Source organism: Microbispora bryophytorum (assembly GCF_043197435.1).
GTDB lineage: Bacteria > Actinomycetota > Actinomycetes > Streptosporangiales > Streptosporangiaceae > Microbispora > Microbispora bryophytorum.
The window spans coordinates 1-115,343 of sequence record NZ_JBICTF010000013.1 but is presented as its reverse complement, the minus strand read 5'-3'; the positions used below and the strand labels follow the sequence as shown (position 1 = coordinate 115,343).

The window sequence follows — 115,343 nt, the reverse complement described above, 5'->3', positions numbered from 1 at the left end:
ATTACCTACCAGGTTTGTGGGATAGTGAGGTCATGGGCCCGGACCCGTTCCGCTCATCCGATGAGCGCGCAGAGACTCCGCTGACGGCCGCCATCATGGCGGGACGGTGGATACGCACGGCCGCCGTCGACGACGAGAGCGGGAGGCGGTGGCGGGCCAACCCCGACCCGCACGGCCGGGCGTCGACGCCCGGCGGACCCGCGTCCCTTCACTCTGCGTCTCTCCACGCCGCGTCTCTCCATTCCGGGGCGGCCGGGATCGTGCTGTTCTTCCTGGAGCTCGCCGCCGGGACCGGGCACGACGCCTACCTGGAGGACGCTCGCGCGGGCGCCCGCTACCTCGCGTCGACCTGGCGGCGGCAGGCCGACGCGTCGCTCCACCACGGCCTCGCCGGTGTCGTCCTCGCGCTGACCGAGGCCGGCTGGGCGCTCGGCGAGGAGCGTTTCGAGAGCGCGGCGCTCGCGGCGGCCGACAGGATCGTCAGGAGCGCCCGGGGGTTCGACGACGGCGGCATCGGCTGGTCGGGCGATGTCACGCTGCGCGGTGACGGCGGCGTCGTGCTGGGGCTGCTGCGCGCCGCGGCGGCGCTCGGCGTGCCGGCCTACGAGGAGATGGCCGTCGAGGCGGGACGGCGGATCGCGCGGCTGACCGCGCCCCGCGAGCGGCCCTTGAAGTGCCCGGCCCTGTCCGCGGAGGCGGCCCCGCCCGGCTTCCTCGCCGGAACGGCCGGAACGGCCTTCCTCCTCGCCCACCTGTACGGTGCGACGGGCGAGGAGGCCTTCCTCGACGCGGCGCGCCGCGGCGCGGCCCTCGTCCGGGCCGCCGGCGTCCTGACGGGGGAGAGCGCGGCGGTCACCGACCACCTGGGCTACTGCTCGGGGTCCGCCGGGATCGCGCGCATGTTCTACGAGCTGTATCGGGTGAGCGGCGACGGCGGCGACCTGGAGTGGGCGAAGCGGCTCGCCAGGGGGGTCAGGGAGTCGGGCGCGCCCTTCCGGCAGACCGCGGGGCTGTGGAACGTCGCCTGCCAGTGCTGCGGCACCGCCGGACTGATCGAGCTGTACGTGGGCTTATGGGCGGCGACGGGGGAGCAGGAGCACCTGGAGTTCGCCCGCAGGCTCGCCGACCACCTGATCGGCCGGGCGACCGGTTACGACGGCCGGGGATACCGCTGGTATCAGGCATACCGGCGGCACCGTCCCGGAGAGGCGTCGGCCGACACCGGCTATCTGACCGGGGCGGCGGGGATCGGGGCGGCCCTGCTGCACCTGGACGCGGCGGGACAGGCGGACCGGCCGCGCCGGGTGATCCTGCTGCCCGACAACCCCTTTCCGCCCATTCCCATGCCGGCCGTCGCCCTGCGGAGGCCGGCCGGCTGACAGCGGCAGGTGAGGAGGCGCATGACTTCCATGAGGGACAGATGTGCAACACGGCGTACGGCGCCGGAGACGGCACCCCCGCCCGGCATCCGCAAGCCGCTGCCGCCCCGCCTGTTCACCGTGCACGGCACGAACGCGGAGACCCGCTGGGAGGCGCTGCGCGGAGAGGACTACCTGACGCCGGACGGCCTCTTCTTCGTCCGCAACCACACGGCGACGCCGCTGATCGACGCGGCCGCCTGGCGGCTCACGCTGTGGGGCGACGCCCTGCGCGGCGGGCCGGTCGCGTTCACCTACCGCGACCTGCTCGGCATGCCGGCCGAGACCGTGACCGCGTTCATCGAGTGCGCCGGCAACGGGCGCCGCCTGTACGGCGAGCAGCAGAACCAGGAGGTGTCCGGCACCCCCTGGCGGCTGGGCGCGGTGGGCGTGGCGCGCTGGCGGGGCGTGCGCCTCGCGGCGCTCCTGGACAGGGCGGGGATGAGCGACAGGGCCGTCGCGCTGATGCCGCGCGGGCTCGACGCCGACTACGTCGAGGCGGGGGAGAACCTGGGAAGGGTGCGGCGCCCGCTTCCCGTGGCGAAGGCGCTGGACGACGTGCTGGTGGCCTACGAGATGAACGGGCGGCCCCTGCCGCCCGACCACGGTCACCCGGCGCGGCTGGTCGTGCCGGGCTGGGTGGGCGCCGCCTCGATCAAGTGGCTGGGGGATGTCGAGGTGTCGGCGGAGCCGCTGGAGTCGCCCTGGAGCACACGGCTCTACCGGATGCACGGCCCCGGTCACCCGCCCGGGGGCGGCCCGCCGCTGACCCGGATGGGGGTGAAGAGCGCCTTCGAACTGCCCTGGCCGGCCCGTCTCGAAGCAGGGCGCGAGCATCTGCTGCGCGGCCGTTCGTGGTCGGGCGGCGGGCGCGTGGTCCGGGCCGAGGTCAGCGACGACGAGGGCGTTTCGTGGCGTCCGGCCCGCCTGCTCGGCGACCGGCACCCGCACGGCTGGGTCCGCTGGACCTTCCCCTGGACCCCGCGCGAGGCGGGGAACCTCCACCTGCTCGTCCGGGCCGCCGACGAGACGGGCGCCGTGCAGCCCGGCCACGCGGCGTACAACGTTTTCGGCTACGGCTTTGACGCGGTGGTGCGCCATCCCGTCCTCGTGACCTGACCCGGTCGTCGACGGTGATCCAGCAGGTCACCGCAGGGACCGGCGGAGGCGAGAGGGCGCTCGCGGCGCGAGCGCCGGCCGGGGACGGCGATGTCCGTCCCGGGGCGGATGTGTGCGGCGCCGGGTGACGCAGACGGTGGCGGTGGCCCTGTCGCCGGGTCGTCGAGGAGGATTCCCCGTCGAGGGGCGCGGTGAGGGATGCGGTGAGGGATGCGTTACGGCGGATGAACGCGGCCGTGACGACGCGGAAACGACGGCCCCGTACATAACTGTCAACCGACAGAAATCTCTCCAGCGCCCGGAGTCCCGATGGCCGTCACCGCCCCTTCATCGCCTCCCACCGACGAGAGCGCCCTGCAGACGTTCGGCTACCGCCAGGAGCTGCACCGCAGCATGGGCAGGTACGCCTCCTTCGCCGCCGGCTTCTCCTTCATCTCCGTACTGACCACGGTCTTCCAGTTCTTCGCCTTCGGGTACGCCTTCGGCGGCCCGGCCTTCTTCTGGACCTGGCCCGTCGTGCTGGCCGGACAGATCCTGGTCGCCCTGTGCTTCGCCGAGCTGGCCGCCCGCTATCCGATCTCCGGCTCCATCTACCAGTGGTCCACCCGGCTCAGCACGGCGACGTTCGGGTGGTTCGCCGGGTGGATCATGATTCTCGGGCAGATCGTCGTGATCGCCGCCGCGGCGCTCGCCTTGCAGATGGTGCTGCCCGCGATCTGGCCGGGTTTCCAGCTCGTCGGCGGCGATCCCGCGCCCACCACCGCCACGGGCGCCGCCAACGCCGCGATTCTCGGCCTGATCCTGCTCGCGCTCACCACCACCGTGAACGTCGTCGACAACCGCGTTCTCGCCCGGGTCAACAGCATCGGCGTCACCGCCGAGATCGTCGGTGCGATCCTCATCGTCGTGCTGCTGCTCACCCACGCCGAGCACGGTCCCGGCATCACGTTCAGCACCGGCGGGCAGGGCGGGGCCATCGGCGCGCTGCTGGTCGGCTCGTTCACCGCCGCCTACGTGCTCATCGGGTTCGACAGCGCGGGAGAGCTGAGCGAGGAGACCCGCAGCCCCCGGCGGGTGGCGCCGCGCACCATCCTGACCGCGCTCACGGCGGCCGGGGTGCTCGGGGGGCTCATCCTGTTCGCCGGTCTGCTCGCCGCCCCCAGCCTGACCGACGGGAGGCTCGCCTCCGAGGGCCTTTCCTACGTGCTCACCAGCAGCCTGGGCGACTGGGTGGGCAAGCTGCTGCTGGCCGACGTGGTGCTGGCGATCACCGTGGCGACCATGGCGATCCAGACCGCCGCCACCCGGATGTTGTTCTCCATGGCACGCGACGGGGCGATGCCCCTGTCCGGCGCGCTGTCCAGGGTCTCGCCCCGCACCGGGATGCCGGCCGGGCCAGCGCTGGTCACCGGAGTGGGCGCGGCGGCCATCCTGCTGCTCAACTTCGCCTCTCCCGAGGCGTTCCTGGCCATCGGCACGACCTGCATCGTGCTGCTCTACCTGGCGTACGCGATGGTGACGGGCCCCCTGCTGCTCCAGCGCCTGCGCGGTGGCTGGCGGGGCGGAGCGCCGGGCGGGTTCGCCGAGGACGGCAGCCGGCTGTTCAGCATGGGCCGCTGGGGCCTGCCGGTCAACGCGCTGGCCTTCTGTTACGGCCTGGCGATGATGGTCAACCTGGCCTGGCCGAGGACCGAGGTGTACGCCCCGATCACCGGCCACTGGTTCTTCCAGTGGTTCACCCTGCTCTTCCTGGCGGCGGTCGTCGCTCTGGGCGCGCTCTACCGGCGGCTACGCCGGCCCGCGGCCGGCCTCGCGCGGGTCGGGCAGATCCCGGTCGGCAACACCGGCCAGGCGTAGCGCCGCGTCGGCGGTGGCGGCCGCCAGCGTCTCCAGGACGTCGGCGGCCATCTCGCCCAGGGCGTCCCTGCGGATCAGGATGACGCCCTCGATCAGCGCGAACAGCAGGTCGGTGCGCAGCGCCCGGTCGGCGGGCGTCAGCGCCGCACCGGCGGCGGTGGCCGCCAGCAGCCGCCCGTAGGTGTCCTTGAGCTCGCCGCGCATGCGCAGGAAGGCGGCGAACCGCTCGGTGCGCACCTCGGGCAGAAGGTAGAGCGCGCCGAGGTTGTGCGGGCCCGAGCACAACAGCCGGGCATCGCAGTGGCACAGCTCCCACAGCCGCTCTTCGGGCGTGCCGCCGGTCAGGGCGCGGGCGGTCTCCAGCGAGGGCCGCACCGTGCTCTCCAGCAGTTCGGCGAGGATGTCCTCCTTGCCGTCGAAGTAGTGGTAGATCGACGCCTGTCTGATGCCGGCCCGCTCGGCCATCGCCCTCGTCGAGGTCGCGGCGTAGCCGTTGGTCGTGAACAACTCGGCCGCCGCCGTCAGGATCTCCTCGCGCGGGCTCAGCTCACTTCGTGGACGCGCGACGGCTCGCGGCCTGCCGACCCTTCGCACGCCCGAACCGGCCTGGGCGGTACCGGGCTGAGTGGAACCGGGCTGGGCGGTATCGGGCTGGGTGGAACGGGGCTCGGTGGCACCGGGCTGGGTGCTACCGGGCTGGGTGGAACGGGCACTCACCGGACGATCCTCGCACACCTGCCTCCGGCCGCCGCGGCTGTGCGCTTCCGGTAACAGGCGGGAAACCGGGGGGCGCGTGAGCGGAAACACACCCCGCCTAATTTCTGTCGTGCGACAGAAATCCACCCCCGGAGGAGGAGGCGTCATGGCGACCAGCACGACCTACGGCGCGCGCGAGCACGCCCGAGCACAGGAGGGCACCACAAGCGGCACCATGCCGGTGCTGCCGGCCTCGGCCTGGCCCACCCCGCCCGACGGCGTCGACCCCGCCCACCTCGTGTGGGCCGAGACCGTCGCCGGAGGCGGCTACACCCACAAGGTGCTGGCCCGGGGCACCGAGCTGCGCCTCACCGACCTGGTCGGCGACGCCTGCGCGCACCTGCTGCTCTACGTCGAGGGCCGCCCCTGGGAGCGGCTCAACGTCGCCGACACCGTCAAGGTGTTGTGGAACGCCTACCTCGGAGAAGGCCACCTGCTGCTGTCGGATCAGGGCCGCGTGCTGGCCTCCGTGGTCGCCGACACCTCAGGGCGCCACGACACCGTGTGCGGGACCTCCACCCTCCGGCGCAACACCGAACGGTACGGCGACGGCTCCCCGCACGGCCCCGCCCCGGCCGGACGCGAGCTGTTCACGCTGGCCGCGGCCAAGCACGGGCTCCAGCCCCGGGACCTGCCCCCGTCGATCTCCTTCTTCCAGGGAGTCACGATCGGCCCCGACGGCGGCCTGACCTTCACCGGCTCCGCCGGTCCCGGGGCGTCGGTCACCCTGCGCGCCGAGATGCCGCTGACCGTGCTCATCGCCAACACCGCCCACCCCGTGGACCCCCGTCCCGCCTACACCTGCACCCCGCTGGAGGTCCTGGCCTGGCGTGCCAGGCCCACCGGCCCCGGCGACCCCCTGTGGCAGGCCGGCCCGGAAGGCCGTCGCGCCTTCCTCAACACCGCCGAGGTGACCCGATGATCCAGCCCCACGTCACCGAGCCCCATGTCACGGAGCCCCACGTCACCGGGCCCCACGTCACCGAGCGCGACGTCACCGAGCCTGATGTGCCCGTGATGGACGTGCCCGTGGTCGATGCGCCCGTGCTTGATGTCACCGTGCTTGATGTCACCGTGCCCGCTCGCGCCCCCTGGTCGGCGATCATCCGCGCCGGGCAGGAGCTGACCATCACCGACCTCGGCGGCAACCAGGCCGTCGACTGCCTGCTGTACGACGCGCACGACACCGCCGTCCGTTACAGCGCCCCCGACACCATCCAGGCCCAGGGCGCCATCTTCCTCACCACCGGCAGCGTGCTGCTGTCCAACGAGCACACCCCGCTGATGACCGTCGTCGCGGACACCTGCGGACGCCACGACACCGTCGGCGGCGCCTGCTCCAAGGAGTCCAACACGCTGCGCTACGGACACCACACCTACTCCCAGCACGCCTGCGTCGAGAACTTCCTCATCGAGGGCAGCCGCCACGGGCTCGGCAAACGCGACCTGGTCAGCAACATCAACTGGTTCATGAACGTCCCGGTCGAACCCGACGGCACGCTCGGCATCGTGGACGGCATCTCCGCTCCCGGCCTCGCCGTCACCCTGCGGGCCGAGACCGACGTGCTGGTCCTGATCTCCAACTGCCCGCAGATCAACAACCCGTGCAACGGCTTCGACCCCACGCCCGTGCGGATGACGGTCCGATGAACACCCTCCTCATCGCCAACCGGGGCGAGATCGCCGTCCGCGTCATCGCCACCGCCCGCCGCCTGGGCCTGCGCACGGTCGCCGTCTACTCCGACCCCGACCGGGGCGCCGCCCACGTCCGCCTGGCCGACCACGCCGTACGGCTCGGCCCCGCCCCCGCCCGGGAGAGCTACCTGGACGCCGACCGGGTGCTTCAGGCCGCCCTGGACAGCGGCGCGGACGCCATCCACCCCGGTTACGGTTTCCTGTCCGAAGACGCGGCCTTCGCGCGCCGGGTCGAAGCCGCCGGGCTGGCCTTCGTCGGTCCCACTCCCGAGCAGCTCGACCTGTTCGGCGCCAAGCACACCGCCCGCGCCGCCGCCGAGCGGGCCGGCGTTCCCCTGCTCCCCGGCACCGGCCTGCTCCCCGATGTGGACGCGGCCCTGAGCGCGGCGCAGGACATCGGCTACCCGGTCATGCTCAAGGCCACCGGCGGAGGCGGCGGCATCGGCATGCGCGCCTGCCGGGACGCCGGCGAGCTGGCCCAGGCGTGGCACAGCGTCCAGCGCACCGCCGCCGCCAGCTTCGCCTCCGCCGGGCTGTTCCTGGAACGCCTGGTCGAGGGCGGCCGGCATGTCGAGGTCCAGGTCTTCGGCGACGGCATGGGCGGCGTCGTCACGTTCGGCGACCGCGACTGCTCCCTGCAGCGGCGTCACCAGAAGGTGCTGGAGGAGGCCCCCGCCCCCGGCCTGCCGCCGCTGGTGCGGGCCACGCTCGCCGACAGCGCCGCCGGCCTGTGCGCCTCCGTGCGCTACCGGTCGGCGGGCACCGTCGAGTTCATCTACGACCCGGTGCGCGCCGAGCCGTACTTCCTGGAGGTCAACACCCGCCTGCAGGTGGAGCACCCCGTCACCGAGGCGATCTACGGCGTCGACCTGGTCGAATGGATGCTGCGCCTGGCCCAGGGCGACGCGAGCCACGTGCACGCCGCCCTGCACGACCCGCCCGCGGCCGCCGGCCACGCCGTCGAGGCCCGGGTCTACGCCGAGGACCCGAGCCGCGACCACCGGCCCAGCGCGGGCCTGCTCACCCGCGTCGCGTTCCCCGCGGGCGTGCGGGTGGACGGCTGGGTGGAGACGGGCACCCAAGTCAGCAGCGCCTACGACCCGCTGCTCGCCAAGGTCGTCGCGCACGGCGCCGACCGGAACCAGGCGCTGGACCGGCTGGCCGCGGCGCTGGCGGAGACCAGGATCGACGGTGTCGAGACCAACCTCGGGCTGCTGCGCGCCGCGGCGGAGGATCCTTCCGTACGGGAGGCCACGCACGGCACCGCGACCCTGGCCGGTCTCGCCGACGGCTCCCGCCGCATCGAGGTAGTGCGGCCCGGCACTCTCACCACGGTGCAGGACTGGCCGGGACGGACCGGCTACTGGCAGGTGGGCGTGCCGCCGTCGGGGCCGATGGACGACTGCTCGTTCAGGCACGGCAACACCGCCCTGGGCAACGACCCCGGCGCACCCGGGCTGGAGTGCACGTTGCGCGGCCCGGCGCTGCGCTTCAGCCACGCCACCACCGTCTGTGTCACCGGCGCGCCCGCGCCCGTCACGGTGGACGGGACGCCCGTCCCCCAGTGGGAGCCGGTCACCGTGCCCGCCGGCGGCGTGCTGGACATCGGCGCCGCCGAAGGGCCGGGGCTGCGCGTCTACCTGCTGATGGCGGGCGGGTTCGACGTTCCCGACTACCTGGGCAGCGCCGCGACGTTCACGCTCGGCGGGTTCGGCGGACACGGCGGCCGGGCGCTGCGCGCCGGTGACGTCCTGCACGGCGGCCACCCCGAGCAGGGCGGTCACCCTGAGCACGGCTACCACCCTGAGCACGGGGAGTCCCTCAAGCTCGGGGAGTCTGTCAAGCTCGGGGAGTCTGTCAAGCACGGGGGACGCCTCGCCTCCGGCGGCGACGAAGCAGGGGAGCGGCCCGAGTTCGGGCACGCCTGGCGGATCGGCGTGGTCGAGGGCCCGCACGCCAACCCCGAGTTCTTCACCGACGACGACATCCGCGACTTCTACGCCGCCCAGTGGAAGGTCCACCACAACTCCGCCCGCACCGGCGTCCGACTGATCGGGCCCAAACCGCGCTGGTCCCGCCTCGACGGGGGCGAGGCGGGACTGCACCCCTCCAACATCCACGACACGCCCTACTCGGTGGGCGCCGTGGACTACACCGGTGACATGCCGGTCGTGCTCGGCCCCGACGGTCCCTCGCTCGGCGGGTTCGTCTGCCCGGCCACCGTCGTCACCTCCGAACGCTGGAAGCTCGGCCAGCTTCGGCCCGGAGACACCGTCACCTTCGTCCCCGTGCCTTCCGCGATCGGCGTCCCCGGCGACGGCGGCGTGCTCCACCGCCTCCCCGAGACCGGCGAGCGGCCCGGCGTCACCTACCGGCGCAGCGGAGACGACAACATCCTCGTCGAGTACGGGCCGATGGAGCTCGACCTGGGCCTGCGCATGCGCGTGCACGCCCTGGCGGAGGCGCTCGCCGCCCGAGACCTGCCCGGCGTCGTCGACCTCACCCCCGGCATCCGCTCGCTTCAGATCCATCTCGACCCCGCGACGCTGTCCCAGCGCGACCTGCTGGCCGAGCTGATCCGCATCGAGGCCGGTCTGCCGCCCACCGGAGAGCTGGAGGTGCCCAGCCGCGTCGTCCACCTGCCCCTGTCCTGGGACGACCCCGCCACCCGGGAGGCCATCGCCCGCTACATGGCGGGAGTCCGCGACGACGCGCCCTGGTGCCCGTCGAACATCGAGTTCATCCGCCGGGTGAACGGCCTGGAGGACGTGGCCGAGGTCCACCGCGTCGTCTTCGACGCCGAATACCTCGTCCTCGGGCTCGGCGACGTCTATCTCGGCGCTCCCGTGGCCACCCCGCTCGACCCCCGGCACCGTCTGGTCACCACCAAGTACAACCCCGCCCGCACCTGGACCGCCGAGAACTCCGTCGGCATCGGCGGCGCCTACCTGTGCGTCTACGGGATGGAGGGACCGGGCGGCTACCAGTTCGTGGGCCGTACGACGCAGGTGTGGTCGAGCTGGCAGCAACGCGGCGCGTTCCAGCCGGGCTCTCCCTGGTTGCTGCGCTTCTTCGACCGCATCCGGTGGTATCCGGTGACGCCGGAAGAGCTGCTGGAACTACGCGCCGACCTGGCGGCGGGGCGCCTCGAACCCAAAATCGAGGAAGGGGTTTTCCGGCTCGCCGACCACCACCGCTTTCTGGCCGAGCACGCCGAGTCGATCGCGGCCTTCCGGCGGCGGCAGGCCGCCGCCTTCGCCGCCGAGCGGGCGGCCTGGCAGGCGTCGGGCGAGTTCGACCGGGCGGAGCAGCCCCCGAGCACGGCCGAGACCGAGCTGGAAATTCCGCCGGGCTGCCAGGTGGTGGAAGCGGAGTTCACCGCGAGCGTCTGGCAGATCAGCGTCACGCCGGGCCGGCGGGTCGCCGCCGGGCAGCCGTTGATCGTGCTGGAGGCGATGAAGATGGAGTCCGCCGTCCTGGCCCCCGCCGACGGCGTGGTCGAAGGAGTCCTGGTCGGCCCCGGTGACCAGGTGGAGGCGGGCGCCCCGCTGGTGGTGCTGAGGAGTGATCGTGGCTGAGACGGCACTGGACCGGGTCCGCAGGGCCTACGCCCGGATCGCCGAGACGGACCGTCCGGAGATCTGGATCGACCTGCGGCCGCAGGCCGAGGTGGAGGCCGAGGCCGCCGCCGTGGACGCTCGCGTGACGGGCGGCGACCGCCTTCCCCTCGCGGGCCGCCTGCTGGCCGTGAAAGGCAACATCGACGTGGCCGGACTGCCGACCACCGCCGGCTGCCCCTCCTACGCCTACCGGCCGGAGGCCGACGCCCCTGCCGTCGCCCGGCTCCGCGAGGCCGGCGCCATCGTGCTCGGCACCACGAATCTGGATCAGTTCGCCACGGGGCTGGTCGGCACCCGCAGCCCCTACGGCGCGGTGCGCGCCGCCACCGACCCGGACCGGATCTCCGGAGGATCCAGCTCGGGCTCGGCGGTCGCCGTCGCGCTCGGCCTGGCCGACCTCGCGCTCGGCACCGACACCGCGGGCTCGGGCCGGGTCCCCGCCGCTTTCAACGGCATCGTCGGGGTCAAGCCCACCTACGGCCTGATTCCCTCGGAAGGCGTGGTCCCGGCCTGCCGGAGCCTGGACTGCGTCAGCGTCTTCGCCCGCACCCTTCCCGAGGCCCAGCGGGCCGTGGCCCTCATGACCACCGCGTCCGCACTGGCCGCATCCCGCCCGGCTCGCCGCCCCGGACCCTGGCGGCTGGCCGTGCCCGCCACCGCCGGCCTCGGCACGCTGGCCCCGGGCTGGGCCGAGGCGTTCGAGACCGCGGCAGGCGGGCTGGCCTCGGCGGGCGTCGAGATCCACCCGATCGACCCCGCCCCCTTCCTGGAGGCCGCCGCGCTGCTCTACCAGGGGGCCTTCGTCGCCGAGCGTTACACCGCGGTCGGCGCGTTCGTCGAGGCGTTGGCCGACAAGGGCGACCCCGACCTGGATCCCACTGTCGCCTCCATCATCACCGCGGCTCGTGACCTGCCCGCCCACCGCCTGTTCGCCGACGGGGAACGGCTCGCGGCACTGCGCGAGCACGCCCTGTCCCTGCTCGGCGACCGCGACGCCCTGCTCCTGCCGGTGACTCCCCGCCATCCCACGCCGGCGCAGGTCGCGGCCGACCCGGTCGGCGTCAACAGCGACCTCGGCCGCTTCACCAACTTCGTCAACCTCTTCGACATGTGCGCGCTCGCCGTGCCCGCCGGACAGGTGGACGGGCTGCCGTACGGGGTCATGCTGGTCGGCCGGACCCACGCCGACGACGACCTGGTCGCCATCGCCCGGCTGCTCCAGCCGTCCGTCCGCCTGGCCGTGGTCGGCGCGCACCTGTCGGGACAACCGCTCAACCACGAGCTCACCGCGCGCGGCGCCCGCCTGCTGGCCACGACCACGACCGCCGCGCGCTACCGGCTGCACGCCCTGGCCACCGAGCCGCCCAAACCCGGGCTCGTCCGCGCGCTTGAGGACGGTGGTCCCGAGAACGGCGCGGCCATCGAGTGCGAGGTGTGGGAGCTTCCCGCCGAAGGGCTGGGCGACCTGCTCGCGGCCCTTCCCCGCCCGATGACGCTGGGCCGGGTCGAGCTGGCCGACGGCACGAACGTGCCCGGCTTCCTCTGCGCTCCGGAAGGGCTGCGCGGCGCGGCCGACATCACCACGTACGGAGGGTGGCGCGCCTACCTCCGATCACTGGCGGTCCGTGGCTGACCCGCTCCCTGCCGCCCACCCACGACCTCCCTTTCCCCACCACGACCTCCCGACCTCCCGACCTCCCGACCCCCCGACCTCCCGACCCCCGGGCCGCGGGTCGCCCCGGCCCTTAGGAGGGCGGCGACCTGCGGCCCGCCGCGTTGGTGCGCGGGAGCCCGAATGCAGGCGGCCGAAGCCGGGGAACCACGTCAGGACTGCCGGGTGGGCATTCGGGACCGGTAGGGCCGAGCCCTGATCGGCGCGAGCGTACCTGCGGCCGCCTTATTTCCCTGTAAAGCTAGTAGGAAATATTGACTTTCTGAACCGGTGATCGTACGTTCGGTGGTATGAGCCAGGGCGTTCGTCTGACCCGGCGTTTGAGCGTGGACTACGGCCACGTCGCCGGCGCACAGTGTTGTTGATCATGAATCTTCCGTCGTTCTCGTGCCGATGAGGAGCCGGCCGCGGCACGCGGCCGCCCTCCTCGCGAGCCGGGCGTGACCGCGTCACGCCCGGTCCCGCCTCCATCCCAATCCCTGATCCCGCGTGCCGTGGTGCCTGCGGCGGGCGGGATCGACCCTGTGAGCAGCTGCGACCTTCCGGAGGTTTGCCATGACGGAGACTCTGCTCGGCCCCGGCCTCGACGCCGACGACCACAAGCGCGGGCTGGACGCCGGCGACTACAAGCGCGCACTCGCGGTGCACGCGGCCGGAGTCGTCGTGATCACCGCGCGGAGTGGGGGAGCGCCGGTGGGGTTGACCGCGACCTCGTTCTCCTCGGTCAGTCTGGACCCGCCCCTCGTCTCCTTCTACGTGGACCAGTCGTCCACCACCTGGCCGTCGCTGCGCGCGGCGGACCACTTCGCCGTCAACGTCCTGGCCAGCGACCAGGCCGAGCTCGCCGCCCGGTTCGCCCGCAAGGGCGCGGACCGGTTCGCCGAGCCCACCCGGTGGCGTCCGGGCCCGCTCGGCGCGCCGCTGATCGAGGACGTCTCCGCGCACCTGATCTGCCTACCGTACGAGCGGGTCGGCGTGGGCGACCACGTCCTCGTCGTGGGGCTGGTCACCCAGGCCGAGGTGCGCGCGCCGGGGCGTCCGCTGCTGTATCACCAGGGCCGCTTCGGCCGGTTCATCGCCCACCCGTGATCCCGCTTTCGCTTCGCAGGACCGCCCGTTTCGATCTGGAGGACCCTCTGTTGACCACTCGTACGCTCTTCGGCACGAACACAGGACAGGCCGGGCGGCACGAGGCGGTGGCCTCGTGAGCTCTCTCGTGGTGCTGGTCGGCAATCCGCGCGGCGGTTCCCGGACCCACCTCGCGGCCGTGGCGGCGGCCGAGGAGGTGGGGCGCCGGATCGGGTACGAGGCGCCGCCCGAGGTCGTGGACCTGTCCGGGATCGGGCCGCACCTGTTCACCCCAGGGCCCTCGCCGACCGTGGAGGTGGCGCTGGAGCTGGTCGCCGGGGCGCAGGTGCTCCTGGTGGCGAGCCCCACCTACAAGGCCACCTACACCGGCCTGCTCAAGGCGTTCCTCGACCGCCTCCCCGGTGGCGCGCTGACCGGAACGGTGGCGCTGCCGCTGCTGGTCATGGGCTCTCCCCGGCACGCCCTGGCCGTCGAGCTGCACCTGCGCCCCGTGCTGGTCGAGCTGGGCGCGCTCGTCCCCACCCCCGGCCTGGCGCTGCTCGAGGCCGAGATCCCCGACCTCGACCGCGTCCTCGCCGACTGGACCGATCGCGTCGCCGCGCAGGTGACCGGGGCGCTGGAGAGGAGGGCGACCGCGTGACGACCACCCACGCTCCCGCGTACACGACCCCCGCCGGCGTCGCCGCCCTCGGCCCCCGCGTCTCGCCGGCCGCTTGCTACGTCACCGGCGCCACCCTGGTCGTCGACGCCAACCTCGACGCCAACCCCGACGCCAACCTCGACGCCAACCACGGCCTGCTGCCGGTGCCGGAGCCGCGCTGACGGGTCTCAGCCGTGGGTCGGCGCGGCGTAGCGCAACCCGTCATATAGGACCGTGGCGATATGCAGCGCATCGTCCTTCCAGCCTTTGGCGCGCATCCCACAGATGCCTCCGAGGGCGCGCAGGACGAGGCGTCCCTCAACGTCGCTTCGGACGAGACCGGCGGCAACGCCTGCGGCGAGAAGTTCGTCAAGGGCGCGGGCCATCTCGTCGCGCGCGTCGTCGAAGACCGGCGAGTCGGTTGCCATGATGCTGTCCAGCGCCTCGCCCATCCCTCTGCCTACTGCCGCGTGCTCCACGAGCAGCAGCAGGAAGGCGCGCAGTGCTTCGTCCGGGGCGTGCTGTGCGAGCAGTCGGGCAGGGGTCGCACAGAGCTCCGCGACTTCCTGGCGGTACACCTCCGCGACGAGCGCCTCGCGCGTTGCGAAGTGGCGGTACAGCGTGCCGACGGCCACATCGGCTCGGCGGGCGATCTCCTCCACATGGGCGGCGTCGTCGGCGAGCAGCGCCTCACGCGCCGCGGCCAGGAGCGCTTCGCGGTTGCGGCGGGCATCCGCGCGCAGTGGACGTGATGACGGCAACGGTCCTCCATAAGGTGAATCGGACTCCGGTTTGAGTGTACAGTTCCGGAGTCGGATTCACCTTACCGAAGGAGTGCGCTCACGATGATTGAGCACGACACTGTGTCCGGCCTGCGTGTGCTTGTGACCGGCGGTAGCCGAGGGCTCGGGGAGGCGACGGCGCGTCGCTTCGCCGCAGCCGGCGCCACCGTGCTGACGGCTTCGAGAACCGCACCCCCGGACGACCTGCCCGCCACCTTCATTCCCGCCGACCTGCGGTCCGAGAAGGGAGCGGCGGAACTCGGCCGACGAGTGGTGGACAGCGTCGGAGGCGTCGACGTCCTGGTCAACAACGCGGGAGCCGCAACCGAACCGATGCCCACCCTTGAGCGGTCGGACGCGTCCTGGCTCGCCGACCTGGAGATGAACCTGCTCAGCGCGGTCCGACTTGACCGGGCCCTGGTTCCGGGGATGATCGAGCGGGGCTCCGGCGTCGTGGTGCACGTCTCCTCAATCGCCAGTCACCTTCCCCAACCCGCCGAGGCGTCGTACGCCGCGTCGAAGGCGGCACTGAACGCCTATAGCCGCGAGTTGGCGACGGCGGTGGGAAAGCACGGCGTGCGCGTGGTGTGCGTCCTGCCGGGCTTCGTCGTCACCGAGGGAGCCGCCGCCCACCTCCGGCGAATGGCCGACAGCCGGGGCATCGGCATAGACGACGTCAAGCAGCAGATCGTGGACCACCTGAAGGTGCCGATGGGGCGCCCAGGCGAACCCGAGGACGTCGCCGAGATGATCGCGTTTCTCGCCTCCGGCCGCGCCAAATGGCTCACCGGAGCTCAGTTCCGGGTCGACGGCGGCATCATCCCCGTGGTCTGAGCCGCACCCCGATACGCGGTTGGAGGAGAGACGCCATGACCTTCGGCTTCACGTCACTGATCGTGGACGCCGCAGACCTGGAGAGCGAAAGCTCGTTCTGGCACCGGCTGCTCGGCGGCTCGATCACGAGGACGACAGCACACCACTTTCTGCAGATCGACGGCTTCCCCATGATCGTGATCCAACACGCTCCGGGGCATGCACCGCCGCAGTGGCCCGACGGCGCCTCCCAGCAGATGCACTTCGACCTCGCCACGGACGACGCCGCGACCGCGGACAAGCGGGTGCTCGACGCGGGCGGTCGACGGCTGCGACCGACTGACGATGTTGTCGCCTCCGCTCAGCAGGGCTCCCGGGTGTACGCCAGCCCGGCCGGACATCCCTTCTGCGTCCGATCGGCCTGACCCTGAACGGCGCAGGTCCTAGGCCCGCGGCTGCGCCCGGTGTCGCCGGGCGCAGGCGCGGGTCATGACGGCAGTGGTCACGGACGGCAGCGGTCGGGGTCGGCCCGCATGAAGACGTCCCGGTCCGTCTTCATGGTCTCCTCGCCGCCCGCCCAGGCCAGCACCTGCCCGCCGCCGAGCCCCGCCAGGTCCGCTGCGGTGAACGGCACCCTGCTCCGCAGGCTCAGGTCACCGGCGGTGCCGTTGACGGTGGCGACGTAGGGGACGCCCTCCCGCAGCGCGGTGAGGCTGTCGCCGGTGGACCGCCAGCCCTCGGGCGGCGCCTGGAAGAGCCGGATCTCGTTCACCGACCCGGTCCAGCCGCCGTTGTGCACGCTCCAGGTGACGAGCTCGCCGTCGTCATCGGTGTCCTCAAGCACCGAGAAGTCGCTGGCGACGTAGCCGGGGCAGCCACCGAGCAGCAGCCTGACCCCGCCGTCCTCGGCGCGCTCGACGCCGAGGACGCCCTTGGGTGTCGGCGCGGTGGTGTCGCACGCCGCGCCGAAGAAGGCCAGAGCGGCCAGCGCGACGGCGGTGCGCCCGCGCCCCGGCCTTCTTCCACGCGTCATCGTCTCCCTCTCCCTTCGCCTGCCTGCGAGCCTAGGTCCCCGGCAGGCGGTACTCGAGCGGCCGCCAGTTAACGTAGCCGCCCCACCACAGGTTGGCCCCCACCTCGAAGCTGTTGGTGGCCACGTCGCTGCCCGTCTCCAGGTGCGATTTCGCGGTGGCCAAACCGTAGTCGATTATGTAGTCGGTGGCGCTGAAGTAATGGGACCACTGCTCGGAGTGCACCGCCTCGTGCCTCTCGAGGTCGGGCCCGTACTTGTCCGCGGTCGCACGCCCGGCGACCTTGGCGATGTCGTCCCTGGCCTGCTTCTCCTGCCGCAGCCGCTCCTCGAAATCCTTCCTCGAGTACGGATAGAAGTGGACGTCGCCGACGGTCATCGGACGGCCATCCTTGAGCGTGGCGCCGTAGCAGACGTACTGCAGCGCGCGCCGTTCACACCCGTCGCTGGCGAATGACATCGCGATCGCCAGCGTGTTCGCGCCGTTCAGGTTGTTCCGCCAGTGGAACGGGTGGGTGGCCAGCGCCTTCAGCAGGTTGACGCCGTTGTCGTGGTGGACCGGCTTGCAGTGGCAGCCGCCCGCCGGAGGCTTGGGCGACGGGCCCGGGGAGGGGCTCGGCGTCGCCCGGGCCTTCTTCTTGTTCTTCCGATGCGCGGCGCCCTTGTCGGGGTCGACCCTGCCCGTCTTCGGGTCGTACCCGACGTCCGCCTGCGTCTCCTTGTCGCAGTACTTGAGGTCGTACTGGCACGAGTTGGGCCGCGAGCCGACCTCCTCACCCGTCGGGTCGCTGAACGTGGCGGGGTTGTTGTTGCCGTACGAGTAGCCGTTGAGCGACTGGGCCTGGCCGGTGGACAGCACCGGGTCCACGCTCAGGAACCTGCCGGCGACCGGGTCGTACATGCGGGCCCCGACGTAGGTGAGCCCGGTGGCGGCGTCGGCGGGCTTGCCGAGGAACCCCTTGTCGTCGGGCCACGCGCCGCCGACCGTGCTCCCGCGCGGCGCGCCGAACGGGGTGGTGAAGCGCTTGCTGATCGCCTGACCGGCCGCGTCGACCGACAGCGAGGAGGTCCCGTGCTGGTCGCCGGCGAGGAAGGAGACCGCGTTCTTCCCGCCCTGCGTGGTGCGCACCGCGATCACCTGCGTGTCCGCGGCGTAGAAGCGGCTGGCCCAGGTCGTGACGGCGCTGCCGCTCTTCTTCGAGTGGATCTCGGTGGCGCCGAGGTAGAGCACGCTCTCCCCGTCGCCCACCGCGCGGCGGATCAGCAGCCCGCCGTCGGCGTCGTACAGGTAGGCCGTCTTCTGCGTGCCCTGGGTCAGGGTCGCGATGCGGCCCTGCGCGTCCCAGGTCAGCACCTGGCCGCCCCGCCCGGTCGTGTTGCCGGACTTGTCGTAGGAGTAGGTCGCGGACGCGTCGGTGCAGGAGCCGGTCACGACCGCGGTCAGGGCGTGCCGCTTGGCGGTGTCGCCGTAGCAGTACGCCGAGGTGGTGGCGGTGGAGCCGCTGTAGCGCGTCTCCGTCGCCCGCAGGCCCGAGGAGTTGTAGGTGTAGGCGGTCCGGTACGGCGCCGCGCCGCCCAGTGTCCTGCTCGTGCAGTCGTCGGTGGCCGGCGTCCACGCCTCGGTCAGCCGCCGCTGCCCGTCGTAGGCGAAGCACTGGATGTCGCTTTGTCCCGCGCCGTCCTGGGTGGGGGTGTCGGCGATCTCGGTGACGTTGCCCGCGTCGTCGTAGTGGTAGGTCAGGTCCTGCGGCTTCACCGGCGTGGACTGGGTGGTGACGAAGGACCGCTTCAGCCGGTCGGTCCCCTCCTCGTAGGTGTTGTTGAGGAAGGTCTTCTTGGCCTGCGTGGCCCCCGACAGGCCGAGGGTGAACTGCAGCGGCTGGCCGAGCGCGTTGTAGTCGGCCTTCTGCAGGTAGTCGGTGGCGCCGGTGACCCCGTTGGCCTGCCCGGTCGGCGTGTAGGACAGGCTGATCCTCTCCTCGGCCAGAGCGCCGGCCGCGGGCTCGGTGGAGCTCTTCAGCGTGCCGTCGAGGTTGTAGTCGCTGCCGAAGACGTAGCTGGTCTTCGCCGCCCCGGACAGGACCATCGGGTCGTTCGGGTCGATGTCGATCTCCGTGCTGGTGGCGCGATACTGGCCGTCGTACGCGAGGACCTTCTTCGTGTACGCCTTGCCGGAGACGCCGCCGTCGTAACTGGTGGACGAGGTGAGCTGGCCCTTGGCCACGGTGTCGTAGGTCCAGGCGGCGAGCTTGTTCGCGTCGGTGCGCGACCCCGACCACAGCCCGGTCTTGCGGCCGAGCTCGTCGTAGCCGTACAGCAGGACCGTGCCGTTCGCGCCGGTGACCGTGTCGGTCTGGTCGAGCGCGGTGTAGCGGAGGGTGCTCGCGCCCTTGTCGGGGTCGCTGATGCCGTTCTGCCTGGCGAACAGGTCGTAGGTGTAGGACCACTTCGCGCCGTCGGGAGCGGTGACGGTCAGCTCCTTGTCGTCGGCGCGGTAGGTGAAGGACGTGGAGGTGTACCCGCTGGAGGTCAGCGCGCCGTACTGGGTGTCGGCGGGGGAGGGCGAGTTGTACTCGCGCCGTTCGACCGTGCGGTCGAGCGCGTCGGTGACGGTCCGGGTCGCCGTGCCGCCGGTCGGCGCGCTGACGGCGGTGGAGTCACCGGTGTAGGTCGTGGTGGTCGTCCACTTCTCCACGCCGTACGACAGGAACGTGCTGCGGACCGCCCGGCCGGCGCCGTCGAAGACGGTGTTCGTCTGCTTGGGCGCCCCGCCGTACTCCTCCCGGGTGTAGGTGGCGTTCGGCGTCTGCTTGGAGTCGAAGATGTCGGCGTAGGCCTCGTAGGCGAGGCCGCGCGAGTCGTAACGGGTGTCGGTCAGCAGCCGCCCGCCGTTCGGGGTCGGCCTCTGCGTCTGCATCGGCCGCAGCAGCGAGTCGAAGATCTCGTACGACCAGCTGGCCGTGGTGGACGACTTGACGGTCGAGGTGCCGATCGCGGGCGCCCTGCCCCGCTCGTACACGTAGGAGTAGGCGTAGGTGGGGGTCTGCCCGCCGTCCTTGCTGCGGTCGGGCAGCCACACGCCGGTCAGCCTGCCGAGGGCGTCGTAGGTCTGCTCGGTCTTGCCGTTGTTGGGGTCGTAGGTGCGCACCGGAAGGCCGCGCGTCGCGTCGAGGAACGTCGTCACCTTCTGCTGCTTGGCGTTGGTCTCCACCGTCTTGGTGAGGACCCCGGCGCCGGTCGGCGTGTACGCCGTGGCGGTGGGGTTGCCGCCGGCGTCGGTCACGGTCAGCGGCCTGCCCAGCGCGTCGTAGGTGGTCGATTCGGCGCGCTGCCAGCCTGTCGGCGGGCGGTCGTCGCCGGTGACGGCCGACGGGTAGCCGGTGGCCCGTCCCGTCCAGGTGGCGTCGCCCTTCACCGGCTTCTGGCTCGCCGACCAGCCGGTCGCGGCGGTGTTGTCGTACACGGCGGCCGTGTCGGACAGCACGTCACCGGAGGTGGCGGAGCTCGTGGGCAGCGACAGGTCGGCCTCCTTCACCGAGCAGGCGCGGCCGACCACGCGGGTGCGGGAGACCAGTGAGTTCATGCCCTTGGCGTCGTCGCGGGCATACCAGGTGCGGGTGCAGGTCTCGTCGCCGCTCTTGGCGGTGTCGCCCGTGCTGTCCTCCCTGACCGCCATGCCGTACGAGTCGTAGGTGGTCGAGGTGGTGACGGTGCGCCAGGTCTTGGGGACGGTCAGGTAGGTGTGCTCCGACGTCCTGCCCATGCGCACGTAGTAGGCCTCGGTGTCGGCGTACGACTTGTGCTGGGTGGCGGTCTTCGCCGACCAGGGGTCGTTGACGGTCACGTCGACCGGGTTCGACCCGTCGTAGCTGACCTCCTCGCGGGTGAAGCCGGCGTACTGCTCGGAGTCGGTGAGGTCGGGCACGTCGAGACCGGCGACGTCGAGGCCCGGCACGGTGGCGGCGCGCCGCCTGTCGGGATCGACCGTCCTCGGGTCGGCCGACTTGAGCAGCCGGTCGCCGTTCATGCCCTGCAGGTAGACCGACACCGTCTTGGTGCGGGTGCCGTCGGTGTCGCCGACGTACGTCGTGACCTTCTGGTAGCCCCGCCACAGCGACCAGGTGCGCTCGTCGGAAGGGGTGAACGGGCTGTCGTTGTAGCGCCAGCCGGGCGTGGCGTACTCGTAGGCGTACTCGACGAGCGGGTTGTGCCCTGCCGGGTCGGCGATGTTCACCGCGAGTACGCGGTATTTGTTGAACCAGTCGATGGAGGCGTCGGTGGCGCCGTTGACGTGCCAGAACTGCGGATAGCAGGACAGCGCGTTGTCGTCCTCGGCCTTGGGCATCGTCGAGCCGCGCACGCATTCGGGCTCGTTGTAGCTGACCGTGGTGATCGCGCCGGTCTCCGAGGTGACCGTCTCGATGCGCGGCCTGGTCAGCGGCAGGATGTTGCCGCCTCCCGGCTGGGTGCCGCCCGCCACCCGGTTGGGCCGCATGGCGTAGGTGAACGAGACGGGGTCGAGCGTCAGCGGCGTGTCACCGGCCGAGCCCGTCCGAACGATCGACATCAGCGACAGCGTCTGGTCGGCGGAGCTGCCGATGTCGCCGCCGTCCAGGTACTTCTGCGTGAACGCCCAGGAGTCGACCGGCTTGTACGCGGTGCCGGACAGGACGCTCGTCTCGATCTTCACCAGGCGCTTGCGGCTGAAGAAGGCCGGGCTCTCGGCGTGGCAGTCGTCCTTGTCGGCGTCCTTCTTGCAGATGGCGTCGAAGGGGACGTCGGGCCAGTTCTCCGCGGTGTCCTTGGTGAGGCTGCCGCAGTCGGAGGCCGTGCAGCGCTCGGCGTAGGAGAAGGCGACCTTGTAGGGCGCGTCCACCGTGAACAGCGTGTCGGACCGCTGCCCGTAGAGGATCTTGTCGAGGTAGCCGCCGCGGACGTAGGACGTGGTCGCGGTGGACGACTTGTTCTTCCGGTAGTAGTTCGTCTCCGCCGTGTACCAGTACGTCATGGCGTTGCCGTGGGTGTCCTCGGCGTAGTCGAGGTTCCACCGCCACGCCTGCGTGACGGAGCGGTCGGCGAAGGAGTCGCCCTTGCTGTAGCCGGGCTCACCGGAGTCGTCGCCGTACACCGGGGCGGTGAACACCGAGTTGGTCCGCTGGCTGCCCGCGCCGCTCAGCTTGTTCAGGCCGAAGACGTACTTCGTGCCGTCGCCGGTGACGACGGTCCAGTACTCGCCGTCGTCGTCGCCGTTGTCGGCGCCCGTGGAGTGGGTCACCGTGGAGGCGTCGTCGTTCTTCAGCCGCCACGTGCCGCTGGTGTCGTCCTTGACGAGCTCGGTGGCCTTGCCGTTGAGGACGAGCGAGGCGTTGTCGTACTTCCAGCACAGGTCGTACTGCTTGTCGTGGCCGTCCTCGTCGCAGTTGCCGTACTGGCGGTCGATGTAGGAGGTGGCGGCGGTGTCGAAGCCCTCGCCGATCGAGGTGCCCTGGTTGTTGGTGGTGGAGGTGCGCCCGTCCACGCCGCCCGAGTCGTACGACAGGTCGAGCGCGGGCGCGGGTCCGGCCGCCGGCTCCACCGGGGCGATCGGGTAGGACCAGCTGAAGGAGCCGGAGTTGCCGCCCGCCTCCCACGTGGACGACGCGGCGAGTGGGGTGGCGGCGTAGTTGCCGCTGCCGTCGGCCGCCTCGCCCCCCTCGCCGGGGGTGTCGGCGGTCACGGCCAGCACGGCCGGGGCGGCGTCGAACGCGACCGCCGCCGAGAGGGTCTGCGCCGCGGCCGAGTTGCGGGTGTCCAGCGGGGTCCGCGTGCGGCACTCCTCCCGCTCCGGCGTGGTCACGGCGCAGGCGGGCAGCCGGACCAGCCGCAGCCGGCCGCTCCACCCGCCGCCGTACGCGGAGGCGAAGTCTGCGTATCCGACGCTCAGCGTGGCGGTGCCCGGGGTCTGCGTACCCGAGGTCTGGGCCGACGCGGTAAGCAGCACCCCGTCCACCCCGGCCGCCTCGGCGGCGGCGCGGTCGAACACCCGCACGCGGGCCGTCCGCGAACCGGCGGCCTGCGCGTCCGGGGAGGCCGCGGTGCCGGGGCCGGCCTGGGCGGTGGCCTGGGTGGTGGCTGGGTCCGCGGCCTGGGTGGCGGCCGGCGCCGCACTGTCAGAGGCGGAGCTGTCCAGGCTCACCGGGAGCCCGCCCACGCTGACGCTGCGCGCATCGCCGATCGGCACGTCGGCCTCGCCGGCGCTCGGCCACCGGGCGGCCTCGCGCTCCTTCGCGGCCCGGTCGGCGGCGGCGTCGTTGCGTGCCCTGGACGCGGCGACCCGCTCCCTGGCCTCCTTCGCCCCGCTCGCGTCCATGGCCCTGACCTTGCTGGACCGTTGCTTCTGCACGGGAGGGGCGCCGGGCGGGCCCTGTTCCGCGGAGACGACAGCGGCCGAGGCCGCCGTCACCCCGACCGGTAACGAGATCACCACCGCCAGCGCGGCCACCAGGGCAGCACGTATTCCGGGCCGTCGCATGACCCAACCTCCTCAAGAGGAAACGAGAGAACCCGCGGACCAACCGGGGGAAGATGCGGGAGCCGCGGGGACCGGCGGGCTGCCGGTCCCCGCGCTCCGTCAGTCGCCGATGACGGCGTCCATCTGGTCGGAGTCGGCCATGGCGCCCGCCCACAGCCGCAGATCGGTGATCCTCGCGGGGAGGAAGTGACCCCAGGAGGTCGCGCTGAAGCCCTTGCCGGCCGCGAAGTCGCCCGACCCGGGCACAGCGGTGTAGGCCAGGTCGAGGTCGTTGCGCTCGTGGCCCACGTAGAGCCGCACCACCCGCCCGTTCGCCGCCAGGGCGTCGTACACGCCGGTCAGGCGGACCGGGCTGTCCAGGCTGGCAGGGGCGTCGGAGCTCACCCAGGTCTTCGTGCCGTCCGTGCCGACCCGGCCGAAGCGCCAGAAGCCCACCGGGACGCTGACCTCGTTTCCGTCGTCGTCGAGCTGCGTCTCCTTGCCGGTCAGCTCGAACCACAGGCCCCACGACGACCCGTCGGCGGTGCGCTGCCCCGCCACCTGGCCGACGGTCCCGATCGGCTTGGCCAGGATCTTGTCCCGGTCGAGCTCGACCTTCGTGGTGACGGTGAACGAGCCGGTGTCGTCCACGACCGGGCCCGCGGTGGTGGCGGCGTCGTCCACGCCGTCGAGCACCAGGCCCTCACCGTCCAGCGACGCCCCGCCGGCCAGCGCCAGCGCCCGGCCGTACCCCGACAGCGAGTCGGGCACCTGCGTCCCCGCGACGCCCGCCGGGTCCCAGTCGGCCACCAGCTCCACGTCGTTGCGTCCGGAGGCGGGGGACTCCGACCGTGCCTCCGTCGCGACCTCCTCCGGGGTCAGGACCCGCTGCCAGGCGGCGACCTCGTCGATCGAGCCGGGGAAGTAGAACTGGAAGACGTTGGCCCACTTGTAGCGGCCGATCTCGAACGGCCCGGTGGCCGACCACATGCCGGACACGGTGGCGGTGCCCTGCGGCACGCCGTTGACGTAGAAGCTCAGCTTCTGCGTCGCCGGGTCGTAGGTGCCGGCCAGGTGGGTCCAGACGTTCGCCCTGGACGTGCCGTTCTTGCCGCAGACCCCGAAGTAGGCCTTGCCCGTCGCCTCGTCCTTCTCCTTCACGCCGAAGCAGAAGGCGCCGTAGTCCTTCTCGTGCCAGAGCAGGAAGGGGCTGTAGCCGCCCGAGCCGTCCTGCGACAGCACGATGCCGTCGTCGCTCACCTTGTCCAGCCGCACCCAGGCGGCGACCGTGTAGGCCGACCTGGTCTCCAGCACGGGCCCGGACGTCGCGGCGTACGCCGACGTGCCGTTCAGGCCCAACCCCTTGTCGACCTTCGGAGTCTCCAGCGCCGCGCCCGCGTCGTCGTACCAGACCTCGCCGCGGCGTCCCCGGGTGTCCCGTACGGCGCCGCCGGAGAGCGTGGCGTCGTGGTGTCCGCTGCCCCGGTCGACGGCGGCGCCGGAGTCCTCGTCGAAGTGCCACCTGCCGACCGGGCCCGCGCCCGCGGCGACCAGGAAGTCGACGGCCGTGGTCGCGCCGTACCTGCCGACGTTGTCCTTGGCCCGGACGTACAGGCTGTACGTCCCGGCGGCCGGGGGACTGATCACCGCCTTCGCCGTGGCGCCCGCGACATCGGACGACCAGGTCGAGCTGGTGGACGCGCGGTACTGGTAGGCGACATTGTTGGCGTCGCCGGACGCGGGGCCGAAGGTGACCGTGGTGCTCTGCCCCGGCCCGCCGGCCGGCGCGCAGCTCGTGGTCGTGCACGCCGTGTACGGCGCGCCGAGCGTGACCACGGGGGCCTTGGGCGCGGTCGAGTCGATCTTGAAGTAGCACCAGCCGGCGCTCAGATAGCTGCTGGTCCCGGCCAGCCACTTGGTGTAGTTGCTGTAGTAGGACCGCGTCCACGAGTCGTAGCGGTAGAGCACGCCCTCCGACAGCGTCGGGGCGTCGGCGGTGACCTTCACGTTGTCGCCGACGTGCCCGGTCGACGGGCGCTCGATGGTGGCGAAGGCCTGCGTCCAGGTGCCGTCGGTGTTCTTCTTCTGCACATAGAACGCCCCGCGCAGCATCGCGCCGGATTCGCCGCCCGCGAGGGTCTGCGGGGTGTTCGCCATGGTGGGTGTGGGGTCGGAGAGAACGGCGGGCGCCGACTCCTTGGTCTCGCAGACGGTGCCCGAGCCGGTGACGAGACCGACCCCGGTCGGCACCCCGGGCATCCCCACGTAGTCGACGACGAGCACGGCGTCGTTCCTGAACCGCTTCCAGGCGGAGGTGTCGCCCTCGTCGTGCGCCCGCAGCTCCAGGGTGAGCTTGGAGAACTTGCCCGCCGCGAAGTCCTTCACGGTCGGGGTCAGGTTCTCGTTGGTCTCCTCCGCGTTGTCCTTGAACTCGATGGGCGCGGCCGGCTGGTCGGGGTCGCAGGCCGAGCCGCGGCCCGCCGACACGTTCCGGTCCACCATCAGGTCGAGTTCCTTGGGCCGGCCCGACCAGGTGGTGGACGAGGTGAAGTTGTTGGTCCGCTCGAGGTCCACCCAGCGGGGGCTGCACTGGAACGCCCAGGGCTCGGTGACGCGGAACGCCGCGCTCAGCACCTGCTTGCCCTTGAGGCTCGCGGGGGAGAACTGGAAGTACAGCCGCTGGGTGTAGCCGGGCCCGCAGTAGTAGCCGCTCCAGGTGCCGCAGTGGCCGACGCCCTCGCCCTGGTTGTTGCTGCCGTTCCCCCAGTTGTACGACTTGTAGCCGTCCGAGCGCAGCAGCGTCCGGTCGGTCTCTCCCCAGGTCACCGTGGGGTCGATGTAGACGGGATAGGCCGACTCGTCCTTCTGGCGCAGCAGGCCGGCGTCGGGCACGAGGGTGAGCGTGTCCTTACCGACCTCGATCGGCAGCTCGGCGTGCCCCGCCCCGGGAGCGGGACCGTCGGCGGCCTGCCCCTCGTCCGAGACACCTCCCGAGGGCTGGGGCGTCGCCTGTGACGACGGCTCCGGTGTCGTCGCCGGGGTCGCCGAGCCGTCCGCGGGCGCGCCCTGGGGAGCGCCGCCTTTCGCGGACGGGGTGGAGTCGGTGAACAGGGTGGAGTCGGTGGACGGGGCAGGGGAGGACGGCGCGGCGGGGGCGCCGGCCGTTCCGGTCTGCCCTGTTCCGGTCTGCCCTGCCGCGGGGTCCCCGGTGGAGTCCCACATCGCGGCGGGAGGAGAGGTGAAGACCTCGGTGGCGTTGCCGTCGGTGGCGGACATGCCGCCGTCCGCGGTCTGCTCCACCTTGAGCCCGGACGACTTCACGGCGTACCGGATCTTCGCGAGCGCGGGGTTGTCCGCGGCCTGCGGAGTCTTGACGATCAGAACCTGCCGGAAGCCCTCGGTCGTCGCGGTCATCCTGAGGTCGACGTCCGGCAGCACGTCCGGGTAGGTGGCGTTCGGGCCGTCCAGCACCGGCTCCGGCAGGGTTCCCGGCCAGCCCAGCGCGAGGGTCCGGCCGTCGCGGTTCATCGTGACGAGGTTCCCGCCGTCGCCGCCTCCGGAGAAGGAGACGCCCACGGCGGCGGCGACCGGCCCGACGCTTCCGTCGGCGCGCCGCTCCAGCGTCGCGTCGGGTGACACCCACGCCCCGCCCGCTCCCTTGACCCGGACGGGGGTGGTGGACTGCTCCAGCCGGAACGACTCGCCGTCCGGATTGGCATACGTGGTGGTGAACTCGGTCCGAGCGTCGGTCACCTCGACCGGTTCCCGGATCTCGGCCGCGCGCTTCAGCGCCTGCTGCCAGCCGTCGAGCCGGCCCGTGTCGGATCCCGTCCGACCTTCCTGTGCCGCCATCGCGGCCGGGGGTGCCCCGGTTCCCACCAGTACACCCGCCACGACCACGGAAGTGAGCGCACGCCAACTCCGCAGTCCGGGAAGCCTAAACATGGGTTATCTCCCGTACGAAATCCGCAAGATCGCCCACATTAAACGTTTACCGTAACCTCCTGTCAACGAAATCTTTTCGCCCATTGAGGAGTTAAGTCATGTTCTCGACACAAAGGGAAAATAAGTGATATGAGGGCGGTAAGTCAGACAAATTGACACTGCGATGCACGCGATGTGCGTCGGCATGCCAGACCTCCGCGACGGATGTCATGCCGCGGAGAGCGGGCACTCACGCTGAGTGACGGGAGGGCGGCGACCCGGCCGGGACCGTGTGTCCGCGACCCGGGCCGCGCCGACCGGTGTCTCAGCGGTCGTGCTCGTGGCGCAGCGCCGCCAGCTCGGTGCGGTTGGCCACGCCGAGCTTCGCGTACACGTGCGCCAGATGGGTCTTGACCGTGCTGCGGCTCATGAACAGCCGGTCACCGATTTCGGGGTTGGACAGGCCCGCCACGGCCAGCCGTACGACCTCCTGCTCCGCGGGGGTGAGGCCGGCCCAGCCGGAGGCGGGACGGCGACGGCCGCCGTGCGCGCGGCGGGTGAAGGCGATGGCCTCCTCCAGCTCCATCCGGCGGCCTTCGTGAGCGGACGGGACGCTCGGCCGGTGCGGCCGGGGGTAGCCGAGCTCCTCCCTGGCCCGATCGCACGCGCCCATGATCCGGGCGCCGGTGGTGGCGTCGGCGAGCGCCGCCAGAGCCTCAAGGCTGTCCACGCAGGCCAGACGGAGGCCGTTGGCGGCGCGCAGGCGCAGGGCCTCCAGATGCAGCGCGACGGCGCGCGCCTCGTCGAGGAACGCCTGCTGCTCAAGAGCTTCGGCGATCAGGCGCGGCATCCCGAGGGCCCGGGCGGCATCGAGGCCGGCCGCGCAGGCGCGGGCCGCGCCCTCCGGGTCGCCGGCCTGCCGCAGCGCCGCCGCCAGGGCGATGCGGGTCTCGGGGGTCAGCAGCTCGTCCGGCTGCTCGCCGCCGCGCCAGGCCGTCTCACTCCTGAACCATTCCGCCGCCCGCACCGGTTCGCGCCTGCTCAGGCAGAGCCGCCCGATCGTCAACGCGAGCCTCGGCACGAAGGGAGCCGACGGCGCCTGGTCCACCAGCCGGATGACCGGGTCGAGGGCGAGCTCGGCGGCCTCGTCGTCCCCTTGCAGGTGGGACACACCGGCGAGGACGGCGCGCGCCGTGCCGGCACGGTGGTAGTCGGCGAGAGGGGTGGCGACCTCGACCGCCTGCTCCGCCAGCGTTCTGGCCCGGGGCAGCTCGCCGAGACAGGCGCTGCCGAGGGCCATCAGGCCGAGCGCCAGCGCCGCTACGCCGCGGTCGCCTCGCCGCAGCAGGCCGCGGACGGGCGTCTCCATCTCCGCCAGCGCCTGGCGATGCTCTTCCCTCATGTGGTGGACCAGGCCGATGAGGACCTGCGCGGCGTCGGCCACGAAGGGATCGCCGGCCGCGACGGCCTCCTCGCGGACGGCGGCGGCCCGCACCCGCGCCTCGTCCGGGGAGGTGAGCAGCATGCCGATGGCGCTGAGCGACCCCGCCAGGCAGGCGGTCCGCAGATCGCCGTGATCGAGCGCCATGGCACGGGCGGCGTCGGCCGCGTCGAACTCCAGCCCGGCCGGGTGCGTGGTGTCGGCGACGAGCGCGAGGCCGGTGAGCACCCGGGCCTGCAGCGCGCTGTGCTCGCCGGCGCCCCGCTCGGCCGCCAGCCGGAGCAGTCCCAGGCCCTCCCCGAGCCGGCCTTCCAGGTGCCACAGCCAGGCCAGTTCGGCCGCCAGGCGGCGCGCCGGGCCCGGACGGTCGCCGGACAGACCCCATTCGAGCGCCGCGCGCAGGTTGGGGTAGTCCTCGCGCATCCTGGCCCGCCAGGTGTCCTTGTCGCTGTCCAGCAGCGGGGCGGCCTCCCGGACCAGGGCCAGGCAGACGGCCAGGTGCCGGTCGCGCAGGGCGGCCGGCTCGCCGGCCTCGGCGAGCCGCTCCCACGCGTACCGCCTTACCGACGACAGCATCCGGTAGCGGGTGACGCCCATGCGGGTCTCGGCCAGCAGCAGCGACTTGTCGATCAGCCGGCGCAGGCCCGTGAGCAACTCCACGCGGCCATGGCCGTCCAGCACGCCCTCCGCGGCGGCGAGGGTGAAGCCCGGCTCGAACACGCTCAGCCGGCGAAACAGCACCTGGTCGCGCTCCCGGAGCAGGTCGTGGCTCCAGGCCATGGACGCCGCCAGCGTGCGGTGCCGCGGTGGCGCCCCCTGGTGGCCGGTGACCAGGATCGCGAACCGGTCGTCCAGTTCGGCGTCGATCTCCTGAGGCGTCAGCGTGCCGGTCCAGGCGGCGGCCAGCTCCAGTGCGAGAGGGATGCCGTCCAGCCGGGTGCAGATGCCGCGCACCGCGGTCAGGGCCTCCTCGGTACGCGGCACGTCGTGGCCCCGGTCGAGGAAGAGGGCGACTCCGGCGTGCGCGTCCAGGGGCGGGACCCGCCAGACCAGCTCGCCGGGCAGGCCGAGCGGTTCCCGGCTGGTCGCCAGGACGGTGACGTGCGGGCAGTGGCGCAGCAGGCCCGCCACCACGTCGGCGACGCCGTCCAGCAGGTGCTCACAGTTGTCCAGCACCAGGAGTAGTTCACGCTCGCGCAGCTGCCTGGACAGGGCGGCGGTCCGTTCCGAGTCGCCGGTCAGGAGCACCCGCAGGACCGTCGCGACGAGGCGTGGCACGGCGGACGGGTCGGTCTCCTGCGCGAGATCCACCCACCACACGCCGTCGCGCGGCGGGCACACCGGCCGCCTGGCGAGCCGGGCCGCCAGCCGGGTCTTGCCGCAGCCTCCCGCGCCGGTCAGGGTGACCAGGCGGGCCTCGCCCAGGGCCGCTCCGATCATGTGCAACTCGGCCCGGCGGCCGACGAACGAGGTCAACTCCGGTGGCGGAGCGCCGTCGTCGGCCAGGTTCGCATCTGGCATATCGGCCATCTGGCCGATGTTAGTGACTGTCGCTCCGGCAACACTTGCCGCATGACAACGAACCGCACCGTAATCGGCAACATCACCCTCTCTCTCGACGGCCGCATCCACGGCCCCGGCGGCGAGTACGACATGGGCTGGATCGTCCCCCACGCCGTCAGCGACGCGGCCCGCGACCACATGGTGAAGGTGACCTCCGGGGCCACCACCGCGCTGCTGGGCCGCACGAACTACCAGGGCTTCGGTGGCTTCTGGCCCGCGGTGGCCGAGGACGAGTCGGCCGACCCCCGTGACCGGGCCTTCGCCCAGTGGCTGAACACGGTGGAGAAGGTCGTCTTCTCCACCACGCTTACCGAGGCGGTGTGGCAGAACTCCCGCATCGCCGCCGCCGGCCCTGCCGAGGTCGTGAAGGAGCTGCGGCAGCAGGACGGCGGCGACATCGTCGTGCTGGCCAGCACGAGCGTCATCCAGGCTCTGCTGCGGGCCGGAGAGCTCGACCGGCTGAGCATCACGCTCGCGCCCGAGCTGGTCGGCGACGGGCCCCGCCTGTTCGCCGACGGCCTTCCCGCCACCGGCTGGCGGCCTGTCTCCGTCGCTCAGGCCGCGAGCGGGGCACTGTGCCTGCTGTACGACAAGGTCCGCGACAGCGACTGAGCCGGTCGGCTCATCGCCGCCGCGCCGTGTGAGACGTGATCGGTCCGGGTCGGGGCGAGGAAACCGGCGGCCACGCCCCTGACCAGCCGGACCAGCCAGACCAGTCGGCCCGGCCCGGCCGGGCCGGGCCGCGATGAGCCTCTGGCGGATGGGCCGTCCCCGGCGACCGCATGGGGTTCTCCGGTAGGTGAGTTTCGTGCTAATTTCCTGATCGTAAGGTGCGGCGCTCGTTCACGAGCGTGTCGGGACATCCGGCCGGCACGACAGCCTCAACGACGGCTGTCTGGATCTCTCAGCGGAGAGTCTGCCCGCCATGCCCGCAACCCTGTTCCCACCCGCATGAGCGATCCACCCGTTCGTGGTCGCCGCCGACGTGCTCGATCTGCCGAGCACCACGGTGTCCCACGCGTGGCCGCCCCCGCGGCACGCGTGACGAGCATCCCGTTGGTTCCAGGCCGGGGAGCGCCTGTCCGCTCAGCCGCTCGCGGAAGGCATCCGCGTCCAATCCGCACCGATCACCGGAGCATGTCCATGATTCTCGTCACCGGAGGCCGCGGCGCGGTCGCCACCCACCTGCTGACCCTGCTGCTCCAGGCCCGCCGTCCCGTACGCGTGGGCTCCAGCGACCCCGGACAGCTGCGGGTCCCCGACGGCGTCACGGCCGTCACCTGCAATCTCCGGGATCCCGCCACCTTCCCGGCCGCTCTCGCCGGCGTCACCGAGGTCTTCCTGTACGCCGGGGCCTCGCACATCGCCGAGTTCGCCGACGCGGCCGTCACGGCCGGGGTCGAGCACGTCGTCCTGCTGTCGTCCGCCGGCGTGCTGGCTCCCGGCGCGGCCGGCGACCCGCTGGCCAAGTCCCATCTCGACGTCGAGACCGCACTGCTCGCCGCACCGCTCACCACCACGATCCTGCGCCCCGGCTCCTTCGCCCGCAACGCCCGTGCCTGGGCCTGGCCCATCAAGGCCGGACGCCCGGTGAGCCTGCCCTACCCGGGCTCCCACACCGATCCCGTCCACGAACGCGACCTCGCCGAAGTGGCCTTCACCGTGCTCACCGACCCGCGCCACCAGGGCCGGTGCCTTCACCTGACCGGCCCGCAGAGCCTCACGTTCGGCGAACAGATCGACCGGCTCGCCGAGATCACCGGCCGGCCGATCGCCGTCGGCCACGTCACCCCCGAGGAATGGAAGCAGGAGATGGCCGACCACATCCCCGGTCCCTACGCCGACGCCCTGCTCGACTACTGGCGGGCCAACGACGGCCGCCCCGTGCCGCTGACCGACACCGTCGAACAGGTCACCGGCCACGCTCCCCGCACCTTCGCCGCCTGGGCCCGCGACCACGTCGCGGACTTTGCCGATTGACGCGCTCTTCGGACTGCGGCCGTCGTGGGGCGTGTGAGACGATGATCCGCCCCCCGGCGGTCGCGCCGGGGAGCACGGTGACGGGACGCCGACGAAGGGTTTTCACGGGATGGCAGTCATCCATCGCACCACGCTGACGCCCGGCAAGCTGGAGCTGCTCACGACGTGGCTACCCGCTCAGCCCTGGTACGGAGGCGACGGACGGCGACCGGAGCTGACGAAGGCCGGGGGCTTCCGGCTCGACGACCCGCAGGGCGAGGTCGGCATGGAGTTCATGGTGGTCACCGACGTGTCGGGCGACCGTCCCGTCTCTTACCACGTGCCGCTCACCTACCGGGGGGCGCCGCTGGAGGGGGCCGGCCACGCACTCATCGGGACGGCGGAGCACGGAGTCCTGGGGCGGCGGTGGATCTATGACGGCACCCACGATCCGGTCCTCGTCGCACAACTCCACGCCCTGGTCGCGGGGGACGCCAAGGCGCAGCATCAGAGCCTCAGCGACACCCCCGACCCGGCGGTCACCGCAGACTTCACGGGAGCCGCCGCGCCGGGCCCGATCCGGCCGGCCGGCGTGGCCGAGGCGCCGTACGCCACCGACATCGTGGTGGACGCCGCGGACGGTGGCCGGGGCGGACGGCTGACCATGCGGGTGACCCGCGTCCTGCGGCCCGGCGAAGCGGACGTCGCCGGCGTCCTGGGTCACGTCGTGGCCGGTTGGCGGCTGCCGGACGGAGCCGAGGTCCGCGGAGTGTTCGCCGTCGTCACGGACGCGCCCCGCTGACCGCGGCCCTCCGCTCGCCGTGACCCCGCGCTGGCCGTGACCCCCGATGAGCCGTGCGGCCGTCGGGTGAGACCGTCGGCGGGGGTCTCGTCGCCGTCGTGGCACTCGGCCGCCGCAGGGGTCAGGAGCCCGGCGTGCTGACGCGTGTCGTGGCGGCGAGGGCCGTCGCCGCCGCGGACCGCAGGACCGCGTCGTCGTCCTCCTCCGAGGCCCAGGCGACGTGCCCGTCCGGCCGGATCAGCGCGGCGCGGACCCGCCGCCATCCGGCCCGGGACTCGACCGGCTCGTCCGCACACACGGTCAATCCCGGCGGCGCGGGGAGTCGCGGGGACGAGGGGAGTCGCGGGGACGCGGCCACCCGGCCGGGGAGGGCGCGGCCCGCTCCTGTGAAGTCGAGCAGCACGTAGCGCCCGGGGACGAGCAGCGCGAACAACCCCGGCCCGCCGGACAGCCGCAGGTCCGGAGCGCGTGTCCCCACGAGCGGGTGATCATCGGTGTCCCGTCCGTACGACACGCCGATGCCGGAGACCTGCTCCGCCAGGAAGCGGGAGAACTCCGGCACCCGCGCGATGGCGTCGTCCACGACCGACCGCAGGGCGAGAGTCTCGGGCGTGAACGTCGTCATGAGCGCGGTCTGCCCCCGGGTCAGGCGCAGCGTGGCCGCGCCGACCGGGTGCCTTTCCGCGTGGTAGCTGTCCAGCAGCCCGTCGGGAGCCCATCCCCGCACCGTGGCGGCCAGCTTCCAGCCGAGGTTCCAGGCGTCCTGCACGCCGGCGTTCAGGCCCATGCCTCCAGCGGGGAACAGGCGGTGCGCGGCGTCTCCGGCCAGGAGAACCCGGCCGCTGCGGTATCGGTCGGCGAGGCACGAGGCGGATCCCGTGCCGGACACCCAGACGGGGTCGTGCAGGCCGAAGTCGGTGCCGGCGACGGCCGCGAGCCAGGCGCGCAGTTCCTTCTCCGCAGGCGGGCCCTCGCACCCGAAGGCGCCGCCGCCGTCGACGCCCGCCACCCGGTGGAGACCGGGGCCGATGGGCACGACCAGCACCTGACCGGCCTCGTTGGTCTTCTGGAAGTAGGGCACCACCGGGGGGTCGTCGAGCGTCACGTCGGCGACCCAGGCGTGCGCAGTGGAGCCGGTTCCCGGGAAGCCGATCCCGGCGGCCGAGCGGACAGCGCTGCCCGCTCCGTCACAGCCGACCAGGAACGCCGTCTCCGTCGTGTAGGGCCCTCCCGGGCCATCGGCCCGCACCACGACCCGGTCCGGCTCCTGGGCCGACGCGGTGAAGGCGTGCCCGCGCCGCACGTCCACCCCCAGGTCGCGGGCGTAGCCCTCCATCAGCTCCTCGACCTTCGGCTGCGCGAGCAGGAGGACGTACGGGAAAGGGGTGTCGAGCGTCCCGTAGCCCATCCGATGGTCGAGGAGAGCGAAATGCGAGTCCGGCACCCGCCTGCCCTGCGCGACGAACGACTCCTCGACGCCGCGCGACGCCCACAGCTCCATCGTGCGGGGGTGGATCGTGAAGCCCTTGGAGTGCGGGTCGCGTTCCGTCCGCCTCTCCAGGACCGTGACCTCGACCCCCGCGAGACGTAACTCCGCTGCGAGCCACAGCCCGGTGGGGCCGCCTCCGACGATGACGACTTCTGCCATGTGCCTCTCCCGAGAACGATCCACCTGACCGTGATCTTCGGTGCGAGGACGTGGACCGCGCGTGCAGCGCCCGACCCTCGTCGCCCCGTCATCCTCCCCCGGGGAGGGGGACGGCGCCAGCCGGCGAGGGCCCCGCTACGGGCGGGCCGGCCTCGCCGTCGCCCTGCGCGTCGCCCCGCTCGTCGGTGGCCTGAAGCCTGCCCAGGAGCATGAGCAGGAGCTCGTCCACGATCTGGTCGCGGGTGGCGTCGACCCAGCCGACGGCCCAGTCGTGCATAAGGCCGTTGATGGCTCCGATGAACGCGGCGGCCGTGACGCGGAAGTCGCGCGGCACGATCCCGCCGCGGCCGGCGGCGTCGTCGAGCTGCTCGCACACCAAGTCGATCCATCGGGCCCGGCGGTCCAGGCGCTGGCGGTCGAGCCGGGGACTGACGCCGATGATCTCCACGAACGCGATGCGGGTGTGGCGGGGGTCGGCGGTGGCCCCGGCCGCGTACGCGCGGAACAGCTGACTGCAGCGGTCGATGGGATCCAGGTGCCGCACCTGGGGCAGGACGTCGAGGACCGCCTGCTGGGCGATGTCGTTGACGTGCAGGTGCAGGTCGGCCAGCAGGTCCTCCAGGGTGTGGAACTCCTCGTAGAACTGGCGGCTGGACAGGCCCGCGGCCCGGCAGACGTCCGTGATTCTGGTGGCGCGGTAGCCGGGGCCGGCGCCGAACAGGTCGAGGCCCGCCTTCAAGAAGCGTTCGCGGCGCTCGGCCTGCCGTTCGGCCGCCGACCTGCCGCCATACCGGCCCGCCGCCGGGGTGATCCTGCCCGCCACCGCGTCCTCCGCATCCGTGATGGATGAATTCTGGGCCTTGTCGCGGGTGTCAGACATGCCTACCACTCAGTAACAAGTCTGAATATCTCCGCGCGTAAGCGCACCTCCTGGGGACACGACAACGGGGAGGCGCATGGAGGACGGGTGGACTCGATCACCAGCTGGCTCTGGGGCCTGCCGAGCACGGCGCTCTACGCGGTCGTCGCGGCGCTGGTCTTCGCCGAGGACGCCCTGTTCGTCGGGTTCGTCGTGCCGGGGGAGACGGCCGTCGTGCTGGGCGGCGTGCTCGCCGGCCAGGGCAGGCTGTCGGTGTACTGGCTGGGGCTCGTGGTGACGGCAGCCGCGATAGCCGGCGACAGCGCGGGCTACTTCATCGGCCGCCGCCTCGGCCCCGGTGTCCTGGACGTACGGTTTCTGCGCCGCCGTCGCGACCACGTGGACAGGGCCGAGGCGCTGATCCGCCGGTGGGGCCCTCAGGCGGTGTTCTTCGCGCGGTTCGTCGCGTTCCTCCGCGCCATGATGCCGGCCCTGGCCGGGGTCTCGCGCATGAGTTACCGGCGGTTCTTCCTGTTCAACGTCCTGGGCGGGGTGCTCTGGGGAGTCGGTTACACCCTCCTGGGCTTCTTCGCCGGGGCGGCGTACGAGCAGGTGCAGTCGGCCGTCGGCGGTGCGGTCGCGGCCGTTCTCGCCGTGGTCGTCGTGACCGCTCTGGTGGTGTGGCGCGTCCGGCGGCACCGCTGAGCCCCCGGCGGGCCGGCGAAGCGGCGAACCGGCGGGCCGGCCGGCAGGGACGTCCTCGGTGAGCCGAAGGGCGCCGCGATACGTCATAGAGGGCATGAGGAGTTCGCGTATCGCGCTGCTGCCGCTGGCGGCCCTGTCCGTGCTGGCCGTCACCGGCCCCGCCGAGGCGGCCACGGCGCCCAGGAAGCTGCTGGTGGAGTTGCGGGAGGAGGGCGGATTCGCCGGGCTGCACAACCGGGTGGCCGTCTACACGGACGGCTGCGCCGTGCTGAGCCGTCGCACCGGACCGGCGGTCCGCAGATGCCTGACCGCCGCGGAGTGGCGCGGCCTGCGCGGGTCACTGAAGCACCTGCGGCTCGGGCGCTCCGAGTCGCGGCCGCCGGGGGCCGACTTCATCGCCTACCGCCTGGCCTACAAGGGACACCGGGCGACGCGGTACAGCCTGCCCCCGACCTGGCGGCCGGTCGTGAGCAGGCTGGAGAAGGTCCTGGTCAAATACCGGGCGCCCAACTGATCGTCGCGGCTCAGCTGCGCAGGTAGGAGGCGCCGTTCAGGTCGACGATCGTGCCGCTGGCCCACTCGGCCTCCGGCGACGCCAGATAGAGGACCGCGGCCGCGATCTCCTCCGACCTCGCCACCCGCCCGAACGGGCTCTGGGCGCGGATCGCGTCGCCCCGCGGCGCCTTGAGATGCTCGTTGGTCATGTCGGTCTCGACGAAGCCGGGCGCAACGGTCGCCACGGCGATGCCGAGGGGCGCCAGGGCGATGGCGAGCGACTGGCCCAGCGCGTTCAGGCCCGCCTTGCTGGCCCCGTAGGCGGGGCTGTCCGGTTCCCCGCGGAAGGCGCCGCGCGACGAGACGTTGACGATCCTGCCGCCCGGAGCCATGTGCCGTACGGCGTTCCAGATGACGTTGGCCGGTCCGACGAGATTGACGGCCAGCGTCTCGCGCCACACCGCCTGCCACTCCTCGTACGAGGTCTCCGTGATCGGGTGGTGCACGAACACCCCCGCGTTGTTGACCAGGACGTCGATGCCGCCGAGGGCGTGCGCCGCCTCCTCGACCATGCGCCGCGCGTCGGCGGGGTCGGCGACGTCGGCCCGGACGACGGTGTGACCCTCTCCCGGCAGCTCCGCGCGGACCCGTTCGGCCAGGTCGGGGGAGTCGCGGTGATGGATCGCGACGCGGTCGCCGGCGGCTGCGAAGGCCAGCGCGATCGCCCGCCCGATCCCGCGCGAGGCACCGGTGACAAGGACTGCTCGCTCACTCACAGGGGGAGACTATCGTCCCTTTCGTCCGATCACGGCTCCCGGTCGAGGGTGCGCACGGCGACCTCCAGCCGGGAGGCGAGCTCGGCCGCGCTCGTGCCGTACGTCTCGACGACGGTGACGCCCCCGCGGTCGATGTGGAAGACGGCCAGGTCGGTGTAGACGCGGCTCACGCAGGCCAGCCCGGTGAGCGGGTAGGTGCATTCGGGGACGAGCTTGGGCGTGCCGTCCTTGGCGAACAGCGTCATCATGACGAACACCTGCTTGGCGCCGGTGGCCAGGTCCATGGCCCCGCCGACGGCGGGGATGGCGTCGGGGGCGCCGGTGTGCCAGTTGGCCAGGTCGCCGCGTCCGGAGACCTGGAAGGCGCCGAGCACGCACACGTCGAGGTGGCCGCCGCGCATCATCGCGAAGGAGTCGGCGTGGTGGAAGTAGGAGGCGCCCGGCAGCTCGGTGACGGGCATCTTGCCGGCGTTGGTCAGATCGGGGTCGATCTCGTCGCCGTGTGCGGCGGGCCCCATGCCGAGCATGCCGTTCTCGGTGTGCAGGACGACCCCGGAGCCGGCCGGGAGGTGGTCGGCGACCGTCGTCGGCTGGCCGATGCCGAGGTTCACGAAGGATCCGGGCGGGATGTCCCGGGCGACGAGGGCGGCGAGTTCGTCGCGGCCCAGCGGGCCGCGGCCGAGATGCTCGACGGTCTTCACGGCGCTGTTCACGGGGTCGCCTCCTTCGCGTTCAGGTCCAGGATCCGGTCGACGTAGATGCAGGGGGTGACCACGGACTCGGGGTCCAGTTCGCCGGTCTCGACGACGTGATGCACCTGCGCGATCGTCAGCGTCGCGGCGGTCGCCATGACGGGCCCGAAGTTGCGGGCGGTCTTGCGGTAGACGAGGTTGCCCATCCGGTCGCCGGCGTGGGCGGCGATGAGGGCGACGTCGCCCTTGATCGGATACTCCAGCACGTGGTCGCGGCCGTCGATGGTGCGTGTCTCCTTGCCCTCGGCCAGTGGCGTGCCGACCCCGGTGGGGCAGTAGAAGGCGCCGATGCCGGCCCCGGCCGCGCGCATGCGCTCGGCGAGGGTGCCCTGCGGGACGACCTCCAGCTCGATCTTCCCCGAGCGGTAGAGGCCGTCGAAGACCCACGAGTCGCTCTGGCGCGGGAACGAGCAGATCATCTTGCGTACGCGCCCGGCGGCGAGCAGCGCAGCCAGGCCGGTGTCGCCGTTGCCCGCGTTGTTGCTGACCACGGTCAGATCAGTCGCGCCCTGCCGGATCAGCGCGTCGATGAGCTGGACGGGCATGCCGGCCATCCCGAAGCCGCCGATCAGGACCGTGGAGCCGTCCGCGATGCCCGCCACCGCCTCGCCGGGGTCGGTGAACACGGCGGTCATGACGCGCTCACGTTCTCGAGCACCACGGCCAGCCCCTGCCCGACGCCGATGCAGATCGCGGCCACGCCCCACCGCTCGCGCCGTTCGCGCAGCACGTGGGCGAGCGTGCCGAGGATGCGGCCGCCCGAGGCGCCCAGGGGGTGGCCGATGGCGATGGCGCCGCCTCTGGTGTTGACGATCGCGGGATCGACCTTCCAGGCGTCGAGGCACACGAGCGACTGCACGGCGAACGCCTCGTTCAGCTCGACCGCGCCGACGTCGTCCCAGCCGATGCCGGCCCGGCGCAGCGCCTGGTTGGCGGCCTCGACCGGCGCGTAGCCGAACATCTGCGGCTCGAGCGCGCAGGCCCCGCGACCGGCGACGCGGGCGATCGGGCCGGCGCCGATCCGGTCCGCGGCGGCCTGCGAGCCGAGCACGACCGCACACGCGCCGTCGTTCAGCGGGGAGGCGTTGCCGGCCGTGATGGCGCCGTCGGGGCGGAAGGCCGGCTTCAGCCCGGCGAGGATCTCCGGCGTCGAGCCGGGCCTGATGCCCTCGTCCCGCGCCAGGCCGGCGCCCTCCACCGGGACGACCAGGTCGTCGTAGAAGCCGTCGTTCCAGGCCGCGTCGGCCAGCACGTGGGACCGCGCGGCGAAGGCGTCCTGCCGCTCGCGCGAGATGCCGAACCTCTCGCCGAGCTGCTCGTTGGCCTCCCCGAGGGAGACCGTCCACTCCTTCGGCATACGCGGGTTCACCAGCCGCCAGCCGAGCGTGGTGGAGACCGCGGTCACGTCACCGGCGGGAAAGGCCCGGGAGGGTTTGGGCAGCACCCACGGCGCCCGTGTCATCGACTCCACGCCGCCGATGACGACGACGTCGGCGTCGCCGCTCTCGACAGTCCGCGAGCCGATCATGGCGGCGTCCAGGCTCGACCCGCACAGCCGGTTCACCGTGGTGGCCGGCACGGTCACCGGCAGCCCGGCCAGCAGCACGGCCATCCGGCCCACGTTGCGGTTGTCCTCACCCGCGCCGTTGGCGTTGCCCCACACCACGTCGCCGATCTCCGCCGGATCCAGCCCGGGCAGCTTGGCCAGCACACCGCGTAACGCGGTGGCCGCCAAGTCGTCCGGGCGGACGTCCGCGAGCGCGCCGTTGAACCTGCCGAACGGCGTGCGCGCCGCGGCGTAGACGAAGGCCGAGCCCATGACGTTCCCCTCTTGTTCGCTATGCGAACGCCGGTTCATCTTGCGAACATCATGAGCATAGTCGATGGCATCGGCGTGCGGCCTGTGTGTTCGCGGCAGGTGTGTTCGCGGCCGGGGCGTTCGCGGCCGGTCGGCGAGCTTCCCCTGGAGAACTGACATCGTCCGGCCTAACCTGGGGCGATGTCGGTTGACGGTACGGCGGCATACGCCGATCTCATGGAGTTGCCTCCGCTGGTTGAGCGCGCGGTCCGGGTGGCCCGGCAGGCGGGCTTCGCGCCTTCCTGCCGACCTGAGCAGGGGCGGCTGCTGTACGCCATGGCGGGCGGCGCCGAGACCATCGGGGAGACCGGCACCGGGTGCGGAGTAGGCCTGGCCTGGCTGGTCTCGGGCGCCCGGCCGGGGGCCCGGCTGGTCAGCGTCGAACGGGACGCACGTCGAGCGTCCCTGGCCGCCCAGGTCTTCGCCGATCACCCGCAGGTCTCGGTCATCCGCGGCGACTGGCGGGAGATCCATCGCCACGGGCCGTACGACCTGCTCGTGCTCGACGGCGGCGGCCAGGGCAAGAGCGGTGAGCAGCCGGCCGATCCGCACCGGCTGCTCAGGCCAGGAGGCACGCTGGTCATCGACGACCTGACCCCGGCCCGGCACTGGCCGCCCCGGTTCGACGGCGCCGTCGACCGGGCGCGGATGCACTGGCTCGACCACCCGGGGCTGGACGCGGCCGAGCTTCGCCTCGCACCGGATCTGGCCGCGCTCGTGGCCACGCGCCGGTTCGACGGCGCGCCCGCCGACTGAGACGGGGCCGCTCAGGTCGTGGCGGCGGTGACGGGTTCGGCGGGGACGTCGCGGCCGGTCGTACGGCCCGCCGCGCGCGCGGGGAGGGCCAGGGTGACGGCGGCGGCGACGAGGGCGGTGGCGCAGCCGATCAGCATCCCGGCGCGGAAGCCGCCCTCCGACGGCAGGACGTGCCCGCCCAGCCGGATGGTCATCTGCGACAGGACGACGCCGACCACCGCGGCCGAGACGGTGGTGCCGATGGAGCGCATCAGCGTGTTGAAGCTGTTGGCGGCGGCGGTCTCGGAACGGGGGACCGCGCCCATGATCAGGGCGGGCATCGCCCCGTAGGCCAGGCCGACGCCGATGTTGCACACGCAGGTGACGATCAGCAGGCCCCAGGTGGAGCCCAGCAGGACGGTCGAGGAGCCGTACCCGAGCGCCATGACCAGGCTGCCGGCGATCAGGGTGACCTTGGGGCCGCGGACGGCCGACAGACGGGCGCCGAGCGGCGAGACGGCCATCATCATCAGGCCGGAAGGGGCCATCCACAGGCCGGCCGCCAGCATCGACTGGCCCAGGCCGTAGCCGGTGGCCGCGGGGAGCTGCAGGATCTGCATGACGATCAGCGCCTGGGCGTACATCGAGAAGCCGACCACGATCGAGGCCAGGTTGGTCAGCAGCACCTGCCGCCGCGCGGTGACCCGCAGATCGACCAGCGGGTCCTTGACGCGCAGCTCCCACCAGCCCCACAGCAGCAACACGACCAGCGCCGCGGAGAGCAGGCCGAGAGTGGTGCCGCTGGTCCAGCCCCAGTCGGCGCCCTTGGAGACGCCCAGCAGCAGGCACACCAGCCCGGAGCCCAAACCGAGCACACCGGCGACGTCGAACCGGCCGGAAGCCCGGCCGGGCGTGACCGGGACCAGGAGCCAGATCAGCACCGCGACCAGCACGCTCAGCACCGCCGAGCCCCAGAACAGCACCCGCCAGCTCGCGTACTCGGCGACCGCCGCCGCGATCGGCAGTCCGAGCGCGCCGCCGATGCCCATGGACGAGCTCAGCAGCGCGATGGAGGGGCCGAGCCGCTCGGGCGGCAGCAGGTCGCGCAGGGCGCTGATGCCCAGGGGGATCATGCCCATGCCCATGCCCTGCAAGCCCCTGCCAATGATCATGGGGGTCAGGGAGCCCGCCAGGGCGCAGACGATGCAGCCCGCGATCAGAGGCGCCGAGCAGACCAGCATCATGAGGCGCTTGCCGTACAGGTCGCCGAGCCTCCCGGTGACCGGGGTCGTCACCGCTCCCGCGAGCAGCGTCACGGTGATCACCCAAGAGGCGTTCGACGCGGTGGTGCTCAGCAGGTTCGGCAGTTCGGCGATCAGCGGCACCACCAGGGTCTGCATCAGCGAGGCGACGATGCCGGCCACCGCCATCACGCTGACGATGCCGCCGGGGCGAGCGGCGGACGTGGAGCCTCCCACGAGGGTCTCCCTTAGATAGATGGTCAAAACGATGCGCACCCTACACACCATGTGTTACACACACAATTCGTGTAGGGTGCACATATCTGTGAGAAGGAACCGGCATGGACAAGCCCACGCATCTCATCGAGTTCGAGACCATGCTGCTCGGGCGGCACCGGCACCTCGACCGCAGCGCATACCTGCTGCTCAATCGCATCCACATCACGGGCCCGATGTCCATCGGCCAGCTCAGCGAGGCGCTCGGGCTGGACGTGTCCACCCTCAACCGGCACACCTCGGCCCTGCTGCGCGCCGGGCTGGCGGAACGCATTCCGGACCCCGGCGGCGGCATCGCCCGCAAGTTCCGCCTGACCGATGACGGCGAGCGGTGGCTCGGTGAGGAGCGTGAGAAGAACATCCTCGGCCTGGAGAAGGTGCTGTCCGGTTGGACAGCCGAGGACGTCACGGCCTTCGCCGCCTACCTGAGACGCTTCAACACCGACATCGAAAACCTCGCCGGACGGCCCTGGCCCCGCCCCTGAGCAGCGGATTCGCAGGCGTCGGCCTCACTCGCCGGGGAAGCCGGTCAGTTCCTCCATCGCCGTGTCCAATGACCTGTCGACGCCGTCGTCGACCAGCTTCCGATACGCCGGGTCGCCCGCCGCCGCGAGACGCCGGATGCCGTTGGCGGAGGCGCTGACCCGCTGGCGGACCGTCTCGATGAACCGGCCAGCCGGGCCGTCCCAGCCGTAGGTGTCGAGGAACAGTCGCAGTCTCCGGGGCCGCTCGGCGAACGCGGTGAACCCGTCCGCCGCCACGACATGGCGGGCGTGGAGCGGCACCCAGGAGAAGGCGGTGAAGGCGAGGTCCCAGTCCGGGGCGACCGGAGCGGCGAAGTCCCAGTCGAAGAAACCGATGAGGCGCCCGTCGGCCCACGCCGCGTTGTACGGCGCCGCGTCGTTGTGGCCGACGACCAGACCGGGCCGCCAGGTCCCTCCCTCGCGCCAGACCGCGTCCGGCGGAGGGACGAAACTCGCCACCGCGGTGTGGAAGTCGCGCAGCCAGACGGCCACTTGACGGAGCGCGTCGTCACTGTGCACCCAGGCGGGCCACGGCCGCGCGGTCCCGACCACCTCTCCCGGCAGGTACGAGAGGACCTCCCGCCCCTGGTCGTCGAACCCTCGCGCACGCGGGGCCCGGTCGAAACCGGCGTCCTCCAGATGCCGGAGCAGCGCATGCACGGCGGGCGTCCAGGGCCCGGGGACACGCCGGACCGTGTCGCCGACCCGGACGGCCCCATTCGTGTTTCCGCCCGGAAGACGTCGCTCTTCGATCACGCGTCCCATGATGACTTCCCGGCGCCGCCTCCGCGGGCCCTGACAGCCATCGGGACGGAGTGCTCGTGCGCCGGCAGGTTCACGAAGGCGATGGGACCGTCCGAATGTGCGCGCCGCGTCACCCTATCGATCAAGCAGTGTGGCGAGGAACTCCTGTGTCCTGGCGTCGACGGAGTGGACGGCTGTGCCGATCATGCCGCGAGTGAGCAGCACCTTGTAGGTGTTGCGAATCAGCCGGTCAGCCTGCTCGTCCGTCACGGACTTCTTCATCAGCGCCGGGTCCTTGCTGGCGCCGCGCACGGTGATCAGACGGCCTTCCCGGTAGACGAGGTCAGGGCCCAGCACGACGCCGTTCCAGTCGTACTCGAAGCCCTGGGCGGTGTACACGCAGCCGACCTGCTCGAAGCCGCCCGGCATGGTGGCCCACAGTGCGCTGGGAGGGGCGTCGCCGACAGCGCGGTCGCCCTTGACGTTCCACGGCTTGGACCAGCCGTCGATCCGCACGTCGGAGACGAGGCGGTCGCCGTCGGGGTCGCTCCACCGCCAGCAAAAACCGGCCGTCATGCGGGCCGAGTAGCCGTCGTTCAGCTTCCCCCGCAGCAGTCCTTCCAACTCGTACGGCGAGTCGGCGAGGGTGACCTCGAAGTGGGGGTCGCCGGTCCACGGCTCGGGATCCTCACCGTTCAGGCCGAGCAGTCGCAGCACCCACTCCTCGTACGCCCGGCTGCCGCCGCAGCGGTACTGGGCGTCGAGATCCACCTGCTGCACGGCCAGGCCGCGGGTCTGTGCGTGTGCCCTGATGTCCGCGACGGTCCCGGTCTCGCCCGGCCGCACCACCTGGTGTTCGTCGAGGAGGAAGACGGGAACGCGGGCGGCGCTCATCAGCTCGTCGAGCTGGGACCGCCCCGTCCGCTCGACGGCCTTGGTGAAGCGGTTGGCCGACGTCTCGCGGATCCGGTGGGCCTCGTCGCAGATGAGTACGTCGAGGTCGTTGGGCTTGGCGGTCATGAAGTTGTTGAAGTACTTGAACATCGCCTTCGTGCGCGTGGATCCCCTGGCCACGTGGCGGCGCATGGTCTCGGTGAAGGACCGCGATCCGGTGGCGTGGTGTGCCGGATAGCCGCGCTCGGCGAGTTCGCCGAGCAGCGACAGGGCGATGACGCTCTTGCCCGACCCGGGACCGCCGGTGACGATGACGACTTCCTTGGAGTCGGACGCCCTGGCCTTCTCCACCGCGTGCAGCACAATTTCGTACGCCAGGCGCTGCTGGTCCAGCAGGACGAACTGGTCCCGATGCTTGATCTCGGCCGCGGCCACCTTCAGCAGTTGCTTGGACGGCCGGATCGCCGACGCCAGCAGCCTGTCGGCGGCGCGCGCACCGGGTTCGGGCGCGAACTGCGCCCGAAGGTAGTCGACGAACTGACCACGACGGCTCTGGCTGAACAGACGGGTCCGCTCGTCCTCCACGCGGTCGTACAGGTCGTGGATGTCGAGGTCGTTCGCGTTGTGCAGGTACGCGACGCCGCGTACGGCATGACGGCGATGCTCCAGGGCGCCGACGAAGTCGGCGAGGTAGTCGCAGTAGCCGTGCACCTGCACGACCGGGTGAAGTTTGGGGTGGTTGCCCATGCCGGGGACGAGAACGAGGTCGGCGTCGTCCTCGTACAACTCGGCGTGGCTCCACTGCTTGAGCTCCACGACGACGTACGCGTCGTCACCACTGTGCCGGTCGACGCCGGCGAGGATCACGTCGGCCCGCTTGCTGGTGAGCGGTAACTGGTATTCCAGCAGCATCTCGACGCTGCCCAGCCCGGCCTCGACGAGGTCACGGGCGAGAACGGGCAGGCTGCGGTCCCATGACCTCCGCTCGCTCCTGCCGGGATTGACGCCTTGAGTGATGCGAAGCTGCTCGGCGATCACCTCGCTGAGCACCCTCTCCGGCACGGACGCGAGCTGAAGCAGACCTTCCGCGGAATGCCGGACAACGGCCACGGACCTACCCCCAGGCAGCACGAAAGACTCGTGCGGTATGGGGGCATGTCCGTTCCCGGACGAGAGAACGGAAGCCCGTCGGGCCGCATCACCAGTACGCCCGGAAGATTACACCGTTCCATGCGGCATGATCCGGTGATGCGGGCGTCTCATGCCGTTCGGGCCGGATCGGGTGGCGGGGTCAGCAGCCGGGGTACTTGTCGCGGTCGATGCGGCCGCCGGTGAAATGCGTGGTGAAGTCGTCGGCGAGTTCGATGACGGTGTCCCGGCCCTCCAGTTGGGACACCCAGTGCCCGGGGAGGGCCGCGTCGCCGTGCACCGTGCCGAGGAGGTTGCCGCAGAGGGAGCCGGTGGAGTCGCTGTCGCCGGAGTGGTTGACTGCCAGCAGCAGGGCCCGCTCGATGTCGTCGCCGCTCACCAGCGCGCAGTAGACCGCGATGGCGAGCGCCTCCTCGGCCACCCACCCGCCGCCGAGCGTCTCCACCGCCTCGGGCGACGGCTCCGCCGTGCCGGCCAGGGCGATCGCCGCCTCGATCGCCGCGGTGGTCTCCTCGTGCGCGGGCAGCTCGGCGAGCAGGCCCAGGGTGTCGTGCACGGCCGTCGCGAGCGGCGCGCCCTGGGACAGGGAGCAGACCAGCGCGGCGAAGGCGCCGGCCGCCAGATAACCGGTGGGATGCCCGTGCGTGATCTGGGCGCAGCCGGCCGCGAGCGTGAAGGCCGCCCGCGGGTCGCGGATGGCCAGTCCGAACGGGGCGGAGCGCATGACGGTGCCGCAGCCCTTGGAGCCGGGGTTGACCGGCCCGGGCATACCGGGGGCCGCGAGCGAACCGAGGTCGGCGTGCAGTCCGGACACGCAGGTGTTGCCGGGCGCGCGACGGGAGTAGAGCCAGGTCTGCTCGCGGAGCCGGCCGGTGCGGACGAGGCCGTCGGCGGGTGGCGGCACGCGGTGCTCCTGTGTGTCGAGCCAGCGCAGGTAGGCGTGGCGGACCACCTGCACCTCACCGCCGCCGATGCCCTTCTCCCTGACGCGCACGTCCGCGCGGATCAGCCCTTCGACGGTGAACAGCGTCATCTGCGTGTCGTCGGTGACCAGGCCGGTCTTGCCGTGCCAGCCGGGCGCGAGATCGGTCAGCCCCGCCCTGCCGTGGTTGCGGCGGATGACGGCGATCGAGTCGAATTCCACGGGCGCGCCGAGGGCGTCGCCGACGGCCCCGGCGAGCAGGCAGCCGCGTACCCGTGCCCCGAATGGAACGTCGCCCGTTGCGGCATTGCTCACGATGATCCCCTCTCTGCCTTTTATGAACCGTAGCGGTCTTGTCGCGTGGTGGCCGATCGGATGGAACGGCTCACCCTGAGGAGAACCGTCCGGCCTACCCGGGCCGGGACCCGAGGTGAGCGTGAGCGCGAACTACCTGGCCGGGCCGCAGGGCCTGCTCTGGTCGATCAACGCCCGCGCGGTGCTCGACGTCATCGACCGTGAGGGGCCGCTCGGCCGACCGGAGATCACCAGGGCCACCGGCCTGTCCAAGACCACCGTCGCCCAGGCGCTGCGCGAGCTCGTCGCACGCGGGGCCGTGGAGGAGGCGGGCGCCGACACCACGCGTCGCGGGCCCGCCGCGACCCTCTACCGGATCGCCCCCCGCTGCGCGCTCGCGCTCGGCGTCGACATCGGCCACCTGCGCATCCGCGCCGTACCCGTCGACGCGGTGGGGGAGACGCTCGCCCAGGCGGAGACCCGGGCGCCGCGCCGCAGGGTGGCCGACACGGCGGCGGCGGTGGCCGCACTCGCCGCCGAGTGCGCCGGACGCGCCGGGACCGAGCCGGGCGCCGTCGGTCAGGCCGTCGTCGGCGTCCCCGCGGTCGTGGCGCGCGACGGCCGCACCGTGAGGCGGGCCTACGGGCTGCCGCAGGGGGCCGTGGCCTGGCCGAGGCGATCGAGCGCGACCTGCCCGTGCCTCTGCTGCTGGAGAATGACGTCAACCTCGCCGCCGTCGCCGAGCAGCGGTTCGGCGCGTGCGCCGGCGTCGCCGACTTCGTCCTGCTCGGCGTCGGGGTCGGCCTCGGCGCCGGGATCGTACTGGGCGGCCGGCTCCACCGGGGCTCCACCGGGGCTTCGCCGGGGGAGCGGGCGAGGTCGCATTCCTGCCCCACCCCGCGACCGAGCTCGGCACCGAGGTGCTCGGCGCCCGCCGCATCGCCGAACAGGCCAGGCAGGCCGGCATCGAGGGCAGCCCGTCCACGCGGGAGATCTTCGACAGCGCCAGGGCCGGCGACGAGAGGGCACTCGCCGTGGTCGACGCGACCGCCCGCAGGATCGCCCACGTCGCGGCGTCGGTCGCCCTCGTGATCGAGCCGGAGCTGTTCGTGCTCGGCGGCGCGTTCGGCGCCAGCGCCGATCTGCTGCTGGGCCGCATCCGCCGCCACCTGGCGAGGGACGCCGCGCCGCTCCCGATCAGGATCGTCGCGAGCGGCGTCCCCGGGGATCCGGTGCTGCGCGGCGCGTCCTGGCTCGCCCGCCATCGTGCGCGGGAACGCGCCTTCGCCGCCGCCGTGGGCGGGCGGCCACACGAGACGGCAGCCGGGGGACCGTACGACACCGCGACCGGCGGACCGAACGACACGGACCTCACCGGGGCAGGGAAGGGGGACATCACGTGAACCTCGCGCGACGGCTCGGAGCCGGGCCGGACGACCGGCTGCTGATAGTGAACGCCGACGACTACGGCATGTGCCGTGCGGCCAACACCGGCATCACCTCGCTGCTCGCCGCCCGCGCGATCAGCTCGGCGACCGTCATGACGCCGTGCCCGTGGGCCCCCGACGCGGTCCGTACGGCCGTCGCGGGCGGTTACGACGTGGGCGTCACGGTCGTGCTGTCCCGATCGGGCTACCACAACGGGGCCGCGGTGCAGCCGGACTCCGTCGTGACCGGCGTCCGGCTGATGATGGGCGTGGTGCCCCTGGTGGTGCTGGCGCTGGCCTTCGGCTGCTTCCTTCTCTACCCGCTGCGCGACGGCGGGTCGCACCGTTCTCCCGTCGCGGCCCGCGAGTCCGTCGCGGCCCGGGAGTCCGTCGCGGCCCGGGAGTCCGGAAAGGGCCGCCCGCAGTCGTGACCGGGCGCCGGCTTATCGCCTCACCATGGCCGGGCAGCCGACCCGTCCGCCTCCAGCCCGAACCGCACCAGGTCTGCCCACCGGCCCCCCTTTCCCTCCTGCACTCGCCGCTTGGCCAGGTCGTACAGTGCGGTGGTGCCGCCGGCGTCGGCGGCGGTCCGGGCGAGGCGTTCGGCGCCTTCGTGGTCGCCGGCCTGCTCCCGCATCTGAACCAGATTGCGCATCGCGGTGGTGTCGCCCGCGTCGGTGGCGGCGCGGGCGAGGCGTTCGGCGCCTTCGTGGTCGCCGGCCCGGTACCGCCTCCGCACCAGCTCTTGCAGCGGGAAGGTGCGGCCGGCGTCGGCGGCGGCGCGGGCGAGGCGTTCTGCGCCCTCGTGGTCGCCGGCCTGCTGCCGCAGCTCCGCCAGGGCGGACATCGCGGCGGTGTCGCCGGCGTCGGCGGCTGCCTGGTACATGCGTTCTGCGCCTTCGTGGTCGCCGGCCTCGTGCCGCATCCGCGCCAGGGCGTGCAGCGCGGCGGTGAGGCCGGCGTCGGCGGCGGCCCAGGTGAAGCGTTCGGCGCCTTCGTGGTCGCCGGCCTTCTCCCGTATTCGTGCCAGGCCGTAAAGCGCGTCGATCTGGCCGGTGTCGGCGGCGGCCTGGAACATGCGTTCTGCCCCTTCGTGGTCGCCGGCCTGCTCCCACATCACGGCCAGGTGCTGCAGCGCGGCGGTGAGGCCGGCGTCGGCGGCGGCGCGGGCGAGGCGTTCTGCGCCTTCGTGGTCGCCGGCCCGCTGCCGCATCTCGGCCAGGTTCTGGAGCAGAGCGGCGGCGTCGCGGGCGCCGGCGTCGGCGGCCATCCGAGCGGCGCGTTCTGCGCCTTCGTGGTCGCCGGCCTGCTGCCGCATCCGCGCCAGAATCGGGAGCGCGGTGGTGTCGCCGGCCCGGGCGAGGCATTCGGCGCCTTCGTGGTCGCCTGCCAGCTCGCGCAGCCGCGCCAGCTCCCGCAGCGCGAGGGTGTCGCCGGAGTCGGCGAGCGCCTGGAACATGCGTTCGGCGCCCTTGTGGTCGCCGGCCCGCTCGCGCATCCACGCCTGCTCGTGCAGCCTGCTGGCATCGCCGGCGTCGGCGGCGGCCTGGTACAGGCGTTCGGCGCCTCCGTAGTCGCCGGCCTGCCGCCGGAGATGCGCGAGAACCAGGAGAGCGTCGGTGTCGCCGGCGTCGGCGGCGGCCCGGGCGAGGCGTTCGGCGCCTCCGTAGTCGCCGGCCAGCTCGCGCAGCCTGATCAGATACCTCAGTGATAAGGGGTGGCCGGCGTTGGCGGCCATCTGGGCGACGCGTTCTGCGCCTTCGTGGTCGCCGGCCTGCTGCCGCAGCTCCGCCAGGTGCTGCAGCGCGGTGGTGTGGCCGGCGTCGGCGGCGGCTCGGGCGAGGCGTTCTGCGCTTTCATGGTCGCCGGCCAGCTCGCGCATGTAGAACGCATCGATCAGCGCGCTGGTGAAGCCGGCGTCTGCGGCTGCCTGGTACAGGCGTTCGGCGCGTTCGAGGTCGCCGGCCTGATCGCGTGTCCGTGCCAGGTTGTAGAGCGTGAGGACGTCACCGGCGTCGGCGGCGGCCCGGGCGAGGCGTTCTGCGCCTTCCTGGTCGCCGGTCTGCTTCCGCATCTCGGTCAGGCTGTACAGCGCGGAAGTACGGCCGGCGTCGTTCAAGGCCCGGGCGAGGCGTTCTGCGCCTTCGTGGTCGCCGGCCTCCTCCCACGTCCGCGCCAGGTCCCGCAGCGCAATGGTGTCGCCCGCGTCGGCGGCGGCCCGGGCGAGGCGTTCTGCGCCTTCGTGGTCGCCGGCCTCCTCCCGGATCCGCGTCAGCTCCCGCAGCGCGGTGGTGTCGCCCGCGTCGGCGACTGCTCGGTACAGCGCGAAGGCGTGACGGTGGCGCCCGCGGTCGCGGGCGGCCCGAGCGAAAGCGCGGTGGTCGCTCACGGAGGCGGCGTGGCGGGTGGCGGCGTTCCAGAAGGCGGCGGGGGGACAGAGGAAGCGGCGTGTGCGGCTGCCGTGTTGTTCGAGATAGTCGGCGAGGCGATAGGACGGCTCGCCTCCACTGTGTGCGGCGGGAGCGTGACCGGTGCCGGGACGGGGTTTGATCAGGGCCAGCGGTGGGCGGGCTCCCCGGCACGGGCGGTGATCGGTCAGGTAGGCGAAGGCTCGTTCGAGCCAGTCGTCGTCGAGTAGATGCCATTGCTCGTCACTGAGATAGCCGGGGGCGGCTTCCACGAGCAGGAGACGGGGCAGGGCTGGGCCGTGACCGAACCGGCGGGCGTCGATCGCGGCGTCCAGGACGGCGCGGGCGCCGGGTTCCGCGTTGTCGTAGAGCTCCAGCAGAGCCGGACCACCCGCCAGGTACTGGGTCAACCGCCCCTCCGGGGCCCGGCGCAACGCCTCGGCCAGACGGAGATCGCCGGTGTTCGCCGCCTGTCGGCCTGCGGCATCGAGATCGGCGTCGGCAAAGGACTCGGGAAGGCGGATGCTGGCGCTCTTGATCAGCTCGCGGGCCTGAGCGTACGGATCGGGCTGACCGGTGTGCGGGACCGCGGTGAGGGTCTTCCAGTAGGCGGGCCACAGGGTGCCCAGCACCAGCACCGGCCCTCGCTCCCGAGCACGCAGCAACTCCCGGAGCCCGCCGGCGATCCGCTCCCCGACGGCTGGATCGGCGGTGAGCAGATAGTGCTGGGTCTCGTTCAGCCACACCACGGTGTGCGGGCCGATCGACCTCAGCTCGGTGAGGACCGCCGCCGGACGGCTCGGCTCGATCGGGTGCCACAGCCGCCACGGTTCGGGCAGGGTCCGGACCGCTTCCCACAAAGTGCGGGTCTTGCCCGTCGACGAGTCGCCGACCAGCACGACCAGCCGGGACGCCCCTGTCTGTACCTGGCGGACCATCTGTGCGAGGGCTTCGTCATGCGCCCGAGGGACGTAGGCGGGCAACTCCTCCAGCTCCCGACCGGCGGTGTCCACGCGAATCGCCGGATGGACCTCCAGGTCCAGCGGCCGGAACTGTCCGATCGGCCGGCCTGGTTCCGCCGCGGCCGGGGGCGGGGTGGGGAAGGCGGCTGCCGGGAGAGGGCAGGCCGGCGGCCGTCCGTTCTGCGCGTCGTCATAGGCCTGCTTCCACGCCGCCATGTCGCCCAGCACCGCGTCGGGATCCCCGCGCTTGTCCTCTGTCACCTTCTTGCGGTAGGCCTCCAGCAGGCGCTCGACCTGTTCGCTCCAGCTCGGCAGCCGCTTACGCGTGCCGTGGATGAGCGACTCGACCGTGGTCTTCGGGATACCGGAGTGGCGGGACAGCCACTGCGCCGAGGGGTTCCAGGCCGCCGCCCGCGCCCCCACCAGGTAATCGAGGAAGAGTCGCATACCGTCGCCGTGGTCGCTGGGCGGATTAGCCATGTCGTGGCTCCTTCGCTGTCCTCCCCCGACAGATCCCCGGTACCACCAGCTTCGGCGGTGATTTCAGGCTAAAACCGGATAGGCCGCTCTGCACGGCAGTCGCGGCCACCGGAAAGACCCCGGATAATCCGGGGCAAGCCGTCGGCGTATGCTCGTGCGCCGGTCGTCGATTGACTCATCCCTGTACGTCCGATCAGCTCTGGTGGCAGCTCGCGACGGCGCGGGGGTGAACCTCGTGTCGCTCGGCGTCTTCGCGTGGGCCTCGCTCGAACCGGAGCCCGGAGAATACGAGTTCGGCTGGCTCGACGAGGTCATGGACCTGCTCCACGAGAACGGCATCGCGGTCAACCTGGCCACCCCCACCGCCGCGCCGCCCGCCTGGCTGACCCACCGGCACCCCGAGGTCCTCCCGGTCATGGCTGACGGCGAGCGGTTCGGCTTCGGCAACCGCCTGCACTACGACCCCTCGTCCCCTATCTACCGCGAGCACCTTCCGCGAGGTCGCCGAGCTCGGCCGCGAGGTGGGGCTGCTGTCGCCCGTGGCGGGGACGACGACGCGGGCCGAGGTCGCGGTCCTGTTCGACTGGAACGGCTGGTGGGGGCTGGACGCCCCACAGCGACCTGTCGCCGTACAAGGTGCTGGTCGTGCCCAACGCCTACCTCATGGACGACGAGGGAGTGAACGCCGTCACCGAGTTCGCCCGCGACGGTGGAACCGTCGTCATGTCGTTCTTCTCGGGCGTCGTGGACGCGTGCAACCGCGTCCGCCCGGACGGCTACCCGGGCGCGTTCCGCCGCCTCATCGGCGCGAAGATCGACGAGTACTGGCCGGCGCGGCCAGCGAACGGTTCACGGTCGAGTTCACCGACGGACGCACGGCGACGGCGGACTGGTGGCGTGAGGACATCCGCCTCGAAACCGGGACGGCACTGGCGACCTACGCGGACGGCCTGCTCACGGGACGCGCCGCGGTCGTCGCCAACGACTTCGGAGCCGGCCGGGTCGTCTACTTCGCCACCCTCCTGGAACAGGACGCCTTCGACCGGGTGCTGATCGGCGAGCTGACAGCGGCCGGCGTGGACAACCGCTTCGACGGCCTCCCCGCCCACCTCGAGTGCGCCGTCCGCGAGGACGAGCGGCACGAATACCTCTTCCTGCTCAACCATGACGCGGAGGCGCCCGTCGCCGTGCCGGTGGAGTCGGGCACGGATCTCCTCACCGGGCGGCCGGCGTCAGGGGAGATCACCGTGCCTCCCCTCGGCGCGGCGGTCATCCGCCGGGCGCGGCGTTCGTGACCGTGGCCCGGCTCTTCGGCGGCGCGGTGCTCTCACGGACCACGAGCTCGTTGGCGAGGTCGATCCGGCTCGTGGCCGGCTCCACGCCGCGGGCCAGGTCGAGCAGCATCTGGGCCGCGACCGTCGCCATGTCGCACAGCGGCTGGCCCACCGTGGTCAGGGCGGGCTCGACCCAATCGGCGACGGGCACGTTGTCGTAGCCGACCACCGACAGGTCCCCGGGCACGTCGAGGTTGAGCCGCCGGGCCGCGCGCAGGACGCCGAGCGCCTGCAGGTCCGACCCGGCGAAGATCGCGGTCGGCCGGTCCGGGCGTGACAGCAGGTCCATGGCGTGCTTGTATCCGGCGTCGACGTAGAAGTTGCCGTACCTGACGAGGCTGGGGTCGACGGTGATCCCCGCCTCGTCGTGGGCGACCCGGAAGCCGGCGACGCGTGCCCTGCTGCACATCACGTCCTTCGGGCCGGAGACGACCGCGATGCGGCGGTGGCCCAGCTCCAGGAGATGACGGGTGGCGAGCAGGCCGCCGTCCCAGTTGTTCGAGCCGACGACGGGCACGGACTCGGCGATCTCTCCGTCGGTGTCGACGACGACGAACGGGACCTGCGCCCGCCGCAGCTTCTGCTGCTGCGACTGGGACGGGCTGGACATGACGAACAGCACGCCGAGGGGCCGATGGTCGAGCACACCGTCCAGCCACTCCTCCGGCGGCCGGTGCGCCCCTTTCAGCTGGGACAGGACGACCTCGATCCGCGCTGCGGAGGCGACGGTGTCGACCCCCCGGATGATCTCCATCGACCACATGGAGTTCAACTCGTGGAAGACGAGGTCGATCTGCCCCTTGAGCGTGCGCCGCTTCGAACGGCGGCGGTACCGGTGCCGCGCGAGGCTCGCCTCGACGCGTTCCCGCGTGTCGGGCGCGACGTCGGGCCGGCCGTTGAGGACCTTGGAGACCGTGGTCACCGAGACGCCGAGCTCTTCGGCGATGGAGGCGATCGTGGCGGGGCGTGGATCGCGGGCGGGGGAAGGGCTGGTCATCTGTCCGCTCGTCGTTTCTCCGAAAGTTTCGCGAAACTCTACCATCGGAGGGCCCTGAGATATACCGAGATCCAGCCGGTATTGGGCGTGGCGCCGGGAGCGTCTCGGTGATTGACTTCCCTCTTGACGCACTCATGCCCGGGTCCTATATTTCCGCAATATTAATGGCAACTTTCGAAACTTTCGGTTCGCGCTGCCGTGCCGTTTTCCGGGGCGGGGTGCGCGAAGCCGCCCCTTTCGGCGGCCGCACGCGCCGCCCTGGATCCGTTCGGATGGCACCGGAGGCACGGGATGAGCACCACCAGGACGATCGACGCGTCGCCGGACACCGGGGATCCCCGGCGGGCGCGGTCCGATCCGGCCCGTAAGCAGCGCCCGCCGCGCCGCACCTGGCGCCAGGCGCTGCGCCGTGACTGGCAGCTCTACTCGCTGGCGATTCTTCCGCTGCTGTTTTTCGTGATCTTCCGATACCTGCCGATGCTCGGGAACGTCATCGCCTTCCGGAAGTTCCAGCCGGGCGGCAGCGTGTTCGGCGAGGAATGGGTCGGCCTGCGTTACATAAAGATGTTCCTGAACGACCCGTCGTTCTGGCAGGTGTTCACCAACACCGTGGTCATCGGGGGGCTGACCCTGCTGTTCTGCTTTCCGACGCCGATCGTGCTCGCCCTGCTGATCAACGAGCTGCGCGGCCGGAAGGTCAAGCGGTTCGTCCAGTCGGTGTCCTACCTGCCGCACTTCCTGTCGATGGTGGTCGTGGCCGGGCTGGTCATGGAGATGCTGTCGGTGGACGGGCCGGTCAACCAGCTCCTGCGCGCGGCCGGCAACGAGCCCATCGCGTTCATGCAGGAAGCGGGCTGGTTCCGCACGATCTACGTCTCCTCCGAGATGTGGCAGACGGTCGGCTGGGGGACGATCATCTACCTGGCCGCGCTCACGACCATCGACGATCAGCTGTACGAGGCGGCCAGGATCGACGGTGCGAGCCGCTGGCGGCAGGTCTGGCACGTGACGCTCCCCGGTATCCGGCCGACCGCGGTCACCCTGCTGATCCTCAACATCGGCACGTTCATGGCGGTGGGCTTCGAGAAGGTCCTGCTGCTCTACAACCCGCTGACGTATCCCACCGCCGATGTGATCTCCACGTACCTCTACCGGATGGGCATCGTGTCCAACAGCTTCAGCTACGCCGCGGCGATCGGCCTCTTCGAGGCCGTGATCGGGCTGGCCCTGGTCATGTCGGCGAACCTGATCTCCCGGCGCACGGTGGGGACGAGCCTGTGGTGACCGTCAACAGGACCCGGGGTCAGCGGGTGTTCCGGGCCGTCAACGCGGTCATCCTGACCGGCGTCGTGGTCGTGACCCTGTACCCCTTCATCAACATCGTGGCCCGCTCGCTCAGCGACGAGTTCGCCATCCGCGCCGGCAAGGTCAACCTCGTCCCCGTCGGGTTCACCTTCCGCACGTACGAGTTCGTGGCCTCCGACCCGACGTTCTGGATCAACTACCGCAACACCGTGGTCTACACGGTCGTCGCCACGGCCATCGCGATGGTCATGACCACGTGCTACGCGTACGTCCTGTCGAAGAAACACCTGAAGGGCCGCACGTTCCTGATCGGGATCGCGGTCTTCACGATGTTCTTCTCCGGCGGGCTCGTGCCCAACTACATCCTCATCTCCAGCCTCGGGCTGAAGGACAGCATCTGGGCCATCGTGCTGCCGAACGCGGTCAGCGTGTTCAACCTCCTGGTGATGAAGGCGTTCTTCGAGGGCATGCCGGCCGAGCTTGAGGAGGCCGCCGCGATCGACGGCATGAGCACCTACGGCATCCTGCTCCGGATCGTGCTGCCGCTGTCGAAGGCGGTCCTCGCGACCATGGTGCTGTTCTACGCCGTGTCGTTCTGGAACTCGTGGTTCGCGGCCTTCCTCTACATGAGCCAGAACGACCTGTTCCCGGTGACCGTCTACCTGCGCAACCTCATCGCCGGCGCCACCACGGGCACGTCCGTCGGCGCCGACGCCACCGACATGACGGTGGCCACCAACATCAAGTCCGTGACGATGGTGCTCACGGTCATCCCGATCCTGGTGGTCTACCCCTTCCTCCAGCGGTACTTCGTCAAGGGCGTCATGCTCGGCGCGGTCAAGGGATAGCCACGCCGGATCTCTCACCGACTTTCACCCAGCCCCGTTCCGAAGGGAAAGGACCCCCCTTTCATGTATGAGATCAACCGGCGTCAGGCGATGGTCGCCGTGGGAGCCTTCCTCGCGCTCGCCGCCTGCAGCACCGACGGCGATTCCGGCGCCGGCGCCAAGAAGAGCGGTGACGACTTCGCGGCGAACCGCGACGGCGCGATGGCCGACTACGGCGTGGGCAAGCAGTTCACGGCCGCTGCTCCGCTGTCGTTCAGCGTCCTCTACAACAACCACCCGTTCTATCCCATCAAGAACGACTGGCTGTTCTGGTCGGAGCTGACCAAGCGGACCAACGTGACGCTGCAGCCGAACGTGGTGCCGCTGAGCGACTACGAGAACAAGCGCAGCCTGATGATCGGGGCCGGCGACGCCCCGATGATCATCCCGAAGACCTACCCCGGTCAGGAGACCCCCTTCGTCGCCTCGGGCAGTGTCCTGCCGGTCAGCGACTACCTCGACCTGATGCCGAACTTCAAGGAGAAGATCGCCAAGTGGAACCTGCAGCCCGACCTTGACACGCTCCGGCAGGCCGACGGCCGCTTCTACCTGCTCCCCGGCCTCCACGAGGACTACTGGACGGACTACACGCTCGTGGTGCGCGGCGACATCCTCGACAAGCTCGGGCTGGAGATCCCGCAGACCTGGGACGACGTGCACAACATGCTGAAGGCGATGAAGAAGGAGTATCCCGACTCCTACCCCTACTCGGACCGATGGGGCATCCCCACGCCGGGCGGCGCCATGCTGAACCAGGTCTTCGGCCTGGGCAGCGGCGCACGCGGCGGCTGGGGCTTCACGACCGGCATCACGTGGGATACCAACGCGCAGAAGTTCGCCTTCACCGGCGCGATGGAGCAGTACAAGCAGATGCTGCAGTTCCTCCACACGCTGGTGGAGGAGAAGCTGCTCGACCCGGAGAGCTTCACTCAGCAGGACGACCAGGCGATCCAGAAGCTGGCGTCCGGCAAGTCCTTCGTGATCAGCGGCAACGCCCAGACGCTGGTGAACGAGTATCGCCCGCCGCTGAAGAAGGCCAACCCGAAGGCGACGCTCATCAAGATCCCGGTGCCCATCGGGCCGCAGGGACCGGTCAAGGCCGACGCCAACGACAGCCGGCTGGAGAACGGCATCATGATCTCCAAGAAGGCCCGCGACAGCAAGAACTTCGTCGCGATGATGCAGTTCATCGACTGGCTCTGGTACTCCGACGAGGGCCAGGTGTTCGCCAAGTGGGGCATCGAGGGGACCACCTACACCAAGGACGGCTCCGGCAAGTTCGAGCTCACGAAGGACGTCGACTTCATCGGCCTCAACCCCGGCGCGCCCAAGCACCTGCAGAAGGACTTCGGCTTCTCCAACGGCGTGTTCGCCTACGGCGGCAGCACCGAGTTGCTCCAGTCGACCTTCTCCGAGGAGGAGGTCGAATGGCAGAAGACGATGAACGCCAGGCAGGCGCTGCCGCCGAAGCCGCCGAGCCCGCTCAACGACGAGGAGCGCGAGCAGGCCGCGCTGTGGCAGACCCCGCTGAAGGACCACGCCAACCAGAACACGCTCGAGTTCATTCTCGGCAAGCGGAGCTTCGACGAGTGGGACGCGTACGTCAAGGAGCTCGAGGCGAAGAACATGTCGTCCTACGTGAACCTTGTCAACGGCGCGTACGAGCGCTACAAGAAGGAGCACGGCTGACCGGGCCAGGCCGGCCGTGCCTGTCCCGCGGCCGGCGCGAGCCCCATCCGACGGCGAGCGAAGGACGATGATGCCCAGCCCTGCCCCCGATGTCCACGAGACCCCGAGCCGGCTGACGGACGCCTGGCGGTTCTGCGTCGGCACCGGCCGGTTCGACCTGGCCCTGCGCCGGGACTACCAGGAGTCGCTGGCGCTGGTGCAGCGGGAGATCGGCTTCCGGCACATCCGGGGGCACGGGCTGCTGAGCGACGGGGTGGGCGTCCACCGGCCGTACGAGCACGGGGGGACCCGGCACGTGCGGCACGCGTTCACCTACGTGGACCAGGTGATCGACGCCTACCTCGACCTTGGCGTCAAGCCGTTCCTGGAGCTGGGTTTCATGCCCTCCGGGCTCGCGTCCGGTGAGCAGACCGTGTTCTGGTGGCGCGGCAACGTCACCCCGCCCCGGGACTGGCAGGAGTGGGCCGCGCTGGTGCGGGCCACGGTGACGCACCTGGTCGGCCGGTACGGGCTCGACCAGGTGCGCACCTGGCCCATCGAGGTGTGGAACGAGCCCAACCTCAAGGAGTTCTGGCTCGACGCCGACGAGGCCGCCTACCACCGCCTGTACGAGCTGACCGCGAACACCGTCAAGGACGTGGACGCCTCACTGCAGGTGGGTGGACCGGCCATCTCTCCCGGCTCCGACGAGTGGCTGGTGCGCTTCGCCGACTTCGTCGTCGAACGGTCTGTGCCGATCGACTTCGTCAGCCGGCACGCCTACACCTCCGGCCCGGCCCAGCACGTGCCGTTCGGCGTGCACCAGACGCTGGCGCCGCCGTCGCGGCTGCTGGAGCAGTTCGCCACCCCACGGCGGCAGCTCCGGGGCGGCCCGCTGGCGGACCTGCCCGTGCACATCACCGAGTTCAACTCCTCCTACCGGCCGGACAACCCGATCCACGACACGGCGTTCCACGCCGCGTACCTCGCGCCGGTGCTGGCCGCCGGGGGAGACCTGGCCGACTCCTTCTCCTACTGGACCTTCTGCGACGTGTTCGAGGAGGCGGGGGTGCCGACGTCGCTGTTCCACGGCGGCTTCGGCCTGCTGACCCACCGTCAGATCAAGAAGCCGACCTATCACCTGTACGCCTTCATGGCCCGCATGGGCGAGGAGATCCTGGCGCGCGGAAAGGATCACCTGGTCACGCGGGACGACGCCGGCCGGGTCACCGCGCTGGTCTGGGCGCCGGTGGACGTCACCGGCGGCCCGCCCGCCGACGGGCACACCGTGCGGCTGTCGGTCCCGGTCGGCTCCCCGTCCGGCATCCCGTCCGGCCGGGCCTTCCTGCTCCGCTCGTCGGTGAGCGAGGAGAAGGGCAACGCCTGGAGGGCGTGGTGCGAGATGGGCCGCCCGGCCTCGCCCGGCCCACGGCAGCTCGACGCGTTGCGGGAGGCGGCGGAGCCGGTCCGCGGCCATCGCAGCCTGCCGATCGAGGACGGAAGGGTCGTCCTGGACGTCACCCTCGACCGCCACGAGGTCACCCTGCTGGAGATCACGCCGGTGGCCGACGAGACCCCGCCCTGGGGGGACAGGTGGGACGACCGCCGCCTGCTCGGCCTGGACCCGCTCGTCTCGGGTGAGGAATCCGCGCTGTGACCGAGACGACGATGCGGCGCTTCGGTCAGGGACCGCTCTCGCGCGCCTCCGCGCTGATCTACACCCTGCTCGTGGTCGAGCTCCTGGTCCTGGCCACCACCGTGCCCGGCCTGGCCGGGCTCGTGCTGCTCGACCACGACGCCGCCAACGTCCCGCTGGCCGCGGTCTGCGCGCTGCCGGCCGGCCCGGCGCTGTCGGCCGCGCTGTACGCGGTGCACCACCGCCGGCTGGACCTGGCGGATCTCCACCCGGCGACGGCGTTCTGGCGCGGCTACCGGATGAACGTCGGCGGGGTGGTGAAGCTCTGGATCCCGTTGCTGGCGTTGCTGACCGTCGTCGGATCGACGCTGGGGAACTTCGGCGCCGCAGGCGTCCCGGGGTGGTGGGCGATCCTGCTGGTCCTCATCGCGCTGGCGGCGGCTCTCTGGGGCGCGAACGCCCTCGTGATCACATCGCTGTTCACGTTCCGGGCGAGAGACGTCGCCCGCCTGGCCGCCTACTTCCTGTTCTCCTCGCCCCGGGTCGCGCTGGCCGACGCCTGCCTGCTCGTCGTCGCGGCCGGCGTCACGCTGGTCGGCTCCGAGGCCGCGCTGGCGCTGCTGGCCTCGGTGTTCGCGGCGGCGCTGCTGCTGAACAGCCGGTCGCTGATCGCCGAGGTCACGGAGAAGTTCACCGTTCAGGGCGATATCGTGCAGGGCGATTCCCCGGAGAGGCCTCGTGACGCATCCTGATCCTGTCCATCCGGCGTGGCTGCCGCCGGAGGCGTTCCGCGCGATCGGCTCGCGCCGCACGCTCGTGCTCGGCGACGGGCTCCTCGCCGGGACCGTGCACGACGAGGTCGCGGACGCCTGTGCCCGGCACGGCGGACGCGTGCGCCGGGGCGCCGGAGACGGGCCGCACGACCTCGTGCTCGCGCTCACCACGGCGGAACCGCTGCCGGGCGTCGCGGGCGAGGTCCGGCCCGGTTCCGCGATCGGCGCCGAGGGATACGTGCTCGCGCGGCGCGACGGCGTCACCGTGGTCCTCGCCGACGAGCCCGCCGGGCTGCTCTACGGCCTGTTCCACGTCGTGCGGCTCGGTGAGCGGGCCTTCGCCGGCGAGCGGCAGGCCGAGCAGCACCGGCCCGCGATGGGGCGGCGCATGCTCGACCACTGGGACAACGTCGACGTGCATCCGGTGATGGGCCAGGTCGAACGCGGCTACGCGGGCGGGTCGATCTTCTGGCGCGACGGCGCGCCGCGCGGCGACCTGGCCAGGGTGCGTGCCTACGGGCGGCTGCTGGCCGCGTGCGGCGTGAACGCGATCTCCGTGAACAACGTCAACGTGCACGCCACCGAGGCCCACCTGCTGACCGACCGGCTCGGCGACGTCGCCGCGCTCGCGGACGTGCTGCGGCCGTACGGGATCGGAGTCCACCTGTCGGTGAGCTTCGCCTCGCCCGTCGTCCTCGGCGGGCTGGCGACCGCCGACCCGCTCGACGAGGACGTGCGGAAATGGTGGGCGGGCGTCACCGAGCGGGTGTACGACGCGATCCCCGACTTCGGCGGCTACGTCGTGAAGGCCGACTCCGAGGGGCAGCCCGGCCCGTTCGCGTACGGGCGCGACCACGCCGACGGCGCGAACCTGCTGGCCGAGGCGCTGGAGCCGTACGGTGGGGTCGTCCACTGGCGGGCCTTCGTGTACAACCACCGGCAGGACTGGCGCGACCGGTCCACCGACCGGGCCCGCGCCGCGTACGACCACTTCGCCCCGCTCGACGGGCGGTTCCGCGACAACGTGATCCTGCAGGTGAAGCACGGCCCGGTGGATTTCCAGGTGCGCGAGCCGGTGTCGCCGGTGATCGCGGCCATGCCCGCCACCCGCCTGGCCGTGGAACTGCAGGTGACGCAGGAGTACACCGGCCAGCAGCGGCACGTCTGCTACCTCCCCCCGATGTGGCGCGAGGTGCTCGGCTTCCGCCCCTGGGGAGACGGCGGGGCCGACGTGGCGGAGCTCGTCGGCGGCGGCGGGCTCGTCGGGGTCTCCAACGTGGGCGACGACCCCTACTGGACCGGCCACCCGCTCGCCCAGGCCAACCTGTACGCCTTCGGCAGGCTCGCCTGGGCGCCGGGGACCGACCCGGCGGCGATCCTCGACGAGTGGATCGACCTCACCTTCACGCCGGCGACGCCGTCCGGGACGGTGAGCGGGGACGCGGAGCCTGCGGGGACCGCGGAGACCGAACGGTTGCGCCGCACCCTGCATGCGATCATGGGCGGCTCCTGGCGCACCTACGAGCGGTACACCGCGCCGCTGGGCGTCGGATTCATGGTCCGTCCCGGCCACCACTACGGGCCCGACGTGGACGGATACGAGTACACGCCGTGGGGCACCTATCACTTCGCCGACCGGGACGGCGTCGGCGTGGACCGCACCCGCGCCACCGGGACCGGCTTCACCGGCCAGTATCCGCCGCCGTGGTCGCAGGTGTACGAGTCGCTCGACCGGTGCCCCGACGAACTGCTGCTGTTCTTCCACCACGTCCCGTACGGGCACGTGCTGCACAGCGGATCGACCGTCATCCAGCACATCTACGACACGCATTTCGCGGGGACCGAGGAGGCGGTCGAGGCCAGACGGCGATGGCAGGAGGCCGCCGGGCTGTTCGACCCGTCCCTGCACGCCCGGGTCGAACGGCTCCTCGACGAGCAGGTCCGCTGCGCGGAGGAGTGGCGCGACCAGGTCAACGCCTACTTCTTCCGCAAGTCGGGTGTGCCCGACCTCCGCGGCCGGCGCATCCCGTGACGGCGCCGGACCGCCACGGCATGCCGGACGAGCCCGTGGTTTCGCAGCCCGATGTGGTGCCGGAGATGCCGATGGTGCTGGAGGCGAACGGGCACTGGGTCCCCACCTGGACGGCGATGCCGCAGTTGACGGAGCCGGACAACATGCCGCCTTCACCGTTCCTCCGGGACGACCTCGTTCTCGCGAACGCGACGCTGCGCCAGACGGTCCGGGTCTCGGTGGGCGGGTGGCGGATGCGGGTGAGGGTGTCGAACGCCTTCGGCGGCGCGGCGCTGCCCATCACGAAGGTGACCGTGGCGGCACCGGCCGGAGGGCGGGCGGGGGTGAGCGCGGTCCAGCCGGGAACGGTGCGGCCGGTGACCTTCCACGGGCGCCCGTCGCTGACGATCCCCGCCGGGGCGCAGGCGGTCTCCGACCCGCTGGACGTCGAGCCGGCGCCCGGGTCGAACCTGACGGTGACGGTCCATCTGGCCCACGGGCAGCGCTCGGCGGGCATCACCTCGCATCCGGGCTCGCGAACCACCTCCTACCTGCTGCCCGGCGACCACGCCGACGCGGAGGACCTGCCCGGTGCGACCGCGGTGGACCACTGGTACTTCCTCAGCGGAGTGGAGGTGTGGGCCGATCCTTCGGTCGCCGCGGTGGCGGTGGTGGGCGACTCGCTGTCCGACGGCCGGGGCTCGACCACCAACGGCAACGATCGCTGGCCCGACCGGTTGCTCGACCGCCTGCGGTCCCGGCACGGCATGGACGGCGTGGCGGTGATCAACCAGGCGGCCGGGGGCAACCGGGTGCTCAACGACGGCCTGGGCCCCAACGTGCTGGCCCGGCTGGACCGCGACGTGCTCGCCCACAGCGGCGTGGCGTGGCTGGTCCTGTTCGAGGGGGTCAACGACATCGGCACCGCCGAGGCGACCCCGGCCGCGCAGAAGCAGGTGGCCGACGACCTGGTCTTCGCCTACGACCAGATCATCACGCGGGCGCACGCCCGGGGCATCCGTGTCTACGGGGCCACGCTGACACCGTTCGGCGGCAACGCCTCCTACGACGACGCGCAGGGCTGCCGGGAGGCGGCCCGGCAGGCGGTCAACCAGTGGATCCGGGCCGGCCGCCGGTTCGACGCCGTGATCGACTTCGACCGCGCCGCCCGCGACCCGGCCGATCCCCGCCGGCTGCTCGCCACGTACGACGTGGGCGACCACCTGCACCTGAACCCGGCGGGATATCAGGCCCTCGCCGACGCCGTACCCGCGCACCTGTTCCGGCGGGAGCCGCTGCCCCCGGGCTTCGGATTCGCCTGACGCACCGGCGGCTAGAGTGGCGTCCGGCCGTGGTCCCCGACCACAGATACCGAGCACCGATGTCACCGAGCACCGATGGACGAACGAGCGCGATGAGAATCGTCGTGGACGACCTGTCCGGCCCGCTGATCGCCGAGTTCCTGCGGGAACACGTGCGGGAGATGCGGTCCATCACGCCGCTGGAGAGCAAGCACGCCCTCGATCTCGACGGCCTGCGCACGCCCGAGGTCACGTTCTGGTCGGTGATGGACGGCGACACCGTCGTGGGCTGCGGCGCGATCAAGAGGCTCGACCCGGCGCACGCCGAGCTGAAGTCGATGCGCACCGCTGTGGCGCGCAAGCGCGGCGGGATCGCGTCCCTGCTGCTGAACCACATCCTCGCCGAGGCCGGGCGGATGGGCTTCACCCGGCTGAGCCTGGAGACCGGTTCGGCCGACTTCTTCCTGCCCGCCAGAAGGCTCTATGAGAAGTTCGGGTTCGGCTACTGCGAACCCTTCGCCGACTACCGGCCCGATCCGCACAGCGTGTTCATGACCAGGCTGCTCTGACGACCTCGCCAGTCCGCGCCAGTCTGCGTCGGTCCGCGCCGGTCCGCGTCAGTCCGCGTCGGGACGCAGGGCCCGGGCGCACACGGTGAGGCCGTCTCTGAGGGTCTCACGCGTCGTGTCGTCGACCTTCGCGAGCATGACCGCTTCGATGTCGTCGAGCGAGGTGTCGCACCGCCGCAGCACGGACACCCCCTCGGCGGTGAGGCGGGCGCACAGTGTGCGGCCGCCCTCCGGGTGCGGGTCGCGGCGGATCAGGCCGCGCCGTTCCAGGTCGCGGATGACGAGGTTCATCGCCTGCGGCGTGACGAAGGCGATGCGGGCCAGCTCCGCCGACGACGCCCCGTCGCGCGTGCGCAGTTCGCTGAGCGCCATGTATTCGGTCGTGGTGACGCCGTGCCGGGCGAGCGTGTCGTCCAGGCGGGCGCGGATGCGGCGCTCCAGGCGGAACACCAGGTAGCTCAGGCGTGCCCCGGAGGCGGCCGGCTGGGCGGCGGGGCGGGGGCGGCGGGCGGTCACCGGACGACCATACCGCGCGATCATCACGATGTAAGTTTCGCGGATTGCTATCAAGTGAATTGATAGCAAGTACTTTGATATGCAGCGGAAACACCTATTTGATCGCCGAGGCCCTCGCGGTCATGCCTTGACTGCGGGACGACACCGCTTCTATACCGGCTGACGTCACGATATCTGAGCGGACGGCGATTCTGGAGCGTGTGCGGAAAGGCACAAAGAAAAGAAGGAACCGCCACTGATCGAAAAGGAGGAGCGGATGAGGCGATTACTCGCGGCGCTCGTCGGTGCCGTCGCCGCGGTGCTGTGCGCCGCCGCGGCCCTGGCGTCGGTGCTGGTGTCCGCGCACCCCGCCGCCGCGGCCACGCTGACCGAGGTGACCAACTTCGGCGCCAACCCCGGCAATCTGCGCATGTATGTGTACGTCCCGAACAGCGCCCAGCAGAACCCGGCGATCGTGCTGGCCATGCACACGTGCGGCGGGACGGGGCCGGGCTTCTACTCGTCCACCGAATTCGCGTCGCTGGCCGACCGGTACGGCTTCATCGTGATCTACCCGTCGGCGTCGAAGAAGGCCAACTGCTTCGACAACTGGTCCGAGGCGTCCAAGGTGCGCGGCGGCCAGACCGACCCGGTCTCGCTGATGTCGATGGTGACCTATGCCGAGCAGCAGTATCACGGCGACTCGAACCGGGTGTTCGCGACCGGCGCCTCCTCGGGCGCCATGATGACCAACGCCATGCTCGCCCTGTATCCCGAGGTGTTCAAGGCGGGCGCCGCGTTCATGGGAGTGCCGTTCACCTGCTTCCCGAACGAGGCCGCCTACCAGCCCGGCGGCAACTCCGCGCCGTGCGTCGGCAAGACCGCCCAGCAGTGGGGCGACGTGGTCCGCAACGCCAACCCCTCCTATCGCGGCCCCTGGCCGCGGATGCAGCTGTGGCACGGCACCTCCGACAACGTCGTGGCCTATTCGGAGCTGGAGGAGGAAATCAAGCAGTGGACGAACGTGCACGGCCTGAGCCAGACGCCGACCTCCAGCGACACCCCGCAGGCCGGGTGGAACCGTCGCCGCTACGCCGACTCCTCCGCAACGGTGCGGGTCGAGGCCTACACCATCCAGGGCGCGGGCCACAGTCTCCCCATGAGCGGCATGGCGGCCGTCGCCATCCAGTTCTTCGGCCTCACCGGTAGCGGCCCGAGTCCGAGCCCGAGCGCCAGCCCGTCCCCGAGCCCGAGCGCCAGCCCGTCCCCGAGCCCGAGTCCGTCCCCGAGCCCGAGTCCGAGCCCGAGTCCGAGCCCGAGTGCCAGCCCGTCCGCGAGCCCGTCGAATCCGCAGCAGGGATCCTGCCGGATCACCTACCGGCCCAACTCGTGGAACAACGGCTTCACGGCGGAGGTCACGATCACGAACACCGGCACCACGCCGGTCAACGGCTGGACCGTCACCTGGACGTGGCCGGGCAACCAGCAGGTCACCAACGCGTGGAACGCCGGCGTGACCCAGTCCGGCGCCCAGGTCACCGCGCGCAACGTCTCCTACAACCCCGCCATCCCCGCCGGAGGCAGCACGAACTTCGGCTTCCAGGCCACCTACGGCGGCAGCAACACCGCACCGGCCGGTTTCTCCCTCAACGGCGCGGCCTGCGCCACCGGCTGACCGGCTCCGGCCGCGCCCGGCCGCGCCGCTTCGATCCATCGGGGGGCGGCGCGGCCGGGCGTCAGACGGCCAGCGTGTCCAGGACCGCGGCGGCCAGCTCGGCGGCGGGCTGCTCGTACCGCTGGGCGAGCGTCTGGAAGGTCTGCTCGGCCTGGATCGCCGGCCAGTCCCGGGGCAGGTGCTCGGCGGGCAGGTGCGGATCCTGGCGGACGAGCTGCAGCCAGTCGGTGTGCAGCAGCAGCTGCCGCGCGAGGTCGTCGGGTGCGCCGGGGAGCGGCCGCGTGACGTCCCACTGGGCGAGGAACGCCCGGTGGCGCGCGGCGATCTGCTCGATGTCGAACGCCTTCCCGACGAGGTCGGCCGCCTCGGTCGGCGTGAACGCCCTGGCGGTCAGCACGGTCACGTGGTCGCCCAGATCGAGGGAGGCGAGGACGTCGGTGACATCCCTGACGCCCGGCGCGATCCACAGACCGCTCTGCAGCAGGCCGAAGCCGTTCCAGATGAGCCGCGACCGCAGGTCGTGCCGGGTGCTGCGGCGGCTGTCCGGAATGGAGAAGCCGACGAGCGTCCAGGTGCCGTCCCAGTCGCGATTCACCGCGCCGGTCTCCCACACCCGCTTGCGCCCGTCCTCCAGCACCTCCACGGCATGCGAGGTGAGCCCGAAATACACCTTCCGGCCCTGCCGATGCCGTGCCAGCAGGTTCCGCTTCACCATCCGCGCGAGCGTCGACCGTACGGCCTCCTCGGAGACGCCGAGGCGGGCGAAGACGTCGATGACGCTCCCGGAGTAGACGGCGATGTCGCGATGCAGCACGTAGATGCCGAGGAAGCTGAACATCAGGGACTGCGGGCGCAGTGACGGCGCCGTCTGGTCGTCTTCGCCGCCGAGGGTCACCGAATCCTCCGGAGGAAGGCCGGCTCGCCGGGGACGGGAGGAACCCGTACCTCGCAAGGGGCGGCCCGGCGAAGCCGGGACAACTCGGAGCGTGAAGCGCTCATGCCTTTCTCCTTCTACTGACGAGCGCGGCAAGGCATGTCGGAACGCGAGCATGCGTGCGGCGTACAGGGTGTATATCCCACCCCCGAACGATCCGCGATGCCGGACCGCGCCTTCACGAAAGCCCGGTGGCACGGGTGGTGCGGGCGGCACCCGGTCGTGATCGGCCGCCGGTGGCCACGCTCGAAGACGTGCGGCGCGCAGGACTCGCCCGCCTTGCCCTGACCCCGGCCGCACTGGCCCCGGCGGCACTGGCCGCCGGGTCGTCCGCGGTTGTTCTCATCCACCGACCGGTGCCGCTGACTCTTCGTTTTTGCACCCGTTGCCGGTTTAGTTGGGTTGTGTGCAGACTGTCGATCAATGGGTCCCTGAACCGCGGCTGCGCGGCGGAGAGAAAGGATCAGGTATGAGCCTGCCCCGGGGGCCCGTCGATTCCGTACGGGTTCCGCGATTCGCCGGACCGGCCACCTTCGCGCGGTTGCCGCGGCTGGACGAGGTCGGGCACGCCGATGTGGCGGTGGTGGGCGTGCCGTTCGACAGCGGGGTCTCCTACCGCCCCGGCGCCCGGTTCGGCCCCTCGGCCGTCCGCGAGGCCAGCCGCCTGCTCCGGCCGTACAACCCGGGTCTGGACGTCTCGCCGTTCGCGCGGATGCAGGTGGCGGACGCGGGCGACATCGCGTGCAACCCGTTCGACATCCGCGAGGCGGTCGAGACCGTCGATGAGGCCGCCTCCGGGTTGATGGAGGGCGGCACCCGGTTGGTCACGATCGGCGGCGACCACACAATCGCGCTGCCACTGCTGCGGGCGGCCGCCCGGCGGCACGGCCCGGTCGCGCTGCTGCACTTCGACGCCCACCTCGACACCTGGGACACCTACTTCGGGGCCGAGTACACGCACGGCACGCCGTTTCGCCGGGCGGTCGAGGAGGGCATCCTCGACACCGAGGCGATGTGCCACGTCGGCACCCGCGGCCCGCTGTACGGCAAGAAGGACCTCGGTGACGACCGCCGGCTGGGGTTCGGCATCGTGACCAGCGCCGATGTGCTGCGCCGTGGTGTGGACGAGGTCGCGGACGCGCTGCGGCAGCGGGTCGGGAGCCGCCCGCTCTACCTCTCCGTCGACATCGACGTACTCGACCCGGCGCACGCGCCCGGCACCGGCACTCCCGAGGCCGGCGGACTGACCAGCCGGGAACTGCTGGAGATCCTGCGCGGCCTCGCCGGGGCCGACCTGGTCGGCGCCGACGTCGTGGAGGTCGCGCCCGCCTACGACCACGCCGAGATCACCTCCGTCGCGGCCTCCCACGTGGCCTACGACCTGATCGGCCTGCTCGCGCTCAAGGAGGAGAAGTGAGCGAGGCCACCGGCGGGCCTGGTCCTGCCCGGAGGCCTCGCCGTGGTCCGGCCGTGCGCCCGGACCGGCCCTGCCGCACCCATCTTGGGCAGAGTATTGACCTCCGTTATGGATCTGCCTAACCTCCGGACGAGAAGGCGAGAGTCTAAGCTCGCTCCCGGACGAGGAGCTCGGTCATGCCGAACCTGTCAGTCGCACCCCCCCACCGGATTCAGCTCCGCCGCGCGGTGACCTCCAGCTTCGTGGGCAGCGTCATCGAGTACTACGACTTCCTGCTGTACGCGACCGCCTCGGCCGTGATCTTCAGCAAGGTCTTCTTCTCCTCCCTCGACCCGCTCACGGCGACGGTCGCGAGCTTCGGCACGTTCGCCACGGGCTACCTGGCCAGGCCGCTCGGCGGGGTGATCTTCGGCCACTTCGGCGACAGGCTTGGGCGCAAGCGCATGCTCGTGCTGACCATGACCCTGATGGGCGTCGCCAGTTTCCTCATCGGCCTGCTCCCCACCTACGCGCAGATCGGCAGCCTCGCGCCCATCGCGCTCATCGTGCTCCGGGTCCTGCAGGGCCTCGCCGTGGGCGGCGAGTGGGGCGGCGCGGTGCTGATGTCGGCCGAGCACGCGACCAGCCGCCGGGGACTGTGGGCGAGCTTCACCAACGCCGGGGCGCCCTTCGGCATGGTGCTGTCCACGGCGGCGCTGACCGGCACCGGGGCGCTCCTCGGGGAGGAGGCGTTCCTGAGCTGGGGCTGGCGCGTGCCGTTCCTGCTCAGCATCGTCCTGCTGGTGGTCGGCCTGTTCGTCCGGCTGCGGGTCGAGGAGACCCCGGTGTTCGAGGCCGCCAGGACCGAGGCCTCCCGCCAGAAGGCGCCGCTGCTCGACGTGCTCCGCAACCACCCGAAGACGCTCCTGCTCGGGGTGGGCGTCGGGTTGTCGGCCTTCGTGGCCCAGGGCACGCTCACCACCTACCTCATCGCGTACGGCGTGCGGGCCGGCTTCCCCCGGCAGGACGTGCTGAACGGCCTCACCCTGTCATCCGCGCTGGCCGTCCTGAGCATCGTCGGATGGTCGGCGTTGTCGGACCGCGTCGGACGCCGCCCGGTCGTGCTGACCGGCGCGGTGCTCATGGCGGTGTTCGGCTTCGTGCTCTTCCCGATGGTTGACTCCGGCAGCACGGCTGTGCTCACCATTGCGCTCGTGCTCGGACAGTCGGTCCTCCACCCCTTGATGTACGGCCCGCTCGCGGCGTTGTACACCGAGCTGTTCACCACCCGGAGCCGCTACACGGGAGCCTCGCTCGGCTACCAGATCGCCGGGCTCGGCGCCGGGCTGGCTCCGCTGCTGTTCGCCCAGGTCGACGCGTCGTCCGGCGGCGGCGCGACCACGACGATCTCAGTGATCATCGCGGCCGCCTGCCTGCTGACCGTGGTCTGCGTGCTGGCTCTGCGGGAGACCAGCCGGAACGACCTGACCTCGGTCGCCTCGGCGGTGACGCCCCAGACGGGTGCGGCCGGCACGGCGAAACCGTCCACCACTTGACGGGGGTTCTCACGGATGCGCAACGCAGGACTGGGAGGCTGGCCGGCGCGCCGGGCGCAGATGAGCCCGGACCGCACCGCGTTCGTCCACGGGGAGCGGCCGCTCAGCTACGCGGAGGTCCACGAGCGGACGACGAGGCTCGCGTCGCGGCTGCGTGAGGCGGGAGTGCGGCCGGGGGACCGGGTGGTCTACCTCGGCCCCAACCACGTCGCCTTCGCCGAGACGATGTTCGCCACCCACGTCCTCGGCGGGATCTTCGTCCCGCTGAACTTCCGGCTGGCCGCGCCCGAGATCGCGTACATGCTTGAGCACTCGGGCGCGTCGGTCCTCGTCTACGCCCCGGAATGCGCGGCGCAGTGCGCGTTGGCGGTGCGCGACCGGCCGCACCGGTCGGGGCCGCGCACGGTGGTGGCGCTGGAGTCCCCGGCTGAGGGGGAGCGGCACTACGAGACCTGGCTCGCGGAGGGCGATCCCACGCCGATCGACACCCCGGTCACGCTCGACGACGTCGCCCTCATCCTCTACACCTCCGGCACCACCGGACGGCCCAAGGGCGCCATGCTGAGCCACGCCAACCTCACGTGGAACTGCTTCCACATCATGATCGGCGTGGACGTGACGAGCACCGAGGTCACGCTGATCAGCGCGCCGCTGTTCCACGTCGCGGCGCTGAACCAGACCCTGCTGCCGACCTTCCTCAAAGGCGGCACCTCGGTCATCATGCCCTCATGGGACGTCGACCGGTGTTACGACCTCATCGAGAGGCACCGGGTCACCTGGATGTTCGGGGTCACCGCGATGTTCGCCGCGTTCGCGCGCTCGCCCCGGTGGCCGGACGCCGACCTGTCCTCGCTGCGCACCCTCATGTCCGGGGGAGCGGCCATCCCGGTCGCGTTGATCCGCGCCTACCAGGAACGGGGCCTGGTGTTCTGCCAGGGCTACGGGATGACCGAGACCTCGCCGGGCGCGACCTTCCTGGAGGCGGGCGAGAGCGTGCGCAAGGTCGGCTCCGCCGGCGTGCCGGTGTTCTTCGCCAACGTGCGCGTGGTCCGGCCCGACCTCACCCCCGTGGCGCCCGGCGAGCCGGGCGAGGTGCTCGTGCAGGGGCCCAACGTCACCCCCGGCTACTGGCGCGACCCGGAGGCGACCGCCGCCGCGCTGGCCGAGGGCGGCTGGTTCCACTCCGGCGACCTCGCCACCCTGGACGACGAGGGCCACCTCCACATCGTCGACCGGGTGAAGGACATGTACATCTCCGGTGGGGAGAACGTCTACCCGGCGGAGGTCGAGGGCGTGCTCTTCGAGCACCCGGCCGTGGCGGAGGCCGCCGTGGTCGGGGTGCCCGACGACACGTGGGGCGAGGTCGGCCGCGCCTTCGTCGTGCCGCGCGACGGTGCGGACGTCACCCCCGGCGCGCTGCGCGACTTCCTCCGTCCCCGGCTCGCGAAGTACAAGATCCCGGCCTACGTCGACATCGTCGACGCGCTGCCGAAGACCGGTTCCGGTAAGATCCACAAACCCGACCTGCGCAGGCGGCCCCTACCGCCGGCTCCGAGGAGTGACTCGTGATCGTCACCGAATTCGCGCGCAACCAGTGGTACGTGGCCGCATACGGCCACGAGGTGGGCCGGCGTCAGCTCGGCCGCACCATCCTGAACGAGCCGATCCTGCTCTACCGCACCGAGGACGGGCGGGCGGTGGCGATGGCCGACCGCTGCGTGCACCGCCGGTTCCCCCTGTCGGAGTCGCCCAGTCACCTGGTCGGCGACCGCGTGGTCTGCGGATACCACGGCTTCACCTACGGCCCGGACGGCGTCTGCGTCGCCGTGCCCGCCCAGCAGCGCATCCCGCGCACCGCGCGGCTGCGCACCTTCCCCGTGGTGGAGCAGGACTCGTTCGTCTGGGTGTGGATCGGCGACCGCGAGCCGGGCGACGTGCTGCCGCCGCGCGCTCCCTGGCTGGTCTCGCCCGACTACGCCACGGTGTGCGGGATGGAGCCGCTGAACGCGCGGTACGGCCTGCTCGTGGACAACCTCCTCGACCTTTCCCACGAGACGTACCTGCACGGCGGGTACATCGGCACCCCGGAGGTGGCCGAGACCCCGATCACGACGGAGGTCGACGAGGACGCGGGCGTCGTCTACGTCAGCCGCCACATGGACGACGCGGCCTGCCCGCCGTTCTACGCCGAGTCGACCGGCATCAAGGGCCGGATCACCCGCTGGCAGGACATCGAGTATCACCCGCCGTGCCTGTATCTGCTGCACAGCCGCATCGCTCCGGTCGGGTCGCCCCCGCCCGCCGACGACGGCACGGACTCGCACGCCTTCCACGTCGAGGTCGTGTACGCGATCACCCCGTCGACGGAGAACTCCACCTACGACTTCTGGGCGGTGGCGCGCGACTTCGCGCTCGACGACGAGAAGGTCTCCGACTTCCTGCGGGACAGCAACCGCACCGTCGTCCTGCAGGACGTGACCGCGCTCAACACGCTGGAGCAGGTCATCGCCGCGGAGCCGGACCGATACCAGGAGTTGTCGGTGAACATCGACACCGGCGGGCTGGCCGCTCGCCGCCTCCTCGCCCGGATGGCCGGCTCCGCGCCCGCGCAGACCGCCGTTCGATGAACGCGCGGGACTCCGGCGCGCGGGCCGGCCGCACCGTCTACCGCATCCGCTGGCTGCCGGGGACGGACCGGCTGCACGCCTCCTGCTTCTGCGGGGCGGAGCGCGAGTTCGAGGACCCGGTGGTCCTGTGGGACTGGTTGCTCGGCCACCCGGAGGGCCACCTGCCCGGCCCCGCGGCGGAGCAGGACTCCCCGGCCCCGGCCGCCGCGCTCGTCTGACGCGACCTGCTCCAGATCTGACGCGACCTGCTCCAGAAAGGAAGCCTCGGCGACCATGCCCGCCACGGAACCGGAGCTCGACGTGAAGGTGGCGGGCAAGGCGCCCGTCGCCGAGGGCGTCGTCCTGCTGCGTCTCGTCCGCCCCGACGGCGGCCCGCTGCCCGTCTGGACGCCGGGCGCACACGTCGACCTGCTGCTCGGCCCGGGACTGGTCAGGCAGTACTCGCTGTGCGGCGACCCCGGCGATCCCTCGGTCTTCCAGGTGGCGGTGCTGCGGGAGCCCGGCGGGCGAGGCGGCTCGGCGTACGTGCACGACCGGCTCGCCGAGGGCGACACGATCCGGGTGCGCGGTCCCCGCAACCGCTTCGGCCTCGCCGAGTCACCCCGCTACCTGTTCGTCGCCGGCGGCATCGGCGTGACGCCGATCCTGCCGATGATCGAGGAGGCGGCGCGGCGCGGGTGCGACTGGCGGCTGGTGTACGGCGGGCGCACCCGCGCCTCGATGGCGTTCGCCGAGCGGCTCGTGCGGCAGCACCCGGGCCGGGTGGAACTGTGCCCGCAGGACGAGACGGGTCTGCTCGACCTGGACGCGCTGCTCGGCGTCCCGCGTGCGGACACCCTCGTCTACTGCTGCGGACCCGAGCCGCTGCTGGCGGCGGCGCAGGAGCGGTGCGCCTCCTGGCCGAAGGGAGCGCTGCGGGTCGAACGCTTCGTGCCGTCGGCCAGGAGCGGCGCCGGCACGGCGGAGGGCACGGCGGAGGGCACGGCGGCCGGTCCGGCGGAGGGCGCCTTCGAGGTGGAGCTGGCCCTGACCGGCACGACGCTGACGGTGCCGGAGGGCCGCTCGATCCTGGAGGTGGTCGAGGAGGCGGGGGTCGCGGTGCTGTCGTCCTGCCGCGAGGGCACCTGCGGCACCTGCGAGACGGCGGTGCTCGGGGGCGTCCCCGACCACCGCGACGACCTGCTCACGGAGGAGGAGCGCGAGGCCGGGGACGTCATGTTCATCTGCGTGTCGCGGGCCCGCTCGCCCCGCCTCGTCCTCGAACTCTGACCCCCTCGGCGTGCGGGTCGCCGGTCAGCCGCCCCAGGTGCCGACGGTCTCGCCCGAGGCGATCGCCGCGTCCTTGATCCGCTGGTGCAGCGCCGTCGCGTCGCCGTCCGGCGTGATCGGGCCGCGCAGCGCGTAGACGATGAAGTGGTAGTGATGCACGCCGCTCGGCGGGCAGGGGCCGGCGTAGCCTGCCGTGCCGTTGCTGCCCGGCAGGACCTTCCCCGGGGACCCGCCATCGGGCACGCTCTTCTCGGTGGCGGGGATGCCGGTCGCGATCCAGTGGATGTACGTGCCGCCGGCGGCATCCGGGTCGTCCACCACGATCGCCAGCTCCTGAGCGGATTCGGGGACGCCGCTCCAGGCCAGCGGAGGCGAGACGTCCTGGCCTCCCTGCCCGGCGCACACGTGTTTCCCGGGGATCGCGGCGCCCTCGGCGAAGGCCGGGCTGCTCACCTTCAGAGCGTCCGCGGGCGCCGCGCCCTCGGACGAGCATCCCGGGAGGACGACCGCCAGCAGGGCGGCGGCGATCAGCGTGCCGATCTTCATGCCGCCAGGATAGGTGGCGGAGCACGCCCGCGCGGCAGGAAAGGCGTCCTCGTGACGGCGCACCTGCTCATCCGCCGACGGCCACCGGCGCACGCGTATGTGTGTGGACCTGGCCGCGCTCGCCGCTCCCGGCCGGGCCGGGAGCGGGACGCCGGGTGCGCTCAGCCGTCGATGCGGTGGGTCGTCCAGAACGACGACAGGTCGACGGAGGTGGCGGCCTGGGCGGCGGCCTTGAAGTCCGCGGTGGTCGAGACTCCGTACCAGTGGGCGGTGGCGTAGTTCTTCAGCAGGTTCTGCATCGCCGTCGTGCCGATCGCGCGCCGCAGGTCGTGCAGCGCGCACTTGCCGTAGGTGTAGACGACGGTGCCGTACCGGCTCGAATGGGCGTCCCAGTAGGCCATCGAGTTGCTGATCTTCTCCGCCGACGACCGCCAGGAGACGCTGTTCCAGCAGTTGGTGCCCGAAACGCCGTTGTAGAGGTCGGTGGCGTAGTCGGTGAACGACTCGTCCAGCCACGGGCTGGTGTACTCGTCGTCGCCGACGATGCCGTACCACCACTGGTGGGCCAGTTCGTGGGCGAGCGCGGTGGAGCTGACCACGTCGAGCACGAAGCCCGGATACTCCATGCCGCCGAACCAGAAGTTGTTGTCCAGCACCACGTCCGCCTCGCCGTACGGGTAGGAGCCGAACCGCCCCGCGTGGGCGACGAGCGCGTTCTTCGCGGTGGTCATCATCGAGCTCGCGCTGCCGGAGCTGATCGAGCTCACCCGGTAGACGTTCACGACCACGCCCGTCGTGGTGGTGCTCGTGGTCTTCACGAACGGGCCGGCCGCCCAGGCGAACTCGCGCACGTTCTTCGCGGTCGCCTTGGTGATCGTGCGGCCGGACGTTCCCGGCGTGTCGACGGAGGTGCCGGTCGCCGGCACCAGCAGCGACGTCGGGTGGTCGAGCGTCACCGAGTAGTCGCTGATCAGCGTGTAGAAGGACTCGCCGTTGTTGCTGTACGGATCGAGGTGCCAGCCGCTCGCGTCGCGGACCGCCAGGACCGGCAGCGCGTTGCCGACGAAGGTGTAGGACCCGTCCCGCCCGAACCGGTCGGCGCCGCTGGGCACGACGATGCTGAGGTCGAACCCGATCGAGGCGCTCTGGTTCTGGGCGAGCGGCGCGGGCAGGGTGATCTTCAAAGCGGTGCAGGAGACCGACAGCGGGGACGGCGTGCCCCCGGTCACGTTGGTCACGGTGACCGGTGTGGACGGGCACGTGCCATGATAGTTGTCCCACAGGCGGAGGTAGACCTCCGTGAGGGGGTCCGCCGACGCGTTGGCGAAGGTGACACTCTCATGCCCCGTCCACGTGCTGCCCGAGGCGTTGCTGGTCAAGGTGACCGTGTAGGAGGGCGATCCCGGCGTCCTGGTCCCGTCCACGGCGTGAGCGGCGGGCGGAACCCCGCAGACGAGGACGAGCACGGCCGCCGCCGCGGTGATCAGGAATCGTCGCACCATGAGGAGGGTCTCCTTCCGAGCGCCCGGACCCCCGATCTGCCGATGAATGTAACTTTTTGTCAAATGGCGGTCAATGCGTGCTTTTTGCGGTGCTGGTCCCTCCGGCGGCACGATCACCCCGGCCGGCGCCGGCCACTCGTTCACGTACGGCGATTGCATGGACACACAGTGTCATCGATACTCGTCCGGGTGGTGGCAGCGGCATGCGGGGAGGGTCCAGGGTGGTTCGAACCAGGCATGGCAGGGCCGCCTCTGTGATCGTCGCCGCGGCCGTGGTCCTGGCCTTCCCCTCTTCGTCCTGCGCGGCGTCCGCCGGACCCGGTGGTGATCGGCCGATCGACTGCCGCGGCTGGTCGCGGCCGAACCCCCAGACCGTGAAGAACGCCAGGCCGGTGTACTCGCTGACGAGCGACAAGTGGGGCGCCGCGGTGGACGTCACGCTGTGGCGCGGGGACGCGGGCCCGCGTGGAGAGTGGCACTACTGGGCGACGCTCACCGGCCGCACCCGGCCGGACGACGCCGTTTGGCTCGACGTCTGGCCGCCGGGTGGCGGCCCGTGGCATCGGTGCGGTCCCTTCCCGGTGAGCGGCGACGGCCAGGCGGTCTCCACTCCGATGGCCGTCTGGCGGGACTACACCCTCGTCAAGGCATGCGGCCGGCACGACGGCTTCAGCGCGTGCGGACGCGACAAGGGCGCGATGGTGGACTGATCCCGGTGCCTGCCGGGGAAGGCAGGCACCGGGATCAGCGGGTCAGCCCGTCGCGCAGGGCGATCCGTTGAGCGTGAACTGCTTGGGCGCGGGGTTGGCGCCGTTGTCCCAGCGGCCGAGGAAGCCGAAGGTCACGCTGCCGCCGTTCGCCGCGATCGTGGCGTTGTAGGCGGCGTTGGTGACTGTCACCTTCGATCCGCTCTGGGTGTAGGAGCCGTCCCACAGCTGGGTCACGGCCTGCCCGGTGCCGTACGTCCAGCCGAGCCGCCAGCCCTTCACGGCCGTGGCCCCCCGGTTGACGATCCGGACCCCGGCCTGGAAGCCGCCGGGCCACTGGTTGGTGACCGTGTACGTCACCGTGCAGGAGCCGGCAGGCGTCGGCGAGGAACTCGGCGAGGAACTCGGCGAGGGGCTGGGCGAGGGCGACGGGCTGGGGCTCGGCGACGGCGACGGCGACGGCGACGGGGAGGGGGACGGGGACGGAGAGGGGGAGGGCGACGGGGAGGGAGACGCCGACGGGGACGGGGAGGGCGACGGAGAGGGGCCGGCGCCGGCGGGGATCACGACGGTACTGATCGAGTTGGCCGGGAACGTGCCGGTGAAGCCGCCGGCCCCGACCTGCACGTCGGCGTCGCGAACGATGGCCGACGTGTCGGCCGCGCCGTACCGATAGACCTGGGCACTCGCGCCGCCGTCGCGTCCCTTGACGGCGACCTCGCTGGTCAGGTCGTCGCCGGTCTTGTTCACCACGACGAGCGTGAGCGCATCGTCGGAGGCCCGCTCGGCGGCGTACACCGCCAGCTTGCCCTGGTCGGCGCTGGTCGCGCCGACCGCCGTCTCACCGAACCGGCCGCCCTCGCCGTCGTAGTTCAGGTACATCCGGAAGGCGTACGCGCCGGGCTGCGAGGCCGTGGGCGGGCTCCACAGGGTGGCGAGGTCGAGGCCCTCACGGCCGAAGATGCCGAGGATGTCGGCCTGGGCCAGGGCTCCGTTGATGTGGTCGAGGGCGCCCCAGTTGTACTCGGTGATCGCGGTCCTGGTGCCGGGATACTCGGCGGCCACCAGCTCCTTCATCCGCGGGATGAGCCGGATCTGCGTGTTGATCCAGCTCTCGTCCGTGTACGACGGGTCCCACAGCGCCCGGGTGGAGCGCAGCCGCAGGGCGTCGGTGGTCGGGTTGCCGCCGGCGCCGAAGGCGATGCCGGACGCCTGCGGGTAGAAGTGCTCGTCGAAGTAGTCGAGGACGCGCAGGCCGTGCTCGTCCTCGTAGTTCTTCATCTGCCGCAGGTACCAGGTGGTGAACGGAAGGCCGCCGCGGACCTCCTTGTCCGGAGGGTTCGACCAGCAGTTGGTGCGGCCGCAGGTCTCCTGGTCGAGACCGGAGTAGTCCCAGGAGGACCAGCCCCAGCCGACCGGGCCGAGCGTCTTCGCGCCGGGGTCGGCGGCCTTGACGGCGGCACCGATGAGGTAGGCCTTGTCGCGCAGCTCGACCGAGCTCGCGCCCTCGGGGTGGACGTCGCGGTGCGTGCTGTGCCAGATGTCGGGCTCGTTGTCGAGGTTGTAGAACTTCACGCCGCCGCCGGAGGCCGTGCCGTACTTCCCGGTGAGGTGGCCGATCCAGTCCTTCACGTAGGCCGCGCCGGCCTCGACGCTCGTGTCGTGGGGGTCGTTGCCGGTGATCTTCGTGCCGTCGGGCTTCACACCGTTGCCGCAGTCGGGACGCCACTGGTCGGTCTGCTGCTGCGTGCCGTACGCGGTGACGGAGAAGCCGCAGGAGGCGTCGCGGCCCTTGGGGACCCAGCCGATCAGCGGGACGGTGAGGATGGTGTCGGTGCCGGTGCGCCGGTCCTGCTCGACGAACCGGTCGGTGGTGGAGCCGTCCGGCAGTTTCGATGGGTCCGAGTTGTCCTCGGCGATGTTCTCGAAGAACCAGTCGGAGGCGCGGTTGCTGGTGTCGTACAGGTAGTTGTAGCGGGTCGTCGCGTTGCCGCCCCACCGGCGCACCGGAAGACGCAGCTCCTTGGCCAGCGCCTCGTCCGCGAAGTTCATGCCGTAGATGTACGGACTGATGGGGTGCCGCCCGGTGGTGGTGTCCACCGTCAGCGCGGGGCCGTCGGCGGCCGCGAGGGCGGGCAGCTGACCGGCCGCGCCGATCGACAGGGCGATCGCCGCGGTGAGGGCGATCGGGAGCGTTCGCGTTCGCACGGGTCTCCTTCCGAGTCCTGTGGTGGCCGCGGGATGCGAGGGGAGCATCCGCCGCGCGGCCAGGCCATCACGCTGGCCAAGACCCCGGACGGGAACAAGAACGCGGTTCGCCGGAGCACCGTGGGCACGCGTTGAGCAGCCACATCCCCTTATGTGCGCATGGAAGTTTCACGACGACGCTGCGTTTCCCGACGACGCTGCGTTTCCCGACGACGCTGCGTTTCCCGACGACGCTGCGTTTCCCGACGACGCTGCGTTTCCCGACGACGCTGGGTTTCCCGACGACGCGGATTTCCCGACCACGCCGTCTGCCGGAGCGGCGGCACCGGGGCCCGCGCCGGTTCACAGCGTGCGGCGGAGCCACTCCTCGACCCCTGCCACGTGGACCGTGGCCCAGGCTCTGGCCACATCCGGCCTCCGGGCCGCGATCGCGTCGGAGATCATCACGTGCTGCTCCCGGGTGTCGTCGAGCGCTCCCTCCTGGGTGAGGCCGCGCCACACGCGGGCCCGCGTCGTCGGCCCCGAGAGGCTGTCGATCAGCGAGCACAGCACCGGATTGCCCGACCCCGCCGCGATGTGCCGGTGGAACCGCAGGTCGTTGGTGACCATCTCCTCCACGGTGGGCTCGTCGGGCAGTGCGTCGAGGATCGCGCGGAGCTCCTTGACGTCCTCGTCGGACATGTTCATCGCCGCCATCGCGGTGGCGGCGGGCTCCAGGACCCGCCGCACCTCCAGAAACTGCAGCACGGTGTCGTCGCGGTGGAAGTCCACGACGAACGACATCGCCTCCAGAAGCAGGTGGGGCTGCAGGCTGGTGACGTAGGTGCCGTCGCCCTGCCGCACGTCGAGCACGTTGATCAGAGCGAGGGCGCGGACGGCCTCCCGCAGGGAGTTGCGGGACAGACCGAGCCGTTCGGCCAGATCGGCCTCCTTCGGCAGCCGGTCACCCGGAGCGAGCTCGCCCGACGTGATCATCTGCTTGATCCTGTCGATCGCCGCGTCCGTGACCGCCACGGAGCCTCCTCCACTGTCTCCTCGCGAACGAGGCCGCATACATCGGATCTCTAGCAGTGTAAAGGAGTGGGATCGTGTGCGCATCGGACGTGCCTCTGCCGAGGCGCCGCCATTTGTCGGCATCGGGGGGAGGAACGGTGTCACGGGTTCCTCCGATCTCCTCCTCCCCGCCGTACGCGGATCGCGACGGACAGACGGACGCGTGCGAAGAGGCGCCGGGTTCTCGAAGAGCCGTCGGGTTATCGCCGGGTGCCCGGTGCCGGGGGCGGCGGTGGCCGCCTCCGGCACCGGTGCCGGTCGGTCAGGCGCGGGTCCAGCGCTGGTTGGACTGGCCGTTGCAGGTCCAGATGATGACCTTGGTGCCGTTGGCGGTGCCGTTGTTGTAGGCGTCCAGGCACTTGTTCGCGCCCACGGCGGTGATGCTGCCGTCGGAGTTGAACCGCCACTTCTGGTTGTTCTGCCCGTTGCAGTCCCAGATGAGCACGCTGGTGCCGTCGGCGGTGCCGGCGCCGTTGACGTCGAGGCACTTGTTGCCGTAGACCCGCAGCTCACCCGAGGAGGTCGGGGTCCACTGCTGGTTGGACTGGCCGTTGCAGTCCCAGATCTGCGCCAGGGCGCCGTTGGCCTGGGAGACGCCGGTGACGTCCAGGCACCGGCCCGACTGCACTCCCTTGATCGCGTTCGTTCCGGTGGGGGTGGGCGTGGGGGACGGCGTGACCAGGCCCCCTCCGCTCACGACGTACATCGCGGCGCCGTGCGCGGGCACCGACGCGCTGATCGACCCGGAGGAGGAGCCGGTCGTGTGCGCCCACAGGTCGCGCACGGAGTAGGAGGCCGCCGCGCCCAGGCCGAGGGCGGAGGCGGTGGTGGACACGGTCGCCGTGCCGCTGCCCCGGTTGAGCAGCACGACCGCGACCGAGCCGTTCGACATCGGCTTGCGCCAGACTTCGAGGTTGCCGTTGTCGCTGATCTTGGAGCCCTGCCGGCCGCCCCAGTCCTGGTTGACCGCGATGACCTCGGTGTTGGTCAGGATCGTACGGGTGTCGGCGCTCATCGAGCGGATGTCGTTGCCCGCGATGAGAGGCGCGTTCAGCAGCGCCCAGAGGCTGAAGTGCGCCCTGCCCTCGGTTCCGGTCAGCGAGCCGTTGCCGACCTCCAGCATGTCGGGGTCGTTCCAGCCGCCCGGTCCCGAGTACGCCTCCAGCCCGACCTGCTGGTCCAGGATGCCCATGACCGAGTTCCAGTTCCCCTGGATGTCGCCCGTGGTGCGCCAGGAGTTGCCGGTCTGCATGCCCCAGGTCCAGACGCTCTCCTGGCCCCAGTTGCACAGGCTGAACAGAATCGGACGTCCGGTGGCGGCGAGCGCGTCACGCATCGCCGTGTAGCGCTGCTGCCCGTTCTTGCCCTGGTGGTCGCCGCAGTTGTCGTACTTCAGGTAGTCGATGCCCCAGGAGGCCCACAGGGCGGCGTCGCGCCGCTCGTAGCCCAGGCTGGCCGGATAGCCCGCGCAGGTCGTGGTGCCCGCCGAGGAGTAGATGCCGAGCTTCAGTCCCTTGGCGTGGACGTAGTCGGCGAGCGCCTTCATGCCGCTCGGGAACTTCTGCGGGTCCGCCACCAGGTCCCCGCTGGAGTTGCGGCTCTTGGTCGACCAGCAGTCGTCGATGTTGACGTACTTGTAGCCCGCCGCAGCCATGCCGCTGGAGACCATCACATCGGCGGTCTGCTTGATGAGATTCTCATTGACGTTGCAGAAGAAGCTGTTCCAGTCGTTCCACCCCATCTGGGGCGTACGGGCGAGCCCGTTGTCCAGCGCGGCGGCCGGCGACGTCATGCCGCCGACGGCTACCAGGGACCCGGCGGCCAGCACTGCCGCCAGCATCCATCGAACAATCCTGTGCATCTGACTCCTTAGCCGTGGCCCGGCCCGTCGCCCTCGGAGCCGGCCGGGGCCTGTTATCGATAACATCGCTCGCCGTCGGCTCTCCTGCCGGGTGCATTGTGGTGTGCGGCGGAGCAAATACGACCCCGCCGATCCCGTCAAGTGGGCTGCGGCGCGGATGCGTGGCCGAATGCCGTGCCGCCTGCCCTCACCGGGCGCGGTCGTCGATCCGGGACACGCGCTCGGTTGAAAGTTTCAGCCGAGAGCGCCGCTGCCGGGCATTTCCGGAACGTTGCGGCGGCGGGATTTTCCATCGCCGCAGGCAGGAGAGCCTCCTCCGTAGATGATCACGCGAAACTTTCCGACTCAGTCTTGACAGATTTCGGGGACGGTTTCCAAACTGAGCCCGGGTGGTCTCCTGTCGGAGCGGTGGTGGGCGGCGGTTCTCGCCGCCCACCGCAGCTCCTGCGACGGGTGACCGCCGTCGGTTCTGCGGGTGTTCCGCGCCTCGTTCGACGTCATTCACGCCGAATGGCGAGTGCCTGAATCTGTTAACGCTAACAAGACGGAGAAGTTCAGGAGGCCACGTGTCGCCCTCGTCCCTCAGCCGCCGCCGGCTGCTTCAGACCGCCGGGGCCGCCGTTGTGGCCTCCGCCGTCGGGGAGATCGCCGGCGCCGGAGCGGCCGGAGCCGCGGTCGCGCCGGCCCGGGCCGACATCGGCGTGTCGGCGTACGCCTTCGAGCTCGGGCAGGTGCGGCTGACGGGGGGCCGCTGGCTGGACAACCAGAACCGGACACTGTCGTATCTGCGGTTCGTCGACGCCGACCGGTTGCTGTACAACTTCCGGGCCAACCACCGGCTGTCCACCAACGGCGCCGCCACGAACGGAGGGTGGGACGCCCCGACGTTCCCGTTCCGCACCCATGTGCAGGGGCACTTCCTGACCGCGTGGGCCCAGGCCTACGCCGTGCTCGGTGACACGACATGCCGGGACAAGGCGAACCACATGGTGGCCGAGCTGGCCAAGTGCCAGGCCAACAACGGCGCCGCCGGGTTCAACACCGGATATCTGTCCGGCTTCCCCGAGTCCGACTTCACCGCCCTCGAAGCACGCACACTGAGCAACGGCAACGTGCCGTACTACTGCGTGCACAAGACGATGGCCGGGCTGCTCGACGTGTGGCGGTACATCGGCAGCACGCAGGCGCGTGACGTGCTGCTGGCGCTGGCCGGCTGGGTGGACTGGCGGACCGCCAGGCTGAGCGGCAGCCAGATGCAGAACATGCTGGGCACCGAGTTCGGCGGCATGAACGCGGTGCTGACCGACCTCTACCAGCAGACCGGCGACTCCCGCTGGCTGACCGCGGCTCAGCGGTTCGACCACGCGGCCGTGTTCAACCCCCTCGCGTCCGGCCAGGACCAGCTCAACGGTCTGCACGCCAACACCCAGGTGCCCAAGTGGATCGGCGCCGCCCGCGAGTACAAGGCGACCGGCACCACCCGTTATCGGGACATCGCCGCCAACGCCTGGAACATCACCGTCGGCGCGCACACCTACGCGATCGGCGGCAACAGCCAGGCCGAGCACTTCCGGGCCCCCAACGCCATCGCCGGCTACCTCACCAACGACACCTGCGAGCACTGCAACAGTTACAACATGCTCAAGCTGACGCGCGAGCTGTGGCTGCTCGACCCGAACCGGGCGGCGTACTTCGACTTCTACGAGCAGGCGCTGTTCAACCACGTCATCGGCGCGCAGAACCCCGCCGACGGCCACGGGCACGTCACCTACTTCACCCCGCTCAAGCCGGGAGGCCGCCGTGGCGTGGGCCCGGCGTGGGGCGGTGGCACCTACAGCACCGACTACAACTCCTTCTGGTGCTGCCAGGGCACGGGTGTGGAGGTCAACACGGCGCTGATGGACTCCGTCTACTTCTACAACGGCACCACACTGATCGTGAACCTGTTCACGCCGTCGGTCCTGAACTGGACCCAGCGGGGGATCACGGTCACCCAGACGACGTCCTATCCCGCGAGCGACACCGTCACCCTGCAGGTCACCGGCGGCACCGGCGGGTCGTGGTCGATGCGCGTCCGCATCCCCGGCTGGGCCACCGGGGCGACGATCAGCGTCAACGGCCAGCAGCAGAACGTGGACACCACCCCCGGCACGTACGCGACCCTCACCCGCACCTGGACCTCCGGCGACACCGTCACCGTCAGCCTGCCGATGCGGGTGGTCATGAAGGCCGCCAACGACAACCCCAACGTCGCCGCGATCACGTACGGTCCGGTCGTCCTGTCCGGAAACTACGGCAACACCGCGCTGTCGGCGCTGCCCGCCCTGAACACCTCCTCGATCACCCGGACCGGCACCACGGCGCTCACCTTCACCGCGAGCGCGGGCGGCTCCGCGGTCAACCTGATCCCGTTCTACGACGCGCACGGGCACAACTACACCGTCTACTGGAACACCAGTGGCGGGGGAGGAGGCGGCGGGAACGCGAGCTACCGGCTGGTCAACGCGGCCAGCGGCCTCGTCCTGGGCATCCAGAACATGTCCACCGCCGACGGCGGTCTCGCGCTGCAGTGGACCGACAGCGGCACCGCCGACCACGACTGGGAAATGGTCGTCGACGGCACCGCCGTACGGCTGCGCAACGTCAACAGCGGCAAGGTTCTCGGGGTGGAGAACATGTCGGCCACCGACAACGCCCGCGTGCTGCAGTGGACCGACAACGGCACCGCCGACCACCGCTGGACCGTCATCGACGCCGGCGACGGCTCCCACAAGATCCGCAACGTCAACAGCGGCAAGCTGCTCGCCATCCAGGGCGGCTCGACCGCCAACGGAACCCAGGCCGTGCAGGACTCCGACAACGGCGGCGCGGACAACCAGTGGCGGTTCGTGCCCAACGGGGCCCGGCGCATCCAGAACCTGGCCAGCGGGATGGTGCTGGGCGTGCAGAACATGTCCACGGCCGACGGCGGCCTGGTGATCCAGTGGGGCGACAGCGGCACGGCCGACCACCTGTGGACCGCCGTCGTGGACTCCGGCGGCTACCTGCGCCTGCGCAACTCCAACAGCGGAAAGGTGCTCGGCGTGGAGAACGCGAGCACGGCCGCCGGCGCCCGGGTGCTTCAGTGGGCCGACAACGGCACGAGCGACCACCGGTGGCGGCTGCGGTACGGATCCAACGGATACTTCCGCATCCAGTGCGCCAACGGCGGCCGGGTCCTCGGCGTCAGCGGCGGCTCCACCGCCCAGGGCGCCCAGATCGTGCTCGCCGACGACAACGGAGCGAACGACCACCTGTGGCGGTTCGTCTAGTCCGGAGGTGAGCGGGCGGTCAGGGCCGCAGGCGGTAGTGGGCGTCGGGCAGGTTCTCCTCGTTGCCGCTGCCGTCGTCCTCGGCGACGAGGGTGAAGCCGTGCCGCTCGTAGAAACGCCGGGCGCCGGTGTTCCGCTGGAACACACGCAGGTCGAGCCCGCGGGGGCGCGCCTTCTTGACGTGGTCGAGCAGCGCGCTCCCGACGCCGCCGTTCTGCGCGGCGGGCGCGAGGTAGAGGTGGTCCAGCCACTGTCCGCGCAGGGCGGCGAATCCCACGATCCGGCCCCGAAGCTCGGCGACCCACACCTGCGACGAGGGGAGCACGACGCCGGCGATCCACGCCCGGGTCTCCTCGTCGCCGTGCAGCCGGGGCAGGTACGTCATCCCGGCCCGGGCGGCGAGGAACACCTCGGCGACGCCTTCGGCGTCACCGATCCCGGCGCGGCGGATCAGGGGCGGCGTGCCGGGGGCGGACCGTCCCCCGCGGCTGGGCCGGGCAGCGTGGGCGCCGGCGCTCACGAGCCGGTCTCCAGGGCGTCGCGGGCCGCCATCAGGGCGAAGCCGAGCAGGTTGAGGCCCTGCCAGGACGAGGGGGAGGCGGCGCGTTCGTCGTCGGCGGTCAGGCCGATGCCCCAGACCCGGTCGAGTGGGCTGGCCTCGACCAGCACCCGGCCGGCGGTCGCGAGCAGGAAGCGCGACAGCTCGGGGTTCTGGCCGAACTTGGCGATGCTGCCGCGGACCACGACGCCGAACCGATGCGCGGCCCAGACCTGCTCGTCGAAGTCGCGTACCGCCCGGCCGAGCTTCTTGGCCTCGTTCGGGTGACCGGCTGTGAGGACGCGTTCGGCGGTTGGCGCGTCGCCGAACAGCCAGGCCTTGTGCGCCATCATGTAATGCTCCGCCGAGGCGAAGGTGTGGCCGTCCTCCGTGAAGGCGGCCGGCCACCACTGCGACAGGCAGCCGGGGCCGACCCCGCCGTCGCGGGCCGGCCGGTGGCCCCAGAAGTACAGGTAGCGGAGGGCGCGGCCGTCCCGCTCCGCGGCGACCGCCTCGTCCACACTGCGCGGTAACACGATCTGCTCGGACACGCCCACACCGTGCCACAGACCGGCTCGTCCCGGCCATCGAGTTTCGCCGCCGCACCGTTCCGCTATGGGCCGGACGGAGATGTCGTCGACGTCGCCGGCCTGGCGCAGGCGATCAAGCACGGCGACCGGCCACCGCAGCTCCTCCTGCCCGTGACGACGTCGTGAACGAGGATCGGTGTCAGGGGCCGTGATCGACCGGCCGGACGCACTCGGCCCCTGACAAAGATCACGGGCTCGTGCAGGTGACGCCGGTGGGGGCCGAGCCGCTGCCGTTCGCGGTGAATCCGAAGGCCGTCGAGCCGGCACCGGCGACGGTGCCGTTGTAGGGGGCGTTCTTGACGGTGACGGCGCCGCTGGTGCCGGTGTTCACGCCGTTCCACAGGCTCGTGATGCTCTGCCCGCCGGCCAGGGTCATCGTCACGGTCCAGCCGTTCAGCGAGGTCGACCCGTTGTTGCTGACGGTGACCTCACCCTGGAAGCCGCTGCCCCAGTCGTTGATCTGCTTGTAGGTCGCCGTGCAGGCGCCCGGCTGCCCGCCCGGCGTCGGCGACGGGCTGGGGGAGGGGGACGGTGTAAGGGACGGCGACGGCGTGGGTGACGGAGTGGGTGACGGCGTGGGGCTGGGCGACGAGGTCGCGCCGCCGCTGACCCGGTAGACGACGGTGCCGTGTGACGGCACGCTTGCCGAGATGGCGCCGGTGCTGGCGCTGACGGCGTTCGTCCACGCGTCGCGCAAGGTGAACGAGCCGCCGGACAGCCCGATCGCGGACGCGGTGGTGCTGATCGTGGTCGTGCTGCCGCCCTGGTTGAACAGGGCGACCGCGACGTCGCCGTTGCTCAGCTTCTTGGCCAGCACGCGGCGGGTTCCGTCGTTGCTGATCTGGCGGGCCTGCAGGCCGAGCGAATCCTGGTTGATCGCGATGAGGTTCTGGTTCTTCAGGATGGTCTGCGTCGCCGAGTCCATGCTGCGCAGGTCGTTTCCGGCGATCAGAGGTGAGGCCATCATCGCCCAGAGGGCGAAGTGGCTGCGCATCTCGGTGTCGGTCATGCCGCCGCGGCCGACCTCCATCATGTCCGGGTCGTTGAACGCCCCAGGTCTCGCGTACGACGCCAGCGGGACGGTGACGTTGACGATGTTCTGGATGCCCATCGGGTATCCGTTGGTCTGACCGGTGTCCCACTTGTTGGTGATGTCCTCGGTCGTCCGCCAGATGTTGGCCACGTCGCCCCAGTCGCGCTGCGGCCCCGTCTTGGCGTGGATGCTGTTGGAGTTGATGCTGTAGACGATCGGCCGTCCGGTCGCCGCCAGCGCGTCACGCATCTTCGCGAACGTGCGGACCTGGTCGTCGATGGAGCCGTTGGGCGAGCACCAGTCGTACTTCAGGTAGTCCACGCCCCAGGCGGCGAACTGCCGGGCGTCCTGGGCCTCGTGTCCCTGGCTGCCGGTCGCGCCCGGATAGCCGCCAAAGTACTGCGCGCAGGTCTTGTCCACCGGCACCTGGTAGATGCCGAACTTCAGCCCCTTGGCGTGCAGGTAGTCGCCGAGCGCCTTCATCCCGCTCGGGAACCGCGACGGGTTGCCCTGCAGGTTCCCCGACGAGTCGCGGTTGGGGTTGAACCAGCAGTCGTCGACCACGACGTACTTGTAGCCCAGGTCGCGCAGCCCGGAGCTGACGATCGTGTCGGCCATCTGTTTGATCAACGTCTCGTTGATGTTGCAGCCGAACGTGTTCCAGCTGTTCCAGCCCATGGGCGGCGTGCGGGCCACGCCGTTCTCCAGAGCGCCGGCCGGGTCCTGCAGGGCGATCGAGGCGCCTGCGAGTACGCCCGCGGCGAGTAGGACTTTCACGTTCCGCACGGATCCTCCATGAGTGAGCTACGGATGTGTGGCGAATACCGAGGACCAAGGGCTCGCGCAGGTGGCGGCGGGGCGTGGCCGCGCTCCCGCCCTGCGCCGGCTCGGGCGCGTTCTGGGCGGTGCGGCCGTTGTTCCTGGTGAACCGGTCGAGTACGCCGACGGGAATCAGTCGCAGAGCCTTGTCCTGCCGGAGGGCCCTCGTGGGGTGAGCGCCCGGCACCGGGTCTACGGGCAGGTGAAGCGGACGACGCGTCGCCACCGCTGCCGATGCGACACTCGCGGCGCCGCGACCGGAACTCCTGCCGTCACCACCGACCCCGGCAGGAGGCCGCTTCGGGACTCAGTGTGGAAACCGCGACGAAAACTGTCAAGAGAATCTCGAATTGTTTCGTGGCGGCGCGGGGAGCTTATCGCCGCTGGCCTGCGCTGGTGAGGGGCATGATCGGTGAAAGTTTCTCCGGCCCCCTGCGGAAACGCCTCATCGGTCGATAACGGGGCGGTCAGAGCCCGGAATGTTATGACTTCTTCAGCCTGAAACTTTCACCTCCCATACCTCGCGAGCGACCGGACCTCGCCCTGATGGGAGCAGGTGAGGCGGGCCCGCGGCGGACCGAGGGCCGGCGCGGAGAAGACCGGGACCTTGACGAGGCTCCCTCGCGTCGTATTTGCTCCGCCGCACCACCACCAGCACATGTTCCGGCAGAGAAGGACAGGTCCCGCAGATGGATTGTTAACGCTAACAGTGGGATCTGCCCTCTCTGCCGGCTCGCGAGAACGCCGAGCCGCCTGTGCTGTCGCCGACCGCCGCCGGACCGCTACCGACCGCTGTGAAGACGGGAAACGAACCACCGGGAGTACGGATGAAGATCCCTCGCCTGCGGCTGTGGATTGCCACCGGGCTCGTCGCCGTGGCCGGCGCGGCCGGTGCGCTGACCGCGCCCGCCGCGCATGCGGCCACGGGCTGCCGCGTGGACTACTCGGTCACGAACCAGTGGCCGGGCGGCTTCGGCACGAACGTGAGCATCACCAACCTCGGTGACGCGATCAACGGGTGGCGGTTGAGCTGGTCGTTCGCCGCGGGGCAGACGATCACGCAGCTGTGGAGCGGCTCGGTGACGCAGTCGGGCGCCCAGGTGACGGTCGCCGACGCGGGCTACAATGCGACGCTGGCCACCGGCGCGAGCACGTCCTTCGGCTTCAACGCCTCCTGGAACGGCACCAACCCGGTGCCGGCGAGCTTCACGCTCAACGGCACGGCCTGCACCGGTGGCGTCACTAGTTCGCCCAGCCCCAGTCCCAGCCCCCGCGTCAGCCCGTCCGCGAACCCGTCCCCGAGCCCTTCTCCGAGTCCTTCGGCCAGCCCGTCGTCCACACCGGTGTCGAGCAAGCCGTGCGACATCTATGCCGCCGGTGGCACGCCGTGTGTGGCCGCGCACAGCACCACGCGCGCGCTCTACAGCTCCTACAACGGCAGCCTTTACCAGGTGCGGCGCTCCTCCGACAACGCGACCAGGAACATCGGCGTCCTGGCTCAGGGCGGTGTCGCCAACGCCGGGGCGCAGGACTCCTTCTGCTCCGGCACCTCCTGCGTGATCACCGTCGTGTACGACCAGTCCGGGCACGGCAACGACGTCGCCTACCAGGGGCCTGGCGGGGCCGGTGGCAGGGACACCGCCGCGAGCGCGACATCCGAGTCTCTGACGGTCGGCGGCAGCAAGGCGTACTCGCTGTACATCAAGCCCGGCAACAGCTACTGGCGGGACGGTCACCTGACCGGCGTGCCGACGGGCAGCGCGCCCGAGGGCATGTACATGGTGACCAGTGGCACCCACGTCAACGGCGGTTGCTGCTTCGACTACGGCAACAGTGAGACCACCAGGAAGGCCGACGGGGCCGGCGCGATGGACGCCATCTACTTCGGCACGAGCTGCTGGTTCGGCGGCTGCTCCGGCTCCGGCCCGTGGGTCCAGGCCGACCTCGAATACGGCCTCTACCCCGGTGGCAGCCAGTCGTGGAACTACAACCAGAGGGCGTTCACCAGCAAGTTCGTCACCGCGACGCTGAAGAACAACGGCACCTCACGCTTCGCGATCAAGGGCAGCAACGCGCAGTCCGGCAGCCTGTACACCCTCTACGACGGCGCGCTTCCCCGGGGCTACAGCCCGATGAGGAAGCAGGGCGCGATCATCCTGGGCAGCGGCGGCGACTGCTGCGCCACCAACACCAACCAGAGCCAGGGCACCTTCTACGAGGGAGCCATCGTCTCGGGTTACCCGTCCGACGCGACCGAGAACGCGGTGCAGGCCGACATCACCTCCGCCGGCTACCGCTGATCCGAAATCGCCGTACGCCGATCGCGGCGACGCCTTCACATGGACCGCCTCGTGGCCGGTCAGCTCGACGTCACGATCACGGTCTGCGTCCCCGGCCTGGCCGGGGACGCAGACCGGCTCGGTGAGGTCGCCGCGATCGAGACCACGCCGGCCGCTGCCGCGCAGAAGCTGGAGGCCATGCGCGAGCTCGCGTCCGCAGCGCCACCGTCCACCTTGGCAGCCCGATGTCCGCACCTCGACCGGCCGATCGAGCGGCTCGTGATCGTCCAGCAGACAGGAACCATGGGACCTTTAGAGTTGCCGAATGTCTCTTCAGCATCTGACCCACAACCGGCTCAACGGAGTGACCGGCGGGATCTGGCGGGACGGCAACGTCGTCCATAAGGTCCTCACCCATCGCCGTGACGACGCCCCTGGCCACTGGGCCTCCTCAGCCGACCCGGCACACTGGAACTACTGGCGTCGAGAGGCACTCGCCTACGAAACCGGCCTCCCCCGACAGCTTGGCCTCGGCGCACCGACGGTCCTCGACATTCGGGAAGTCGGCGACGAGGAGATCGAACTGCTGCTGGAGGACGTGCAAGGCCACCACTCGTCACAGTTGTCCGTCCAGGATCTCGTTGAGACCGCCCGGGCGCTCGGTCGCAGCCAGGGACGCAAAGACCTTCCTGAACATCCATGGCTCAGCCGAGGTTTCCTCCGGGACTACAGCACTTCCCGGCCTGCGGACTGGCGTCTCCTCGAGGAGGACCGAGCGTGGTCCCAGCAACTGATCAAAGACCACTTCCCGCCGGAGCTCCGCGAGGGGCTTCACCGCCTTCACCTCAACCGGGAACGCCTGTTGTCGCTCATGCAGACCGTGCCTCGCACCATCTGCCACCTGGACGTCTGGCCCAACAACATCATCCGACGCCCGTCCGGCGAAGTGGTGTTGCTCGACTGGGCCTTCGTCGGTGACGGCGCCCTGGGCGAAGACATCGGCAACCTCATCCCCGACTCCGTCTTCGACCTGCTCGTTCCCCACCAACTGCTCGGCGACCTCGATCGCCAGGCCACCCGGGCCTACCTCGAAGGCCTGAACGAAGCCGGCTGGACCGGCGACGAACGCCTGGTGCGGCTCGGGATCTGCGCCTCCGCGGTGAAATATGACTGGCTCACCGCCAGAAGCCTCGAAACGGCTTCAGCGGACCAGCACACCGACTACGGCGGCGACACCACCGTGGACCCTGACGCCCGTTACGCCGCCCGAGCCGCCGGGCTTTCACTCTGCGCCCGATGGGCCCGCGAGGCAGACGATCTCGCACACGACCTCGGGATCTGGTGACCCGATCGGCGCCCTCCGCACACAAGGGTGACAGAACCTTCGACACATCGAATCCCGTCCCTCATCGCACGCTGAGAAGCGCCGGCGCCGGCCGTGCCGAATCGAGCACGGCGACCGAGGCCGCGGTGCTCAGCCCTCGCAGCCTGTTCCCGCCGGACTACCTATCCACCTTCGATCATGATCAGCCGAAATGCCTAAGCGTGACAGATTCCCCGCTCTGTGGATCTCCGTACGTTTGTGACCAGCAAGAACACAACACGAAGGAGCTCCGCATGCATCACGTCGACCGGCTCGTCGCCCGCTACGTCGCCGCCTGGAACGAAACCGACCCGCCGGGGTGGCCATCGGTCTGCTCTGTTCCATGACGACGGCGTCGTTCCTCCTCATCCTGGCGCTTCATCTGCGGATGGACCGGCGTGTGGGTACCGCCGTGTGCGTCGCGGCCGTCTCCGGCACACAGCGCGATCCGCGCGTGAACAGGAAGCGGTAGGACCGCGCGTTCCCCATGCGTCATCGACGCGGCTGTGCGTCGGTTACTTGTACCAAGCCACGTTCCACCACCAAGGAGTTGCGACGATGCCCTTTTATGATGCTGCCGACGGCACCCGCCTGGCCTACGAGGACTACGGAACCGGCGAGCCCATCGTGTTCGTGGCGAGTTGGTCGCTGGCCTCCGATATGTGGGAGTATCAGGTGCCGTTCTTCGTGGAGGAGGGCTACCGATGCGTCCTGCTCGACCGGCGCGGGCACGGTGGCTCCGATCGGCCCGGTACCGGCTACGACTTCGACACCCTCGCCGATGACATCGCCCGTCTGATCGAGTACCTCGACCTGCGTGACGTGACCATCGTCGGGCATTCGACCGGCGGCGCCGAGGTGGCTCGCTACCTGGCCAGGCATGGTGAGGACCGGGTCGCCAGGGTCGCCTTCGTCTCGGCGATGCTGCCGTTCGTCATGCGCACCGAGGACAACCCGGAGGGCCTGCCGATCGAGTTGTCGGAGGCGGCCGTCAAGCAGTTCCGCATCGACAGGCCCAAGTGGTTCGCCGACCGGGCGCAGGGCTTCTACGCCACCCACCTTGGCAACGACGTCTCGCCCGCGCTGGTGGAGCAGGGCGTGCGCCGGTGTCTGGAGACCGCGCCGATGGCAGGCATCGAGTTGTGGCGCGCGACGGCCCGCACCGATCACCGCGAGGGGCTGCGCCGGATCACCGTGCCGGCGCTCGTCGTGCACGGTGCCGCAGACCAGTCGGCCCTCATCGACCTGACCGGTCGGCGTACGGCCAAGCTGATCCCCGGCTGCGTCTACAAGGAGTACCCCACAGCCGGACACGGCTTGTTCGCCACCCACATCGACGAGTTCAACGGCGATCTGCTCGAGTTCGTCAAGGGCTGACGCGGGGTTGGGCAAAGTGGTGCAGGCGGGTGAGCGGCAGCCCCGACGCGGGTTGCCGTTCACCCGCCTCGGCAGGGGCATCCGCAGCTCAGTGCCCAGGTGCCAGCACCGGGCTGTTGTGATAGGCGGCGATCAGCCACCGACCGTCCCGCTTCTCGAGGACCCAGGTCGCGTTCACCTTACGCTGGTCCAGAACCTCGGTCTCGCCGGCGAACAGAATGGCGGATTCGCTGACGACGATCGCGCCGTCCCTGCCGACGAAGCGGATGCTGAGCTGCTTGTTGTAAGTCGAGCTGCCCTTGAGCGGCCCCTCGAAGCCCAAGGCCATGCTCTGGCGGATCACTTCACGGCTGTCGCGGAGCGAGCCGGTCATGATGGCGGTCGCGTCCACGGTGTAGTTGGCGACCATGCCGTCGGCGTCGCCGGCTTCCCACGCCTTGTAGGAGTCAACCAGCACGGCCTTGATCGCGGCCTCGTCCTCCGCACGACTGTCTGACATCGGATTCTCCCTTGTGACCGGTTCGCCTGGGGTGTTCCGGCGAACTCGCCACTACATACCGGCGGTGGGGCCGAAACTCATCGCGTCCGCGGCCAGGAGATGTCGAGGCGGGGGAACCCTCGTCCTGATCGCTGGCATCATGTGCCATATCGCCTTCGCGTGCGGCAGATCAGGTCAGTGCTTCTCGATGAGGCCCTGATCGATCACATGATCGCCGAACAGCGAGTCGATGTGCTTGTACGGCGTGGTGGCCGTCGCCCGGCGGGCCGCCCCGCCGGGCATGGTGAGCGTGTCGTTCAGAGCTTCGCCGAGGCGGTGCATTCCCTCGGTGGTCCTTTCCGGGGTGTAGGCGCTGAAGGACAGGCGCAGCGTCGCCCGGTCCGGTTCTCCGCAGTAGAACGGCGCTCCCGGCACGAATGCCACATGGTGGTGCAGCGCCCGCTGAAGCAGCTGGGCGGTGTCGATCTCGCCGGGCAGCCGGACCCAGACGCACATGCCGCCGTCAGGGGTGCTCCACGTGGTGCCGGGCGGGGTGATCGTGGCGAGCGCGTCCATCATGGCGTTGCGGCGGGGCCGGTAGGCGTCCCGGAGAGATCGGATTCGGTCGTCGAGGTCCGTCACGGCCAGATAGCGGGCCGCCGCGGCCTGGTCGACCGTGGAGGTGTGCAGATCGGTCGCCTGCTTGGCGACGGTCAGGCTGTGCCGGAGGTCGTTGGGAGCCCGCAGCCAGCCGAGGCGCAGACCGGGGGCGCCGATCTTGGAGAAGCTGCCGAGGTATATCGAGTTGCCCTCGCCGCCCGGGTAGGAGCTCAGCGGTGGCAGAGGTTCACCGTCGTAGCGCAGTTCGCCGTAGGGGTCGTCCTCGAGGATCCAGAAACCCTGGGCCGCGGCGAGTTCGGCCACTGCTCGCCGCCGTGGCCCGGTAAGGGTCCGCCCGGTCGGATTGGCGAAGGTCGGGACCAGGTAGAGCATCGTCGGCCGCTCCCGCTCGACGATCTCCCGCAGGGCGGCCGGGTCGAGACCGTCCTCGTCGCTGCGTACCGGGATCACTCTGGCGCCGGCCAGCCGGAAGCACTGCAACGCCGCCAGATAGGTGGGCTCCTCGACCAAGACGATGTCGCCTGGTTCGAGCAGGGCCGTGGCCACCAGGGAAATGGCCTGCTGGGAGCCGGTGGTCACCAAAAGGTCGTCGGCTGAGGTCTCCAGGCCGCGGTCGCTCAGGCGCCGTGCCAGTGCCTCCCGGAGGACGGGATCTCCTTCCGTCGAGGAGTATTGCAGGGTGCGCCGGCCCCTGGCCGGGGACAGGACGTAGTCGTAGGCGCTGCGCAGCCCGTCGAGATCGAAAAGCTCGGGGGACGGCAGCCCTGGAATTGGTCCTCCCGGTCATGTTCGCGCGGCGCCGGTCGGCGCCAAGTGCCCGGTGGTGTCCGCCGCCGGCGAGCGGCGTGATATCCGCCGCGTCAGAAGGACGCTCAGCGCTGCCGTCACGAGCGCGATGATCGCGAGGGCTGTCCTGTCCTGCGTCGTGCTCGCGGCCACGACGGTGCCGATCAGGCTGTGGGCGACCATCGCTCCGCCCCCGAGTCCGACGACGTGCGTGTCGGTCCACGCGACGGATGCGGACCAACGCCGGATCAGCGCGAACGTGCCGACGGCGAGCGCGGCGGCGAGCGCCATCGGCACGATGATCCACGCACCGCGGGTGAACGACGGCTGGGTCGCGCCCCACTGCCAGAGCGGGTAGAGCATCCCGAGCACGACCACCACGGCGGCGAACGCAAGTACGGCGAGTGCCCACGGTCCCGGTACGCGAAGCGACATGCGCGGCCGCTCGGAGCGACGCGGCACGAGCTTCAAGGCGACGACGCCGAGCGCCGCGACGACGATCAGGCAGCCGATCACGACGGCGAGGGGCGCCGTGTAGCCGGGGTCCTGGCTCGGCGGGACGGTGACCCGCAGGATCCCGACGCCGAGCACCGCCACGACCGCCGTGATCACGAGGCCGGTCCTCTTCAGGTAGGGGCGGTTCCGGTGGGCGGGGAAGAGCACGTTCGTCAGTGCGATGGGGACGGCGGCGCTGAAGGTCACATGGTAGATCGCGTTGACCTCCCAGTAGGGCAGGTTGATTCCGAGCACCCGGGCGCCCCATTCGGCCGCGTGGTACAGGTGCGGACTGGACAGCGCCTGCAGGCCGATGCCGTCTTCGACGAGTTCGTAGGCGAGGCCGAGGATCACGATGCTCGGCCAGCCTCGCCCGGATCGGGCGACCAGTTCGCGGATCAGCAGGACGCCGCCGCCGTAGACCGGGAGCCACAGCAGCACCAACCAGGCGAACATGATCGGGGTGCTATAGGCGGACTCCGCGATGACCGGGGCGAGGATCAATAGTGTGAACGCAGCCTTGCGGCTACCGGTCTTCACGGACGTCTCCACCTATCTGGACGATGGACCAGAGCCCCGCGGATGTGAAGTAGTGGAATTGCAGCAGTTGCAGGGCGGCGAACGTGACCGCCCACACGAGCACGCCGAGCCCGGGCACCAGGTCGACCGGGAGCGTGTAGGCCAGCGCGACCCGCACACCGGCGTCCACGAGCAGTCCGGCACCCCACAGCACGGTCACATGCCGCCAGATCCGACGGAACCGTCCGTCGCTCAGCCACAACACGTCCCACGACTCCACCCTGAGCGAGGCGCCGAGCCGGTTGCGGCGCAGCATCGAGCGGGCGAACGTGAATGCCAGAGGCTGGGCGAAGCCGAGCGTGACGAGGAACCCGATCCCGATCGCGGCGGTCAGCCACCCGGACTTCGCTAGCAGGAACTCCGGGCTCCCAGTGAGCAGCGAGGTCGCGGCGCCGACCGCGAGTAGCGCGAGTACGAACGCACCGAGCGCGTCAAGGCGCCGACGGCGGACCGCTTGGTACATAAGGAAACCGGCGGTCGGCACGGCGGCGAACACCAGCGAGAGCACCGCGTTCAGGCCTGCCAGCCGCAGCGCGTAGTAGGCGGCCACCGGCACGACGACGTCGAGCAGCAGTGGGGTGAAGGCCGCCAGGCGCGGACGTGCGCGATCGCGCGTCACGGTCATCGTCAGGCCCGGGTCGCGAGGTCGTACAGCGTCACGAGCTCGTGCGCGTAGGCCGCCATGTCGAGCTCGACGTCACCGGCGAGCAGCATCGTCGGCCCCTCCACCGAGCGCTGGATGCTCATGGCCATGATCCGCGGATCGAACGCACGGAACTCCCCACTCGCCTGCCCCTGCCGCAGCAGCTCCTCGATCGGCGAGGTCACCTCGCGCTCGTCCTGTTCGCCCCAGCCCAACTCGCCGCTCACGAGAATCCCGAGCAGCGCCTGCATCTGCGTCCGGTGCGTGAAGGCGAACTCGATGTTGCCCTCGATGTACGCGCGAAGCGCGCCCGCCACGCTCACCTGCCCCCGCATCCGCTCGCTGAGGAAGGAGCGGATCTCGCCGTAAACCTCTTCGACGATCTGGGCCATCAGCTCTCTCCGGCTCGCGAAATGGTAGGAGATCAACCCTGTGCTCGACAGGCCCGCACGTTCGGCGATCTTCGCGAACGAAGCCTTCGTATACCCCAGCTCCGCGATCGTCTCGATCGCGGCCGTCACTATCTGGGTCCGACGCGCGCGCTCAGTGAAGCTTCGGGACACGGACTCCGCAGAGTTTGCTGGCATAAGCAAAAAATAGCGTGGTTAAGCAATGCGTGCGCAAGCCGGTTGGTTCTCCCATGGGCGGATGGGCCATCACCCGCCCAATTCAGGGGATCGCCGGGCAGGGGCGGATGCCGTGATCGTTCAGAGCCGCTCGGCGATGAGGCGGGCCATGGCGGCGTAGCCGGCGTCGTTGGGGTGCAGGTGGTCGCCGCTGTCGAAGGCGGGGTCGAGCGTGTCGGGGTCGCCGGGGGCGGCCAGGCCCCGGTCGAGGTCGACGACGGCGTCGTACTCACCGGAGGTGCGGATCCATTGGTTGACGGCGTCGCTGACGGTGGCGGCGTGCTCGCCCCAGTGGTCGGAGTTCTTGAACGGCAGCAGGGTCGCCCCGACCACCTTGACGTCCTTGGCGTGCGCCTGCTTGATGAGCCGGCGGTACCCGGCGATCAGTTCGTCGGCGGAGACCACGGGCGCGGGCTTGTACGTCGGCGTGTCGGACTCGCTGAAGCCGATGTCGTTGACACCCTCCAGCATGACGACCGTGCCGACACCCGGCTGGTCGAGCACGTCGCGCTGGAAGCGGGCCGCCGAGTGGTCGCCGTACCAGGCCGAGTCGTTGAGCACCAGGTTGCCGCCGATGCCGGCGTTCAGCACGGGTCGTGCCCGGCCCGTGGTGGCGAGGTACTCGGCCAGCTCATCGGGGTAGCGGTTGTTGGCGTCGCCGGTCGAACCGAACCCGTCGGTGATGGAGTCGCCGAAGGCCACCACGGCGTCGTCTCTCTTTTTCTCACCTGAGACCTTCTTCTCACCTGAGACGTCGACGCCGGACAGGTAGTACCACGAGTGTGTCGCCTGCGTGAAGGCGTTCGCGGCGGTGTCGGCGCGGTGGTCGCCCTGCGCCCGATAGCTGCTGGCGTACGCCTGCGAGTGGAACGTCGCCGGCCCGGTGGTCCCGGCGAAGTACAGCGTGACGGCCACCGGCTGGAGCGGGCGGACGCGGAGCCGTACGGGGTCGCTGACCAGCGTGCCGTGGGCGGGGATGTCGGCCGATCCGGCGTGCCCGAAGGTCAGGTGCCGCACGGACGCCGGCTGCAGCGAGGCGCCGTGATCAGGGTAGGCCACGGTGGCGCCGGTCAGGCGCACGGCGGACGGGCCGTAGTCGTTCGACAGCCGGATGCGCAGCGACGAGCCGCCGGCGGTGAGCCGGACCACCTGGCGCACGCTCTGGCCGGTGAAGCCCTCCTCGGACCAGTTCGGCTCGAACCCGGCGCTGGCCCGCTGCGGCGCGGCCATCCACGCCGCTCCCCAGCCCACCTGCCGATCAACATCAGCGGGGGCGGGGACGGCCTGGGCGGGGACGGCACCGGCCGTGGACACGCCGAAGGCGATCACCAAAGCGGACAGTGCTGCGCCGGTCTGTGTCGCAAGCGAGTTCATGCTGCTTCCTTCTCAATGAAACTAGGGTTCCGTCAGGGGTCTCTACCGCCGCGCTGGCAGGGGCCGGAGACCCGGCATGTGCCTGCGCGGCGGGTTCACAACTGGCGCAGGGCTCCTCCGTCGATGGCCCACTCGGCACCGGTGACCTGGGCGGCGAGGGGTGACAGAAGGTAGGCGATGACGCCGGCCACCTCCTCCGGGGTGCCGATGCGTCCGGTGGGCAGACGCCGCTCGACACGGATGAAGTGGTCGACGGCGTCGGCGGGCGGCAGATCGAGGCGCTGGGCGAGCTGGTCGGCGAAGCCGCCCGGGGCATCGAAGAGCGCGGTGCGCGTAGGACCTGGGGAGACGACGTTGGAGCGTACCCTGGCCGGGCCGAGAGCCACGGCCAGGGCTTTCGACACCGACAGCAGAGCCGCCTTGGACGCGGCGTAGTCGGCGATGGACGCGTCGGGCAGGCGGGCCGCCTCGCTGGCGACGTGGACGATGCCACCTCCCTCGGGATTGTTCTCCAGGATCGGCAGTACGGCCCGGGTGAGCCGGACGACCGAGTGCAGGTTGAGCTCGAAGGTGGCGTGCCACTGGTCGTCGTCGATGTCCGCGAAGGAGTCACGGGAGGTCAGGGCGGCCGCGTTGTTGACCAGCCCGTCCAGCCTGCCGTGGCGGTCCATGATCTGCACGACGGCCTGGGCCGCAGTGGTCGGATCGGTGAGGTCGGCGCGAATGAACTGTGTGCCCGGCGGCAGCGCGGGGGTGGAGGAGTCGCCGCGCGCGAGTGCCACGACGCGGGCTCCCTCAGCCGCGAGTAGGTGGGCGGTCGCCAGGCCGATGCCGCTGGTCGCGCCGGTCACGAGAATCACCTTGCCGGAGAGCTGAAGGTCCATGGTGTGCTCCTCGGATTCAAAGACAGATGGGGAAGGCTGGGCGGGCTGGCCGGTGGGGCCCCGGGTCAACCCGCCCGGCTACGCCGGTGGTGTGTGCCGGCGGTACGGCGACGGCCGGTCACACGCGCTACGGTCGCGCCGTGTGCGCAGGATGACGGCGGCGATGAGGACGCCGGCAAGGACGAGGACGGCATTCGCGGCGACGGCGACGGTGACGCCGTGCAGGATCGCCCCGGCGGACACGGCGCCCGCCGTCGCGGCGGTGACGATCGCGGACATGATGGGGGTTCCCATGGCGATGCCGACCTGCTGGGACATCGACGCCAGCCCGGTGGCCAGGCCCTGCTCGTGGTCGGGGAGGCCGGTGGTGGCGGTGACCATGAAGCCGACGATGACGAGCATGTTGCCCACACCGCCCAGGAAGGTGGCGGGTAGCAGCAGCCCCATCGAAGCCGGCGTGTCGCCCAGGAAGAGCAGGACGGCGGTGAAGACCGCTTGCAGCAGCCCGCCTCCGACCAGGACGGCCACGGTGGAGGTCCGGGCGATCACCTTCGAGGCGATCACGCCGCCGGCCACGGTCCCAAGCCCCAGGACGCCGAAGGACAGCCCGGCGGTGAGGGCCGAGAAGCCGAGGGTCTTCTGCATGTACAGGGTGAGTAGGTACACCAGGGAGGTCTCGGTGACGAAGGCGAGCAGTCCGAGCACGTTTCCCCAGGCCACGGTGCGCTTCTTCAGTACGTGCAGGGGAACGAGGGGCTGGGCGGCCTTGCGTTCGACGAGGTAGAAGACGACCAGCAGGACCGCGCCGGCCAGCAGGGCCGTCAGGGCGACGGGGTGGGTCCAGCCGTGCTCGCCGGCCTGGGTCAGTCCGTAGACGATGCTGAACAGCCCGAGGGTCACGGCCAGCGCGCCGGGCAGGTCGATCCTGGGGCGTAGGGCGGGCCGGGACTCGGTGATGACGGTCGGGGCCACGAGGAGCACGGCGAGGGCGACGGGGACGTTGATGAAGAAGGCCCAGCGCCACGAGAGCAGGTCGGTGAGGGTGCCGCCGAGGACGGCGCCGGTGGTGAACCCGGCCGACATCAGGGCGCCGTTGAGACCGAGGGCCTTCTGACGCAGGGGCCCTTCGGGGAAGGACGTGGTGAGCAGGGCCAGTCCTGCGGGAGTGGCGGCGGCGGTCGCGAGCCCCTGGGCGACGCGGGCGACGAGGAGGATCTCGGGGGTCGGGGCGAGCCCACCGGCGAGCGAGGCCAGGCCGAGGAGCGTGAGGCTTCCGAGGAAGATGCGCTTGTGGCCGATCAGATCGCCGACGCGGCCGAAGAAGAGGGTGAAGCCGGCTGCCGACAGGGCGAAGGCGGTGGCGACCCACTGCAGATTGGCCAGGGAGAAGCCGAGATCGTCGCCGATCTCGGGCAGTGCCACGTTCAGGATCGAGAAATCGACGGCCAGCATGAACTGGGCGACCAGCAGCACCGCGAGGACGATCTTCAGGCGACCGGTCAGTCGCCGCGGAGGCGCGGGATGAACGGCGGCCGAGGCCATGGGTGCGGGCTTTGTGGTGGACATGACGGGGCCTTTCGAGGATGCCGGCGTGAGGCACATCTGCGCCGAGACGGAGGAGGCATTCCAGCCAAACGGGTCTTGGGTTCCGTTAAGATAATGGAACGGTAGCACCCGTTGCCAACGTAAGGGAACCCGGGTCCCGATAAGAGCTGCCCGGGAGAAGAAGGAGTTCGTCATGGCCGCACCACAGCCCGGAGCCGTCCGCCCCGGCGGACGCACCGCGCGCGTCCGCGAAGCCGTCCTTCGAGCCGCCGGCGACACCCTGGTAGAGAAGGGCTTCGACGCCCTCGATCTCGCCGAGATCGCCCGCGTCGCGGAGGTCGGGAAGACGACCGTCTACCGCCGCTGGGGCACACCCGGCACACTCGCCGCCGACCTTCTCGACGAAATGGCCGAAAGCTCCCTGCCCCGCGCACGTACCGGCAGCGTCGACCAGGATCTCCGAGACAACGCACGCCTGGTCGTCAAGACCCTCACAGATCCACGTCAGGGACGCCTGTTCAAGGCGCTGATCGCCGCCTCGCTCTGCAACGAACAGGCCGCGCAGGCGTTGTACCGCTTCTACGCCGTGCGGATCGACGAATGGGCCGGCTGCATCACCGACGCCGTCGAACGAGGCGAGCTGCCTGCCGGCACCGATCCGCGGCGGGTGATCGCCGCCGTCTCCGCGCCCCTGTACTACGCCTTCCTCAATACCGGAGAACCCCTGAACGACGCCGCCGCGGACCGTGCCGCGGCCGGAGCGCTGGCGGCCGCGCGCGCCGGGGTCTTCTCACGGTGACCAGGGTCGGCCACGGAGAGCCGGATGCCGAAAAGCTCGATCCCACAGGCACCCGGCCGCCGAGTTGGTCGGGCTCTACCGCGAACGAGGGGAGATCGAAGACGGTCCACCTGGAGGTGAGATCTAGCCCCGTAGGCGGGCGAGTGCCTGCGGGGTGAGGTGCCGCGCGAGTTCGTCGAGGAGGGCGACGATCTCGGCGACCCGTTGTGGATCGTCGGTTCCCAGGGCGGCCGCCAGCGTGGTGTCGATGGGGGCGGCCCTGACCTGCTCCACCCGGTCAGAGGTCTCGGGTGCGGGCCGGATAAGAAGGCGGCGACGGTCGCGGGGGTCGGATTCGGTGACGACGGCGCCCACTTCGCGGAGCCGGGCGACCGCTGCCGACACCGCGCTCTGCGGCAGACCGGTCCTGGTGGCGATCTCTCCGACGGCGCTGCCGGGGTGCGCGCGCACGTCGCCGACCACGATCAGTACGGTCCGGACGCTGGTGGAGTGCCGGCCGATGCCCTCGGTGGGCAGCGCCTCCTCCCCGATCTTCATCAGGGTTCGCCCCAACAGGAACAGCTCGACTCCGTTCATGCCGCCAAGGTACATCGTTTTAGATGTATCAGTCTTGATGTATCTGTTCTGATGCTTTATCGTCGATCGCGACCAGCCACACCGGCCACATCGCCAAAAGGACATCGCTGATGAGCACCACTGCTACGACAGACATGACGACGGGCCTGCTGCGAGTGCCGGGCGCCAAGCTCTACTACGAGGTCCGCGGCACCGGCCCGATGCTGCTGATCTCCCAGAGCGGCGAAGGCGACGCCGGGCGCAGCACAGACCTGGTCGATCACCTCGTGACCGACTACACCGTGGTGACCTACGACCGCCGCGGCCTCTCCCGCAGCACCCTGGACGACCCCGCCCACGGGGCGACCATGGCACAGCACGCCGACGACGTGCATCGGCTGCTGGCCGGCCTCACCGACACGCCGGCGCTCATGCTCGGCTGCAGTCTCGGCGCCTCCATCGGCTTCCACCTGGCCATCGACCACCCTGGCCAGATCGGCACGCTCATCGCCCACGAGCCCGTCACCCCACGACTGCTGCCCGCCGACCAGCGCGCCCACCACGAGAAGGAACTCGAGCACATCCAGCAGGTCCACCGCCGCGACGGCCTGGCCGCGACCATCAAGATGGTCGCCGAGGTGCTCGGCATCGACCCCTCCAACCCCGACGCCGAACCCGGCCTCACCCCACAGCCGATGACCCCCCAGCGGGTGCGCAACTTCGGCTTCTTCCTCGAGCACGACTTCACCGCGATCATCGGCGACACCCTCGACGTCGCCGCGCTCACCGACACCCGGACCCGCATCGTGCCGGCCGCCGGCCGCACCACCCCGCGCACCGTCTTCGACAACAAGTGCGCCTTCGCGCTGGCGGACATGCTCGGCACCGACACGCACCGGTTCCCCGGCGGTCACAACGGCAATACCACCCACCCCAGGGCTTACGCCGCAGCTCTGCGCGCCATCCTCAACGCAGTCTGAACCGGCGGCGGGAGTGGGACACCCGGGCGGGCAGGGTCGTGGGCATGGCCCGGATCGTCAATGCCGGCGGCTGGTCACAGGCGGGCGGTCCACTCGTGTCCCGTGAGCACGTCAGCACCCCTGGCCGGGAAGACGCGGTTGATCAGGAAGTCGTGCACGTCCGATTCCCCGTCCGCGCAGGCGTCGCTGAGCACGGTCACGTGGTAGTCGCGGTCGGCGGCGTCGTAGAGCGTGGCGGCGACCATCGCCCCGGTCGCGACACCGGTCAGCACGATCGAGTCGATGCGCTGGGCGCGCAGGAGCCGATCGAGGTCAGTCGCCGCGAACGCGCTGGCGCGGCGCTTGAGGACGACGGCCTCGCCCGGCAACGGCTCGATGCGCGGGTGGACGAGCGTCTCGGGGGAGTCTTCGTGAAACAGCGTCCCCACCCCGTGCAGACCTCTGATCAACTGGTTTCCCGCTGCCACATCAAGGGCCGAAGCCCGGAGCCCGAAACGTATGAAGATCACCGGGATTCCGGAGGCTCTGGCCGCGGGGAGAACCTTTTCCATGACGGGAAGCACGCCGGCGGCGAAGGGGTAGTTGTCCACGATGCCCGCCTGCAGGTCGCCGACGATGAGCGCGGTGGTGTTCACATGGTTTCCTTGTCTGTACGGCGCGCCATCGGCCATCCCCACGGTCGCATCCTTGGCGCTGTTGTCGTCGATTTGGTAGGACGATGGTGGGCAAAACGGGCGGATAACGGTGTGTCAGGCGGCTGCTCGTCACGTGCGGCAGGAGGCCTACGGGAGGACGATGACCAGGGCGTACCGGGCCGGATCCGGGCCGGGGCAATGGAACCGCGACCGGCCCCACAACCGGAACCGCAGGCAGTCTCCTGCCCGCACCTCGTGGACGACCTCGCCGGTGGTGATCTGCAGGGCTCCTTCCAGGATCCAAATGTGCTGCTCCAGACCCGGCACCGGCGGCTCGTCGTAGGAGATGTCGGCGCCGGGACGCAGAAGGCCCTCGACGAGCTCGCCGCGCAGCCCCGGGTGGGGCGGGGACACCGACCGCCGGACGAAGCCCAAGCTCTCATCGCGCCACACCGCCTGCCGGTCGGCCCGGACTAGTTGCGGTGGCGCCGACTCCACCTCGGCGAGCAGTTGCGACATCGTCTGGCCATACGCCGCGCACAACTTGTTGAGCAGGGCCGCCGTAGGGCTGATCTCCCTGCGTTCCAGCCGCGACAGCGTCGAGCGGCTCACGCCGGTGCGGCCCGCCAGCTGCTCCAGCGACCAGCCGTGATCCACCCGCAACCGCGAGAGCCGATCCGCCAGTCGGGCCTCCAGCTGGTCCGGGCTTGGGTTCTGAAGATCAGCTGTTTCCATATTTGAGAGATTATCTCAAATATGAGTTGCGAAGGTGGTGGTCCTGCTTCCATCATCTACGCATGAACAAGATCACTCTCTCGCGGCCGCTGACCTCCACCACCTCCTTCTCTGCGCTGGTCCAGCAGCAGCCGTGCCGTCCATGGGGGCCGATACCCGCTCACCTCTGATGGCCGCCCTGGTCGCGGGACTCCTCGCCGGCTACGGCATCGCCATGCCGGTCGGAGCGGTCGCGACATACCTGGTGGCCCTCACCGCCCGGACGTCTTTGAAGATCGGCGCCTGTGCGGCATTAGGGGTCGCGACCGCCGACGGCCTCTACGGCCTGATCGCCATAATCGGAGGTTCCGCGCTCACCCCCGTCATCGAGCCGATCGTGGTTCCCCTGCGATGGGCCTCGGCCCTGGTGCTCATCGCACTGGCGGTTCGCAGTGGCGTCACGGCGATCAACCGGTATCGCGGGCAGCACCTGGCGACCCGGACCGATGAAGCCCCTCTCGGTCCCGCACGGGCCTACCTGGCGTTACTGGGGATCACGATGATGAACCCCATCACCGTGATCTACTTCGCGGCACTCGTCCTCGCCGGTCAGAGCACAGTGGCGTCGAGTCCCCTCGATCAGGCTGTGTTCGTCCTCGCCGCCTTCGCGGCGTCCGCCAGCTGGCAGCTGCTTCTCGCCGGCGGGGGAGCGTTGCTCGGCCGGGTTCTGACCGGCGGTCGCGGACGGCTCATCACCGCTGTCTTCTCCAGCGCTCTGATCATCGCACTCGCCCTCCACCTGCTCATCTCGGCGTCGTGACCTACAGCGGCTGCTGAGAACGTCAACCAACCCCGAGGCCGCTGACCGACCGAACCGGTCAGCGGCCTCCCTTCGATCGGTTCCGCGGCCTTCAGGTAGGAGACTTCCATGACCCGCCGCTCAGCCCCGCTCTTCGCGCGTGTCCGACCCGAACCGGGCCCGATACGCCGACGGGCTGAGCCCGATCTCGCGCCGCATCAGCGTACGGAGATTGGCGGCGGTGCCCAGCCCGCTGCGCCGCGCGACGATGTCCAGACCGGACTCACCTCGCTCGATCAAACGGCAGGCCAGGGCGAGCCGTTCCCCGGTGAGCCAGGCCAGCGGCGTCGTGCCCAGTTGCGCCCGGAAGCGGCGATGCAGCGTCGCGGGGCTGACCGCCGCGCGGGCGGCCAGGTCGGAAACGGTGAGCGGCACGTCCAGCTGTTCCTGCGCCCAGGCCAGGACAGGTGCCAGGGATTCGTCCGGCAGGTCGGGCACCGGCCGCTCCACGAACTGCCGCTGCCCGCCGTCCCTGTGCCCCGCGAAGACCAGCCGCCGGCTCACCGCATTGGCGATCTCCGCTCCGTGATCGCGGCGGACCACGTACAGCCCGAGGTCGAGCGCGGCCGCACTGCCCGCGCCCACCGGGGAGCGCGAGGTCGTGCTCCCCAAAGGAGCGGTCTTCACCATCGCGCGAGGCGTCGAGCACAAGCCGTCCGCGCCGTCGGGCGCCGCGATCCTCATGTTCGAGCCGACCGGGACGTTGACCGTCGGCGATCGGCACGAGGAAATCCCGAACCACATCGACGTCACAACGGGACACGCCCTTGGCATCTGACCACGAAGGGGTCCCCGCATGCCGGGAGGCGACGCTCCGCCGCGGATGAGTTGGAAGCCCCCTTTGACCGCCCGGACAGCGGTGAGCGCGAGGACGAGAGCGGCCGCCCGCGGACGGGCGGCCATCTGGAGGAGACCAGGTGGGGGGCGCTGATCGTGAGCTGCTTCGAGCAGATACATGTACGGATCCCTCCGACGCTGATCTTGCTTTGCTGTGCTTCACGATCGTGGTGTCTCAGATGAGGTGTTTGTAGTAGAAGCTGCAGTCTTCGAGTACGCCATTCGGGTCGGTCGCGTAGCCCGGGACGATGCCGTACCGCGTCCAGCCGGCGCGCTGGTAGAGGTGGTCCGCGGCGGTGCCGGTCACGGTGTCCAGCAGCAGGAGGGTGGCTCCGGCTTGCGCGGCGGCCTGTTCGGCGGTGGTGAGAAGGGCGCGGGCCAGTCCCCGGCCACGGGCCTCGCGGTGGACCATGAGCTTGATGATTTCGGCGCGATGCCGGCCGTTGGGCGTGCGTTCCACCGCGAGGCTGACGGTGCCGGTGACGCCGTCGGGTCCGCGGGCGACCCAGACGGTGAGGGTGCCGTCGGCCACGGCAGCTTGCCGGCCGCGCCACCAGGCCGCTGCCGCTTCCTGGTCGAAGGGGGCGAGGAAGCCGAGGGAGGTCCCGTTCGCGACGACGTCGACGAGGAGGTCGGCCAGGCTCTTCACGCTGTCGTGGAAGTCGTCGGGGGACAGGCGGGTAATGGTGTGCGTCACGGAATTCCTTCTCTGCGCGGGGGAGGGGCGGCCGGAGCGGTGCGAACGTGCGCCGGCTCGACGATGGGTCTGAGACGACCGCGACGCACGCGGGAGCCGAACCGGCCTGCCGCGCGCCCGGCCAGGCGTGAGGTGACGGCCCTGGCCGTCTGCCGGTCGGCCCGCATCGATCGCGTCGCTATCGGCGGTGCTCCCTCGGCTGTTCTCACATCTAAGACAATATCCCAGATATGAGACACGCTTGCGCCTGGCCCGGTACCGGGCCGACGGGGGCGGCCCGGTGCCGGACTCGGCCGGTCACGGGTTTCGGGAGGATCTGGACGATGGCGGCCACGACGGCGCAGAGGCCCACCAAGAGACTGAGCCCGAGGGCGGTCAGACCTGGGCGGGGACCTTGTCGAGGAAACCGTGCACCTTACTGATGCGGCCGTCCTCGGTGAGCACTGCGACGTCGAAACCGACCACGAGGCCCTCGCCGCCGGCCGGGCCCAGCTCCCAGGTGAAGCGGGCGATGTTGTGATGGGCGTCCACCGGCCCGGCCAGAGTGAAGACGAAATCGGGGAACTGGCCCTGTACGGCGGCGATCGTGGCGTCGATCGCCGCCAGGCCCTCGGCGACCGCGATCGGGTCGGTGTAGGCGCCGTCCTCGGCCCAGATCTGCTTGATCGCCGCCCGGCGGGCGACCGGGTCGGTTTCGTTCCAGGTGGCGATGTAGCGGGCGACGAGCTGGTCGACGTGATGCATGCGGAGCTCCTTCGTGTTGTGTTCTTGCTGGTCACAAACGTACGGAGATCCACCGGGCGGGGAATCTGTCACGCTTAGGCATTTCGGCTGACCATGATCGAATGTGGATAGGTAGTCCGGCGAGTACTGTTTCGCGCATGTTGTACGGGCGGGATGCGGAGACATCGGTCATCGACGAGCTCCTGGCCAGGGTCGGCTCCGGGGGAAGCGGAGCCCTGGTGGTGAGCGGGGAGCCGGGCATCGGCAAGACGGCGCTTTTGGACTACGCGGCGAACAACGCCGAGGGCATCCAGGTCATCCGCAAGGTCGCGATCCGGTCCGAGAGCGATCTGGCGTTCGCCGGTCTGCATCTTCTTCTGCATCCGGTGCTCGACCGGATGGGTGCGCTGCCCGAGCCGCAGCGGCGCGCGCTGGAGGGGGCGTTCGGGCTGGCCCACCCGGATGGGGCGGGCCGGCTGCTCGTCGGACTCGCGGTGCTCTCGCTCCTGGCGGAGGTCGCCGAGGACGGGCCTGTGCTGTGCATGGTCGATGACGCGCAGTGGTTGGATCGTTCCTCACGCGAAGCGCTGGTTTTCGCCGCCCGGCGGCTGGACGCCGAGGGCATCGCGCTGATCATGGCCACTCGCGAGGACCACCTGCCCGGGTTGCCGGAGCTCAGGCTGCGAGGGCTGAGCACCGCGGCCTCGGTCGCCGTGCTCGACTCGGTACGGCTGGCGCCGGCGCTTCGGTACCGTGTCCTGGCCGAGGCGCAGGGTAACCCGCTCGCGTTGATCGAACTGCCCGCCATGCTGCGGGGCGACGGCTACCGGCCCGGCGCCCTTCCGCTGAGCAGCCGACTGCAGACCGCGTTCCACCATCAGGTGGACCACCTGCCCGACGCCACCCAGACACTGCTGCTGGTCGCCGCCGCGGGCGAAGGGCTCGATGAGGTGCTGGCCGCCGGCGTGCGATTCGACGCGGGCGCGGCGGATCTCCTGCCCGCCGAGAAGACGGGGCTGGTGACGATCAATGAGCGGGCCGTGACCTTCCGCCATCCGCTGATCCGGGAGGCGGTCTACCAGCGTGCGCCGCTCAGCCTTCGCCTCGCCGTCCACGATGCGCTCGCCGAGGCGCTGACCGGAGACCACAACGCCGACCGTCGCGCCTGGCATCTCGCCGCCGCGACCGTCGGCCCCGACGAACGAGTGGCCGCCGAACTGGAACGCACGGCCGTGCGCGCCGCCGATCGCCGCGGTCACGCGGCGGCGGCCACCGCCTACGAACGAGCCGCCGAGCTCACCGGTGACGGCGACGCGCGAGGCAGGCGGCTCACCCTGGCCGCCGAGGCCGCCATGGAGGCGGGAGAGCTCGATCGGGCCAGGACTCTCGCCGAGGACGCGGGCCGTCAAGTCACCGACCTGCTGCTGCGTTCCAGGCTCGCTCACGTGCGGGCCACGGCGCATTTCTGGCGGGGGGCGTACGGCGAGGCCCATCGTCTGATCATCATGGCCGCCGATCTCGCCGGTGAAGTCGCTCTGGGACAGGCGGTACGCATGCTGGTGCAGGCCTTCCAGACCGCCTGGTACGTCGGCGAGCCCGAACTCGACGAAGTGGCCGACCGGTTGAGCGCGGTGGACCTCGATGTGCCGGTTGGCGCGCTCGCCCGCCTGGAGTTCAGCGTGTTCGCCAGGCTCTTCGGCAGGGATGCGGCGGATCTACCGCCGTTCGGTGAGGCCGTGGCGCGGGCCCAGGTCGCCCTGGCCTCTCAGAGGCGCGAACTCGTTCTGGCCTGCGGCATCCCCCTCCTCGTCGGCGCCGATGCCTACACCCTGGAGGCGGCCACCCGCCTGGCCGCCGAGTGCCGGGCCGAGGGAAGGATCGGCGTCCTGCCGATGGTGCTGTTCTTCCTGGCGCAGGCCGAGCTCTTCCACAACGGGCGCCACCAGGACGCGACGGCCACCGCCGTTACGGGACTGGGCATCGCCGAGGACACCGGCCAGCACCAGTGGGTCATTCACCTCAAGAGCTTCCTGGCCTACCTTTCCGCCGTCCAGGGCGACGAGAAGCGTTTCCGGCAGCTCACCACCGACGCGCTGTCGGGCACGATGCCCATGCGGGGCGCCCTGTGGGTCGACTGGGCCCATGGGGTGTTCGACCTCGGAGCCGGCCGGGTGGACGCCGCGCTGACCCGGCTTGAGGCTCTCACCCAGGGGCCCGGCTGGTACCACGTCTCGGCGATGCGCTGCGTGCCCGACCTGGTGGAAGCCGCCGTACGCTGCGGCGAACCCGGCCGCGCCCGGCACGCTTTCGCCCGGTACGAACGGTGGGCACGGCAGCCCTTCGCCAGAGCCCTCGCGGAACGCTGCCGGGCGCTGCTCGGCTCCGACGCCGAGGCCGAGGAGCACTACCTGGCGGCGCTGAGAACCGGTGGGCCGTCCTTCGAGCACGCCCGCACATCTCTCCTGTACGGCGAGTGGCTGCGCCGCTCCCGTCGCAGGGCCGCCGCCGCCGGGCAGTTGCGGCTCGCGCTGGAGACCTTTGAGCGACTGGGCGCCAAACCCTGGGCCGACCGTGCCCGAGGTGAGCTGGAAGCGACCGGCGCCAAGGCGCCGGGCACCCCGGCCCGCGGGATCCTGGCCGAGCTCACTCCGCAGGAGCTGCAGATCGTCCGGCTGGCCGCCCAGGACCTGTCGAACAAGGACATCGCCGCTCAGCTGTTCCTCAGCCCTCGCACCGTCGGCTACCACCTCTACAAGGCGTATCCCAAGCTCGGCGTCGCCTCCCGCGGCGAACTCGCCACACTCGACCTGACCGACCCGGCCTAACCGACCTCGCCTGACGCCGGTAGGGCCCGGTCGCTGCCGGCCGCGGTGCCGTCCCGCATTTACATTGACGTTTTATATAAATCGTGGATACAGTTTCGCGGGTGGAGACAGGAGCGGGCGAGCAGCGGCTGAATGTCGATGAGCTGACCACGGTGATCGAAGACTTCAACACCCTGTTCATCCGGCTTCCGACAGTGCAGCAGTTCGGCTTCAGCTCGTTGTCGGTACTGCACACACTGTCTCGGCAGGGGCCTACGCGGCTGACCGCCTTGACGGCGACAGAGCAGCTCACGCAGCCGGCGCTCACCAGCCTCGTGAGCCGCCTGGAGCGTGACGGCCTGGTCGAGCGCCGCCCCGATCCCCGTGACGGCCGGGCCGTCCTCGTTGCCCTGACAACCGCTGGGGCGGAGGTCGTGCGGGCCCGCCATGCGAACCGGGTGGCTCGGCTCGGGCAGCTCGTCGCGGATATGGACGACGAGCAGCGTGACGCGATCGCGCGTTCCATTCCCGCGCTGCGCCGTGTCATCGAGTTGGCCGGCACGGGCACGCCGAACATCGCGGACGACTGAGGGGAAGTCGGTGCCGGGCAGCGGATGTACGGTCCGAGCCCGGGGACATCCGGCCTGGTACGACAACGAGTGGGGCTTCTCCAACCGGCTCGTCGAGCTCGCCGAGCACATCGCCGCCAGACCAACTATCTAGGAGCCAGTTCATGGCAGACGCGTCCTTCCCCCTCCGGCCGGCTCCGATCCACATTGCAGACGATGTGCTCGAGGATCTCACCGCCCGGCTGAAGGCCACCAGATGGCCGCCGGACGCCGGCAACGAGGACGGCTACTACGGCCTGCGGCGCACCTACCTGCAGGAACTCGTGGAGTACTGGATCGACGAATACGACTGGCGCGCGGCGGAAGCGGCGATCAACGCTTACGAGCACTACAGGGTCGACGTCGGCGGCGTGCCCGTGCACTTCATGCGCAAGCCCGGGGTCGGTCCCGACCCGACGCCCCTCATCCTGTCCCACGGCTGGCCGTGGACGTTCTGGCACTGGTCCAAGGTCATCGACCCCCTGGCCGACCCCGGCGCGTTCGGCGCCGACCCGGCCGAGGCGTTCGACGTCATCGTGCCCTCCCTGCCGGGCTTCGGATTCTCCACCCCGCTGACCGACCACCCCGACATGAACTTCTGGAAGATCGCCGACATCTGGCACGAGCTCATGACCGGCGTCCTCGGCCACCAGAGGTACGCGGCGGCGGGATGCGACGTCGGCGCACTCGTCACCGGACAGCTCGGCCACAAGTACGCCGACGAGCTCCACGCCATCCACATCGGCTCCGCGCAGAAACTCACCATGTTCAACGGCGACCGCGCCTGGGACCTCTCCGGCGGCCACCCCATCCCCGACGGGCTCCCACCCGAGGTCCACCAGCGGATCGTGGCACTGGACAGACGGTTCGCCGTCCACCTCGCCGCGCACGTGCTCGACCCCGCCACGCTCGGCTACGGCCTCACCGACTCACCCGTCGGCATGCTCGCCTGGATCCTGAAGCGCTGGGCCGCCTGGTCCGACAACAACGGCGACATCGAGAACGTCTTCACCAAGGACGACCTGCTCACCCACGCCACCATCTACTGGGCCGGAGACACGATCGCCACCTCGATCCGCACCTACGCGAACAACAACCGCTACCCCTGGCAGCCTTCGCACGACCGCCGGCCGGTCGTCGAGGCACCCACCGGCGTCACTTTTGTCGGCTTCGAAAACCCGCCGGGCGTCACCACCGACGAGCAGCGCGTGGAACACTTCCTCAACAGCGACCGCGCCGCCTGGTACAACCATGTCAACATCACCGCCCACGACCACGGCGGACACTTCATCCCCTGGGAGATACCCGAGGAATGGGTCGACGATCTACGTCGAACCTTCCGCGGACGCCGTTAATCATGAATGAAGAGTCGGGTCGCCCGCAGGGCCTCGGCGAGTCGATGTTCTGATGGGGTTCGATCGTAGACGTACGGCGGTGAGGATAAGAGAACGCCCATGACCTCGTCGTTCACGCTGTCGTGTAGTCGGCGGTCACGGTGAGGCCGTCAGGTCGAGGGAGCCGCCGACGGCGTAAACGGTCGTGGCCGGGGGCGTCTAGTCCGACGGCACGTCGGCGCCGCGCAGGACGGCGTGCTCCGCCTGGGTCAGCGCGAAGACGTGCCCGTGGCGCATGACCCCGTTGGCGAGGTGGTAGTCCGGCGTCTGCCAGGTGATGGGCGTCCACCGGCCCGACGCGAGGTCCGCACTCCAGTAGGGGCTGAGCTGCTCCTCCATATGGGCACCCGCGGGAGCGCCGGCCCACTTCTGGTCCGCCCACAGGTAGTAGCCCTTGCCGCGTACGTCGCCGGGGTTGGCCTTGACCACCATCGGCGCCTCGGCGTAGGTGGTGTTCATCGCCTCGTGGGTGATGCAGCCCTTGACGAGCGTCCAGTCCTCGGGCGGTGCCAGCACGGACGTCGCGCGTTCCTGGTAGATGTCGTCGATGGGGCATCCGGGGACATACCTGGCCACCCCGACGCCGGTGGAGATGCGGTCGGAGACGAAGCGGTGGTAGGAACCGTCCTCGTCGTCCTTGATGATGACCGCGTCGAGCGTTCCATGGCCGGGCCTGCCGCTCATGACCTCCGCCGGTGTGAAGGTCACGAAGTCGCGCGTCGTGGTGTAGAGGATCTGGTTCCTGGTCAGCGGATATCGGCCGTTCGGGTCGTCGCGGTTGGGCGTGTAGTACGTGCCGGGTGGATACATGGACGAGGTCCAGTAGACGACATAGGCCCCGATCGCCTCGTCCCAGATGGCCTCGGGGGCGAACGCCATCCCCGCCTCGTCCGGGGCCACCCGGACGTGCCGCTGCTCCGACCAGGTGCGCAGGTCATGGGACTCCCAGACCTCGATGTAGCGGCTGGCGTCGCTCTGCGCCCAGTCCCAGCCCCTCCACCCGTACGCCGTGCCGTCGACGTTCAGGTCCGTGGCTACGAGGTAGAACCTGTCTCCCTCCGGGGATCGGACGACGGACGGGTCGCGCACGGCGTGCATGCCCTTGGTGGACTGGAGGACCATCTGCCCGTCGTTGGCGGCCACCCAGCGGGTCGGGTCGTTGCCGACGCTCGTGGCCATGTAGATCTGCTGCCCCGCCTGGCTGTTCGACCTGGCGAAATTCACCATGCCGTACCGCGAGAACGGGGCGAGCTTCACCGCGGGCCGCACCGTCAGGGTGAAGTCGCGGCACGCCTCGGCGCCGTCGACGGTGACGCACGCCGTCAATGTCACCTCGGCCGGGCCGGCCCCGGCCGGCGGACGCTTCACCACACCCGCCGCGATCGCACCGGCCGCCGTGTCGGACACGATGTCCGGGTTCGACGAGGTCCACCTCACCACCGCGCCCGGCGCGGCCGCCACCGTCGCCGGCAGCGTCACATTCCCCCGCACGTCGTCGGCGTCAGGAATCGCGATCTCGGCCAGTGCCCGCTCCGCCGGTCCGTTCGCCGTGGTCCCGTCGGCGCGTGCCATTTGACCATCTCCTATCACCAGACCTGTGGCCGCGAGCGCCGCACCGTTGACGAGGCCGCCCGATGCCGTGGCCGTCTCCTTGCCATCGCCATTCTCTCGCCCTCCGTTTCCTGCCGTCCTGTCTCCGGTGGGGGCTCGGCACCCGGGTTCGGCCGGAGGGTGCCGGGCCCACCCGGGTGTTTCAGGCTCCGAGGGGGGTGCCGCGGGTGTTGAGGATGAGCTTTTGGATGCGCTTGCGGCGTCGGGTGCTGGTGATGCGGATGGTGAGGAGGGTGAGGAGTAGGAGGGTGAGGAGGGCGAGTTGGGGCCAGGGGATGGCCCACAGGGTGGTGTCGATGGCGATGCGTTCGGCGGTGACGCCGGGCAGTGGTTTACCGGCGGGGGAGGGGATGGCCATGATCGTGGTGTCGATGGGTCCCAGGGGCCAGGTGCCGGTGATGTGGGCGGTGAAGGTGCGTTTGCCGCCGGGCATGATTTCCCGGGCTTTGGCGGCGGAGGTGTCGTCCCAGTTGTTTTGGCCGGCGAGGGTGGAGGTCAGGATGCGGCTGTCGGGGGCCAGGCGGACGTTGCCGGTGTTGGCGAGGGTGTAGGTGACGTCGAGGGTGCCGGGGGTGAAGGGGTTCCATGACCAGGTGTAGGTGGTGTGGATGTCGCTGACGGCGACTTTGGCGGCGTAGGTGCCGTTGACGCGGATGT

At 70.9% G+C, this 115,343-nt stretch carries 95 protein-coding genes and 3 pseudogenes; 54 read left to right on the top strand and 44 right to left on the bottom strand.

Translation table 11 applies throughout. The features are described 5' to 3' along the window. The first annotated feature begins 32 nt into the window (after positions 1-32). The 3 genes from ACGFIB_RS33430 (at position 33) to ACGFIB_RS33420 (ending at position 4,394) form a co-directional block, all read left to right on the top strand. Positions 33-1,379 carry a lanthionine synthetase LanC family protein gene (locus ACGFIB_RS33430; RefSeq protein WP_393377192.1) on the top strand — a complete coding sequence of 449 codons (1,347 nt, stop codon included), beginning with the start codon at positions 33-35 and terminating at the stop codon, positions 1,377-1,379. 30 nt (positions 1,380-1,409) lie between these two features. Then, positions 1,410-2,537 carry a sulfite oxidase gene (locus tag ACGFIB_RS33425; RefSeq protein ID WP_393377190.1) on the top strand — a complete coding sequence of 376 codons (1,128 nt, stop codon included), beginning with the start codon at positions 1,410-1,412 and terminating at the stop codon, positions 2,535-2,537. 309 nt (positions 2,538-2,846) lie between these two features. After that, complete coding sequence (locus ACGFIB_RS33420; protein WP_357250622.1) at positions 2,847-4,394, top strand: amino acid permease; 1,548 nt, start codon at positions 2,847-2,849, stop codon at positions 4,392-4,394. On the opposite strand, the gene ACGFIB_RS33415 is transcribed toward ACGFIB_RS33420, so the two are convergent. Continuing rightward, positions 4,326-5,111 (bottom strand): TetR/AcrR family transcriptional regulator, encoded by a 786-nt coding sequence (locus tag ACGFIB_RS33415; protein ID WP_393377187.1) that lies wholly within the window; start codon positions 5,109-5,111, stop codon positions 4,326-4,328. The genes ACGFIB_RS33420 and ACGFIB_RS33415 overlap by 69 nt on opposite strands. A gap of 145 nt (positions 5,112-5,256) precedes the next feature. Between ACGFIB_RS33415 and ACGFIB_RS33410 the strand changes: the two genes are divergently transcribed. From ACGFIB_RS33410 to ACGFIB_RS33380, 7 genes are all read left to right on the top strand, one after another. Then, positions 5,257-6,072: an urea amidolyase associated protein UAAP1 gene (locus ACGFIB_RS33410; protein ID WP_393377185.1), complete on the top strand. Its 816-nt coding sequence runs from the start codon at positions 5,257-5,259 to the stop codon at positions 6,070-6,072. Continuing rightward, positions 6,069-6,800, top strand: a complete 732-nt coding sequence (locus ACGFIB_RS33405; RefSeq protein WP_393377182.1) for an urea amidolyase associated protein UAAP2 — start codon at positions 6,069-6,071, stop codon at positions 6,798-6,800. Before ACGFIB_RS33410 ends, ACGFIB_RS33405 begins: the two co-directional genes overlap by 4 nt. Beyond that, a complete protein-coding gene (locus tag ACGFIB_RS33400; protein WP_393377179.1) occupies positions 6,797-10,423 on the top strand; it encodes a 5-oxoprolinase/urea amidolyase family protein in 3,627 nt (1,208 codons plus the stop codon). The genes ACGFIB_RS33405 and ACGFIB_RS33400 overlap by 4 nt, the downstream gene beginning before the upstream one ends. Beyond that, positions 10,416-12,098 (top strand): allophanate hydrolase, encoded by a 1,683-nt coding sequence (atzF, locus tag ACGFIB_RS33395; protein ID WP_357250611.1) that lies wholly within the window; start codon positions 10,416-10,418, stop codon positions 12,096-12,098. The genes ACGFIB_RS33400 and atzF overlap by 8 nt, the downstream gene beginning before the upstream one ends. 594 nt (positions 12,099-12,692) lie before the next feature. Next, entirely contained in the window at positions 12,693-13,226 is a 534-nt protein-coding gene (locus ACGFIB_RS33390) for a flavin reductase family protein (RefSeq protein ID WP_357250608.1), read from the top strand. 115 nt (positions 13,227-13,341) lie between these two features. Beyond that, on the top strand, positions 13,342-13,866 hold the full coding sequence (locus ACGFIB_RS33385; protein ID WP_357250605.1) for an NADPH-dependent FMN reductase: 525 nt from the start codon (positions 13,342-13,344) through the stop codon (positions 13,864-13,866). Next, positions 13,863-14,048, top strand: a complete 186-nt coding sequence (locus tag ACGFIB_RS33380; RefSeq protein ID WP_393377175.1) for a hypothetical protein — start codon at positions 13,863-13,865, stop codon at positions 14,046-14,048. The genes ACGFIB_RS33385 and ACGFIB_RS33380 overlap by 4 nt, the downstream gene beginning before the upstream one ends. Positions 14,049-14,054: 6 nt before the next feature. Here ACGFIB_RS33380 and ACGFIB_RS33375 read toward each other — a convergent pair whose 3' ends face one another. After that, a complete protein-coding gene (locus ACGFIB_RS33375; RefSeq protein WP_357250600.1) occupies positions 14,055-14,627 on the bottom strand; it encodes a TetR/AcrR family transcriptional regulator in 573 nt (190 codons plus the stop codon). Between the two features lie 84 nt (positions 14,628-14,711). Here ACGFIB_RS33375 and ACGFIB_RS33370 point away from each other — a divergent pair, with 84 nt between their 5' ends. Then, a complete protein-coding gene (locus tag ACGFIB_RS33370; RefSeq protein ID WP_357265091.1) occupies positions 14,712-15,482 on the top strand; it encodes an oxidoreductase in 771 nt (256 codons plus the stop codon). A 35-nt stretch (positions 15,483-15,517) separates the two neighbouring features. After that, positions 15,518-15,886, top strand: a complete 369-nt coding sequence (locus ACGFIB_RS33365) for a VOC family protein (RefSeq protein ID WP_357250597.1) — start codon at positions 15,518-15,520, stop codon at positions 15,884-15,886. A 77-nt stretch (positions 15,887-15,963) separates the two neighbouring features. Here the strand turns inward: ACGFIB_RS33365 and ACGFIB_RS33360 are convergent, their stop codons facing one another. From ACGFIB_RS33360 to ACGFIB_RS33345, 4 genes are all read right to left on the bottom strand, one after another. Beyond that, positions 15,964-16,494, bottom strand: coding sequence for a hypothetical protein (locus ACGFIB_RS33360; protein ID WP_393377171.1), 531 nt, complete (start codon positions 16,492-16,494; stop codon positions 15,964-15,966). Between the two features lie 31 nt (positions 16,495-16,525). Beyond that, positions 16,526-23,002 carry an RHS repeat-associated core domain-containing protein gene (locus tag ACGFIB_RS33355; protein WP_393377169.1) on the bottom strand — a complete coding sequence of 2,159 codons (6,477 nt, stop codon included), beginning with the start codon at positions 23,000-23,002 and terminating at the stop codon, positions 16,526-16,528. Positions 23,003-23,101: 99 nt separating this feature from the next. After that, a complete protein-coding gene (locus ACGFIB_RS33350) occupies positions 23,102-26,860 on the bottom strand; it encodes a LamG domain-containing protein (protein WP_393377167.1) in 3,759 nt (1,252 codons plus the stop codon). Between the two features lie 370 nt (positions 26,861-27,230). Next, positions 27,231-29,876, bottom strand: coding sequence for a helix-turn-helix transcriptional regulator (locus ACGFIB_RS33345; protein WP_393377165.1), 2,646 nt, complete (start codon positions 29,874-29,876; stop codon positions 27,231-27,233). Positions 29,877-29,918: 42 nt separating this feature from the next. On the opposite strand from ACGFIB_RS33345, the gene ACGFIB_RS33340 reads away from it, so the two are divergent. The 3 genes from ACGFIB_RS33340 (at position 29,919) to ACGFIB_RS33330 (ending at position 32,670) form a co-directional block, all read left to right on the top strand. Continuing rightward, positions 29,919-30,521, top strand: a complete 603-nt coding sequence (locus tag ACGFIB_RS33340; RefSeq protein WP_142575467.1) for a dihydrofolate reductase family protein — start codon at positions 29,919-29,921, stop codon at positions 30,519-30,521. A 525-nt stretch (positions 30,522-31,046) separates the two neighbouring features. After that, entirely contained in the window at positions 31,047-31,889 is an 843-nt protein-coding gene (locus ACGFIB_RS33335; RefSeq protein WP_393377162.1) for an SDR family oxidoreductase, read from the top strand. 109 nt (positions 31,890-31,998) lie between these two features. After that, positions 31,999-32,670: a maltokinase N-terminal cap-like domain-containing protein gene (locus ACGFIB_RS33330; protein WP_393377160.1), complete on the top strand. Its 672-nt coding sequence runs from the start codon at positions 31,999-32,001 to the stop codon at positions 32,668-32,670. 121 nt (positions 32,671-32,791) lie between these two features. Here ACGFIB_RS33330 and ACGFIB_RS33325 read toward each other — a convergent pair whose 3' ends face one another. Together ACGFIB_RS33325 and ACGFIB_RS33320 are read right to left on the bottom strand one after the other, a co-directional pair. Then, a complete protein-coding gene (locus tag ACGFIB_RS33325) occupies positions 32,792-34,342 on the bottom strand; it encodes an FAD-dependent monooxygenase (RefSeq protein WP_393377157.1) in 1,551 nt (516 codons plus the stop codon). 64 nt (positions 34,343-34,406) lie between these two features. Continuing rightward, entirely contained in the window at positions 34,407-35,198 is a 792-nt protein-coding gene (locus ACGFIB_RS33320) for a TetR/AcrR family transcriptional regulator (protein ID WP_357250573.1), read from the bottom strand. Positions 35,199-35,285: 87 nt separating this feature from the next. Here ACGFIB_RS33320 and ACGFIB_RS33315 point away from each other — a divergent pair, with 87 nt between their 5' ends. Continuing rightward, positions 35,286-35,882: a DedA family protein gene (locus tag ACGFIB_RS33315; protein WP_393377154.1), complete on the top strand. Its 597-nt coding sequence runs from the start codon at positions 35,286-35,288 to the stop codon at positions 35,880-35,882. A gap of 94 nt (positions 35,883-35,976) precedes the next feature. Beyond that, positions 35,977-36,396, top strand: a complete 420-nt coding sequence (locus tag ACGFIB_RS33310; protein ID WP_357250567.1) for a hypothetical protein — start codon at positions 35,977-35,979, stop codon at positions 36,394-36,396. A gap of 10 nt (positions 36,397-36,406) precedes the next feature. Here ACGFIB_RS33310 and ACGFIB_RS33305 read toward each other — a convergent pair whose 3' ends face one another. The 4 genes from ACGFIB_RS33305 to ACGFIB_RS33290 are packed head-to-tail and all read right to left on the bottom strand — an operon-like array spanning position 36,407 to position 39,724. Next, complete coding sequence (locus tag ACGFIB_RS33305; RefSeq protein WP_357265107.1) at positions 36,407-37,153, bottom strand: SDR family NAD(P)-dependent oxidoreductase; 747 nt, start codon at positions 37,151-37,153, stop codon at positions 36,407-36,409. 29 nt (positions 37,154-37,182) lie between these two features. Next, positions 37,183-37,866 (bottom strand): 3-oxoacid CoA-transferase subunit B, encoded by a 684-nt coding sequence (locus tag ACGFIB_RS33300; RefSeq protein ID WP_357250564.1) that lies wholly within the window; start codon positions 37,864-37,866, stop codon positions 37,183-37,185. Continuing rightward, complete coding sequence (locus ACGFIB_RS33295) at positions 37,863-38,540, bottom strand: 3-oxoacid CoA-transferase subunit A (protein ID WP_393377149.1); 678 nt, start codon at positions 38,538-38,540, stop codon at positions 37,863-37,865. The genes ACGFIB_RS33300 and ACGFIB_RS33295 overlap by 4 nt, the downstream gene beginning before the upstream one ends. Further along, complete coding sequence (locus ACGFIB_RS33290) at positions 38,537-39,724, bottom strand: thiolase family protein (protein ID WP_393377147.1); 1,188 nt, start codon at positions 39,722-39,724, stop codon at positions 38,537-38,539. The genes ACGFIB_RS33295 and ACGFIB_RS33290 overlap by 4 nt, the downstream gene beginning before the upstream one ends. 180 nt (positions 39,725-39,904) lie before the next feature. Between ACGFIB_RS33290 and ACGFIB_RS33285 the strand changes: the two genes are divergently transcribed. Continuing rightward, positions 39,905-40,519 carry an O-methyltransferase gene (locus ACGFIB_RS33285; RefSeq protein ID WP_393377145.1) on the top strand — a complete coding sequence of 205 codons (615 nt, stop codon included), beginning with the start codon at positions 39,905-39,907 and terminating at the stop codon, positions 40,517-40,519. An 11-nt stretch (positions 40,520-40,530) separates the two neighbouring features. Here ACGFIB_RS33285 and ACGFIB_RS33280 read toward each other — a convergent pair whose 3' ends face one another. Further along, complete coding sequence (locus tag ACGFIB_RS33280; RefSeq protein WP_393377142.1) at positions 40,531-42,015, bottom strand: MFS transporter; 1,485 nt, start codon at positions 42,013-42,015, stop codon at positions 40,531-40,533. A 65-nt stretch (positions 42,016-42,080) separates the two neighbouring features. On the opposite strand from ACGFIB_RS33280, the gene ACGFIB_RS33275 reads away from it, so the two are divergent. Further along, entirely contained in the window at positions 42,081-42,500 is a 420-nt protein-coding gene (locus ACGFIB_RS33275; protein WP_357250550.1) for a MarR family winged helix-turn-helix transcriptional regulator, read from the top strand. 24 nt (positions 42,501-42,524) lie between these two features. On the opposite strand, the gene ACGFIB_RS33270 is transcribed toward ACGFIB_RS33275, so the two are convergent. From ACGFIB_RS33270 to ACGFIB_RS33260, 3 genes are all read right to left on the bottom strand, one after another. After that, complete coding sequence (locus ACGFIB_RS33270) at positions 42,525-43,295, bottom strand: phosphotransferase (RefSeq protein ID WP_393377139.1); 771 nt, start codon at positions 43,293-43,295, stop codon at positions 42,525-42,527. A gap of 123 nt (positions 43,296-43,418) precedes the next feature. Further along, positions 43,419-45,239 (bottom strand): DNA/RNA helicase domain-containing protein, encoded by a 1,821-nt coding sequence (locus ACGFIB_RS33265; protein WP_393377138.1) that lies wholly within the window; start codon positions 45,237-45,239, stop codon positions 43,419-43,421. Between the two features lie 229 nt (positions 45,240-45,468). Next, positions 45,469-46,563: an ADP-ribosylglycohydrolase family protein gene (locus ACGFIB_RS33260; protein ID WP_393377136.1), complete on the bottom strand. Its 1,095-nt coding sequence runs from the start codon at positions 46,561-46,563 to the stop codon at positions 45,469-45,471. 115 nt (positions 46,564-46,678) lie between these two features. Between ACGFIB_RS33260 and ACGFIB_RS33255 the strand changes: the two are divergent. From ACGFIB_RS33255 to ACGFIB_RS33240, 4 genes and pseudogenes are all read left to right on the top strand, one after another. Beyond that, positions 46,679-46,858: pseudogene (locus ACGFIB_RS33255) on the top strand (helix-turn-helix domain-containing protein); the annotation flags it as partial. A gap of 224 nt (positions 46,859-47,082) precedes the next feature. Next, positions 47,083-47,343 (top strand): annotated as a pseudogene (locus ACGFIB_RS33250) (ROK family protein); the annotation flags it as partial. Between the two features lie 119 nt (positions 47,344-47,462). Then, the gene (locus ACGFIB_RS33245; protein ID WP_357265163.1) at positions 47,463-47,945 is read left to right on the top strand and encodes an ROK family protein; all 483 of its coding nucleotides are present in this window, start codon (positions 47,463-47,465) and stop codon (positions 47,943-47,945) included. Then, positions 47,942-48,400 (top strand): ChbG/HpnK family deacetylase, encoded by a 459-nt coding sequence (locus ACGFIB_RS33240; RefSeq protein ID WP_393377376.1) that lies wholly within the window; start codon positions 47,942-47,944, stop codon positions 48,398-48,400. The genes ACGFIB_RS33245 and ACGFIB_RS33240 overlap by 4 nt, the downstream gene beginning before the upstream one ends. A gap of 20 nt (positions 48,401-48,420) precedes the next feature. On the opposite strand, the gene ACGFIB_RS33235 is transcribed toward ACGFIB_RS33240, so the two are convergent. Then, on the bottom strand, positions 48,421-51,819 hold the full coding sequence (locus ACGFIB_RS33235) for a hypothetical protein (protein WP_393377133.1): 3,399 nt from the start codon (positions 51,817-51,819) through the stop codon (positions 48,421-48,423). Between the two features lie 202 nt (positions 51,820-52,021). Between ACGFIB_RS33235 and ACGFIB_RS33230 the strand changes: the two genes are divergently transcribed. From ACGFIB_RS33230 to ACGFIB_RS33220, 3 genes and pseudogenes are all read left to right on the top strand, one after another. After that, on the top strand, positions 52,022-52,501 hold the full coding sequence (locus ACGFIB_RS33230; RefSeq protein ID WP_393377131.1) for a beta-galactosidase: 480 nt from the start codon (positions 52,022-52,024) through the stop codon (positions 52,499-52,501). Then, positions 52,483-52,817, top strand: a pseudogene (locus ACGFIB_RS33225) (beta-galactosidase trimerization domain-containing protein); the annotation flags it as partial. The gene ACGFIB_RS33230 and the pseudogene ACGFIB_RS33225, both read left to right, overlap by 19 nt. 48 nt (positions 52,818-52,865) lie before the next feature. Beyond that, positions 52,866-53,114 carry a Beta-galactosidase C-terminal domain gene (locus ACGFIB_RS33220; protein ID WP_393377373.1) on the top strand — a complete coding sequence of 83 codons (249 nt, stop codon included), beginning with the start codon at positions 52,866-52,868 and terminating at the stop codon, positions 53,112-53,114. Here the strand turns inward: ACGFIB_RS33220 and ACGFIB_RS33215 are convergent. Continuing rightward, positions 53,089-54,150, bottom strand: a complete 1,062-nt coding sequence (locus tag ACGFIB_RS33215; protein ID WP_357167790.1) for a LacI family DNA-binding transcriptional regulator — start codon at positions 54,148-54,150, stop codon at positions 53,089-53,091. The two genes, ACGFIB_RS33220 and ACGFIB_RS33215, sit on opposite strands and share 26 nt — an antisense overlap. A gap of 291 nt (positions 54,151-54,441) precedes the next feature. On the opposite strand from ACGFIB_RS33215, the gene ACGFIB_RS33210 reads away from it, so the two are divergent. The 8 genes from ACGFIB_RS33210 (at position 54,442) to ACGFIB_RS33175 (ending at position 64,300) form a co-directional block, all read left to right on the top strand. After that, complete coding sequence (locus ACGFIB_RS33210; protein ID WP_142575448.1) at positions 54,442-55,434, top strand: ABC transporter permease; 993 nt, start codon at positions 54,442-54,444, stop codon at positions 55,432-55,434. Beyond that, positions 55,431-56,303: a carbohydrate ABC transporter permease gene (locus tag ACGFIB_RS33205; RefSeq protein ID WP_393377128.1), complete on the top strand. Its 873-nt coding sequence runs from the start codon at positions 55,431-55,433 to the stop codon at positions 56,301-56,303. The genes ACGFIB_RS33210 and ACGFIB_RS33205 overlap by 4 nt, the downstream gene beginning before the upstream one ends. Before the next feature lie 63 nt (positions 56,304-56,366). Then, complete coding sequence (locus ACGFIB_RS33200; protein ID WP_357265133.1) at positions 56,367-58,031, top strand: ABC transporter substrate-binding protein; 1,665 nt, start codon at positions 56,367-56,369, stop codon at positions 58,029-58,031. 70 nt (positions 58,032-58,101) lie between these two features. Continuing rightward, complete coding sequence (locus tag ACGFIB_RS33195) at positions 58,102-59,667, top strand: GH39 family glycosyl hydrolase (RefSeq protein WP_393377125.1); 1,566 nt, start codon at positions 58,102-58,104, stop codon at positions 59,665-59,667. Continuing rightward, positions 59,664-60,398: a hypothetical protein gene (locus tag ACGFIB_RS33190; RefSeq protein WP_393377123.1), complete on the top strand. Its 735-nt coding sequence runs from the start codon at positions 59,664-59,666 to the stop codon at positions 60,396-60,398. Before ACGFIB_RS33195 ends, ACGFIB_RS33190 begins: the two co-directional genes overlap by 4 nt. Continuing rightward, entirely contained in the window at positions 60,385-62,451 is a 2,067-nt protein-coding gene (locus ACGFIB_RS33185) for an alpha-glucuronidase (RefSeq protein ID WP_393377120.1), read from the top strand. Before ACGFIB_RS33190 ends, ACGFIB_RS33185 begins: the two co-directional genes overlap by 14 nt. After that, positions 62,448-63,752, top strand: coding sequence for an SGNH/GDSL hydrolase family protein (locus ACGFIB_RS33180; protein ID WP_393377117.1), 1,305 nt, complete (start codon positions 62,448-62,450; stop codon positions 63,750-63,752). The genes ACGFIB_RS33185 and ACGFIB_RS33180 overlap by 4 nt, the downstream gene beginning before the upstream one ends. Positions 63,753-63,844: 92 nt before the next feature. After that, complete coding sequence (locus ACGFIB_RS33175; protein WP_357250514.1) at positions 63,845-64,300, top strand: GNAT family N-acetyltransferase; 456 nt, start codon at positions 63,845-63,847, stop codon at positions 64,298-64,300. A 48-nt stretch (positions 64,301-64,348) separates the two neighbouring features. Here the strand turns inward: ACGFIB_RS33175 and ACGFIB_RS33170 are convergent, their stop codons facing one another. Then, positions 64,349-64,816 (bottom strand): MarR family winged helix-turn-helix transcriptional regulator, encoded by a 468-nt coding sequence (locus tag ACGFIB_RS33170; protein WP_191053346.1) that lies wholly within the window; start codon positions 64,814-64,816, stop codon positions 64,349-64,351. 256 nt (positions 64,817-65,072) lie between these two features. Here ACGFIB_RS33170 and ACGFIB_RS33165 point away from each other — a divergent pair, with 256 nt between their 5' ends. Then, positions 65,073-66,470: an extracellular catalytic domain type 1 short-chain-length polyhydroxyalkanoate depolymerase gene (locus ACGFIB_RS33165; protein ID WP_393377114.1), complete on the top strand. Its 1,398-nt coding sequence runs from the start codon at positions 65,073-65,075 to the stop codon at positions 66,468-66,470. Positions 66,471-66,531: 61 nt separating this feature from the next. Here the strand turns inward: ACGFIB_RS33165 and ACGFIB_RS33160 are convergent, their stop codons facing one another. Beyond that, positions 66,532-67,365, bottom strand: coding sequence for a PaaX family transcriptional regulator (locus tag ACGFIB_RS33160; RefSeq protein WP_393377112.1), 834 nt, complete (start codon positions 67,363-67,365; stop codon positions 66,532-66,534). A 508-nt stretch (positions 67,366-67,873) separates the two neighbouring features. Here ACGFIB_RS33160 and speB point away from each other — a divergent pair. The 6 genes from speB to ACGFIB_RS33130 all read left to right on the top strand — a co-directional run bounded on the left by speB (position 67,874) and on the right by ACGFIB_RS33130 (position 74,252). Then, on the top strand, positions 67,874-68,821 hold the full coding sequence (gene speB, locus ACGFIB_RS33155; protein WP_393377109.1) for an agmatinase: 948 nt from the start codon (positions 67,874-67,876) through the stop codon (positions 68,819-68,821). Positions 68,822-68,997: 176 nt separating this feature from the next. Next, positions 68,998-70,356 carry an MFS transporter gene (locus ACGFIB_RS33150; RefSeq protein WP_393377107.1) on the top strand — a complete coding sequence of 453 codons (1,359 nt, stop codon included), beginning with the start codon at positions 68,998-69,000 and terminating at the stop codon, positions 70,354-70,356. Between the two features lie 15 nt (positions 70,357-70,371). After that, positions 70,372-71,925: an acyl-CoA synthetase gene (locus ACGFIB_RS33145; RefSeq protein WP_393377104.1), complete on the top strand. Its 1,554-nt coding sequence runs from the start codon at positions 70,372-70,374 to the stop codon at positions 71,923-71,925. Continuing rightward, positions 71,922-72,983: an aromatic ring-hydroxylating dioxygenase subunit alpha gene (locus ACGFIB_RS33140; protein ID WP_208762493.1), complete on the top strand. Its 1,062-nt coding sequence runs from the start codon at positions 71,922-71,924 to the stop codon at positions 72,981-72,983. The genes ACGFIB_RS33145 and ACGFIB_RS33140 overlap by 4 nt, the downstream gene beginning before the upstream one ends. Continuing rightward, a complete protein-coding gene (locus tag ACGFIB_RS33135; protein ID WP_357265152.1) occupies positions 72,980-73,201 on the top strand; it encodes a hypothetical protein in 222 nt (73 codons plus the stop codon). Before ACGFIB_RS33140 ends, ACGFIB_RS33135 begins: the two co-directional genes overlap by 4 nt. Positions 73,202-73,256: 55 nt before the next feature. Further along, positions 73,257-74,252: a PDR/VanB family oxidoreductase gene (locus tag ACGFIB_RS33130; RefSeq protein WP_393377101.1), complete on the top strand. Its 996-nt coding sequence runs from the start codon at positions 73,257-73,259 to the stop codon at positions 74,250-74,252. 24 nt (positions 74,253-74,276) lie between these two features. Here the strand turns inward: ACGFIB_RS33130 and ACGFIB_RS33125 are convergent, their stop codons facing one another. Both ACGFIB_RS33125 and ACGFIB_RS33120 read right to left on the bottom strand, forming a co-directional pair. After that, positions 74,277-74,798: a YbhB/YbcL family Raf kinase inhibitor-like protein gene (locus ACGFIB_RS33125; protein WP_393377099.1), complete on the bottom strand. Its 522-nt coding sequence runs from the start codon at positions 74,796-74,798 to the stop codon at positions 74,277-74,279. Between the two features lie 161 nt (positions 74,799-74,959). After that, positions 74,960-76,300: a M1 family metallopeptidase gene (locus tag ACGFIB_RS33120; protein ID WP_208762554.1), complete on the bottom strand. Its 1,341-nt coding sequence runs from the start codon at positions 76,298-76,300 to the stop codon at positions 74,960-74,962. 221 nt (positions 76,301-76,521) lie between these two features. On the opposite strand from ACGFIB_RS33120, the gene ACGFIB_RS33115 reads away from it, so the two are divergent. Then, entirely contained in the window at positions 76,522-77,010 is a 489-nt protein-coding gene (locus ACGFIB_RS33115) for a hypothetical protein (protein ID WP_357250487.1), read from the top strand. A gap of 42 nt (positions 77,011-77,052) precedes the next feature. On the opposite strand, the gene ACGFIB_RS36725 is transcribed toward ACGFIB_RS33115, so the two are convergent. From ACGFIB_RS36725 to ACGFIB_RS33090, 3 genes are all read right to left on the bottom strand, one after another. Beyond that, on the bottom strand, positions 77,053-79,215 hold the full coding sequence (locus tag ACGFIB_RS36725; RefSeq protein ID WP_409348777.1) for a glycoside hydrolase family 44 protein: 2,163 nt from the start codon (positions 79,213-79,215) through the stop codon (positions 77,053-77,055). 342 nt (positions 79,216-79,557) lie between these two features. After that, on the bottom strand, positions 79,558-80,229 hold the full coding sequence (locus tag ACGFIB_RS33095) for a FadR/GntR family transcriptional regulator (RefSeq protein WP_142576102.1): 672 nt from the start codon (positions 80,227-80,229) through the stop codon (positions 79,558-79,560). Between the two features lie 301 nt (positions 80,230-80,530). Continuing rightward, positions 80,531-82,129 (bottom strand): lectin, encoded by a 1,599-nt coding sequence (locus ACGFIB_RS33090; RefSeq protein ID WP_357250483.1) that lies wholly within the window; start codon positions 82,127-82,129, stop codon positions 80,531-80,533. Positions 82,130-82,695: 566 nt separating this feature from the next. Between ACGFIB_RS33090 and ACGFIB_RS33085 the strand changes: the two genes are divergently transcribed. Next, a complete protein-coding gene (locus ACGFIB_RS33085) occupies positions 82,696-85,440 on the top strand; it encodes a beta-L-arabinofuranosidase domain-containing protein (protein WP_357250481.1) in 2,745 nt (914 codons plus the stop codon). 19 nt (positions 85,441-85,459) lie between these two features. Here the strand turns inward: ACGFIB_RS33085 and ACGFIB_RS33080 are convergent, their stop codons facing one another. Together ACGFIB_RS33080 and ACGFIB_RS33075 are read right to left on the bottom strand one after the other, a co-directional pair. Further along, the gene (locus tag ACGFIB_RS33080; RefSeq protein ID WP_357250478.1) at positions 85,460-85,960 is read right to left on the bottom strand and encodes a GNAT family N-acetyltransferase; all 501 of its coding nucleotides are present in this window, start codon (positions 85,958-85,960) and stop codon (positions 85,460-85,462) included. Beyond that, positions 85,957-86,535, bottom strand: a complete 579-nt coding sequence (locus tag ACGFIB_RS33075; protein ID WP_142576108.1) for an NADAR family protein — start codon at positions 86,533-86,535, stop codon at positions 85,957-85,959. The genes ACGFIB_RS33080 and ACGFIB_RS33075 overlap by 4 nt, the downstream gene beginning before the upstream one ends. 3 nt (positions 86,536-86,538) lie before the next feature. Between ACGFIB_RS33075 and ACGFIB_RS33070 the strand changes: the two genes are divergently transcribed. Beyond that, a complete protein-coding gene (locus ACGFIB_RS33070; protein WP_393377383.1) occupies positions 86,539-86,694 on the top strand; it encodes a hypothetical protein in 156 nt (51 codons plus the stop codon). A 61-nt stretch (positions 86,695-86,755) separates the two neighbouring features. Here the strand turns inward: ACGFIB_RS33070 and ACGFIB_RS33065 are convergent, their stop codons facing one another. Further along, on the bottom strand, positions 86,756-88,387 hold the full coding sequence (locus ACGFIB_RS33065) for a cellulose binding domain-containing protein (protein ID WP_393377094.1): 1,632 nt from the start codon (positions 88,385-88,387) through the stop codon (positions 86,756-86,758). Positions 88,388-89,247: 860 nt separating this feature from the next. Between ACGFIB_RS33065 and ACGFIB_RS33060 the strand changes: the two genes are divergently transcribed. From ACGFIB_RS33060 to ACGFIB_RS33050, 3 genes are all read left to right on the top strand, one after another. Beyond that, positions 89,248-90,720, top strand: a complete 1,473-nt coding sequence (locus tag ACGFIB_RS33060) for an arabinofuranosidase catalytic domain-containing protein (protein WP_357250469.1) — start codon at positions 89,248-89,250, stop codon at positions 90,718-90,720. A 304-nt stretch (positions 90,721-91,024) separates the two neighbouring features. Then, positions 91,025-92,044, top strand: coding sequence for a phosphotransferase family protein (locus ACGFIB_RS33055; protein ID WP_393377089.1), 1,020 nt, complete (start codon positions 91,025-91,027; stop codon positions 92,042-92,044). A 576-nt stretch (positions 92,045-92,620) separates the two neighbouring features. Continuing rightward, a complete protein-coding gene (locus ACGFIB_RS33050; RefSeq protein WP_393377088.1) occupies positions 92,621-93,439 on the top strand; it encodes an alpha/beta fold hydrolase in 819 nt (272 codons plus the stop codon). A gap of 88 nt (positions 93,440-93,527) precedes the next feature. Here the strand turns inward: ACGFIB_RS33050 and ACGFIB_RS33045 are convergent, their stop codons facing one another. The 8 genes from ACGFIB_RS33045 to ACGFIB_RS33010 form a co-directional block, all read right to left on the bottom strand. Continuing rightward, positions 93,528-93,938, bottom strand: coding sequence for an SgcJ/EcaC family oxidoreductase (locus ACGFIB_RS33045; RefSeq protein WP_357267376.1), 411 nt, complete (start codon positions 93,936-93,938; stop codon positions 93,528-93,530). A 174-nt stretch (positions 93,939-94,112) separates the two neighbouring features. Next, entirely contained in the window at positions 94,113-95,216 is a 1,104-nt protein-coding gene (locus ACGFIB_RS33040; RefSeq protein ID WP_393377365.1) for an aminotransferase-like domain-containing protein, read from the bottom strand. Positions 95,217-95,321: 105 nt separating this feature from the next. Then, positions 95,322-96,359, bottom strand: coding sequence for a hypothetical protein (locus ACGFIB_RS33035; protein ID WP_393377086.1), 1,038 nt, complete (start codon positions 96,357-96,359; stop codon positions 95,322-95,324). Further along, the gene (locus tag ACGFIB_RS33030) at positions 96,346-97,017 is read right to left on the bottom strand and encodes a VC0807 family protein (protein ID WP_393377083.1); all 672 of its coding nucleotides are present in this window, start codon (positions 97,015-97,017) and stop codon (positions 96,346-96,348) included. The genes ACGFIB_RS33035 and ACGFIB_RS33030 overlap by 14 nt, the downstream gene beginning before the upstream one ends. Before the next feature lie 8 nt (positions 97,018-97,025). After that, complete coding sequence (locus ACGFIB_RS33025; RefSeq protein ID WP_393377080.1) at positions 97,026-97,562, bottom strand: TetR/AcrR family transcriptional regulator; 537 nt, start codon at positions 97,560-97,562, stop codon at positions 97,026-97,028. A gap of 186 nt (positions 97,563-97,748) precedes the next feature. Next, positions 97,749-99,041: an SGNH/GDSL hydrolase family protein gene (locus tag ACGFIB_RS33020; RefSeq protein ID WP_393377077.1), complete on the bottom strand. Its 1,293-nt coding sequence runs from the start codon at positions 99,039-99,041 to the stop codon at positions 97,749-97,751. Between the two features lie 95 nt (positions 99,042-99,136). Further along, a complete protein-coding gene (locus tag ACGFIB_RS33015; protein ID WP_357252966.1) occupies positions 99,137-99,925 on the bottom strand; it encodes an SDR family NAD(P)-dependent oxidoreductase in 789 nt (262 codons plus the stop codon). Between the two features lie 78 nt (positions 99,926-100,003). Beyond that, positions 100,004-101,491, bottom strand: a complete 1,488-nt coding sequence (locus tag ACGFIB_RS33010; RefSeq protein WP_393377075.1) for an MFS transporter — start codon at positions 101,489-101,491, stop codon at positions 100,004-100,006. A 172-nt stretch (positions 101,492-101,663) separates the two neighbouring features. Between ACGFIB_RS33010 and ACGFIB_RS33005 the strand changes: the two genes are divergently transcribed. After that, a complete protein-coding gene (locus ACGFIB_RS33005) occupies positions 101,664-102,269 on the top strand; it encodes a TetR/AcrR family transcriptional regulator (RefSeq protein ID WP_357252960.1) in 606 nt (201 codons plus the stop codon). A 123-nt stretch (positions 102,270-102,392) separates the two neighbouring features. On the opposite strand, the gene ACGFIB_RS33000 is transcribed toward ACGFIB_RS33005, so the two are convergent. Further along, complete coding sequence (locus tag ACGFIB_RS33000; protein ID WP_393377072.1) at positions 102,393-102,845, bottom strand: MarR family winged helix-turn-helix transcriptional regulator; 453 nt, start codon at positions 102,843-102,845, stop codon at positions 102,393-102,395. Between the two features lie 110 nt (positions 102,846-102,955). Here ACGFIB_RS33000 and ACGFIB_RS32995 point away from each other — a divergent pair, with 110 nt between their 5' ends. Further along, positions 102,956-103,804 (top strand): alpha/beta fold hydrolase, encoded by an 849-nt coding sequence (locus ACGFIB_RS32995; RefSeq protein WP_393377070.1) that lies wholly within the window; start codon positions 102,956-102,958, stop codon positions 103,802-103,804. A gap of 74 nt (positions 103,805-103,878) precedes the next feature. Here the strand turns inward: ACGFIB_RS32995 and ACGFIB_RS32990 are convergent, their stop codons facing one another. Together ACGFIB_RS32990 and ACGFIB_RS32985 are read right to left on the bottom strand one after the other, a co-directional pair. Further along, positions 103,879-104,439 carry a cysteine hydrolase family protein gene (locus tag ACGFIB_RS32990; protein WP_142576126.1) on the bottom strand — a complete coding sequence of 187 codons (561 nt, stop codon included), beginning with the start codon at positions 104,437-104,439 and terminating at the stop codon, positions 103,879-103,881. A gap of 147 nt (positions 104,440-104,586) precedes the next feature. Beyond that, positions 104,587-105,174, bottom strand: a complete 588-nt coding sequence (locus ACGFIB_RS32985; RefSeq protein WP_393377066.1) for a helix-turn-helix domain-containing protein — start codon at positions 105,172-105,174, stop codon at positions 104,587-104,589. A 169-nt stretch (positions 105,175-105,343) separates the two neighbouring features. Between ACGFIB_RS32985 and ACGFIB_RS32980 the strand changes: the two genes are divergently transcribed. Next, entirely contained in the window at positions 105,344-105,973 is a 630-nt protein-coding gene (locus tag ACGFIB_RS32980; protein ID WP_393377063.1) for a LysE family transporter, read from the top strand. A gap of 120 nt (positions 105,974-106,093) precedes the next feature. Here ACGFIB_RS32980 and ACGFIB_RS32975 read toward each other — a convergent pair whose 3' ends face one another. Beyond that, positions 106,094-106,624 carry a helix-turn-helix domain-containing protein gene (locus ACGFIB_RS32975; protein ID WP_457852315.1) on the bottom strand — a complete coding sequence of 177 codons (531 nt, stop codon included), beginning with the start codon at positions 106,622-106,624 and terminating at the stop codon, positions 106,094-106,096. Here ACGFIB_RS32975 and ACGFIB_RS32970 point away from each other — a divergent pair. Beyond that, positions 106,614-106,790, top strand: a complete 177-nt coding sequence (locus ACGFIB_RS32970) for a cupin domain-containing protein (RefSeq protein WP_393377061.1) — start codon at positions 106,614-106,616, stop codon at positions 106,788-106,790. The two genes, ACGFIB_RS32975 and ACGFIB_RS32970, sit on opposite strands and share 11 nt — an antisense overlap. 234 nt (positions 106,791-107,024) lie before the next feature. On the opposite strand, the gene ACGFIB_RS32965 is transcribed toward ACGFIB_RS32970, so the two are convergent. Further along, positions 107,025-107,546, bottom strand: coding sequence for a GNAT family N-acetyltransferase (locus tag ACGFIB_RS32965; RefSeq protein ID WP_393377058.1), 522 nt, complete (start codon positions 107,544-107,546; stop codon positions 107,025-107,027). Between the two features lie 375 nt (positions 107,547-107,921). Beyond that, positions 107,922-108,290, bottom strand: coding sequence for a nuclear transport factor 2 family protein (locus ACGFIB_RS32960; protein ID WP_393377056.1), 369 nt, complete (start codon positions 108,288-108,290; stop codon positions 107,922-107,924). Between the two features lie 137 nt (positions 108,291-108,427). Between ACGFIB_RS32960 and ACGFIB_RS32955 the strand changes: the two genes are divergently transcribed. The 3 genes from ACGFIB_RS32955 to ACGFIB_RS32945 all read left to right on the top strand — a co-directional run bounded on the left by ACGFIB_RS32955 (position 108,428) and on the right by ACGFIB_RS32945 (position 113,036). Further along, on the top strand, positions 108,428-111,094 hold the full coding sequence (locus ACGFIB_RS32955; protein WP_393377054.1) for a helix-turn-helix transcriptional regulator: 2,667 nt from the start codon (positions 108,428-108,430) through the stop codon (positions 111,092-111,094). A 101-nt stretch (positions 111,095-111,195) separates the two neighbouring features. Continuing rightward, the gene (locus ACGFIB_RS32950) at positions 111,196-111,663 is read left to right on the top strand and encodes a MarR family winged helix-turn-helix transcriptional regulator (RefSeq protein ID WP_357252931.1); all 468 of its coding nucleotides are present in this window, start codon (positions 111,196-111,198) and stop codon (positions 111,661-111,663) included. 143 nt (positions 111,664-111,806) lie between these two features. Continuing rightward, the gene (locus ACGFIB_RS32945; protein ID WP_393377050.1) at positions 111,807-113,036 is read left to right on the top strand and encodes an epoxide hydrolase family protein; all 1,230 of its coding nucleotides are present in this window, start codon (positions 111,807-111,809) and stop codon (positions 113,034-113,036) included. 198 nt (positions 113,037-113,234) lie between these two features. Here the strand turns inward: ACGFIB_RS32945 and ACGFIB_RS32940 are convergent, their stop codons facing one another. Next, positions 113,235-114,647: an immunoglobulin-like domain-containing protein gene (locus tag ACGFIB_RS32940; RefSeq protein WP_393377047.1), complete on the bottom strand. Its 1,413-nt coding sequence runs from the start codon at positions 114,645-114,647 to the stop codon at positions 113,235-113,237. A 181-nt stretch (positions 114,648-114,828) separates the two neighbouring features. Further along, on the bottom strand, positions 114,829-115,343 hold a 515-nt coding region (locus tag ACGFIB_RS32935), incomplete at its 5' end, for a hypothetical protein (protein WP_393377044.1).

What these genes read in the sequence shown, in the direction of transcription:
- ACGFIB_RS33430 (WP_393377192.1), top strand. Translation starts at nt 33, where the DNA reads ATGGGCCCGGACCCGTTCCGCTCATCCGATGAGCGCGCAGAGACTCCG.
- ACGFIB_RS33425 (WP_393377190.1), top strand. Translation starts at nt 1,410, where the DNA reads ATGAGGGACAGATGTGCAACACGGCGTACGGCGCCGGAGACGGCACCC.
- ACGFIB_RS33420 (WP_357250622.1), top strand. Translation starts at nt 2,847, where the DNA reads ATGGCCGTCACCGCCCCTTCATCGCCTCCCACCGACGAGAGCGCCCTG.
- ACGFIB_RS33410 (WP_393377185.1), top strand. Translation starts at nt 5,257, where the DNA reads ATGGCGACCAGCACGACCTACGGCGCGCGCGAGCACGCCCGAGCACAG.
- ACGFIB_RS33405 (WP_393377182.1), top strand. Translation starts at nt 6,069, where the DNA reads ATGATCCAGCCCCACGTCACCGAGCCCCATGTCACGGAGCCCCACGTC.
- ACGFIB_RS33400 (WP_393377179.1), top strand. Translation starts at nt 6,797, where the DNA reads ATGAACACCCTCCTCATCGCCAACCGGGGCGAGATCGCCGTCCGCGTC.
- ACGFIB_RS33390 (WP_357250608.1), top strand. Translation starts at nt 12,693, where the DNA reads ATGACGGAGACTCTGCTCGGCCCCGGCCTCGACGCCGACGACCACAAG.
- ACGFIB_RS33370 (WP_357265091.1), top strand. Translation starts at nt 14,712, where the DNA reads ATGATTGAGCACGACACTGTGTCCGGCCTGCGTGTGCTTGTGACCGGC.
- ACGFIB_RS33365 (WP_357250597.1), top strand. Translation starts at nt 15,518, where the DNA reads ATGACCTTCGGCTTCACGTCACTGATCGTGGACGCCGCAGACCTGGAG.
- ACGFIB_RS33360 (WP_393377171.1), bottom strand. Translation starts at nt 16,494, where the DNA reads ATGACGCGTGGAAGAAGGCCGGGGCGCGGGCGCACCGCCGTCGCGCTG.
- ACGFIB_RS33355 (WP_393377169.1), bottom strand. Translation starts at nt 23,002, where the DNA reads ATGCGACGGCCCGGAATACGTGCTGCCCTGGTGGCCGCGCTGGCGGTG.
- ACGFIB_RS33345 (WP_393377165.1), bottom strand. Translation starts at nt 29,876, where the DNA reads ATGGCCGATATGCCAGATGCGAACCTGGCCGACGACGGCGCTCCGCCA.
- ACGFIB_RS33340 (WP_142575467.1), top strand. Translation starts at nt 29,919, where the DNA reads ATGACAACGAACCGCACCGTAATCGGCAACATCACCCTCTCTCTCGAC.
- ACGFIB_RS33335 (WP_393377162.1), top strand. Translation starts at nt 31,047, where the DNA reads ATGTCCATGATTCTCGTCACCGGAGGCCGCGGCGCGGTCGCCACCCAC.
- ACGFIB_RS33330 (WP_393377160.1), top strand. Translation starts at nt 31,999, where the DNA reads ATGGCAGTCATCCATCGCACCACGCTGACGCCCGGCAAGCTGGAGCTG.
- ACGFIB_RS33320 (WP_357250573.1), bottom strand. Translation starts at nt 35,198, where the DNA reads ATGTCTGACACCCGCGACAAGGCCCAGAATTCATCCATCACGGATGCG.
- ACGFIB_RS33310 (WP_357250567.1), top strand. Translation starts at nt 35,977, where the DNA reads ATGAGGAGTTCGCGTATCGCGCTGCTGCCGCTGGCGGCCCTGTCCGTG.
- ACGFIB_RS33295 (WP_393377149.1), bottom strand. Translation starts at nt 38,540, where the DNA reads ATGACCGCCGTGTTCACCGACCCCGGCGAGGCGGTGGCGGGCATCGCG.
- ACGFIB_RS33290 (WP_393377147.1), bottom strand. Translation starts at nt 39,724, where the DNA reads ATGGGCTCGGCCTTCGTCTACGCCGCGGCGCGCACGCCGTTCGGCAGG.
- ACGFIB_RS33285 (WP_393377145.1), top strand. Translation starts at nt 39,905, where the DNA reads ATGTCGGTTGACGGTACGGCGGCATACGCCGATCTCATGGAGTTGCCT.
- ACGFIB_RS33275 (WP_357250550.1), top strand. Translation starts at nt 42,081, where the DNA reads ATGGACAAGCCCACGCATCTCATCGAGTTCGAGACCATGCTGCTCGGG.
- ACGFIB_RS33235 (WP_393377133.1), bottom strand. Translation starts at nt 51,819, where the DNA reads ATGGCTAATCCGCCCAGCGACCACGGCGACGGTATGCGACTCTTCCTC.
- ACGFIB_RS33215 (WP_357167790.1), bottom strand. Translation starts at nt 54,150, where the DNA reads ATGACCAGCCCTTCCCCCGCCCGCGATCCACGCCCCGCCACGATCGCC.
- ACGFIB_RS33210 (WP_142575448.1), top strand. Translation starts at nt 54,442, where the DNA reads ATGAGCACCACCAGGACGATCGACGCGTCGCCGGACACCGGGGATCCC.
- ACGFIB_RS33200 (WP_357265133.1), top strand. Translation starts at nt 56,367, where the DNA reads ATGTATGAGATCAACCGGCGTCAGGCGATGGTCGCCGTGGGAGCCTTC.
- ACGFIB_RS33195 (WP_393377125.1), top strand. Translation starts at nt 58,102, where the DNA reads ATGCCCAGCCCTGCCCCCGATGTCCACGAGACCCCGAGCCGGCTGACG.
- ACGFIB_RS33175 (WP_357250514.1), top strand. Translation starts at nt 63,845, where the DNA reads ATGAGAATCGTCGTGGACGACCTGTCCGGCCCGCTGATCGCCGAGTTC.
- ACGFIB_RS33165 (WP_393377114.1), top strand. Translation starts at nt 65,073, where the DNA reads ATGAGGCGATTACTCGCGGCGCTCGTCGGTGCCGTCGCCGCGGTGCTG.
- speB (WP_393377109.1), top strand. Translation starts at nt 67,874, where the DNA reads ATGAGCCTGCCCCGGGGGCCCGTCGATTCCGTACGGGTTCCGCGATTC.
- ACGFIB_RS33150 (WP_393377107.1), top strand. Translation starts at nt 68,998, where the DNA reads ATGCCGAACCTGTCAGTCGCACCCCCCCACCGGATTCAGCTCCGCCGC.
- ACGFIB_RS33145 (WP_393377104.1), top strand. Translation starts at nt 70,372, where the DNA reads ATGCGCAACGCAGGACTGGGAGGCTGGCCGGCGCGCCGGGCGCAGATG.
- ACGFIB_RS33135 (WP_357265152.1), top strand. Translation starts at nt 72,980, where the DNA reads ATGAACGCGCGGGACTCCGGCGCGCGGGCCGGCCGCACCGTCTACCGC.
- ACGFIB_RS33130 (WP_393377101.1), top strand. Translation starts at nt 73,257, where the DNA reads ATGCCCGCCACGGAACCGGAGCTCGACGTGAAGGTGGCGGGCAAGGCG.
- ACGFIB_RS33125 (WP_393377099.1), bottom strand. Translation starts at nt 74,798, where the DNA reads ATGAAGATCGGCACGCTGATCGCCGCCGCCCTGCTGGCGGTCGTCCTC.
- ACGFIB_RS33120 (WP_208762554.1), bottom strand. Translation starts at nt 76,300, where the DNA reads ATGGTGCGACGATTCCTGATCACCGCGGCGGCGGCCGTGCTCGTCCTC.
- ACGFIB_RS33090 (WP_357250483.1), bottom strand. Translation starts at nt 82,129, where the DNA reads ATGCACAGGATTGTTCGATGGATGCTGGCGGCAGTGCTGGCCGCCGGG.
- ACGFIB_RS33060 (WP_357250469.1), top strand. Translation starts at nt 89,248, where the DNA reads ATGAAGATCCCTCGCCTGCGGCTGTGGATTGCCACCGGGCTCGTCGCC.
- ACGFIB_RS33055 (WP_393377089.1), top strand. Translation starts at nt 91,025, where the DNA reads ATGTCTCTTCAGCATCTGACCCACAACCGGCTCAACGGAGTGACCGGC.
- ACGFIB_RS33050 (WP_393377088.1), top strand. Translation starts at nt 92,621, where the DNA reads ATGCCCTTTTATGATGCTGCCGACGGCACCCGCCTGGCCTACGAGGAC.
- ACGFIB_RS33045 (WP_357267376.1), bottom strand. Translation starts at nt 93,938, where the DNA reads ATGTCAGACAGTCGTGCGGAGGACGAGGCCGCGATCAAGGCCGTGCTG.
- ACGFIB_RS33020 (WP_393377077.1), bottom strand. Translation starts at nt 99,041, where the DNA reads ATGAACTCGCTTGCGACACAGACCGGCGCAGCACTGTCCGCTTTGGTG.
- ACGFIB_RS33015 (WP_357252966.1), bottom strand. Translation starts at nt 99,925, where the DNA reads ATGGACCTTCAGCTCTCCGGCAAGGTGATTCTCGTGACCGGCGCGACC.
- ACGFIB_RS33010 (WP_393377075.1), bottom strand. Translation starts at nt 101,491, where the DNA reads ATGTCCACCACAAAGCCCGCACCCATGGCCTCGGCCGCCGTTCATCCC.
- ACGFIB_RS33005 (WP_357252960.1), top strand. Translation starts at nt 101,664, where the DNA reads ATGGCCGCACCACAGCCCGGAGCCGTCCGCCCCGGCGGACGCACCGCG.
- ACGFIB_RS33000 (WP_393377072.1), bottom strand. Translation starts at nt 102,845, where the DNA reads ATGAACGGAGTCGAGCTGTTCCTGTTGGGGCGAACCCTGATGAAGATC.
- ACGFIB_RS32995 (WP_393377070.1), top strand. Translation starts at nt 102,956, where the DNA reads ATGAGCACCACTGCTACGACAGACATGACGACGGGCCTGCTGCGAGTG.
- ACGFIB_RS32985 (WP_393377066.1), bottom strand. Translation starts at nt 105,174, where the DNA reads ATGGAAACAGCTGATCTTCAGAACCCAAGCCCGGACCAGCTGGAGGCC.
- ACGFIB_RS32980 (WP_393377063.1), top strand. Translation starts at nt 105,344, where the DNA reads ATGGCCGCCCTGGTCGCGGGACTCCTCGCCGGCTACGGCATCGCCATG.
- ACGFIB_RS32960 (WP_393377056.1), bottom strand. Translation starts at nt 108,290, where the DNA reads ATGCATCACGTCGACCAGCTCGTCGCCCGCTACATCGCCACCTGGAAC.
- ACGFIB_RS32955 (WP_393377054.1), top strand. Translation starts at nt 108,428, where the DNA reads ATGTTGTACGGGCGGGATGCGGAGACATCGGTCATCGACGAGCTCCTG.
- ACGFIB_RS32945 (WP_393377050.1), top strand. Translation starts at nt 111,807, where the DNA reads ATGGCAGACGCGTCCTTCCCCCTCCGGCCGGCTCCGATCCACATTGCA.
- ACGFIB_RS32940 (WP_393377047.1), bottom strand. Translation starts at nt 114,647, where the DNA reads ATGGCACGCGCCGACGGGACCACGGCGAACGGACCGGCGGAGCGGGCA.